Origin of the sequence: Glutamicibacter sp. JC586, from assembly GCF_009805585.1 — a bacterium.
Taxonomy (GTDB): Bacteria; Actinomycetota; Actinomycetes; order Actinomycetales; family Micrococcaceae; genus Glutamicibacter.
Genome location: NZ_VHIN01000010.1, coordinates 572,848 through 688,190, shown reverse-complemented (window position 1 = coordinate 688,190; position 115,343 = coordinate 572,848). Strand labels below are relative to the sequence as shown.

Sequence of the window (115,343 nt, the reverse complement as noted above, 5' to 3'; positions counted from 1 at the left end):
CATCGTCGCTTTCACCGCGTTCAACGCCGGAAACTTCGCCCCACTGCTGCCTATGGGGGCGGCCGGCGTGACCGGTGCAGCCTCCATGGTCTTCTTCTCCTACATTGGTTTTGATGCCGCTTCCACCGCCGGTGAGGAAGCCAAAAACCCGCAGAAGGATCTGCCACGGGCCATCATGATCGCCATGCTTTTGGTGACCGCGATCTATGTGCTGGTGGCGGTGGCCGCTATTGGCGCCCGTGAATGGAACTGGTTCGCTAGCTCCGAAGCTGCCTTGGTGCAGATAGTTTCCGAAATCACCGGACAGAAATGGCTAGTGCTGGTCTTTGCTCTCGCTTCGGTGATTGCGATTGTCTCGGTGGTGCTCACGACCTTGTACGGTCAGACGCGCATCCTGCTCTCCATGGGCCGCGATGGTCTGGTGCCTCGCCTCTTCGCCAAAGTCTCGCCCAAGACGCACACCCCGGTGAAGGGCACCTGGGTGACCGGACTGGTGGTTGCTGTGGCCGCGGCCCTGATTCCCTTGGGCCAGCTAGCCGAAGCCACGAGTATTGGTACGCTCTTTGCTTTCGCCTTGGTCGGTGTCTCGGTGATGTATCTGCGCAAAACCCAGCCTGATACCCCGCGTACCTTCCGTGTGCCCCTGTACCCGGTCACTCCGATCCTTGGCATCGCGGCCTGCCTGTTCTTGATGCTGAACCTGGCCGGAATTACCTGGGTAGTCTTTGGCATCTGGATGGTTGTGGGTATCGCGATTTACCTAGGCTATGGTCGACGTCATTCGCGTTTGGGTGCGCTCGATGCGAAAGCCTACCAGGCCGAGCTAGACCTCTAAACTACGGGTTCCCGAGTGCCTCGGGGACTTTGTATAGCGTGGCTGGATTCTGTGCGCGGTTGACCTACATGCATGGCTGTGCGCACATGTAGCCTTATACGTTTTTCGGCTGATGATCTCCCTGCTCCGGTAGCTGTCGTTCGTTGCCATAGTTCAGATTTCTGTACGGTACCTAGAGCTCAGGCTCCGCGACTATGCTGTGTTGTGGAACACCTTCACTATTTTGAGGAGCTCTCATGCAGCAGGAATCAATTGGCACCGCCGACCTCTACGATCAGCAGGGTGATGCTCTGGCATCGATCTCGGTACAATTTCAGGACTTTGGTGGACGCCTTGCCTTCCATGGTCCAGCGCGCACAGTGAAGTGTTATGAAGACAATGGACTGATCAAGGAAATCTTGAGTTTCCCCGGCGACGGGGCAGTGCTCGTGGTAGACGGTGGCGGTTCCCTGCGTTTTGCATTGATGGGAGACATGATCGCGGCCAGTGCTGAAACCAATGGCTGGGCCGGCGTCATCATCCACGGCGTGGTACGAGACCGCGCAGCATTGGCAGAGCTAGACCTAGGTATCAAAGCGCTAGGAAGCAATCCGCGCAAGACCGTCAAGCGTTCGCACGGCACCGTAGATGAAGTGATCACCATCGGGGACGTGCAGGTACGTCCCGGGGCGATGGTGTACGCGGATATCGATGGGATTCTGGTAGAGCGCTAGGCGAGTAGCACTTGGTTACCGCTCTTGGTCGCCCGCCGACTCCCACTCGGTCCGGAATTCTTCCGGGCTGAGGTTTTCTAGATCTTCGCGGATTTGCACGATCAACCGTTCGGCCTCTTCAAGGCTAGAAGTGGTCATGCGCAAGAGGACTGAGTCATCAACACGGGAATGGACAACTACCTGTGGCTCGTTCGCCTCGAATTCACCGTCTCCGAATGACGCTGAAGCTAAGGCGACAACCCAGCGACCTGCGGCCACGAGGGGATTGTTGTGCCCAGCTTCCAGACGTGCCTCGTAGTCATCTGATGCGTGCAATTCCTCTGACATGACCTGTCCTTTCAGCGACTTCAACTCCGGATTACCGGTGGTGTGTTCATCATAGGGGTCGTAGCGGGTTAAACGCGAGAATTGCGCGAGCGCGAGTTAGCCGATGCCTTGAGTCTCTAGCTCTTCTTCTACTTCAGCATTGGAGCTCTCGCGTCGTGCTGCACGGGTAGGGAGCTTTGCATGTAACTTGAGCAGACCCGGCACAGTGAAGTACACGGTCAACGGAACAACCACCAGCGTGAGTACGAGCGAACGAAGAATTGGGTGCCATGGTGGAGCGAGCCACGCCAAAATCGACATGCCCAAAGCAACCATCGGGAAAATGGCAATCCAGGTTAGTACGGCTCTGGTGTGGACCGAAGGCCCGGTGGGTACCGGTTTTTGGCGCGCGGGTTTCATCAATCTCCAACTGGTTGTTTGGTTACAGCTTACTGACAGAACTAACCGCCTCCAAACGTTTAGTTGGAGATAGAATCGCCTTATGGGTTGGGACACTGAAGCGACGCGTCAGAAACTACTGGCCGCTGCCATTGACGAATTTGCGCAGCGAGGCTTTGCCGGAGCCAGGATCCAGGATATTTCGAAAAAGTCCGGCTGCAACCGGGAACGGATCTACTTCTACTTTGGCAACAAAGAAGGTTTATTTGAAGCAGCATTGATTCAGGCGCTGTCCACGACTCTCGACTCAACATCGGTGATTGGGTCTGGAGTGCAGAGCGTCATCGATTTTGCTGTTACCTATTTCGACTTTTCCCAAGCTCACCCGAACCTGGCCCGGTTGACCTTCTGGGAAGGGTTGGAACGTGGCGTAGCTGTAGGTCCCACGGAACGATCCCTACGAGCGCAGGCCAAAGTCGAAGAAATTCGATATGCATTGGGCCTAAACGATGTAGCGGTGGCGCAGAACCTACTGCTCACGATTGTCACGCTGAGTAATTCACTGCTCGTGACCGAGAATATCGCTGAAGTGATTCTGGGGGCCGAGCAAAAGGAGTTGCGCAAAGCCACATTCATTCAGGCAGTACGTGCGATCGTCCTTGAAGCTTCCAGAGCCTAGAACAGCGACTTACATGTTCTCCTGGGCCTTAGTAGATTTACGCGCGCGATAGGCGCGAACATGTTCACGGTTGGCACAGTTGCCGGTATCGCAGTACAGCTTTGAACGGTTTCGGGAGAGGTCCAGGAGTGCTTTCTCGCAGTCCGAGGATGCACAGATTCGAAGGCGCGGAAGACCATCCGCGCGAATGACTTCCGCCAGGGCCATTGCAGCGTCCACCGCGAGCCGGTCGTAAAGCGGGGTGCTGGTCGTGGTGGCGTGCAGGTGATACCCGAGGTTTTCGCTTTTGATCAGCTGCGGTTGCGCGTTGGCATTGCGTAGCAAATGATTCACCCGGGATACCGCGTCTTCTTCATCCCCGGTCCAGATGCTCTTGAGCTGGGCACGTAGCTGGCGGATAGAACGCAGCTCGGATTGATTGTGTGCGCGGCTTCCTTCAAAGTTCTCGGAGTCAAGGAATTCGTCCAGATCAGCGACGGTGGAGAGCATATCGATAATTTGAACCTCGGTATTCAAAAGATTCACGATGGTCTTCAAAGAAGCTTCAATATCTGGTGCGAAAGTCATAATTCGATCCTGAACGTGCGGTGGATTGACTGCCCTACAAGCCTAACCGTAACGTCATGCCCATATGCTTTGTTGCCCCTGTGCTGGGCAGAAATTCTTCGAGAAAGACGTCACCACCCATGAGCGAGGCCACCGGCCCAGTCGTACCTGCGAGAACTGAGAGCTCCGCGCTGCAAACAAGCAACCAATCAAAGGGGATTTGGATTGCTCTGGCATCGTCGGCGGCTTTTGGAATCTCAGGTTCTTTCGCCAAAGGACTGTTTGAAGCGGGTTGGAGCCCCACCGCGGCCGTCGCCGCCAGAATGGCTGGCGCGGCGATCATCCTAGCGATCCCTGCAGTCATTGCCATGCGTGGACGATGGACTCTGATGCGCACCAACTGGCTGTCCATTCTGCTCTTTGGTCTCTTCGGCGTTGGCGCGTGTCAGCTGTGCTATTTTTTGGCTGTTCAACGCCTAGACGTTGGAGTTGCATTATTGCTGGAGTATCTGGCTCCGGTGCTGATCGTTCTTGTGCTGTGGGTCAGGCATCAAAAGCGACCTTCGATAGTCACCATCGCAGGTGCCGTGATGGCGTTGCTTGGGTTGGTTGCAGTGCTGGATCTGACCGGCGCCACGAAGATTGACCCTATCGGTGTGCTGTGGGGATTGGGCGCAGCGGTAGGGCTCACCTTCTTCTTTTTCATTAGTGCCAAAGCCGATGGGGGACTGCCTCCCATCATGCTCTCCGCCGGCGGAATGGCAGTTGGTGCACTGTCCGTACTGGTCGTAGGTGGGCTGGGTATTTTGCCGATAACGTTCGCTGCCGGAACCGGGTCCTTCGCCGGTTACCCAACCCCGTGGTGGGTTGCGTTGATTGGTCTGATTCTGATTGCCACCGTCTTTTCGTACACTACCGGGGTGATGGCAGCTAGGGAGCTGGGCTCCAAAGTTGCTAGTTTCATTTCATTGACTGAGGTCCTCTTCGCGGTGCTGTGGGCATGGCTACTGCTGGCCGAACTGCCGGGGCTTGTCCAGCTTTTCGGGGGCCTATTAATTGTGGCTGGCGTAGTGCTGGTTCGTGTTGATGAATTGCGGGCGGTACGTAAGGGGCAGTAGGCGTGAGTTGCCTTTTGCGCTCAGAGACAAGGGCCCTGCGCCAGATGACAATCATCGAATCAAGAGCACAGACACACTGAATCTATGACTTCGCAGCACACATCGAGGTGGGCTGACGGGAGAGAAAGTGGGTTTGTCGTGGGCGATGTATCAGTCATTGTGGTCGGTGCAGGTTCAGCAGGGTCGGTGGTAGCTCGGCGTTTGATCGATGCAGGAGCCGATGTCACGGTATTTGAAGCTGGCGGAGAAGATTCTAATCCGGCCATTCACGATCTCTCGCGCATGGGCGAACTCTGGCATAGCCCAGATGACTGGGATTACTACACCACGGCCATGGCCGGTACTGCTGGCAAGCAAGTCCACTTGCCCCGCGGCAAAGTTCTGGGTGGATCCCATGCACTTAACGCGACCATTTGGGTTCGCTGTGCGCCGCAAGACTTTGATGGGTGGGCCAAGGAGTGTGGGTCATCCTGGGCTTGGGAAAATGTTCTCCCGGTGTATCGAGAAATTGAAAACTTCTCTGGTGGCAGCAGCGAAGTTCACGGTACTGACGGTTTGATTCCTGTCGATAACGACTATCAGTTAGATGACATTCATGCCTCTATTGTTAAGGCCGCGCAGCAGTCGGGCGTCGAATTCAACCCAGACTACAACTCGGGGGTTCTAGAGGGCGTCTCCAAAGAGCAAGTGAATATCGTTGACGGTCAGAGAGTTAATTCCTATAAGGCCTATCTGAAGCCTGTGCGAGGAAAAGCCACCATTATTACCGGTGCTGAGGTCCATTCCCTCATCCTGGACAAGGGCAAAGTTGTTGGCGTTAACTACCGTCAAGACGAACAAATGCATCAGCTACTGGCGGACCAGGTGGTGTTGAGCGCTGGGGCTTTGGGTTCTCCCCAGATCCTGCTGCGCTCTGGCATTGGCCCAGCTAATGAACTGGAGAAGGTTGGGGTGAACCCGGTCCATGATTTGTCTGGCGTTGGAAAGAATCTACACGATCACCTGCTGGCACCAGTTATCGCTGAAACGACAAAACAAGACATTCCAGCCCCGCGTCCGGGAGTATCTGTGTCGCAGTCGCACATGTTTGCACGATCCCGTGAAGGTCTTGAAGTTCCCGATACCCAACCGATCTTCTTTGCCGTGCCCATGTACTCACCGGGGATGGAACCTACTGAAGGCACCGCACTGACCTTGCATTCTGGAATCGTCACCCCCTACAGCCGCGGTGAATTGACACTGAGTGGCCCGGGACTTGATGATCCAATCCAAATCGATCTGAACGCGCTAGATGACCAACGAGATATGGATGCGTTCTTATTCTCCATCAAGCAATGCCGCGACATGTTGCAGCAAGATGCCCTGCAAGAAGAATGGGGTGCGAAAGAAATCTATCCAGGGACCGATGTCCAAAGCGATGAACAACTCGAAGACTACATCCGTAATAACGTGGTCACCTACCACCACCAAGTCGGAACCTGTGCCATGGGCACGGGTGAGGACTCCGTGGTGGATCCGCAGTTGCGGGTGCAGGGCCTGCAAGGATTGCGCGTGATTGACGCGTCGATCATGCCAAAGATTACTACAGGCAATACCAACGCGCCATCGATTCTGATCGGCGAACTCGGTGCCAAGTTCATGCTCGAGGAACTGGAACTGAACGGCTAGAGAAGGCGCGAGGATCTATGACAGGCCTTACTTGGCCTCCGACCTGAGGATTGGTCGGAGGCCATGAGCCACTAAATTCTTCAGGCAGACTCCTCTAGTGCCCAAAGCACAGAGCCCTCATTTTCTAGATGTCAGGGATACGCACTTCCGTGGTTCGAGTCAGAGGCTATGTATCAGACAGGAATTTAGCAGTGCACGGGTCCGCCCGGGCAGGAGGAGTACGTGGTGTGACATTCAATCAATTAACGTCTCGTAGCGAAATAGTTTCGGTATGAAATGATATTTTGGTTAGATGGCAGACTACTTGATTCCACGGTTCCAATGGAACTCCCTGAGCTACTTGACCTCGCGTGCTGGTCGAACAAGCACCGTTGACCTTAACGCCTTCATGGAGTCTGAGTCTCTGACTCGCAATCACTTCATGATCGTGTGTGCACTCGATGAGTTCGGGCCCATGTCGCAAAACGACCTGGCCAGCCACTCGAATCTGAACCGTGGACACCTCGTGGCCTACCTGGATGAGCTTGCAGAACGCAAAATCCTAGAGCGCAGTGTGGACCTGGCGGACCGCCGACGAAACATCATCACACTCACCGCGATGGGTAAAAAATTTACCGCCCGCGCCACCGCTGCAGCGCTCAGTAGCGAAGCCGAAGTTTTTGGTGCCCTAGACGCCCAACAACAGGAAATGCTGCGTTCGCTGTTGCAAATAGTTGCTCAGTCCGATGGTGAGGCGCGTTAGTGAAACGTCACGTCAAAGAGGTATTCAGCCGCAGTATTGTGGTTGCGCCTCATAAACCATCGGCGATCCCGGCAGCAAAAGCAGCATTTGCGCTGGCGGTGCCACTGGTGTTGGTGACGGTTACCGGGCATGCTCAATGGTCCATGTATGCCGCTTTCGGCGCGTTCTGTGCCGTCTTTGGTCGCTACGACTCCTATGCTCCGCGATTCTGGCAGCAACTTTCGGTAGGCGTCGTGCAGCTTTCAGCCATGGTGCTGGGAACATTCTTCTCGATGATTCATGCGCCTTTTTATGTCTGCGCTGTGGTGCTGGCCGTAATTGGCTTCGGAGCCAACTACGTTTCGCAGGCCGCGCGATGGCTGCCACCGGGCCCCATCTTTGCGGTTTTTGCTGGCGGAGCGTGCATAAGTATTCCCGCCACGGCCAGCTCCTTTGTCGGGGTGTTGCTGGTGGGTGGTGGCACGATAATTTTCAGCTTGCTCTTCATGCTTGGTCTCTCGCTACGTCGGGCTAACCTTTGGCATACCTTGGGAGCTGGCTACACATGGACTCCTAGTCCACGAGCCCTGCGCGATTCAGCGCAAATGGGTTTGGGGATCTTCTTAGCTGCCGTAATCGCACATCTACTGGGCGGCGGTCACTGGTATTGGGCCAGCCTTGGAGCAATCGCCGCGGTCAGCGGAATAGATGCGTATTCAAAAGTGGCTCGTGGTCTGCAACGAAGTGTCGGCACGTGCGTCGGCGTGCTGCTCACTGCCACAGTCCTGATTTTTGAACCGCCAGTTTGGGCTATCCTCGTCGTGGCCATCGTTGGTCAGATCTGTATCGAATTAGTGATCCTACGTAACTACGCCATCGGCATGGTGTTCATGACAGTCACAGCACTATTGATGGTGCATATGGTCAGCCCTGAACCAGCCTCCAGCCTTCTGCTGGACCGCGTGGCAATGACTGCCTTGGGTGCTGGAATCGGCGCCGTCCAAAGCACTCTTTTCGGGATATTTGCTGGCCGCGAGAGAAACCTCGCCGCGTAAAAAAGCAGTTGCCCCGCACCGATATTGATGCGAGGCAACTGCTTGGTGACACTACTGTCGGGAGTCGTGCTCCAGTGGCTGTTGGTTCACCGATGCGGCATCGTGCCCAAAGGCCAAGGCGTCACGGTACGCGGCAGCCTCGTAGCGTTCGTGGGCTACCTTGCCCACATGCGCAAGGCGTAGGGCTTCGTGCCTTGGATTGCGACGAATCACCAGGTAACCCACGCCTAATACGAGGAACCATATCGGTGTCACCAGCAGTGCAACGAGAGTATCGGGCTGGGTGGTCAGCGCCCAGACGATGAACCCGAAGAAGCCCAACACCACGTACGGCATTACTCGTCCACCGGGCATCTTGAAAGTCGAGGCATCATGCAGATGTGGGCGACGTGCGCGGAAGACTAGGTAGCTGAGCAAGATGATGGTCCACACAAACATGAAACACAGTGCTGAGACGGTGGTTACCAAGGTGAAGGCCTCCATCACCGAGTCGCCGCTGTACAGCAGGACAACACCGGCCAGCAGGAACATGCACGAGAACATCAGCGCGTTCTTGGGCACTTTGCGTTCTGAAAGCTTCGCAAAACCGGTGGGCGCGTCGCCTTCTAGGGCCAGTCCGCGCAGCATGCGTGAGGTGGAGTAGATTCCCGAGTTAGCGCTGGAGGTGGCGGAAGTAAGCACCACAAAATTGATGATTCCAGCGGCCCCGGCCAAACCAGCCAAGGTAAACATGCCAACAAATGGCGAGTTTTCAGAAGAGAACAATTTCCACGGTTGAACGGTCATCAAAATGATGAGCGCGCCCACGTAGAAGAACAAGATGCGGATGGGGATTGAGTTGATGGCCTTGGGTAAGGTCTTTTCGGGATTCTTGGTTTCTGCTGCGGTGGTGCCTACCAATTCGATACCCACAAAAGCGAAAACAGCAATCTGGAATCCTGCCACAAAGCCCATGAAGCCGGTGGGGAACATGCCGCCGTTGGCCCATAGGTTGCTCACCGAGGCAGTCGCTCCATTGTGCTGGAACCCGGTAATGATCATGACTAGACCAACCACGATGAGCGCACCGATGGCCACGATCTTGATTAGTGCGAACCAGAATTCTGTCTCACCAAAAGCTTTGACGGTAGCTAAGTTCAGTACCAACAGCAGGGCGATGCAGGCCAGGGCAGGGATCCATAAGGGCAGATCGCCCCACCAGAAAGCGACGTAGTGGGCGATGGCCACCACATCGGCAATGCCGGTCACTACCCAACAGAACCAGTAGGTCCAGCCGGTGAAAAACGCGGCCCATGGACCCAAGAGGTCACCGGCGAAGTCTGCAAAAGTCTTGTAGTTCAGGTTGCTCAGCAGTAATTCACCCATGGCGCGCATGACGAAGAAGAGCATGAAGCCGATGACCATGTACACAAAGATGACTGAGGGTCCGGCGACGGAGATGGTTTTGCCCGAGCCCATAAAGAGGCCGGTTCCAATGGCACCGCCGATGGCGATGAGTTGGATGTGACGGTTTGAGAGGCCGCATTCGAGTGTGGGATTAGAACTGGTGGAACTCATGCTGGTTGCCTTCCAGGAGTGGGATGCGGCGCCATCGCACGTCACTGTGCGTAGCGCCCAGAAGTACCCGACTCCTTGGAAGGCCCCGTCAACTCGTTACGCCAAGAGCAACGGTTGAGAATGCCGCTGGAGGGAGCCGACGATTCTGGGACGCGTGTGGCGTCACTGTTCGTGGTCCCTCCCCGTTCTGTATTTCGACCTGAGAGTTTTCGCTTGGACCCGATTACTGGGCGAAGCTTGCTCCTTCGGTGAATGCGGTTCATCCCGCACTGCTTTCCAGAATTGCCTTCTCGTGGCGGTACGGGTGCCTGAGAGTTTCCCGGGGAGGAAATTGCTCCTACGGCGCCCGCCCCTGGTGAGGACGGAACTCTCCCGCCACGCATCAACGGCATTGTGGTGATTGCCATCACAGTATGCGCAGATCGATCAGTGTGACGCAAGTCGCATGTCAGAAGATTTCACGAATGATGACAATTGGGTCACCAGGGGGCAGTGAATGGCGTTCGGTTTTTGCCGACTTGCGACCAAGTCTTTATGTACACTGTATTGATTAAAGTGGGGGGAGTCTCATTCTTGTGGATGGGAGAGAGGAGCCCCACCATGAATTCACATCTCACAGCGCTGCCAAAGAGCGGCGCACTGCTAGCTATAGGATTACAGCTGCACCACCAGAAAACGCAGGACCACCCGATCATGCAGGCCCGCCTTCATCGGCTCTAGCTCCGTCACATGCCGGTCCGCCCGAACATGCTGGTCCACCGGCATCCACGCCCACGCCCACACCAACGCCGACGGAACCGACTGAAGATCCTGGTCAGTCATGGAAGACCGTGACCTTTTACAATCTCACGTTTGATGTGCCTAGTGATTGGGAGATCGTCGCGAACTGCGAGTATGAATGCTCCGCGGAATACACCTCTTACAACGTCTGGGATTCCGAAGGGGTTCCGGTAATGAACTTTGAGACCACAAGTTTCAGGGACACTGACGGGGACACCAATACTTACCGTCGAGAAGTTCTCGACAACTCCGCACTAACTCAGCTGCAGTTCGCTCCGACCAGCATGGTGTCGCACTACTCGGTGGCTAGCGGTGGAGCACAGGATTTGACCGTCGCGGTCATCATTGATGATGAGTGGAAGAACTGGTAGAAGACGCCGGCTCTCGACTACTTCAAAACAGAAGAAGAACGCTGGCCGACCATGCAGATGCATCCGGACTACCTGCAGGCCCTTGGATATGACCAGGATGGGGACACCACCCTCGACGAGGCCAATGACTTCCTTGCCAGCGAGCAGTACTCAACTCTCAAGAAAGTCATGACCAGCGTCAGGGAATCGCAGTAGCCCCGCGGTTACTTGCCAAAACTGCGAAGGCGCAGCGAGTTGGCAACCACCAATACGGAGCTGGCCGCCATGGCGGCGCCAGCGATCATCGGATTGAGCAAACCCAAGGCCGCGATCGGGATACCAGCTGTGTTGTAGGCGAAAGCCCAGAACAAGTTGGACTTGATCGTGGCCAAGGTCTTGGCCGAAAGATCGATGGCGGTCACTACTTGCTGCGAGTCATTGCCCATCAGGGTGATGTCGGCAGCCTCGATCGCCGCGTCCGTACCCGAACCCATGGCAATACCAAGATCGGCCTGAGCCAAGGCCGGTGCGTCATTCACACCATCACCCACCATGGCGACGACCTTGCCCTGTTCCTGCAGGGAAGAAATAGCCTTAGATTTGTCTGCCGGGAAGGCTCCAGCAAACACATCTTCAGGGTTGATCCCTACTTGGGCCGCAACTTTGTTGGCCACCGCCGGATTATCTCCGGTCAGCAAAACCACGCGCAAACCGCGCTGCTGCAGATCCTTAATGGCAGCGGCTGAAGTTTTCTTCACTTCGTCGGCTACCGAAATCACCGCCCGGAACTGGCCATTGACCGCGACCAAAATGGCGGTAGCGCCGGCTTGTTCAGCTTCGTCGAGCGCAGCGAGTGCGTGAGAATCGAGTGCTGTACCTTGGGCTTCAAGCCAGCTCTTGCGGCCGACCACCACGCGCGCGCCGGCAACCATAGCCATGACACCACCACCTGGTTCGGAAATGAAGTTGGTGGCTTCTGGTAAGGCGCCGAGTTTCGCGCCAGCGCTGGCGATCGCCTGAGCAATCGGGTGCTCGGAATGATGTTCCACAGCCGCGGCTATTTTGAGAATGTCATCAGCATCAACACCGTGCGCAGTACTGGTGCCGGTGTGGGCCATGATCCCGGTGGTGACAGTGCCGGTCTTATCCACCACTACGGTGTCCAGCTTGCGAGTGTCTTCCAAAACCTGCGGACCACGAATCAAAACGCCCAGCTGAGCGCCCCGGCCGGTACCAACCAGCAGACCAATGGGAGTAGCTAGTCCCAAGGCGCAAGGGCAAGCAATGACCAGTACCGCAATCGCGGCACTAAATGCTTGATAAGGATCTGACGAAACGAGCCACCAAATGAGGAAGGTAAGCGCTGCGATGGCCAAAACAATCGGGACAAAGACCGCTGAAATCCGGTCAGCCAGACGCGCGATGGGGGCCTTACCTGATTGTGCTTCTGAAACCAGCTTGCCCATCTGGGCCAGAGTGGTTTCTTCGCCCACCCGGGTAGCCTCAACGATGAGGCGGCCAGAAGTGTTCAACGTTGCCCCGGTGACCTCGGAACCAACCTGTACTTCCTGGGGGACCGATTCGCCGGTGATCAGTGAGGTGTCCACCGCGCTGAGGCCATCGATAACTCGGCCGTCGGTAGCGATCTTTTCCCCTGGACGCACTATGAAGTGATCGCCTGGCTGAAGCTGGCTCGCGGCGACCTTAACTTCTTGTCCATCACGCAAAACCACCGCATCCTTGGCGCCGAGGTTCAGCAAGGACTTTAACGCATCGCTAGCTGAAGTTTTGGCTCGATGCTCCAAGAAACGTCCAAGTAGCAATAAGGTGGACACCACACCGGCGGTTTCGAAGTACAGCGCATGCTCACTCATCTTCATGCCGGTGTGTGCAGTCATCTGTGGATCGACGATCAGCTGGAGGGCGGAGAACAAATAGGCTGCCAGCACGCCAAGGGACACCAAGGTGTCCATCGTGGAGGAGAAATGCCGTGCATTGATCGCCGCGGCCTTATGAAACGGCCAAGCGCCGTACATAACTACCGGGGTGGCCAGCGCAAAAGCGACCCAACCCCAGTGGGGGAACTGCGCGGCGGGAACCATGGAAATCACGAAGAGCGGAATGGTGAAGACCGCTGAGATGATCAGTCGGCGCAGCAGGTGGTTGGGAACCAAATGCTCATGGCCTGAATGTTCATCGTGCTCTGAGTGTTCGGGCTGAACCGGCTTTTTGACGGTTGCCGAGTAACCGGCAGCAACCACGGTGCTAATCAGCGTTTCATCGCTGACATCGGCCGGAACCTGAACCTTGGCTGTTTCCAAGGGAAGGTTCACGCTGGCGGTCACCCCGGGGAGTTTACCTAGCTTACGCTCAACTCGGTTTACGCAGGAGGCGCAGGTCATTCCCTGAATGTCGAGGTCAACGGTGCGCAGTTGCGTTGGGGAGTGTTCGGGTGCGTGGGAGGACATTTTTCTACCTTGCACTTTCTTTTCCCGCGACTGACGGGAGGTGCCTGGCTCGGTGGCTAGGCGTTGATGGCTTCGAGCTTGTATCCGGCCTCGTCGATGGCTTCGCGGATTCTCTCTTCGCTCAAGTTTTCGGTTGCCGTGACGGTGGCGGTGGAGATGCCTTGGGCATCGAGAACAACGTCGACGTTTTGCACGCCGGGCAGTTCTTTGAGTTCTTCGGTGACTGAGGCTACGCAGTGACCACAAGTCATGCCGGAGATCTTCAGTTCGGTCTGAATGCTCAGGGGAGTAGCTTGATCACGCGTGGTGATCTGTAGACCCTGGGAGGTGTTTGCGTTGTTCTCGTTGGAGCATCCGCAGTTGCATTCGTGGCTCATGATCTTGCTCTCTTTCGATGAATCTTGTGTGAATCGGAAATCTATAGGGATTGGCCGTTAGCGAACCAGTCGGGAAATGGCAGCGGTCGCTTCGGAGATTTTCTCTTGAACGATGCTTGGGTCCCCGGTTTCTATCGAGGATTTGGCGGCATCCACAACGCAGTGACCGATGTGGTCATCGATGAGTTGCACGCTGACCTTGTGCAATGCCGCGTTGATCGCCGAGATCTGGGTCAAAATGTCGATGCAGTATTTATCTTCATCCACCATCTTGGCCACACCACGAACTTGGCCTTCAATGCGCTTGAGGCGACGTTCCAAGGCTGACTTGTCGGCATGGTACCCATGGTGCTGGGCATGCTCATCAACGTTCTGGGTGCTTTCCATACTTCGATAATACCCCTATGGGGTATTAAGTCAAGTACCCCCTAGGGGTATCCAGCCTTCCTGCTAACGTACCTGAAACGCGATAAGATTTCACCCGTGAGCCACAACGACCTGCACCTGCGTCCGATTACCAGCGCCGAACACTCAGCCTTCCTTGAGACCGCCCTCGACGTTAGCTTCTTGCAGCGTCCCGAATGGGCCCGCGTCAAAGGTGGATGGCGGGGTGAATCCCTCGGTTTCTTCGACCAAGACGACTTGGTAGGAACCGCCCTTGTACTGCACCGCGCCGCCCCGGTCATCAAAAAGACCCTGGCCTATGTACCTGACGGGCCGGTCATCAACTTCCAGGAATACCCTGCCGAAAAGGTCATTCGACCATTGGCCGCTTACCTGCGCAATCGCGGAGCATTCCAGCTGAAAATGGGACCAGGGCGCGAAGTACGCACCTGGGCTGCTGCTGCGGTGCGCAAAAACCTCGGTAAAGAAGGGTTCACCCAACTAGCTGATCTCGAGCTCAAGAGCTCATCCGAACAGGCTCTGGCACTGAACGATGCCCTGCTGGATCTTGGGTTCACCAAGGAAGACGTTGGCCTAGACTTCGGTGCCGGCCAGCCAGAATACGTCGCCCGCGTGGCCCTTCAGGATGAAAACGGCACCCAACTGGATGTCGATCAGGTCATGGCCAGCTACTCGGCCACCACCCGCAACGAGACGCGCAAGGCGCTGAAGAGCACCTTGGAGATCGAAGTCGGCGACACCGCAGATATGGCTCGATTCCATGCGCTGTACAACACCACCGCCGACCGTCAAGAATTCACCGGCCGCCCGCTGAGCTACTTCGAAAATATGCACCGCGTGCTCAACGAAGCCGTACCAGGATCTTGCACCCTGTACATCGCCAGTAACGAAGGCGTGGACCTAGCAGCCTCCATCGTGATCCGCTCATCGAACCTGGCTTGGTACCTCTATGGTGCCTCCTCCAATGAGCAGCGCAAACTCTTTGCACCCAAAGCCATCATGAACCGCATGGTGGAAGATTCCATCGCCGCCGGCTGCCGCTACCTTGACCAGGGCGGTGTGAGTGCCACCTTAGACAAGGAGCACCACCTCTCGGGCCTGACCAAATTTAAGACCAATACCGGCTGTGACATCGTGCAGACCAATGGCGAATGGGACCTGGCGCTGAATAAGCCGCTGGCCTGGGCCTTTGAAAAGTACATGAACTGGCGCAAGAAGTAGGGAAGCACTTTCGTGGCAATTGATCCAACCCAGCCATTCGTTCCGGTCATTCTCGGTGGCGATATTGGCACCTACACCCTGGCGCGCGAATTTTACGAAGCCTACGCCGTGCGCTCGGTCGTACTGCCAGCGGCAGGAAATGGCGTCATCGAACACTCGATCGCCATCGACCTATGCCCCATCGGCTCCATGGCCGACGAGGGCCGCGTCGTGCAGGCGCTGATCGAGCTCGCTAGTGAATTGAGTGCAGATTCAGCACGCCCGCTGATGCTCTTCGGCTCGTTGGACTTCCACATCATGCTGATCGCCAAGCACCGTGAGCAGCTCGAAACGCACTACGTGATTCCCTACCCAGAGCTGGAAACCATCGAAGCAGCCGCGTTGAAGGAAAACTTCTACGCGCTGGCCGAAAAGCTGGACATCGCTCACCCACGCACCGCCGTGTACTACCCGGGCGATGCGGTGGAATCCAAGGCCAAAGAATTCACCTATCCACTGATCGGCAAACCATCGAGCTCGGCCGACTGGATCGCAGCGAAGTTTGAGGGCAAGCAGAAGATCCACACGATCAACAGCCGCGCAGACCTCGACGCGTTGCTGACCAAAATTGACGCGAGCGGCTACACCTCCGGCTACATCTTGCAGGAGTACGTCCCCGGAGGGGACGACGCAATGCGTCTGTGCACCTACTTCGCCACCCAGGAAGGCAAGGTCATCTTCGCCGGCTACGGCGAAGTAGTCATCGAGGAACATGCACCATTGGTGCTGGGTAACTCGGCAGCTATCGTGACCGGGCAGAACGACCAGATGGCCGCCGATGGTGCACGCATGCTCGAAGAGCTGGGCTGGCGCGGAATCGCAATGATCGATGCCAAATATGACCGCCGTGATAACACGATCAAGTTCTTTGAGATCAACCCACGGCTGGGAAGAAACCACTTCTATCTCACCGCGGCCGGCGTGAACCCTGCCCGGTTCTACGTCACCGAATTCTTGGGGCCAGAGTTTGATAACTCCGACCCGCAGACCGAAGCCGTGATGGAAACTCCTGCCGGGGTATTGCAGTTACGCCGTGAGCATCTGTTCACCGTCTTGCCGCACCACCTGTTGGGTCGATTCTTGGACAGTGCTACCGGCAAGAAGGCTGCTGCACTGCTCAAAGCAGGCAAGGTGTCCAACCCATTAAAGTTCGCCGCCGAAAAGAACCCACGCCGTAAGGCCTACCTGGTGCTCAACGCGGTGAACCACTACCGCAAGTACAAGAAGTTCCCGCCACGAGAGCAGTAACCTCGTTCGCCTAGGGACGCGTCCTGGCTGGCTGATCACCGACATCGCTCGGGATCCGCCAGCCATCCAGGGCCTGCAACCAAGGGCTCTGGGTGACTTCTCCACCATCAAGAATGTCTAATGGTGTGGCCTGATCAGCGTCCATGGGGATCAATTCCACGGCATCGAAGCCACGGGCTGCCACAATACTCAGGGCTGTTGATACGTCAGGATCATTAGCCGTGGACATGGCCTTCCACTTCAAGGCCGAGATGATACTTTCACCGGCAGGGATCACCACCCGCTGAGCTTTGATGTCAGGCATCGGCGTCAGGGTGAGATTCTGTTGTTTCTTCCCTCGGGCATTAACGAAGTCAATGGTTGGGTAGCCATTGACCGCGCAAGCGCTCTCAGATTTATTATTGGCGAAGACTGTCATATATCTAGAACCTAAGGCTGCATCGGGGGAGCCCAGAGTCACCTCAAGATCACCCTGAGCGCAGGACCGCGCAGCAGGATTATCCGGCCACGAGCTGACGCCTTCTGGCAATCGCGCCGGGCGAGCAATCTGAGATTCGGGAACCTTGTTGCCGATCCAGCCTTCGACAATCTCTGCGTATCCCGGGCTGGATAGCGTGAAGGGCGTCGGCTCCTTCAACGGTGGATGCTCGCTGAGCCACTTTTTTACGCGGGCGGTTTGTTCTGAACCGGAAGCTGTTCCAGCGTGCACCGAAAGTCCGCTGGACCCGAACGTGGTGTTTACTACCGAATTCAGCGCTGCTACTTCGAGGGTTAGATCTAGTGCCTCGGTATTCAGCGGAGGCTCGGAGGAAAACAGCACAGATCCATCGGCTAAGTTCAGCGTGAGCGATTGACCGTGGTCGGCTGCGTATCTGGACAAGATCTTCATGGATTTGGCGTCTTCGGCCGTGGCGGATCCTTGAGAAACGCTGGTAGCTCCAAGCTTGAGTAACGCAAAGGCTTGGCTGAGCTGTTCCTTGATTTGATCACTGTCAGAGACATCCAATGGATACAATTTCAGATTTGGTACATCCGAGTCATGGGGTTCTCCGGCGACAAAACGCAGCGAACTCTGCGTTAGGGGACGAGTATCGCTGAACGTGCGGATCTGTTCGGAGCTGTGCGCAGCCAATTCGCCGGCGCTAGTGCCGTCCAGATTCCTATCTAGGTGTACAGTCCACGTTGCACGGGAGGAATCACCGTCCTTGGCGTCCACTTTGGTGACCTCGAAATCTACGGCAACTTCTTGGACGCCTTCTTGGCTCTCTAGCTCGGAGGCCACAACACAGAATTCTTCTGGTGCTTTGCAACCGTCGAAGATTTTCCAAGGTTGCCAGATCGCCGCAACGGTCACTGCGAGAACTAGCGCGAGGAATATCGCTCCTAGACGCAGTGGTTTCATTATGTCACCATACCAAGACGTCAGAAAAGTACTGCGGGAAAGCGAGTAAAGTTTTTACCACACGTACTTTGAAAGCGAGTTCCACATGAGTTTAAAAGATCGCCTGCGCGAGGACAGCATTGCCCATTTGAAGGCAGGTAACGAACTGGAGAAGACCACCCTGCGCAATATCCTCAGTGCTATCGGCACCCGAGAAAAGTCGGGGAAGAACCCAAGCGAACTGAACGACCAGGATGTCGAGAACCTGTTGCGCAAGGAAGTGAGCAACCGCGAAGAAACTGCAGAACTGGCAGCTAAAGACGGTCGCACTGAACTGGCCGAACGTGAGCTGGCCGAAGCAGCGTTCATCTCGACTTACCTGCCGAAGATGCTAGACGAAGCAGAAGCACAGAGCATCGTGGACAAAGTTATGGCTGAACTTGCCGCGGATCATGAGCTGACCATGAAGGATATGGGTCAGGCGATGAAGCTAGTGGGTGCAGAAATTGCTGGCCGTTTCGACGGTAAGGCAGTCTCGCAGATGGTTCGCGCCAAGCTGAGCTAATCCATAATGCAGTTGAGGGGACCGTTCCGAGTAGGGGCGGTCCTTTGGCGTATCTGCTGACCAAAAATTCCCACTAAAAAATCTTTACTCGAAATTTTGGGGGTGAAATTTCGAGTAAAGAGATCGAATCCGCTAGCTCGCAACTTCTCCCGCTGTCCCGCGACCTTCAACGTCCTTGCCGAACCCTAGATCTGCACGGCTTCCTGCAACGCGACCGGCGTAGGCGGCATTGATACTCCCGCTGGCCGCCCGATTTCTACTGCGGCGCAGGGACGGGTATTTCTCGCTGACAAAGTCGTCAACCTGCTCCTTGCGACTGACTAAGACCAGCTCGGTACCACTTCCATTGTGTTCGCTTTCCTCTTGATAGAGACCATGGATGCGTTCGGCCACCTGAAGATAGAAGCTGCGCTGGAATTCACGGCGCTCAATGACTTTTTCAGAGCCTGTCCGGTCCCACGCAATGTGCTTACCCTCAATGCTCCACCAGTGGCTCATGGCAAGGCTGGCCTGGATAACCAAGGACGAGAATAAGTTTTTCACGGTGGCAACATCAGACTCATGACCGATGATGTACAGCCGACAGAAATTCGAATAGTTCGTTTGCAGTAACGTCACGGTACGGAAAGCATGACCCACTACGGATAGTCCGTCGCGCTGACCAAGACGGTAGGTGCCGCGCATATCGAAGTGGGCTTCGAGGATCGGTTCCTTCTTTTTGCCATGGGCGGGTTGTGCATCCAATTCTGCACGGCCGATCCCGTAGCGAACCATCAGGCGTTCGGCATGTTCCTGGAAGGTCTGTGCTTCTGCCGGAAAATTAGTGTTTTCAGCCTTGTTCAGTAGTAACGCGATACGTTCTTTGAGCCGCTCAAGCTTCTGTTCCGAGGTGCTCATTATCTGACCTTTCCGGCGGTTTGCGTCTGCAGTTTCCGCGAGTGCTGTGGATTCATGGCCTCAGTGTGGCAGGAGATCAAAAATGTTGCTTTGCAGGCTGTGGGTAACTGTTTGGACAAGGCTCTAGCCGGTGGTGAAAACCGCGCGTAGAGTGAAGGCACCAAGCAGGTCCAGCACGCCCCGTGACAGGGTTTCGGGGCTCTTTGAAAAGAGGTTCTGATGGGTGATTTTCGGACATACACCATGGAGGAGCGGGCCACTTATCTAGCTCCTTCCTGTCAGCGCTGCGGACAGCATCGTCACATCGTGTGGGAACAGGTCGAAGGAACGCAGACTTACAAACCGCGTGATGCTGGGTGCTCCAATGAGGCGTGCACGGCCTAGTCGCTGATACCGAAGATCCATCGCTCAGGTGTTTACTTCAACCGGATCCCCAGCGACGCAGAGATGCGCTGGGAGGCGGAGGTGAGCACCTGGGCGATGTGTTGCTCGTCGAGCTCAAGCGGTGGATAAATCACTGCGATGGCTGCCGGTTTTGCATGGGGAAGAACCAGCGGAACGGCGATGGAATGTAATCCGGGGATCACTTCATCGTGGCTAGACTCAAAATCCTTGGCCGGGTATTCGGCGGGGTTCAGCTGCGAACGGATCACACGACCGGGCGCACCATTATCGATGGGGTGGCGTGTGCCGGGGCGCTGGGCCACCGTTGCATCAGCCAGTCGTGGTTCTGCGGTGCTTAGGGTGACGGCGGCTTCGCCGTCAAATACTACCAGCAAAGCGGTCATCCCTAGCTCGTCGGAGACCGACGCCAGATGAGGGGTCGCCGCGGACTGCAAGGACTTGGCAACGTTGCGGGCTAGTGCGCCCAGACGTGCACCCAGTTCTAAATCGCCAGAGGCTGAGCGCTCAACAAAGCCGTGCTGTTCAAAGGTCTTGACCAGTCGGTATGCCATGGAACGGTGGATCCCCAATTGGGCAGCGAGTTCGGCAACACTGATGGGTGTCGACGATTCGCCAATGAGGGTCAGTGCTTCGAGCCCGCGGCTCAAGGTCTGGGACCCGCCTTCAGTGGATTTGGTCATTGCTATATCATTTCATCTCGCCCGCTGTAAGGTCGGCAAGGTGTTTCTTGCAGTGTTGATTTTCTTGCTCACAGCCTAGCCTGCCACTTGCAATAAATGCGGGTCCAGAGCGGTAACCAGTGAATCGGTTTCTGATTGGCCACCGACGCGCTGAATTGAGCTAGGCCAAAACATCACCAGATCCCGGGCATCCGTCATCAGGGGATGATCGTTCGTCACTCGTGGGGCAGTAATCAATAACGACCGTTATCGATCTTGATTTGATGCTTCGTATCAAACAATCACTTGCGAAGCAACCATACTTAAGTAGTATAGATAAAATCCCAGCTTGTAGTTATGATCAAGATGTTACTTATAATAAAAGGGCGGGAAGTAAATGAAAAAGGCTCTAACAACCGGTGTTCTAGCGTTGGGGTTGGCATTGTCTTCCTTCGCGACACCGGCGTCTGCTGCTTCAATAAATAGTACGGGCACTGCTTACGAAGAACTAGTTGCGCACTTCCAAGAAGATGGGGTGCCCGCTTCTGACCAGAAGGCCCTCGCTGAGAAAACTCTTTCTGGTGCTGTGTTAGACAGCACAGTTCCCGGTAAGAAGCCAGTTGAGAGTAAAAAGTGGTCTGACCCAAAGACTGACTACCTGCGAGAAACATTTGCTGATGGTTCATACCGAATAACCTCGTACGAACAAGGATTTAGGGCTCCGAAGGGCGTCGCAGTCCCAGCTGCAATTTCTGGTTGCATCGTAACTACAGGCACGGGATATCAACAGAACCAGAATTGCCGTGTCTCTGAGTCTCAGGCAACCTTCAAGGCTTCATTCGTAGCCAGTTACACCTTCAGTGCGGGCGTGTACGGTTCGATTTCAAAGGTTACAGATGGAAACGTCAAGGGATTCGGCGGAACAGTGAAGGATACAAGCATCGTCACAAAGCTCCAGAAGAAGCGTTCCGACGGGCGCGTCCCAGCTTCGGCGTATGTCAAGTGGTACTTCAAGTCCAAGGGTGAGCTTGCCAGCGGGACAACCTATCTTTATCTCAAAGTAACCGCTAAGAAGGCTTACACTGAAGTTGATTAGTAACTTCCACCTGAAAGAAGAAGTCAAATGAACGGACAATCCCTTAATGAGCTCGTGTTCTGGGATCTATTCTCGGCAGCGTTGCTGCCTGCTTTGCTACCCACATTGGTGATTGTCATTTTTGGTGTCATGATCCTTCGACGCTTGCCAAAGCAAGGCAGTAATAAAGGTACGCACCAAGAGAGAAACTAAGCAGGATTATGGGGCAGACCAAATGAACTGGGTCCCGAAAGTTGGACTCACTAAATAATAGTCTTACTCAGGCTGCAAGGGTATGACACCGATATTCCATCGGAGTCATACCCTTCAGTCGTTCCTGACGACGAGTGCTGTTGTACCAATCGATATACACCTCAATCTCCACCTTGAGTTCCGCAAAATCTGCGAAATGCTCTCCATGAAACATCTCTGACTTGAGATGTCCAAAGAAATTCTCCATGACCGTGGTTGGGTCCCTTTGAGCAGTCCAGCAGCCATGCGATAGCTAACTGATTCTCTAAATCCCATACATCCCAAAACCGGGACGGCGTCAACCCATCCAAAGAACCATGGGGGCGTTCCTGATTGTAAATGTCTTTCCATTCATCAGCTAAATACTTCGCCTCCACCACGGTGTCCATGATTTCCCCCGAGAGCTGTTCACGCCGAAACTGGGCGTTAATCGACTCAATGAAACCGTTCTGCCAAGGCGAACCTGGATCGATAAACGCAGTGGACACCCCAACAGTGTTGTACCAGTCCACCAGCGCGCCAGCAGTGAATTCAGGCCCGTTATCGCACCGCACGAACGCTGGCTGGATCCCAGTTTCAGCAATGATCCCCTCTAAATCGGCCACCACATCCTCAGCTTTGAAAGACCGCCGCGGGATAATCGCCAATGCTGTTCTCGTGTACTCATCAATGACATTGAAAAACCGGACGTGACGTCCGCAGGAGGTGACATCCGATTGAAAGTCGAAACTGAGCACATGCATTGGATACGCTGCGGTCAGTCGCTTTTGCTCACCGGCCCCAGGGCCGGTACGGCGCTTCTTACGACGTTTAGGCTTGCAGACCAGTCCCTCATCGTGCCGCAACCGACGAACACGCTTGCTATTCAAGAGCTGATCTTTCCATCGTTCGGTAGTCAGTAGGTGCCAGCGGGCCTTGCGCCAGCCCCACGCCGGATACTCGGACGCGATAGCCCTCAAGTCGGCTCTCAGCTGCGCTTCGTCAAAGCTCATCGGAGCGTTTTTTCTTACGCAGTGCAGAGCGGTTCTGGCCCAGAACTTGGCAAGCGAAGCGTTCGGAGGCCCCAAATTTTTCCATCGCCATCCGGACAGCACGGCGGCGTGGTTCGGGGCTTAAAATTTTCCCTTAGCCACCTCGGTGAGGATGCCGTTGGCGAGCATCTGATCGGCTAGCAGCTTCTTGAGGCGGGCGTTTTCCTTCTCTAGCTCTTTGGCGCGTTTGCTGGCTTCGGCGTTTTTCTCGGACCCGTACTGGTTGATCCACCAGTACCAGGTCGCTTCAGTGATCTGTAGTTCTTTGACGACCTCGATCATCGGGTGGCCTTCGTTGAGCATCTTTTGTCCTTGGCGGACTTTAGCGATGACCTGGTCTGGTGTGTGTCTGCGTGCCATGATTTTGCGTGTTTTCTCCTGTGTCCATTGTCGGACACGAATACTCACAAAGTCACTGGACTACTTTCCGGGGACCCAACCAATTGGGGGTGAAGAACGATTTTGACCATTCTGTTTGAAAGCCATTCAAGAGTTTCACCTCAGCGCACCAGTATTGGAGACATCGTTTTATCCTTTCATTTCTTGAATGTGGGGTGATCAGCCAAAGCGCTTGGCTCGTTGCTTCTAGGTGGGCTCGAACGAGTGCATAGGGACCATGCAAGGGGACCGAGACGCTGGGGCATTCTTCGGCTTCTACGACAATGAGCTGCTGAAGACTCTTGGAAACATGGGCGGCGGTTACCAGTAGATCAAAGACCAAGGCAGAAGTAGAATAATTGCCGAGCGCTCGGTCATCTTGTTCCAAAACGCTGCCCGGTTGCGCATGTCGAAAGTGCTTAAGATTCGTTGCAATTTCTTGGTCTCGCTCAAGACGCATCAGCAGTATGCGTTTACTGTCAGCAATTGGGTCTTCGGCGGGTGTGCTGGCAAGGGAATGTATCATTCGCAAACCTTTTCCAACTGACTATTACGTGTTTGGACTCAGGATAGGTGCTACTTGTCAGCAGAGCGGTCAAGTCGTGCGTTACACGATCAGTTTACGGAACTCGCTGGCGTGACAGAACAGCTTGGGGTTCCAGAATGAACGGAGAAGTAGTTGATAATGGCACCATGTCTTTTCCGCGACCGCAATAGTCGTTCCTATCGCTTCGACTGGCGATACTGTTGACGAGCGAGCCGCAATTTAGCTCCAATTAAATAGATGGAATGTCAGTCGCGGCGAACGCGAAGGAGTGGTTGCTGTGCCTTGGCTGTACGAGCAGCACTCCGTGCCAGTTTTGGGTGGGCATCCTCAATCAGTAATCAATGCAACAAACCTGTCCCGGTGAGCGTTCCCCTTACGGTCGACTCAGTGCAGCGCATGGGACTTCGGAAACTCAGTGCAGTTGGCTTCGGAAAAAGGCAATTTTCAAGACTGCGCGAATGGCGGTTTGGTTCACTCCAGAAACGACCGTTTTTGGTGAACGTTTTGATGTCTGTATTAGGGTGCGCACATGCACCAGCATGTTCTTTGGCCAGCAGCATGGAGCGTTCTCTGCGAAGAATCGGAATGACACTACGATCGTTTTCTCAATCTTCCGCCTAGAAGTGCAGGCATGACTCGTAGCTCTTGATCGGTACAATCGTGCCATGGGCAGACGCAAATACAGTGAAGTCAATGTCTTTTCCCCTACCCCGTATCTTGGCAACCCCTTAGCAGTTGTTCTTGAGTCTGAAGGGTTGACGGGGGATGAGATGCAACGGTTCGCGAAGTGGACAAATCTATCCGAGACAACGTTTCTTCTTCGTCCGACCGATCCTGTTGCCGACTACCGACTTCGAATTTTCTCGGCCACAGAGGAGTTCCCTTTCGCCGGCCACCCAACGTTGGGGTCCGCCTGTGCCTGGCTTGAAGCAGGTGGAATGCCAAAAAACAGCGGGATCATTGTTCAGGAATGTGGAGCGGGGCTTGTGAAGGTACGTGTGGATAATCAACGGCTTTCCTTCGCTGCCCCGCCTTTGACCCGCTATGAGCCCATTGAGGAAGATTTAGTGCACAGAGTCGCTAGAGCCTTAGGCATACCACGAGTAGACATTCTTGACACTTCATGGTTGGTCAACGGACCGGAATGGATAGGGGTCAGACTGGCAACAGCTCAAGACGTACTCTCATTGAGCCCTGACCCAACCAAGTTAGGATCACTCGCCATTGGGGTAGTCGGACCGTTCGAGTCGGACCATGAAGTCCAGTTTGAGGTGCGCGCGTTCTTGGGTGGGGATCCGGTGTGGGAAGACCCAGTCACAGGCAGCCTGAACGCAGGACTTGCTAAGTGGATGGCTGATTCCGGAATCTCGAATCAGCACTACATTGCTGCACAAGGAACTGTCATCGGGTATCACGGGCGGGTACATGTAACCGTAGAAGATAGCGATATCTGGATCGGCGGAGATGTTACAAGTTGCATCCAAGGAGAAGTAAATCTCTAGTACCCAGCTTTGTTTCCTCGAAGAGGGGAAGCGATTGGATTCATGCTTCCTGACAACGAATGATTCGTGAATAGCGAAGGTTTGATCTGTCGCAAGTATCTTGGTCTCTCCGCTGAAGGTTTCATTCAGGTAATTTCAAAAACGGTAGATTCCGAGACTCTGAAGGCAGGCCACGTTGTGTAGCCTGCCTTCAGGCAAGGTCCTTTAGAACTGCGAACTTCGCTTAGCGGATCGGTGGATCAGCGGGCAGTAGGTGTTCGCCGGTGCGATCGGTGGCCAAAGCCAGTGAGGAAATGTACTGCTTTTCTCCATTCGGGCCAGGGATAGCGGAGGCCAACATATCAGGACGCTCGAACTTCAAACCGGTCACGCAGCAGGTGTACAACTCATCGCTCGGGTTTCCTTCTGCATCCAGCAGCGGGCTGTCGATGCCGTCATCGCTGCGGCGCAGGTAGTACCGGCCCTTAGTGATGATCGCCAGGATCGGTGGAAGGAACAGTGCCAGTCCGACCGCGACTAGCGGGCTAAATGGCTGGATTGCCGGGCCTAGTAGCCCAAAGAAGACTGCGATGGAAGCAACTGCGGAGAGAATCATCGAAATGAATCCCACGGGGTTGACCGCGTAGAGCATGCCGCGACGGAATTCTGGAACCTTTGGCGAGAGCTTGAGCAGGTACTTATTGATAGCAATGTCGCTGGCTACGGTGACCACCCAGGCCATGGCGCAGTTCGCGTAGAAGCCCAAGACAGTATTGAGGAAGTCGAACATATTCGATTCCATCAAGATCAGTGCAATACCTAGATTGACCAAAACAAAGACCATGCGACCCGGATAGGTTTTGGTGACGCGGGTAAAGGAATTAGTCCACGCCAAAGATCCGGAGTAGGCATTGGTGACGTTGATCTTGATCTGTGAGATGACAACCAGAATCACCGCCAAGCTCATAGCCAACCATCCAGGCATCATTTCGCGGTAGACACCGAGGAACTGGTGCACTGGTTCATTCGCGGTAGCCGAAGCCTGCGGGTCAAGTGTCGCAATCAGGTACACCGCAATGAACATACCGGTGATCTGTTTGATCGCACCGAAGATCACCCAGCCCGGGCCGCCGAGAATCACCGCGGTCCACCACTTGCGAGCATTGGCCTGCGTCTTGGGAGGCATGAAGCGCAGGTAGTCGATCTGTTCAGCGATCTGCGCCATCAAGGACAGGCACACCCCGGCGGCCAGCATGGCCGAAGCGAAGTTCACGCCCTGACCCTCCCCCTGCGCACCGGCGTAGTTGATGAAGGTATCCACCGATTCCGGGTGGGTGGCCACAAGGTAAACCATTGGAACGACCATCAGCACCAGCCAGAGTGGAGTGGTCCAGACCTGCAACTTGGCCAGGGTTTTCATTCCGTAGATCACCAAGGGGATGACCATCAAGGTGGAGATGGCATAGCCCACAGGTTTGGGAATCCCGAGCCCTAGTTCTAGACCCTGGGCCATGATGGCGCCTTCTAAGGCAAAGAAGATAAAGGTGAAGGTAGCAAAAATGACGTTGGAAACGATCGATCCGTAGTAACCGAAGCCCGAACCTCGAGTGATCAAATCCAAGTCCAGGTTGTAACGGGCAGCGTAGTAAGCCAGTGGGAACCCAGTGACAAAAATGATCACCGCGGCAATCAAGACACCGGTGATGGCGCTCGCCGTGCCGTGGGCCAGAGCGATATTCGCGCCGATGGAGAAGTCTGCCAGATAGGCGATGCCGCCCAACGCACTGGTGGCTACCACAGAGGGTACCCAGCGGCGGTAAGAGCGTGGGGCAAATCGAAGGGTGTAGTCCTCTAGGGACTCTTTGGCTGCATTAAGTTGCCCTTGGCTAGTATCACTGGAACTTCGTGCCGGTGTTTGCACTTGATCATTAGTCGTTGTCATGAAAAACAGCCTAGATATTTGATGTTTCACGGTTTGGGCTTGTTTTATGTCAGGGAGGTAAATTACGTCGCTTGTTCGTGAACCTCTGATTACGGGCAGTGCTCCCGGGGTAGATGTGACCTAGGTCTTGCTCACTGCCCGCAGTGAAGCTACGCTTGTTTCTATAGTTAGAACAGTGTCGCAATTATAGAGACAATGACGTTTGCGTGACACAGAACGAGGAGCCAGCACCATGCAGATCCATCACCGGGGATACGTCTCAGGAGACCCACGCGTCAAAGCAGCCGCCGGGTATGGAATTAACCGAGCGACCGACATTCCCGAGGAAATGGACGTACTCATTGTGGGTACCGGACCAGCCGCGTCGGTAGTAACCGCACAGCTCTCTCGATTCCCTAGCATCAATGCCCGCGCCATTGAAGTGCGCCCCGAACGCCTGAAAGTTGGCCAAGCCGATGGCATCCAGGCTCGCTCGGTAGAAACATTCCAGGCTTTTGGCTTCGCCAATGAAGTGATCGACGAGGCCTACCGCAACGTGGAGATGTGTTTCTGGACCCCGGACCCGGAAAATCAAAAGAACATCAAACGCCACTCGCGCGCGGCCGATGACGCCACGGGCATCAGCGAATTCCCGCACATTTACGTGAACCAAGCGCGCATCCTGGATTACTTCCTACGCGACGCCGAACGCGCCCCAGGAAAGATCACCCCGGACTACGGCGTGGAATATCTAGGCTGCGAAATTGACCCAACTGCGAAGTACCCCGTGACCGCGCGGATCAAGTATGTGGCGGGGGAACGCGCCGGTGAAGAGCGCACGGTAAAAGCCAAATACCTCGTTGGTGGCGATGGCGCGCGCAGCCAGGTTCGCCGCTCGCTGGGACACAAACTGCACGGTGACTCGGCCCTGCACGCCTGGGGCGTAATGGACGTCATGGTCAACACCGACTTCCCTGACATTCAGGTCAAATGCTCCATCCAGTCCCACGACGCCGGCAACATTCTGTTGATCCCGCGCGAAGGTGGCTACCTCGTCCGCTTCTACGTGGACCTCGGCGAGCTGAAAGCCGAAGATGCTGGAGCTATCCGCAACACCCCGGTGGAAGATATTGTCGCCACCGCCAACCGCATCATCCATCCGTACACCATGGACGTGAAGAACGTTGCGTGGTTCTCGGTATACGAAGTAGCCCACCGCATCACCGACGGTTTTGATGACGTCTCCGATGAAGAACGCGGCACCCGCAGCCCACACGCATTCATCATGGGAGATGCCTGCCATACCCACTCGGCCAAGGCTGGCCAAGGCATGAACGTCTCCATCCAGGACGGCTTTAACCTTGGTTGGAAACTTGCGGCCGTTCTTGAAGGTCGCGCACCCGAAGCATTGCTGGACACCTACGCCGAAGAACGTAAGGTCATCGCCCAGAACCTGATCGATTTCGACAAGGAATGGTCCACCCTCATGGCCAAGTCCGTGGACGACTGGGAAGATCCGGACGAACTAGAAAAGTACTACCTGCAAACCATGGAGTTCCCTGCCGGCTTCATGACCCAGTACACCGAATCGGCCATCACTACCGGTAGCGGGCACCAAGATCTGGCTGTGGGATTCCCTATTGGCAAGCGGTTCAAATCTGCCGAAGTGATCCGCCGTTCCGATAACCGTTGGCGCCACCTAGGTCACCTGCATGAGGCAGATGGGCGCTGGCGCGTTTACGCTTTCGCCGATGCCGCAGGTCCTGCTCATGAAGGCACCGCTTTGGCTGACTTCGCTACCTGGTGGGAGGCAGATTCGGCCTCACCGCACAATCTCTACACTCCTGTCGACGGGGACCAAGACGCGGTCTTTGATACGAAGGCCATCTATCAGCAGGACTACACCGAAGTTGAATTGCATGATGTGCCCAAGATCTTCCAGCCACTGAAGGTTCCATTCGGCCTGCACGATATCAACCAGGTATTCGCCACAGGTCATGGTCGAGACATCTTCAAAGAGCGTGAGATCAGCAAAGACGGTGCCATTGTTGTGGTCCGCCCCGATCAGTACGTCGCTGGCATCTTCCCGCTGGATGCGCGGGAGGAAATCAGCGAGTTCTTCGCCCAGAACATGTTGCCGCTGGACGGTCGCAACGCTGGTACCTTCTCAAGCTTGGGCAGAAACACCGCCAACAGCTCCAGGAAGCATAGCCGATGAAGTGGCCGAAAAAATTCTTGATCAACAAGCTGACTTAACAGTCGAGGAAGCGCTTCAAATAGGTGAGAAGCAAGGTGTCGATCCAGCGACTGTCGTTGCCACACAGACCACCAGCAACGAGTTTGAAATCCATCTAACCCGGGCTGGGGTACGAGCAAATGCAGGTGACATGCACAGGCGCCAACAAGGGAGGGAAGGCTCTTGCAACACCACACGATTCGAAAGGTGTCGGTGGAGCCATCTTCAAGACCAATATCAAGTGCACAGGTTACGGTGCCTCTACGGTAAGGCTTCGCGGTCAAGGACTGCTCTCTTTCGCTCCGGCCAAGAACGCGAATGACACGGCTAACTAAACCTTCAAGGCGCGAGCGACGAGCGACTACTGGCAGACAATCACAGTCAATGGGCCAGCGAAGACTCTCTACACTCGGCAGGCCGGGAAACATGGCGGTGTTGGCAAAGGATTCTGGATCAGCACATCAACCTGGTACTTCCGTGCCTCCGGGGTAGCCTCGACAGTGGGCAGTGAAACGAAGATCAACTTTCTGAATATCGTGAAAAGATAGATCCCATGATCGCTTCAAATGTGGATCCTCGATACGCAGATGAGCAAGACCTTTCTCCTACTTACCGCGTTGATTTCTGGTCTGCCGACGGGGCCAGTGAAGAATGGCGGCTTGTGGACGTGAAAGACGTGCACGAAGTCTTTGAGTGGGTCAGCTCAAATTCAAGGGGACGAGAAGCGTCGGTTTGCGTGGAATATTCCAATCTTATTGGCGGGCAAGGCAACACGGCCCTTCTAAGACTGAGCGGCCCTGCACCAGCGTAAGAAGCTAACGCCTCCGAGGCACCCAATGGGGTCCACTAATGGCTAACGTCAACAGGCGCTTGAATGGCAACATAGTTTTTACAGTTTGTATTGTTGCCATGAACGTCGGTGTGTTCATAGCGGGCTTACGTTGGTGCTCGATGGAGGGGCGAGCATCGGCCAACACATTCAGGGGATCTAGTAACTGTGACGAGCGGAGTGCATTCATCGGACACGAATGCGCTTGCTGTTCTCAAAAGACGATCCGGAACTTATAAGGCACCTTTTTGGGCCACTACAACGTGCAACTCGTCCTGTCGTACGTGGCTGATAATCTCTGGGCATGAACGCGTTCTTTGATTCATTGCCGGTGCGCCGAATCGCGGAGCATCCCAAAGCACCCATGGACCGCACCGATTGGGCGGCCCAGATTCCAGCTGTGCGTCAGGTCTTGGATGAAGGCCTGGAGCTGGGGCAACTGACCGTGCTGGTCGGAGAAAACGGGGCCGGCAAGTCAACGCTGGTGGAAGGTATCGCGGGAGCTTTCGGACTAAATCCAGAAGGCGGAACGCGCGACGCCCGACACGAAACCCAGGTCACCGAATCAGGGCTATCCTCTCATCTGCAGTTGGAACGCGGTGCCGGTGCTTCCAAGGCAGGCGTCTTCTTGCGCGCCGAAACCATGCACGGCCACTTCGCTTATCTGGGGTCCATCGGCTCACGCGGCATACACAACTTTCAAAGCCACGGAGAATCCTTCATTGAATTCTTCACCCAACGCTCCAGCGTCAATGGGCTCTGGGTTTTTGACGAAGCCGAATCGGCGCTGTCCTTCAACGGGTGCCTGATGCTGCTCTCGCACATTTCAGACCTTTTGCGCAGCGGATCCCAAGTCATCCTTTCCACCCACTCGCCGATCCTCGCCTCCTTGCCGAACACGACAATCTACGAGATCGGTGAATGGGGGATTCGTTCAGCAAGTTACGACGAACTGGAAATGGTGAGTAACTGGCGCTTGTTCCTCGAAGCTCCGGGACGCTACCTTCGGCACTTCGACTCATAAGTTCGCCCTCGGGAATTTTGGTTATCTCGCTGGGCCCTCTTCCCCTAAGCTTTTAAGCAAAGGACGATGAAGGGACGCAGCATGGCACAGAAGCGCTCAATTTGGGCTCGAATTTTCGGAATCGGCAAGGCCAACGCTAACGCGGCACTGGATGCTCTGGAAGATCCCAAGAAGATGCTGGACCAGACGGTCCGGGACTACACCAACAACATTGCCCAGGCTGAGCAGGCCGTGGCCCAGACCATCGGTAACCTGCGCATGGCCGAGGATGACCTGGGCAAACTGCAACAGGAGTCCACCGAATGGGGCACCAAGGCAGTGGCTGCCTCCAATAAGGCAGACGAATACGCTGCCGCCGGTGATACTGCTAACCAACAGAAGTTCAATCAGCTGGCCACTGTTGCCATTCAGCGCCAGATGTCCGCGGAGAAGAAAGCAACATCGTTGCAGTCCACCGTGGCAAGCCAGCGTGAAGTGGTCGACAAGCTCAAAACTGGACTGAACACTATGCAGTCCAAGCGCCAGGAATTGGTGGCCAAGCGAGATGAGCTGGTGGCTCGTGCGCGCAATGCCAAAACTCAGACGCAGATGATGGACACCATGAAGGCACTGGATATCAGTGATCCTTCCAGCGAGATTAGCCGTTTTGAGCAGAAAATCCGTCAGGACGAAGCCAAGGTTCGTGGCGCCCAAGAATTGGCTGCCTCATCACTGGATGCGCAGTTCGCACAGCTCGAAGATCTGGGAGCAGCCACCGAAGTTGATGCCCGGTTGGCTGCGCTGAAGGCCAGCAACAATCCGCAAGACGTTATCGAACAGGCTCCGGCTGACCCAGAATTAGAAGCCGCAGCACCGGATCTCTCCGAGGTTGAAGCTCGGTTGGCCGCGCTGAAGAACAAGCAAGCCTAAACCCGGTTCTGACTTAAATGCTCAGCGGCCAGTGATCAAGAATCATTGGCCGCTGACTATTTTTGTATTGCTTTTTAGTTGCTCCACGGCCCAGGACCGGAGTCCTGCGGGTAGAACGTCGCATGACCGGCCGAAACATCCACCGAGATCTTATTTGGTGAGTCCATATCCGTGGCCAGGAGGTTGCTGACGTCTCCGGCTTCAACCCTTTGACGAAGATCGTAGGTACCCTCAGGAAGCTCAAGATCCAAGGAACCTGCGCTGACATTCGCGGTAATGTTCTGTGGCGCCTTGCCCGAGAGGGTGCCAGCGAGGTGGCCTGCGGAAATATCAAAGTCAGCCTGCTGCACATCTTCCAGTGACACCTCGGCGCGACCTGCCCCGAGGTGAACCTTGGCCGATTGCGCGGCGCCAGACATGTTCAGTTCACCGGCACCCACTTCAACCTCAAGATTCTTGTAGGAACCAAGAGCGTTAAAATCTCCGGCAGCAAGTTCAAAGGAGGCATCGAGGCTACCGTCATTCATGGACTCTGGCAGGGTCAGTACCGCAGTGTTCTCATAGGAACCGCAGCCGAAGAAGCACCAGTTGCCCCACGAATTCGGCGAATCAACTACCAGCTTATTGCCCTCGCGCTTCAGCTCCCACTGTTGGGAATCTGAACTGTCCACTTCCAAGGTGGCTTCCTGAATCTTGGCGAAGCGCAGATCAAAGCGTCCCGAACCGGCCTCGATCTGCAGACTTTTCACATCTTGGACGCTGGCGGTCTGCGTGGAATTCTCACGGCTCAAGGCCGCAAAGGCGCTACGTGCTGAACCGATTAGCAAGGTCAGGATCACCAACCCGCCAATGACCGCAAGAATGATATTTAGCGCCGTGCCATTGCCTCTGCCATTGCCGTTGTATGTAGGGGGAACCGGTGGCATCGCGGTGGTTTGTGTATCACTCATGATTCGTTCCTGTCTGTGTGGTTGGTGCCCAGGTTTTGTATATGTGCCAAGGCCGCCAGCACACGCCGGTTGCCCGTTCCGTCGGCCTCTAAGCCGAGCTTTTGGAAGATGGAGGTGATGTATTTTTCAACGCTGGCTTCCGAAAGGAAGAGCAAGGCGGCGATGGCCTGATTGGATTTGCCTTCGGCGAGGGCAGCTAGCACGCTGCGTTCACGATCGGTGAGTCGTTGCATCCGCTCCTCGTGGTTACGTCTGGTCAACAGCTGTGCCACCACTTCCTGATCCAAGATGGTGCCGCCGGCGGCAATCTGCTCAAGCGAGGCAATGAACTCACTAACATCGGCCACCCTGTCCTTGAGCAAATAACCGATGGCCCCTGATTGGGTGGAGATTAGTTCCGCAGCGTAGCGTTCCTCTACATATTGGGAGAGCACCAGAAGCGGTAAATCCGGGTAGGTTTTGCGCACCTGAAGGGCAGCTCGAATACCTTCATCGGTGTAGGTCGGTGGCAGGCGGACATCTAAGATGGCGATCTGCGGGAAGTCCTCGTCGGCCACCGTTTCCAAGAAGTCCATGAGCCCGGTGGCATCGGGCAGATCGGCAACTACCCGATGACCGCTGTGATCGAGCAGGCGCACCAGTCCTTCACGTAACAGGACCGAATCTTCACAAATTAGTACGCGCATGGCACACTCACTTCCACAGTTGTTGGTCCACCGGCAGGGCTGTGCAGGTCCAGGGTTCCACCGGCGGCCACCACCCGGTTATTGATACCGTCGAGTCCACCACCCGGGGTGATGACAGCAGCGCCCACGCCATTGTCTTCCACCTTTGCCCATAGGAACTGTGCCCCAGCATTTTCCCGGACCCGCACCGTGACCTGACAGCGTTGAGCCCGTGAGTGTTTGGCCGCATTGGTCAATGCTTCGGCGATGGCGAAGTACACGGCCGCTTCGGCCACGCGGGGGTAGCGTCCCTCTAACTGCACGTCGAGTTGGACCGGGATGTGGGAGCGTCCGGCTACCGCCGACAGGGCAGCATCCAAACCACGATCATCGAGTACCGAAGCGTAGATACCCCGGGTGAGCTGGCGCAGCTCGGTGATGGCAGACTTGGTGGAGGCATGGGCTTCGGCCACCAGTTCTTTGGCCTGTTCAGGATTGGCGTCAATCTGCTGGTGAGCCAAGCCCAGGGTCATCGCTACCGACACCAGTCGCGGTTGCACCCCATCGTGGAGGTCCCGCTCGATCCTGGTCCGTTCTACTTCGGCGGCGCGAACCGCGCCTTCACGTTGCACGGTGGTGCTGCGTACCCGCTCGGTCAGTTCAGTTTCACGGGCTAATGATCCGATGATGCCCACCGAGATGCTGCGATGTAAGAAGGCAGAACTAACCACGATGCCGGCCCCGGCAATGGCCAAGAGCATCAGCCACGGTGCCTGGGCTGCTGGGGTGTGCAAGGAGAGCGGACCGGCCACCGTTTCCACATTGGTCAGTGGTGCGAAGGAGATGATCGCGAAGTGCACGCTCCATTGCAGTACCCCGAGCATTATCGTGCCGATAATGCAGGAGAGGACCAAACTCCCGATGGCCGCCCACATGCGGCCATCAGCCACTGCCCGGCCAAGTGTTCTGAGGTACTCTCCGAAGCCTGGACCGCGGCGTTGTGGCCAGTTTAGCGGGACCGCATCGATGCCGTAGAGACCGCTAACACGCAGGATTTCGCTGCGTGCCACGGCAAAGAGCGTGAAGAGCAATCCCACGAGTAGCACTAGGCCCAGACCCAACAGAGGGATCAACCCGATGCCGACGGCTAGCCAGGTGAGCAATAGCGAAAGCCCGATAATGCCGAAGGTTCCAAGCACTGCTAAATGCAGCAGGGTGAACCCTAATTTCAGTGGTGGGCGCCCGGTAGCGGTGCCCGGGAAAGACCTAAGTGTCGAAGTCATAATTCAACAGTAGATTGCGCGTTGTGGCGCGGGTACCGAGGGAACCGGAGAAGTTCATTATGGAAAACCCGAACTTCCCAGCCCTAGCTCTGGTGATGAACCGTCATGGCGTGCAAGATGTTCTGAGCATAGGATCTGTAGCATTTACCCGGAATTCAACTGGAATCTCAGCGCCATGCATATTGAAGCAATAGCCTCGCTATCATGGGACGGCTATTTATGGCGCTGGGGGATTCTTTCACCGAAGGGGTAGGGGACTGGGAGCCTCGGCTACCCAACGGTGTGCGTGGCTGGGCTGATCGTGTGGCCAAACAGCTCTCCAAGGCCGACCCACAGTGGCAGTACGTGAATCTCGGAATTCGAAGCCGCCGCCTGGAACAAATCATTGAAGAACAGATCCCCGTTGCCCTTGAGCTCAAGCCCGATGTGATCACCTTTTATGCCGGCGGAAATGACATTCTAGAGTTCCGCAAAGACATGCGAATTTTCCTTGAACGTTATTCGCAGGCCGTGGAGGATCTGGTGTCCACAGGAGCGAAAGTCTTGCTGTTTACCGGCTTTGATATCCCGGTCCATCCAGTCTTGGCTCCATTTAAGCGCCGGAACTGGCGCTTCAACGATTGTGTGCGGAAGCTGGCGGAGAAGTATCCCGAAAGCATCGTGCTGGTTGATTATTGGCAATGGGATGCATATCGGGATCGGCGCATGTGGGACATCGACAAACTCCACATGAATCGAGCTGGTCATCGCTACATGGCCATTCGGATTCTGGAGATCCTAGAGTCTGAGCACCAACTGGAATTTACACCCTTGGGCCATGCCGAGCACGCGGGATTTTGGCAGGCAACCCAGCGTGATGTGGAATGGCTGAGGCAATGGGTGCTTCCCATGTTCGGGCGCAGGATGCGTGGAGTGACCTTAGGTGATGAGCTTCAACCGCGGTGGCCAGAACCGATGTACCCCGCTAAGGGGATGAAAAAGCAATTCCGTAAACGCCACGCAGTTTCTACTGCACGGCATCTACGGAATTCAGAGGTGTCCTAGACCCTGGCTGGATTTAGCCCTCAGAAGCTTCCATGGACTGCAAAGCTTCTGGGCTCATCCATGAAATTTCCCAGACATGCCCGTCCGGGTCTTGAACGGCAGCCTGATACATTCCAGGGAAAGGTTCGTCAGCGGCACGGTAGATACTGCCGCCACCTGCTTGGGCACGGGTCACAAAATCATCCACGCCTTCGCGGGTGTCAGCCGAGAGAGCGTTGAGCACTTCACGTTGGCCAGAACCTAGGCCTGGCTTGTCACCGTTGACCAAGAAACTGCCGAAAAACTCTTGCTGCAGGCTCATGACAAAGATGTTCTCATCGATGATCCATGACGTGGCATTCTCGTCGGAAAAGGCAGGATTCTTGGCGAATCCCAGTGCCTCGTAAAACTTGTCTGCTGTGGCTAAATCTGCGGTTGGAAGATTGACAAAAATCATTTGGCCCATGGCTGTGCTCGCTCCTAAAAAGGCGGGTGCTGCTTGATAGCAACTACTACTCTGCGTTATGCATCGTGCCAGATCAAGAGCGCTGGGAGAACTTCCATAAATAGGCAACAAGACCCCGAGCTGAGCACTATGTCAGTGCAATAGCTCGAGGCCTTGAAAACACCCTGAATGCAGTGTGGGCTTAGGGTCTTTGGTGCGTTGAACTAGATCAGCGCGGTGGTGATCTCCAGGGGAATCCGGTCACGGGTGTACGTGATGTGGTCGTAGCCGTGTGGTTCTGGCTTTCCGTCTTCTCCGATATTCACAAAGACGATCTTTTCGATGGTCAGGATCGATTCCTGAGTAAAGATGTTGCGTACTTCTGCACGCAAAGTAATTGAGGTGTTGCCGAAATCGATGGCCGTCAGACCCATCTCGATCAGGTCGCCTTCCTTTGCGGAGGCAATGAAATTGATTTCGGACATGAACTTGGTGACAACATGCTTGTTGCCCAGCTGAATGATGGAGTAGATTGCAGCTTCTTCATCAATCCAGCGCAAAAGGCTACCGCCGAACAGCGTGCCATTTGCATTCAGATCTTCTGGGCGAACCCACTTGCGCGTATGAAATGTAATACCCTTAGCCATACTCAAAATGCTAGGTCAGCCAAGGGTCATCGCGCTGTAAGATGATCCACATTGTCGTAGAAAACACATAGCCTAACCGTGGAAGTGTCCACTGTGCTAGCGATAGCGTACTTTGGGGCGTGAGATATTGGTAGTCTCAAGTCAGTTACGCATGATCAGTCGTTTTCTCTGAGCAAAGGCAGGTGGCAGTGAACTATCCTTCGGAAGGCAATAACGAGACCATTCCTACGGATTTTGACGACGTAGTTCAGCAGGTATCAACCGGTGCGCTGGAACACGACCAGATTGATGCGTTACTGAAAGAGGCCCACGAACGCTACGCCGAGGTCGACGAGGGTCTGCTCGCGCACTACATTCCGATCCTCGGTCAGGCCGACCCGGACCTCTTTGGCATCGCCATGGCGCACGTTGACGGATCCGTGCACGCGGTGGGGGACTGCTCCCACCAATTCTCGATTCAGTCGATTTCCAAGATGTTTGTGTATGCCTTGGTACTGCAAGAGCACGGGCGCGAAGCGGTGCGCGAACGCATCGGCGTGAACAACACCGGAATGTCCTTCAACTCCGTGATGGCGGTTGAGCTGAACAATGGGCACCCGATGAATCCGATGGTCAACGCTGGGGCGATTGCCACCACCTCGTTGATTCCGGGAAAGACCGCCGCCAAAAAGTGGGAGAACGTTCGGGAAGGCTTATCAGCTTTTGCCGGACGGTCCTTGAGCCTGGACGATGAGGTCTACCACTCTGAATCTCTGGCCAATGAGCGCAATAAGGCGTTGGGTTATCTACTCAAGAGCAACGGGCGGCTCGATAATGATCCAGTCGACGCCGTTGATGTTTATACCAAGCAGTGTTCGCTGAATATAACCGCCCAGGACCTCGCCATTATGGGTGCGACCCTAGCCGATGGCGGGGTGAACCCAGTGACCGGCAAGCGGGTGGTGGATGCCGATGTTTGCCGCGATACCCTGGCCACGGTGGCCAGCAATGGGCTGTATGAACGCTCAGGTGAGTGGCTCTTTGAAATCGGAATTCCAGCGAAGTCCGGGGTCTCTGGTGGCATTGTCGCCGTGGCCCCAGGCAAGGGTGCTATCGGAGCTTTTTCGCCACCTCTTGATATGGCTGGGAACTCGGTGCGCGCCCAGTTGGCCATTGGGCAGCTCTCGCGCGCCATGGGTCTGAACCTCTTTGCTTCGGCGCCCAGCAAGCTGACTTGGACCTAGGCTCTGGTGGTTGGCACTGTGCGCGCGAGCCCATCGAGGATGATCTCTAAGCCCAGTTCAAAGGTTTGACGAGCTCGATCCTCGGTATTCTGTCCCGACTCCAGGGCGGCCTTGAACTCGGGGGAAGCCTGTTCGTCGGCCAGCCAAACTTCCGCTGGGGCTGCGGCGTCCAAGGCTGAACCCAGGATGAAGGAATCGATGATGGTGATGGCTTGCAGTCGCTGTTTCGGTGCGAACCCGGCCGCGGCGAAGGCCTCGGCGAGCGCGTCGTACACACGCAGAGTGGTGGAGTCGCGGACCGTGTAGCTGGTCATCAAGGGGATCAGGCGCGGGTGCTTTGAATAAGAAGCCCAGTATTCGGTGGCGATGAGTTGAACGCTCTCTTGCCATTTCTCCGGTTCTAGGTGGGGCAGGCTGATGACTTGCATAGCTTGCCCGCGCATCAGTTCAATGATTTCGTCTCTGCCCTGGACGTGGTTGTAGAGCGAGGAAGCCGAGACTTTCAGCGCTTTGGCTAGTTGGGGCAACGTGAAATCGCCCTGCGCATCGACGAGTTTCAGGGCAGCCTTGGCGATGGCGGGGATGCTCAGTTTGGGTTGTGATGGCCGGGCCATGCTCACTCCTGTGCTTGAAAATCTCTTGACATGAGCATACACAAAATAAACGAAACTTATTCGTTAAATCTCTTGCCATGATCGCCGAAATGGCTCTACGCTATAAAACGAATCACATTCGTTTATGAACCTGAAGGTGAACCATGCAAGAAATTTTGGCCATGACCCCACCTGAGTCTCCTGCCCGCGTTGACGAGGCCGAGCGTGGCACACTCACCGTAGCCCTGGTCCAGCACCGCTGGCACGAAAACCCGGCCGAGACCGAGGCTGAGCTGGAAGAAGGTATCAAGCGGGCAGCTGGACACGGCGCACAAATCGTCTTCCTGCCAGAACTCACGCTGAGCAAGTACCCGGCCTTCGAAATCCCGGATGCGGCGCGCGCCGATGCCACCGCCGAAGATCTGCTGACCGGCAAAACCTTCAGCTTCGCCAAAAACATGGCCGCCACTTACAACATCCACGTGCATATTTCCCTGTTCCGCACGGCACCGGATACCGACGGACTGGGCCTGAACACCGCCATCATTGTTTCGCCTGAGGGAGAACTGGTGGCAGCCACCAACAAGCTGCACATTCCGCGCACCGCCGGATATTATGAAGACAAGTACTTCCGCGAAGGCCCGAACGAAGACCCATATCCGGTGCACCAAATTCCTGCACTAGGAGATGTGTCCATGGGGCTGCCCACCTGTTGGGATGAGTGGTTTAGCGAACCACCACGCATCTACTCACTGGCAGGTGCCGACCTGCTGGCCTACCCCACGGCCATCGGCTCAGAGCCGGATCACCCAGACTTTGATACCGAACCACTGTGGCGCCAAACGATTGTTGGCAACGGCATCGCCAACGGTCTATTCATGGTGGTACCTAACCGCTGGGGCGATGAAGGAGCATTGGCCTTCTACGGGTCCTCTTTCATCTCCGACCCCTACGGGCGCATCCTTGCCCGCGCCCCGCGGGATGAATCGGCCGTCTTGGTGGCCACCTTGGATTTGGACGCGCGCCGGGACTGGCTCGCGCTCTTCCCATTCCTGCGCACCCGTCGCCCGGAAACCTATTCGGCGTTGACACAACCGCGTGTTGATTCACAGTTGGGCGAGCAGAAGGAAGATTCACATGCCTGAGTGCTTCATGCCCGCCGAGACCGCAGCGCACCAGCGGATTTTCATGGCCTTCCCCTCGGGCGGCTACACGCTGGGGGACACCGAAGAAGAAGCGGAAGCAGCTCGGTCCACGTGGAGCCAGGTCGCGCGAGCCATCTGTAAATTCACGCCCGTGACCATGGTGGTTGATCCCTCCAGCGAGGCCGATGCGCGCCGACACCTAGGTCAGAGCGTGGAATATTCAGTCCACGAACTCAACGATGCTTGGATGCGCGATATCGGACCAACATTTGTGCACACCGCTAATAACGAGTGGGCCGCCGTGAACTGGAATTTCAACGGGTGGGGCGCCCAAAACTGGGCGAGTTGGGATAAAGACAGCCTGATCGCGGGCCACCTTGCTCAGCTCACTGAGATTCCAGAAGTGCGTGCGAGCATCACCAATGAGGGTGGTGGCATCCACGTTGATGGTCAAGGAACCATCCTGGCCACCCGCAGCGTTCAGTTGGATCCGGGGCGAAACCCAGGGGCCAGCGAAAAAACGATTGAAGATGAATTCGCCCGGCTGCTGGGCGTTTCAAAGGTGATCTGGTTGGATCGCGGTCTAACCCGCGACAATGAAGAATTTGGCACCCGAGGTCACGTGGATATTGTGGCCTGCTTCGCTGAACCGGGGGTGGTGCTCTATCACCACCAGCAGAATCCCGAGCATCCAGATTTCCTGATCTCGCAGGAAGTGCGTCAACGCCTCGAAAGCTCAACCGATGCTCAGGGCCGGAAACTCACACTGATTCCCGTGCCAGCTCCCACGGTGCTACGCGATGAGGAAGGCTGGGTGGATTACTCCTACATCAACCATCTGGTGACCAATCAGGGCGTGATCGCCTGCGCTTTTGATGACCCCAATGACCAGCAAGCCGCTCGCATTCTGGCTCAGGCCTACCAAGGCCGCGAAGTGGTAAGCGTGGATGCGCGCGAATTGTTCGCCCGTGGCGGTGGAATTCACTGCATCACCCAGCAGCTACCCCAAAGCTAATGGGAGACTGCTAGCTGATGCCCAGCGCGCGCCGTCGTTCTAAGAACAACGGTGCGCGCTGGGTGGATGAGGCAGAGAACAAAGGCTCCGAGCCCCGTGTTCCCAAAGCCAACCCAGCAAGGTATTCACCGATGGCCGGAACAAACTTAAACCCGTGACCGCTGAAACCTGCACCGATGGTGATCGGGCCGAGCCGGTCCAAGATGAAGTTTTCATCATCGGTATTCGAATACGTGCAAGAGACCGACTCGTAGACCTGAGAGTCCACCTCTGGCAACCAGCGTTGTGCGTACTGCTGAAGTCCGAGAATTTGTTCCTCTATGACCTGATGTTTGCGGTGATCCGGATCCGTGACCTGTCCCGAACCGTGCCAGCCAACCTTGATCCCTTGACCAGGAGTGTGCATGCCATAAACCGGGCCAAAAACGCGTGAACCAATATCCCGGCGGCCATCCACTATGTGGTTAAAGCCAGGGAACTTCGCTGAAGTAGAGCTCAACGCGAAGTGCACCGGGTGCTCCTCGGTGACGTGGATAGCTGGCAGGTTGTGGACTCCGAGCAAGTGGTGGGTCCACGCCCCTGCGGTAACGATCAGGTGCTTGGCAGACACAGTGCTCTCGGAGTCCTGGTGGCGAACCCTGACCCGAACCAGCTCATCATCGATCACCTCGATAGCTAGCGCCTGATGATGGTGTTTGATCGTTGCCCCGGCACCGGTGGCTAGTGCTTGCATGGTCGAGACCGCAGCATCGGCGTTGATCTGCCCGCCGGCAGGAATATGCAACACCTCGGTTTCAAATTTCATCCCGGTAAAACGTTCTTGAGCTTCGGGGATGCTCAGCAGTTCGCTGGCAAAACCCGCGCCTGCTAGCACCTGGTGCATTGCTCGCTGCTCGGCGACAATCCCGTGATTAACCAACCCGGTGCGGGTGAGCAGTTGGGTATTGGCCTGCAGAGAAATCTCATCCCACAGGGTATTAGCGCGTTGCAACAATCGTAGATATTCGGGCTGCGCATAGGCGGGGTTGAAATTACGGGTTGTCCCGTGGGAAGCCCCGTTCACATGGCCGGGTTCGAACCGCTCCAAAAGTAATACTTCGTGGCCACCTTGGGCCAGGGACAGTGCGGTGCCCGAACCCATAGCTCCGCCACCAATGATCAAAAAATCTACATTGTTACTCACGTTTACAGCCTAAAACCTTAGTCAGTGGCTTGAGCGTGCGAGCTAGGTTTCATATCTGGGCTAACGTAATAAGAAGACATAATCGTGCATACGGGAAAGAGAAATGTTGAGCGGGGAACTAGCAACGGTGCTGTCGCTGGCAGCAGCGGTCTTCGTTGGAGCCTCCACCCAACGCATTTCCGGAATGGGCTTCGCCATGGTCGCCTCTCCATTCCTCGTTTTGGTCCTCGGGCCCCACGCCGGAATTACGTTGGTCAACTTACTTGGCGCCTGCAGTAGCCTGATGATTTTTGTGCAGGTCTTCCGCCAGGTTCAATACAAAAAGGTCATGCTCATCCTGATTCCGGCGATGATCATGACCCTTCCCGGTGCCTGGGTGGCAGCCAGAGTTGACGGGCCGTGGCTCTCCATCGGCATCTCCTTGATGGTGATTTTGGCGCTGGTTTCAAGCTTCCTGATTCGAAACCTTCCCGCCGCCCAAGGCAAAGGCCTAGCCATTGGTGCCGGCGCCGTTTCAGGATTTATGTCGGTTACCGCCGGTGTTTCAGGGCCCGCCATTGCCGGCTACGCGGTAGCCAGCCGATGGCCACAACGCGAGTTCGCAGTCTCGGTGCAGCTGTATTTTTTGGTGCTGTCTTGCACCTCGTTGCTGGCCAAGGGCGGACTACCGCAGTTGCCGGTGGGCCAATGGATCGGTTGCTTCGCCGCCATGGTGGTAGGGATCCTGCTAGGAAATTACCTAGCACCAAAGATCCCGCCCAAGTACAGTCGTGTTTTTGTGGTCTTGATTGCTTTTGCCGGAGCGCTTGGTTTGATGATCGAAGGAATCACCGCGCTCGCCGGGCGCTAGGGATCGTAATACTGGTTTATCCAAACAAGTGAGAGTATGGAATACGTGCCATACCAGTATTCTCACGCCACTGATAGTCCCCGTATCAGCGAATTGACCATCGAGCGACGCGCTCTGTGGGCCGGACTGATCTGCTCAATTTTCGGGCTCACCGCAGGGTTGATCTTTTTTGCCGGCGAACGCCCGACGATATTTGGGCGCTGGTCGGTGGGCTGGGTAGCGGCCCTATGCGGTGGAACCGCGGCAGCCGCAATGAGCGCCTATGCATTCCGCTCCATCCTGCGTTACCGCGAGCCGTGGCTCCGAAAAATTCCGGTATGGCGCCAACTTCTCACGGCTCTCGGACTGATCGTGGTGCACGCTGCGAGTGCAGTGATGATCATTTTGGCGGTCTTTCACCTTTTTCAACAAGCCTTTGTGGGTCTACGACTTGATGTCTTAGCTGGCGCCCTCGCAGTGAGTGCCGTAAGCGGACTGGTCGCCTATTTGTGTTCGGTAGCCACCTCTCGGACCGACGCTGAAACCCTGTCGGTGGTGCTCGGTATTTTCATGGCAGCGGGCGTATTGATCAGCATGTTGCTGGCTGAGGAACAAGGCTGGTGGCGCAGCATGTTCTCTTATCTGGGAACTACGCATGCCGGCCGCGGATCGTTTTGGACATTTAATCTGACGCTGATTATCTCCGGTCTGGTGCTCGCTGCATTTACCGAATTCCTCACGCGCGACCTCGTATTGTTATCGCGCACCTACCGCTGTCGTCCGGCCTTGCGTCGCTATACGTTGGCCAGAAAACTTCGACCTCGCCCGCGCATCGTGCGCTGGTGCCTGGTGGTGGTGGCCGTAGGCATCATCGGGATTGGGATGGTTCCGGTGGATGTATCCAAGGAAGTGCATTCGGGCTTCGTGCAGCTGGCATCGGTAGCAATGATCATTCTTTTGGCAGGCACCGCTGTGCTGCTTCCCGGGTATCCTGCCATCTTCCATCTGATGTCTTATACTGCATTGGGCGCTGTGTGGGTTGCTTTTCTCCTGTGGCACGACTGGACTTACTACAACCTGACCGGTTTTGAATTGGCTGTTGTCGCAATCATGTTCTCCTGGATTTCCGTATTCATTCGCACTACTGCAGCGATGACACGTGACGGAAAGGCCCCCGATCAAATACTCGCCGCTGGCGAACACCCCGTACCTCATATCTCGCAATATCCGCCAAAAGACTGAGGACTTGAGCGCAGGGTGATCGGTAGCCTGTAGGCATGCTGATCTCAGAAAAGCTCTATTTGTTGATGGCCGATAACCAGCAGAAGCCCGAGGCTGTTATGGCGGCAGCTGGGTATGGAATGAACGCAGCGGTACTTTCCGACCTTATGATTGCTGGACGGATTGCACTGAGCGATGACCGGCCGGCACGGATCAAGCTCATCGGCGCAGGGCCTTGCCCGGATCCGGTGCTGGCTTCTCCGCTAGAAAAGCTGGAGAAAAAAGAGGGCGTGAGTTTGGACGCGGCGGTCAAAATACCTTCGCTGTGCGACGTCAGATTAGTGACCGACTCTTTGGCCAAGGCAGGAGTCGTTGAATACGGTGCACGGACTTTGTTAGGTTTGGGCAAAGAACGAGTCAACATTCTTAATGATCAAATTGAGCGGCAGATACGTGCGGATCTCGGAGCAGAACTGCACGGTAAGAAGCCGGCGGGTATCAGCGACACGACTGTACTGGCGATCTTGCAGGCTCTGGGCATTGCCCAAGAAGTGCTTGAGCAGGAGATCTCTCCGATGAGCGAAGGACAGGCGAAAGCACGGATTGCTGAACTAGCGCAGGACTCGCCAACAGCTGATTCGGCCCAGCGTGCCGTCGCTCAGGTAAACAGCATCATCACCAGCGAGCCGGTCATCCCTCCTGCGACGAGGACCAAGTAGCTTTAGCGTTGCCGAGCACCGCGTGATAACGAAGCGACAATGATCCGGTCACGGATTGACGCCGAGGCTCCACGTGTTGCAGTTAGGGATCTTAAGCGCGAATCGACGCGACGACCCATGAATTAGTTGTTGCAAGACGGTTCCTTCTGCCAAGACTTGATGTCGAAATCATAACTGTTATGTCGATCTATTGCACAAAAGCGTCGCGGTAGCAGAAACTGGCTGAGCCTACATTCGCATGCAACGGTGCACGCGAGGTGAGATAAGGATCAGCATGTCTAAGAAGATTCGCACAATTCTGTCCGCAGTCGGTGCATTAGCGCTCACCGCCACGGCGATGGCTCAAGCATCAGCGGCCCCACCCGAACGGAGCGAGGTCACGTGGGTCACGGCTGAAATGGCCCACATCGGAGAACTCGAAGGGTTCCCAGGAACCTCACAACTGATCAGTTTTTCCGGCAACACTGACGGGTTTAGCGATGTGGCAGTGGTTGGATTCGACTGTCCTGCTGGTCAGCTTCCCTCTTGGGAACCAGAAAGTGGCTGTGAAATCGGCGAGATCGTGGGTATGTATGGTTACGAGGCCAGCGTGCGCGTCGATAAGAAGCTTTCTCGTGCCACCATCGAATCCACGGTCCGTATCTATGAAGGCGAATCCGAAACCGGTGAGCCGATCTGGGGCCAAGCCCGCCAGCTGAGTGTCACGGCGCAAGCAACCGGACCTCTGGTGAAAACGCGCGACAAGCAAGAGGGATACGTTCGCATCGACAGGGAACGTCCTGCAGTGGTCACCAACGGACAAGTCGGCGAACTGGATCTGACCGGCAGCGTGGGGAAGATCGACTACGTCAAGGAATCCTACAAGAACTAGAAGGCCAACCAAGCGGTGCTGCGCAGGCGATAAGCTGAAAGTGTGGCACCGCTTATCCGTGCCCAAACTCACCGCCAACGCGCAGTCGATACGTGAAACAATAGGTAGTAATGACTTCCATCGATTCCACACCACTTTCCGCTGATGAACGCAAGGCACTGCGCACCGAGCAGGCCGCCGCTCAGCGCGCCCAGCAGCTTCGCATCTCCAAATCCCGGGCCAACGCCGAAGGCCGTGCCCAGGTAGTCCCAACCGCCGAAGGTTGGAAGCAAGAGATGGGTGCAGATGGTCGTCCAGAGCTGCAGTTCTCCACCAAGCGCCGTGTTTCCCAACCGCCAACGCACCTTGCCGATCTTTCATTAGCTGAGCGTCAGGCCAAACTGAAGGAACTGGGACTGCCAGCCTTCCGTGCCAAGCAGCTCTCAGTGCACTACTTCCAGCACTACACCACCGATCCAGAGAAGATGAGCGATCTTCCCAAGGAGCGCCGCGCGGAACTTGCCGAGGCAATGTTCCCGAAGCTGCTCACCGAGGTCAAGCGCCTAGAGACCGACGATGGCAAAACCATCAAATTCCTCTGGCGCCTCTTCGATGGTTCACTCGTAGAATCGGTACTGATGCGTTATCCAAACCGCATCACCCTATGCATCTCCTCGCAGTGCGGCTGCGGTATGAACTGCCCGTTCTGCGCCACCGGCCAGGCTGGTCTGACCCGCAATATGTCCACCGCTGAAATCTTGGACCAGATCGTTCAGGCCAATCGCGTGATCGCTGAAGGTGGTTTGGGTGGCAAGAAGCACCCAGATGAGCGCGTTGGCAACATTGTGTTCATGGGCATGGGTGAACCACTGGCTAACTACAAGCGCGTCATGAACGCCGTACACCGCATGGTTGCTGAAGCTCCTGAAGGCCTAGGCATGAGTGCCCGCGGCATCACCGTGTCCACAGTGGGTCTTGTGCCAGCCATTCGCAAACTGGCTGACGAGAATGTTCCAGTGACCTTCGCGCTGTCCTTACATGCTCCAGATGACGAGCTACGTGATGAACTGATCCCAGTGAACTCGCGTTGGAAGGTCGATGAAGCACTGGACGCCGCCTTCGACTACTACGTCAAGACCGGCCGTCGTGTCTCCATCGAGTATGCGCTGATCAAGGACATGAACGACCACGAATGGCGTGCAGAAATGCTCGCCAAGAAGCTGAACGCCCGTGGCCGCGGCTGGGTGCATGTGAACCCAATTCCGCTGAATCCAGTACCAGGCTCAATCTGGACCCGTAGCGAACCGGATATTACTTCCAAGTTCGTACGCCGCCTCGATGAGTTGGGCGTCCCAACTACCCTGCGCGATACCCGCGGCAAGGAAATCGACGGGGCTTGCGGTCAGCTAGCTGCCGACGGCGACAAGTAACAACAAGAATCGGGATACAGTTCAACGAACTGTATCCCGATTCTTGTTTAAGTAAACGTACCGTGACTGACTAGATTTTCTCTTGAGAATCAACGTTGCGCACTGCTGCAGTAAAGCGACGTTCAAACTCTACGGCGCTGACCAATTCGCGCTCCACACGGAATGATGATTCCGGGATGCCAAGTACCGCAGCAATGAGGGTGCGGGTGTAGCCGGCGATCTTGCGCGACTTTCGGGTGCAGGTCACCTGGTCAATTTCTGGAACCCAAATGTTCCACCAACCGCCTTCTTTGCCGACGACTGCCTGGAATACTTTTTGCTCGCTCACTACTTCTCCTGCTTTCACCCGGTGGCCACTGATGTGGCACATCATCTCTGTTTCTAGTCTCCCCGGTCAGTCAAGCTTTAACAAGTGGTTCGGTCTTTTCGGTGTAGCGTGAGAGGCTGAAAGAACGGCGTTGGCCACGCAGACATGCGGGCAGTGAGGAGACAACAGTGCAGGTTTCGAATCGTTCCCAGGTAGCTCCCTTCGAAGTGATGCAAATAGTTGATCAAGTATCCACGATGCGCCAAGAAGGCCACGACGTGATCTCCTTATGCGTCGGGGAACCTGGTGGGGGAGCACCAGCAGCGGTCAACGACCTAGCTGCCCAACTACACTCCGAGCATGCAGATTTTGGCTACACCTCCACCGCTGGCTTAGTCGAAACCCGCCAAGCATTGGCCGAGCATTACCGGGGGACCTACTCGGTGCAGATTCCTGCGAAAAATTTTGTGATGACCACAGGTTCTTCTGGCGCGTTTCAGCTCGCGTTTCTCGCGGCCTTTGATGTCGGTGATGTAGTTGCGCTACCGCGCCCGGGATACCCGGCCTATGCCAACATCCTTCGGGCATTGGGACTGAAAGTAGTTGACCTGCCCACCGACGCAGAACAGCGTTTCCAGCCGACCATCGCTCAGCTAGAACAGGTTAAGAAGGAACAGGGTCGACTTGACGGCTTGGTGGTAGCTTCACCAAATAACCCCACTGGGACCATGCTCAGCGCCGATGAGCTGCGGGAACTAGCACCGTGGTGCGAAACCAACTCGGTGCGATTGATCAGCGACGAGATTTATCACGGCATTGAGTTCGATCCGCAACGACAGGGGCACACCTCATGGGAGTTCTCGCAGTCCTCGATTGTGGTCTCGTCCTTTTCTAAGTACTGGGGTATGACCGGATGGCGCCTTGGTTGGATGATCGTTCCGGATGACCTGATACCCGCCGTGGACGCATTGGCCTCGAACCTGGCACTGTGTGCTCCGGCTCCCGCACAGCGAGCCGCGGTGGCTGCCTTTGAGCCGAAGAGTATGGAAGAAGCAGACGAACGAGTCCAAGAGTTTGCTCGAACCCGAGCACTTGTTCTTAAAAACCTCGGCAAGCTTGGAATTGTTGAGGCTGCCCCTGCCGATGGCGCTTTCTACCTCTACGGTCGACTGGCCCCAGAAGTGCTGGAGCATTTTGAATCGGCCAGTGAATACTGCAAAGCAGTCCTAGGCCATGCGCATGTGGCGTTGACTCCCGGCGGAGACTTTGACCCATTTGAAGGCCACCTATTTATCCGACTGTCATTTGCTGCTGGATATGAGCGCGTCGCCGAAGCGGTTGAGCGGGTCGACGCATTCCTGCGGCAGAGCATTGCCGGGGCATAGATTTCCACAACTCGCATTACCTGGTCCGGTGCCAGCAAGTGTTCATTAGACAGTTATGGCCAAAGCAATCAATGCATTGCTTTGGCCGTAACTGTCTTAAGGAGTCTTGATGTCCGAGCTACCACTACCTGTTGAACACGAATGTCTGCCTTGTTTCCTGTATCGAGTTACAGGAATGCAGAGTTGCGACGGGTCACTAAAACTGCTGACTCACTATCGTGATCAGTGTGCTCCGCGAGCCACAGCACTGGAGAAAAAGATGCGGATGCTCGGTGGATATTGTGACTGCGAAGTCTTGCTTAACGCAGTGAGGCCAGCAACCACCCAGGCTATGCGCCTGATTGAGGTGGGAGAAGACTTGGTCTGCAAAGGAGTACGCCGCGGCACAATTCAACCTTGCGAGAACTGGTTGATGCGCCGCGGCGTGCAGTGGGGTGGCGGTCGATTTAGCCGCCGAAGTGCTTAGAAATTACTTTTCGTTGTTCGTGCTTGGCTTGCGAGCCTTGAGCAACTCGATGCCGATGGGGACAACTGAGATCAGCACGATCAGGATGAAGATGATGTCGATATTCTCTTCAATCCAACTGAACTGTCCCAACCAGTAGCCCAACAGCGTGACACCAATGCCCCACAGTGCAGCGCCAATCAGGTTGAAACTGACGAAGGTCTTATGATCCATCTTGGCCACGCCTGCAATGACCGGGACGAAGGTTCGTACCACTGGAACGAAGCGAGCAAGAATGACCGCGCGGCCACCGAATTTCTCGAAGAATTCGTGAGCGCGTTCAACATTCTTTTGCGAGAAGAAGCGAGAATCAGGTTTCTTGAAAATCGCTGGGCCAGTTTTTCTGCCGATCATAAAGCCTGTCTGATCGCCAGCAAAAGCACTGATGAAAATTGCTAGGGCAAAGAGCCAGAGCGGAATGTGAATGGTGCCAGTTGCGATCAGCATGCCCACGGTGAAAAGCATGGAGTCGCCCGGGAGGAAGAATCCAACCAGCAAGCCGGTCTCAGCGAAGACGATGGCGCAGACAAGCAAGAGAACCCAAGGGCCGAGGTCTGGGTTGTTCAGGAAGACTGCAGGGTTCAGCCAGTCAGGCAGGAACGCGGCACCGATGGTGGGTGACGCATAATCCGTCACGAGAGAAAGAAAAGTAGATTGATCTAGCACAAGGAAAATTTTACGGTAGGCGGCTGTGAGTTTCCCAGAGCCCTTGCGTGAAAGTCCTTTGGACAACACCTTAATAGCTGCCGGTTTGTATCACTGTTCTCTCACGGCATGGCTCTGATTACGGTGTCTTCTCGATCCAAGCAGTTCCGCTCAAATCAGAAGTCCGTCAATATTGTTGTAGAGGTCACATGAATTTTAAAAACTACAGGCCAGATGGTTGTTTTGTGCAACCAATTTTCTTCTCCCCATGACAACGGTCATGGGTAGAACATGACAATCCACTCTTCTCTATGCAGGACGCGAAGCGAAGAATGAAGATATGAAAACACAAGGCGAGGCCATCAGCGTGAAGGCAGTGAAGAAATCCTTCGCGGTCCGCAACGGAACAGTTGAAGCGGTTAAAGGGATTAACCTGCAGATTTCACGCGGTGAAATTGTTGCTCTTTTAGGGCCCAATGGTGCCGGAAAAACCACCACTGTCGACATGCTCCTTGGGCTCACGCAACCAACCCACGGATCCATTCAAATCTTGGGGCAAACTCCACACCAGGCCATCTCCGCCGGCCAGGTGTCAGCGGTTTTGCAAACCGGTGGCTTGCTTCGAGACATGACCGTCGGTGAAACCATCAAAGTCATTGGCGCGGCCCATGGCCGTCCGGAGCGAGTGGCTACCGTTATGCAACGAACCGATTTGGAAAAGATCGCCAAGCGCAAAGTCGGCAAATGTTCGGGCGGTGAGCAACAGAGGATCAAATTTGCGTTGGCCCTACTGCCTGACCCAGATGTACTGATCTTGGACGAACCCACGGCCGGCATGGACGTTATGGCACGTAGAGCGTTTTGGCAGACCATGCGCGGCGAGGCTACCGAGGGACGCACCGTCATTTTCGCAACCCACTATCTAGAAGAAGCCCAAGCCTTCGCCCAACGAACAGTGCTGCTCAGCCAAGGGCAAATCGTCGCCGATGGGGCAACTGAAGAACTGCGCCACTTGATTTCGGGTCGTACCGTATCGGCCACCTTCGCCTCAACAGATGATGCCGAGCAGTCCAGTAGGTTCGATCAGTCGGTTGCTGTCACCGATGTGCAAGGTCTTCGATATGAGTTCAATTGTGCAGACTCGGACAGCTTTGCGCTGGCGCTACTACAGCAGTACGGCGCACGCGACATAGAAATTTCCTCTCCCAGCCTCGAAGACGCTTTCATTAAACTCACCAAGGACGCATCATGATGACCACCTATATCCAAGTGGAATTCGCTCGGCATTTCCGCGACGGTTACAACCTTGTTTTTGCACTGCTCTTACCCGTTGCAATGTATGTACTGTTCGGGAACATTCCCAGCTACACGGATACGGAAATCGGTGCCGGCAACGTCAAGTTTTATCTCATGATCTCCATGGCAGCCTATGGCGCAGCGGTCAGCACGGTATCGATTGCTGGTACCGTCGCCACCGAAACCATGCAGGGATGGGGGCGGCAAATAGCCCTGACCAAGATGTCATCTGCGAGCTTTGTGGGAAGCAAAATGATCGTTGCTGCCACCGTGGCCGCCGTGTCTGCGGCAATTGTTTTTGGTGTGGGTGCTTTGACCGGGGCAACGGTGAGCCAGGGCTGGATCTGGGGCGTAAGCTACCTAGTCATCCTGGCAGGAGCGATGATTTATGCCTGCTACGGTATCGGTGTCGGCATGATCTTCAAATCCGAATCAGCCCTCGGACTTGCTTCTGGACTGATGGTATTTTTTGCCTTCTTTGGTAACGTCTTCATGCCATTGGACGGGGCAATGCTTGACGCTGCGCGGTTCACGCCAATGTACGGCTACGTGGCACTGGCACGGTATCCGCTTCTGAAGGACATGCCTGAAGGAACCGATATGGCTCCGGACCCCATGTGGATGATGGCAACTAACCTAGTGTTATGGGCAATCATCTTCGCCGGCTTCGCGGTTATCGCCACACGCAAGGCCAAAGCGCGTCAGTGAGTCAGGCGATGCAGACCCAAGCAAGTTTTGACGATAACCAGGAACAGTTCTGGAACTTATGGGGTTGGCTGCTCTCCGGGGTCTGGATCGTTTTTCTAATCTTTCCGATCTTGGACTTGGTCAATAAACCGTATCCCGTCACGGTGCGAATTGTTGGCTTTATCTTGTTGGCTGTTTTTGCAGTGACCTATCTTCGTGGTTATGCCAAATATTCCTCGGTGGTCGGTTTCGGCGGAACCCGTGAATGGCCCGCACAAGCCCGTTTTCTTGTCCTGACAGGGATCGCGCTGCTGGCTCTGCCGGTGACGGGACTCAGCGCACTGGGGTTGATACCTTTTGTGACCTCCTATGCGGCATTCTTACTGACCAGACGCTGGACCCAGGTCACTTACGCGGTGGCCACGGTCACGGTCATTGCCTTGCCATTAGCCTTGGGGCGTTTCGTCGATGCTCTATTTTTGGTCGGGTTGAATCTGGTCATGATGGTCGTCTACGCAATCACCGTAGCCGCCATAACTAGGGCGGCTACGGCCGAAGAATTACGCGGTGACTATCTGGTGTTAGCCGAGCAGGAACGGGTGGCGCGCGATGTTCATGACGGGATTGGTCATTCGCTGACCGCGTTGAATCTCAAAGCGCAACTGGCGATGAAACTCATGGACGCCGAGCGCTACGAACAAGCCCGTGCCGAAGTGCAGCAGCTCTCGGAGCTTGCGGTGAACGCGCTCGACTCGGTGCGCACCACCGTACATGGGCTCAACCGTCAGGATCTCGACGCTGAGTTAGTGCAGCTGCGGGTGGCCTGCAAGGATAATGATCTGAGCTTCACCGTGATAGGCAATGCGCAGCAGGTACCGCTGCGCTGGCGGTCCCACACCGCATGGATCATGCGTGAGGCAGTAACGAATGTTCTGCGCCATGCGCATGCCAGCATGGTGCGTATCAGCATCAGTTCCTCAGAAGTTAGTGTTGAGGATGACGGAGACGGACTAGGTGCGAGCGACGCCGGTCATGGCATCCGTGGCATGCAGGAACGAGCCAACCAGATCGACGCGACCGCAAAAGTAGGAGCATCAGAACTGGGCGGCACCTGCGTCACGCTTACATTCGCATCACAGAGCAAGGGAGCTGCATGATTCGAATTCTGTTGGCAGATGACCAGCATCTTATCCGCGGCGCGTTAACTGCCCTGTTGAACCTCGAAGATGACATGCAGGTGGTTGTTCAGTGCGCCGAGGGCGATGAAGTTGCCGCCGCGTTGGACACGCACCGGGTAGACGTGGCGTTGCTGGATATCCAGATGCCGCGGCTTGATGGGCTGCGCGCTACCGAGCAACTCAGAGCGAAGCACCCCGAAGTGAAGGTGCTGATCCTGACCACCTTTGACCGTCCCGGGTATTTCCGACAAGCCTTCGAAGCCGGAGCCAGTGGCTTCTTGGTCAAGGATGCGCCGCCAGAACAACTATTGACCGCCATCCGCAAGGTCCACGCCGGCGACAAAGTGGTTGATGCACAGCGGGCGATGCTTAGTGTAGAAACACGACGCAATCCACTCACCGAGCGGGAGCGAGAAATCTTGGGTCATGCCGCCAGCGGTGCGCCGGTCTCACAGATCGCGGCTACGGTACATCTCTCGGCTGGAACGGTGCGCAATCATCTGTCCAACGCCATCGGCAAAACTAATACCGCCAACCGGATCGAGGCTGCCCGACTAGCAAGCCAACAGGGCTGGATCTGACTAGCGGGTGGCGAAGTGCGTGATCAGGCCGATGACCCATACCGACGAGGCCAGAAGTACACAACCGAATTCCACCACGATACCCAAGCCCATGGCCTTCAGCGCCGCCCACGAGGAGCCCAGCGCGCCGGAAAATTCGCGCCGACGCATGCTTTCGCCAGCAAACAGGCCTACCGCAAATCCGACAAATAGTCCGATCACCGGGATGATGAAGGCACCGGCAATCGCACCGATGACCGCAAAGAGAATCGAGCCTTTGGGGACTTGATGCTCTTTGAGCTTTCGCCCGGTGAGTATAGCCGAGGCTGACCAGCCCAGTACCGCAATCGCCATGCCCAGACCGGCAGCCCACCACGAGGCAGCAGAACCCAGCAGCCAGCCCCAGGCCAGGAGCGTGCCGATGGTCAGCAGGGACCCTGGTAGCACCGGGAAGATTGTGCCAAGTGCCGAAACTACCAGAAGCAATCCGGCAATGATCGTATAAATAATCTGTGCGTCCACTTACCTAGTGTGGCACGGAAATCCTCGACTTATTCCTGACTGAACTGGGCAACCAGTTCACGTTTGAGAATCTTGCCCGAGGGACCCAGTGGGAATTCTTTGACGATCTCGATGAAGCGCGGGTACTTGTAGGCGGCCATTTCTTCGCTGGCCCAGCGGATCAACTCTTGCACGCTCAGAGTCGAGCCCTGAACCAGGGTCACCGAGGCCACTACTTCCTGGCCATGCTTTTCATGAGGTACCCCGTACACGGCCGCATTGGAAATTTCTGGATGGCTGGTGAGCACCTCTTCAACTTCGCGCGGGTAGACGTTATACCCATTGCGCAGGATCATGTCTTTGGTGCGATCTAGAATGCGAAGGTAGTCCTCTTCATCTTTTGTGCCCAAATCCCCGGTGCGGAACCATCCATCAACCACTGCTTCCGCCGTCGCATCAGGCCGGTTGAGATATCCGGAGAAGAGGTTGTGGCCACGGACTACCAATTCGCCGAGCTCCCCGCGAGGCAGTAATCGAATTTCATTGGGGTAGGCAGGATCTGCGATCTCCACATCAACACCCCAGACTGGAGTTCCAACAGTTCCCGGGCGTGGATCGCGGCCCACATGGTTAAAGCACGCCACCGGTGAGGTTTCGGTTAGTCCGTAGCCCTCGTAGATTCGTGCACCAAAGCGCTGCTCAAATGCGGAGAGCACCGACAGCGGTAGGGAGGCCCCGCCAGAAATCGCGTAGCGTAGATTGCTAGGCTTCCCTTCACGGTTCGCACCTGCCTCAACCAGTGCGACGTACATGGTGGGTACGCCGAAGAACACATCGATATCCGCATCCAAGACCAAATCTAGTGCCGCATCCGCGGTGAATTTAGGCAGAAGCATAACTTCTGCACCGATGCGCAACCCTGTATTCATCACGCAGGTCTGACCGAAAGTGTGGAACAGTGGCAAGCCGCCAAAAATCTTATCTCCACGGCGAATGTCCATGGTATTCAGCAAGTTGGAGTTCGTTTGCTCTATCAGCGCTAAATGAGTTCCCAGAGCGCCCTTTGGTTTGCCAGTGGTCCCAGAGGTGTAAAGAATGGTCGCGATGTCCTCGGCCTTGCGTGGCAAATAAGTGGTAATTGCGGTGGCCGTGGCCGCCAAGTCTTCCAGACGTGTCACGCTTCCTGCTTCAGGTTCCATCACGCTGAGCAAGGTCACGCCCGATTCTTGTGCCCCCTTGGCACCTTCACCGAGCAGTGCGGCTGCCGCGACCAAGACCTTGGCTTCGGCATCCTCCAAGACGTAGGAAATTTCGCGGGCTTTTAGCAGTGCGTGGATAGGAACTACGGTGGCACCTAAGGCGAGTACGGCGTAGTACACGCGAGCGAAGTCGGTGACGTTAGGAATCAGCACTGCCACACGATCACCTTCGCTGACGCCTTGATCCTTGAGCGCACCGGCGTAGGCTTTGGCTTCGTCCCAGAGTTCACGGTACGTGGTGCTGATGCCATTCATAGTGATGGCGTTGAGCTCGGGGTAGCGGGTGGCACCTTCGGCCAAGATCGCGGCCACCGATATGGTGAGGTTTGATGTGCTCATTAAAGTCTCCTCGACGCGACAAATATGAAGTGTGCTCCATGTCACAAATAAGCCTAATGGAACCGCGTGCCAAATCAAGGCACTAGGTTTCGTAATATTGGCGAACTCTTCGCTGAACCGGCATAGACTCGGCCCATCAAACTGGTGTGAGCGCGAAATGGGGAAGCGATGCCGGTAGACAGAGGTCCAAGGGCCGAACCTTGCTGGGTGGATTTACTCACTAGCGACTTTGACGGAGCTATCGAGTTCTACTCGCAACTTTTCGGGTGGGAAATTCATGATGATCCGCAAGCTCGTATCGACGGTTATTTGCCGGCCAGCCTAGATAATCAGCTCGTTACTGGATTTGTGCTCAACGATCAGGATCAGGTGGCTGCGGATGCTTGGACGACCTACCTGAATGTGACTGACATTCATGCGGCCGTGTTTGCCACCAAGTTGCATGGTGGTCAGCGCTATCTCAAACCTGTGGTGGTGCCAGGTCAAGGAACCATTGCCCTTATTGGTGACCCGGCAGGTATTGGAGTTGGGCTTTGGCAATCTTTTAATCCCGCCAACTATCCGATGCGGAGAACCCATGGTCATCGGATCTGGAATGAGTTGCACACCAAACACTTTGAAGTGGTCGGTCGTTTTTATCGTGAAGCTTTGGGCTGGGAATTGAATCCAGTTTCAGAGACAGCTGACTTTCGCTATTACACACTGGGCCAGGGAGCCGATGCGGCCGCTGGACTCTATGACATTTCTGGCCAAGAATCTGCCGAGGGCTGGCGTACGTACTTCGCTGTTAATGATGCGGATCAGATAACTGAACTCGCGCAGAGCTTGGGCGGCAAAGTTATTACCGAGCCTCATGATTCTCTTTTTGGACGCATCGCTATGCTCAGCGATCGCGGAGGAGCTGAATTTGCTGTGATCACTCCGGAACGCAAATAGTGCACAGGTAGGTTAGGAGCTTGCACGATTCCAAACATATGGCGTGGTGCTAGAAACTTTGAGTAGCCCTTGGCTTTCTAAGATTGGCCGCGAATACTCGGTGGAGTCGCTGTGTACGTAGCGCAATCCGTGGGCTATGGCACTGCGCGCCCGGGCATCGGTCAGCGCACGATAGATTCCGCAGCCTCGGTGTTCTGGCAATACTCCGCCACCCCATAGGCCAGCAAATTCGGAACCCACCACAGGCTCCAAACGACCGGCACCCACCATTTGCCCCTCGACCTCAGCCACCCATAATTCCATGCCGTCGTCCCTGGCCGTACGAGAGACCAAAGCATTGGTGATAGCAGGATCGTAAGGCTCGTCAAAGGCGCGTGCGACCATGCGGCACATAGTTTCGATCTGCGCGGGCGATTTAACCTGTCGCACCACAAGACCTGGTGGGGGAGCCTGATTACTGATCAACGATTGCATGAAACCGATCATGATGGATTCCGTCGGCTCAGGTATGAACCCTAATTCCTCCAGACGCTGCGCCAGACCCGGGGCGTGATCATGGACCCGGGTCTTGAACTCCACAGTGGAAATTTCGGGTTGAGCAAGAAAGTACTCTAGCGCCGGGGCCGCTAGCTCGGCTAAGGACTGCGGCGCGGTGGTGGAGAAGTGCGGGTAGGTAATGAACCCACGACCCTCAGCGAAAGTGACAAGTCTTAGCGGGCCGAGACGCTGAACGTGCAGGGCACTGGGCGTTTCCGCATCGGTGCGAAGCTGAGCGTCGTAGAGCGCAAGGAGTTCTTCACGTTTCTCTGGCATTTGCTCAGTTTACGATCATCTCGCTTATTATTTCTCGCGAAGCACGCTCATCGGCGGTTCCAGCACACCTCGTCAATAGCTCGAGACGCATTTGTCTTTCCTTAAACCAATTTGTGGTGGTCAGGTCCCTTAGTAAAAGACCCGGCCACCACAAATTCTTTGATCAGAAAGTTACTGCGCAAACTTCGGAATGACCTCGTCGATGAACAGCTTCAAGGACCGCTTCTTCTCCTCGTGGCTCATAGCGTTATCACTCCAGAAGCTGTACTCGCTCACGCCCAGCTGTTCATAATGACGCAAACGGTCAACAACTACATCTGGCGTGCCGATCATTGCCGTGTGATGCAGCGAGTCAGGAGTGAATTCTTCGCGGCCGGCAAACTTTTCTTCGGGGCTAGGTTCGATAAAGCCATTTACCGGCTCCACCTTGTTACCAAAAACTGCGTCAAAAGTGCGGTAGAACTTTTGGATGCTTTCGGCGGCCGGACGCCAAGCTTCAGGCTCCTCGGCGCTGTGGACGTAGGTATGGCGAAGCACCATGATGTCAGGGCGTTGCGAGATCTCTGGGTGAGCCTCGATAGCGGTTTCGTACTTTTGAACTAGTGACTCAACTTCTTCGTCCCCCTTCATCAAGGGCGTCACCATGACATGACAGCCGTTGGCTACGGCGTAGTCGTGGGATTCGGGACTGCGCGCGGCGACCCAAACGGGGATTTGCGCCTGTTTTGGTTTAGGAACCGAAGTGGATGTGGGGAACTGCCAGACTTCGCCATCGTGAGCGTAGTCCCCTTCCCAGAGTTTCTGCACCGCAGGAATGAGCTCCTGCATGGCCTGACCGCCATCGGTCGCCTTCATGTCCTGGGTCATGCGATCAAATTCAAATTGATACGCGCCTCGCGCAACGCCTAATTCTGCACGACCGTTGCTGATGATGTCGAGCAATGCCAATTCGCCGGCGGCCCTAATTGGGGTCCAAAACGGCGCAATGATCGTGCCTGCGCCTAAACGAATAGTAGAGGTCTTGGCCGCAAGATAGGCCAGCTGTGGGATGGGGTTGGGGGAGACGGTGTATTCCATGGAGTGGTGCTCGCCAATCCAGACGGTGCTGAAACCTCCGGCCTCGGCCATCTGAGTTAGCTCAACCAGATTTTCGAAGTGCTCTTCGTGGCTGATGGTGTCGTCATAGCGTTCCATATGGATGAACAATGAAAAGCGCATGGTGATCCTTCCTTAGTGGCTCGGCTGCTTTAGGCAGTTGCCTCGGGGTTATTGCGTTCAGCGATGGTTTGATTGGTCCGGGACCAGTGTTCGTGTTCGATTTCGCGCACGATAACGGTGATGTTTTCCGGGGCGGCGCCGACCGTATCTTCGGCCGCCTGATGTAGTGCGGCGATCAGGGCGCGCAATTGCTGTGGGCTGCGGCCCTTGGCGATAGAAACGTCAATCAATGGCATGTTTGATTCCTTTCTAGCTGCGCATCACGAAGGGATCTGCTACCGGTGATTCATCGGTATTGATCCAGACACTCTTCAGACGGGTGTATTCGTTCATAGATTCCAAGCCATGCTCGATGCCAACACCGGAAGACTTGAAACCCTGTCGTGGGGACATTGGGGACATCGCACGGTAGGTGTTCACCCAGATCGTGCCGGCCTCCAGTTTGCGAGCCATGCGATGAGCGCGGGCCAGGTTTTGGGTCCACACACCGGCAGCCAATCCGTATTCGGTGTCATTGGCCATGCCCAGCAGTTCTTCTTCGTGCTCGAAGGGCATGATGGCAGCTACTGGTCCGAAGATCTCTTCACGCACCACACGCATGTCATTGTTCACGTCGGTCAGGACCGTGGGAGAGAAGAAGTACCCTGGCAGTTCCAAAGCATCGGGACGCGAACCACCGGCAAGAACTTTGGCGCCTTCATCCGCTCCGATCTTCACGTAGGAAGAGACTTTCTCCAGCTGGTCGGCGAAGGCTAACGGGCCCAGTTCGGTGGAATCCGAGAGTGGGTCGCCAATGACAATGGACTTGGCACGTTCGGTAACTCGTTCTAGCAACTCGTCGTAAACCGACTTGTGCGCGAAGACGCGACTGCCGGCAATACAGGTCTGCCCGGCCGCTGCATAGATACCGGCCACCACGCCCATGGCCGCGTTGGACACGTTAGCATCGTCAAACACGATATTCGGGCTCTTGCCACCGAGCTCCAGGGTGCAACCGATGAAACGGCTGGCAGCCTCGGCCGCGATCTTCGACCCGGTAGCAGTGGAACCGGTGAAAGAAATCTTGGCCAGCAGTGGATGCGAGACCAACGCAGCACCGGCCTCGGCGCCAAAACCGGTGACCACGTTGACCACTCCCGGAGGGAACCCGGCCCGATCGGCTAACTCGGCCAGTAACAGTACGGTTCTGGAGGTGTACTCGCTGGGCTTGATGACCACCGTATTGCCGGCAGCCAGCGCTGGAGCGATCTTCGAGGTGGTCAGGGTCAGCGGTGAATTCCACGGGGTGATCGCTCCGACCACGCCCAGCGCCTCACGCTGCGTATAGTTCAAGATCGCCGGGTTCATGCTCGGAATCTGGGCACCCTGCACCTTATCGGCCAGCCCGGCATAGTAATAGAGGTATTCGGGCAGGGTGGCCAGCTGGCCGCGCATTTCGCGTAGCAGCTTGCCGTTATCTAGGGATTCGTAGCGGGCCAGTTTTTCGGCGTTCTCGCCGATCAGATCGCCCAGGCGACGCAACAGGTGTCCACGAGCGGTGGCGCTCAAAGTGCTCCATGAAGGTGCGGAGAAGGCCTTGTGGGCGGCCTTAACAGCGCGGTCCACGTCTTCGGCGTTGCCGCGGGCGACATCGTAGAGCTCTTCGAGGGTCGCCGGATTGGTACTGGTGAAGAAACGATCTTCGCTGGGAGCGACGTGCTCGCCGTTGATGAAATGCAGGTAACGATCACTCATTCCTGTTTCCCTTCGTTGTCTCTGAAAAAACTGTTCAATTCCGCGGCTAGGGCCCGCGGATTCTCCACCGGGAGCATGTGCCGTGCCCCGGGGATGATGCGCAGCCGCCCCTGTGGCACGGCGGCAACCAGTCGGTGGGACATCTGCGGGGTTGATCCGGGATCCAATTCGCCGGTGATGGCCAGCGTCGGCTGGTTGATCTTACTCAGTTCCCCGGCGATCTCTCGATCACCGCGGGCGAACACCGCGTAAGCGTGAAGATAGGATTCCAGGTCGTTGCCCGCCATAGTTTGGCGCGTAGCCTCGATGCGTTGCGGGTCCACGGTGGTCGTCGAGGCCGGGAACCAGCGTTCGATGGCCCGGTCCACCCCCTGGGCGAAGTTGGTGCCGGCGGTAGCCAGGCGTTCCTCAACCGCTGCCGACTCTTCAGCTGTGCGCTGGCAGACGGAGTTGACCGCGGATAGGGTCAGTACGCGTTCGGGAGCGAAGCGAGCCAGATATTGGGCAATTAATGCGCCGAGCGAGAATCCCACCAGGTGCACCGGCTCACGAGTATCCATGCGTTCCAGGACATCTGCGGCCAGGCTCGCTAGGGTCTGCGTGGCGCGCAGCGGTGGACGTAACCCGTGCCCGGGTAGGTCCAGGGCCACCGAAGAATGCTCCAGTTGTTCACGCAACGGTGTCCACATGGTTCGATCCAGTCCGACTCCGTGCAGGAGAACAACCAAGGGCTGCTTGGTGCTTGTCATGCGTGCTTCGCTCCGTTTCGACTGATGTGCTGTATTACTGTTCGGTGGACAGTGGGGCTAAGCGCTCTTGCGGGCGACCGCGGGTTGCACCGGCCAGGGCGATCAGAATTTCACCGGCATGCGGGGCATCGGCGATCTTTACTTCCACACTCTGGTGGTGCGAACGGATCGTGGCATCGGTGAAGTGCTTGAGTGGGATATCGAACTGCACTCCGGCCGGTCCACGCTTTTCCACGGCAGGTAGCAGGGTTGTGGCCTTGGCAGCATCACGGAAGTGGTTACCAAATTTCAAGGTGTGGATCAGCGCTGAACCATGTTCGATTTCGCCGTCAAGACCAACGATTGCTGCCTTGCCGTAAGCTTCAAGCGGGGCGCCCAAGGCTTCGATGACTCGCGGGGCCAGCAATGCGCCGAGCTCGGAGGCAACCGAGTCGATTCCCGGATTAAGGTTCTCAACAAATCCTTGACCTGCCCACGGATTGTCGATGACTGCAGCGACGATGGCCACACGGGCTACCGGGTCCACCTCCCGGCCTCCTTCGGTGGCAATTTCCTCGACGGTGGTGACCAGTTTGCGGTAGTTCATAGTTGAATTCCCTTCAATATTTCGGAAGTGACGGTACGGTCGGTGGTTCGATCTCCGATCCGTGCATGCGGTCGAGGACCGTTTGAAGCTGCCGCAATCACGGCAATTTCTCCGGCATGCGGCGCATCTGGCAAGGAGAGTTCCAGGGTTTGATAATGAGTTCGGGTGGCCGCTGCGGTCTTGTGCCACATCGGCACACGCAGCGATTCACCGGGAACGCCACGGCCATCGACAAAACAGATGATCGAGGTGCCATCAAGCGCTTCACGAAGCAGGTTGCCGAAGAAAGGAGTATGAATCAGCGCTCCGGCATGTTCCAATTCCCCATCGCTGCCAACTAGGGCAGCTTTGCCGAAGGCCTGCACCTGTTCGGCACCACCCAAGGAACTAAGTAGGCGATCAGCTAGTAACTTAGCGAGCAATGGTGCAATGGCCTCGGTCCGTTCTGACAGATCATGCGATGTTCCTGTGCCGAGCCACGGATTGGTGATGACAGCTGTGGCGGTCGCACGGGTGATGGCACCCAATTCGTGATGGGGAACTTCCTCCACCGTGCACGAGATCTTGCGCAGTCCAATGGCTCGGGCCACGTCTTGGTAGCTATCGAGCGTTGATCTGGTGCTCAAGTCAATGAGCTGAGGCGGCGAGGCCAAGGGGGATTTCATCTGGTATTCCTTTGCGTAGCTATGGAGGGGCTATCCCGGGTGTTCTTCGTCTTCGCGTAGGGCTGCAAGGGCCGCCGATTGGCTTGAGGCAGCAACATGTCGGCGCATGATGAGCTCTGCGGTCAAAGGATCTTTGGAGCTGATGGCATCGATGATTGCCTGGTGCTCATTTTGCGAGTTCTGCAGGCGCCCGGGCAGACTCAGGGTCTGTGAAACGATGCGATGGTAGGCCAGTTGGTTCATCAACAGGTCGTAGTGTTCGGAGAGTTTTCTGCTGTCGGCCCCGGCCACGAGGGTGCTGTGGAATTCGTGGACCAGCTGCGAATAGAGTTCCGCGTCGCCATTTTCGACGGCCTGCTGGCTGCGTGCCACGTTTTCCTTGAGCTGTTCTAGTTCAGGGACTGCGCCGCGCCTGGCCAAGAGACCCGCTGCTAATCCTTCGAAGGCTTCCTTCAAGGAAAACATCTCGTGAATTTCGCGCTGGGTGGGTTTCCTAACGAAGGTGCCGACCCTGGAACGTACCTCAACCAACCCCTCGCGCTCTAGTTGCTTCAGGGCTTCTCGAATCGGCGTGCGGCTGACCTCAAAGTCCTGGGCCAGGGCGGTTTCAGCCAATAGGTCGCCGGGCTGGACAACCCCGGTGACAATCATTTGACGCAGTCGGGTCAGCAACGGCGTCTCTGCGACACTCTTGGTTTTTGATTCCACACTTGAACTCTCTTGCATACAAGAACCCTATCCATAGTTTCTCTTGTATGCAACAGATCTTTCTAGGTTTATTGGTTTTCCGCTAAATTTTCACGAATTTTCCAAAATGTGTTGACTGGATCACAACCTTTGCTAGCATTTCTTGCATGCAACAAATTGTAAATTCACTCCAGCCCGTCAAAGAATCACTCGTCAACGCTTGGGAAGCAGCTTGGGATCAGGGGCAGGTCGATGCCCTCGATGAGATCTTCCACCCGGACTTCCAGCGGATCAGTAAGAAATCCAAAAACGTCACCACTGTCCCTGAACTAAAACAAGAGATCCTGAGTGTGCGCGAGGCCTTCCCTGACCTCGTGACAACAATTGATCACCTGCTTGTGGATGAGCAGCAACAAACCATCGCGATTTTCTGGCACACCACTGGTACGTTCATCAACGATCTGCAAGGTGTACCTGCAACCGGCAATACCGTGGAAACCCGTGGCTCCAACTTGATGCAAATGCGAGATGGAAAAATCATCTCTGAGCAGGTCACCTGGGATCAGAGCGAGTTGCTCGAAGACGTAGGTGTGCCTTCGCTGAAGTCGGCTTTTGAGTCCGGGGGAGAAGGAGTAATTGTTGATGATTTGAGCGGCGTGCCAAATCTCGACGAACTCAAGGGCTTCAACCGCCAATTCATCACCGGCGTGACCGTCGTAACCACCATGGACGAGGCAGGCAAGCCTCGTGGGTTAGCCGCAAATTCCTACGTCTCTGTTTCACTTGAGCCACCCCTGGTGCTGGTTTGCGTGCAGAAGACCACCAGCACCTACGCGTCGCTGTTCAAATCCACCCACCTCGGAATCAATATCATGAGCAACGGCCAACGTGACACCGTAGGCACCTTTGCCTCCAAGGGGGATGACAAATTTGCCGAGTTGCAATGGCACCAAGGTCCTAACGGCAGCCCACTAATCGACGGGTCGGCGGCCTCTATCGAAGCAGAAATCAAGGAACGCTTCCAAGCCAAGACCCACACCGTGTTCATCGCCAAGGTCAAGCATTCCGAGGTAGCCCAGCTTGAGCCGATGTTTTACAAGGCAGGCCGGTTCTACGACGGCGCCGAACTGACGGCCCTGTAACCCGGCGTTGGAAAACCCTCCAAACTAACGAAGTGTGAGAGTCATGAGTACCGAAACCAACGACAAGCAGGGCGAAGGGCCATACAAAGGGCCGACGCTTACCGGTGGCACGTTACATCGTGCCGCCGATAAGAATGAATCGAAACAGGTCTACAAGCAACTGAAGCGTCCGGGCAGCGTCCTTTCCATTTCGCTGGTGCTGGTTGTGGTCTTCGTGCTCTGGGCTGCGCTAGCTCCAGAGCGGCTGAAAGTGCTGATGTCCGGGGCCTCCAACTGGTCGGCGCAATACATTGGTTGGAGCTACCTCTTGGTGACTCTTGGATGCATTGTGCTGATGCTGTTCCTAGCCTTCTCGCGCTACGGAGGCATTAGGCTTGGCAAAGATTCGGAGCGTCCAGAATTCTCCACATGGGCCTGGATTGCGATGATTCTCGGCGCCGTCATGGGCATCGGATTGATTAGCTACGGCGCTGCCGAACCTATGAGCCACTTCATGATGCCTCCACATGGCCGAGCAGAACCAGAAACTATGGACGCAGCGGTGCTGGCCCTGCAATTCTCGTACTTTGACTGGGGTCCAAATGCGTGGGCCTTGTTCGGAGTGTTCGGTTTGGCTATTGCCTATTCGACGCACCGCCGGGGCAATTCTGGTCTCGTGTCGGTGATGCTCCGTCCAGTATTGGGAAAGTCTATGGATGGATGGCTTGGGAAGATCATCGATGTGTTCACCGTGCTGGCGACCCTTTTTGGGACCACCACCTCGCTGGGCCTGGGAGCTTCACAAATTGCTGAAGGGCTAAATAGCCTGCTCGGAATCCCCACAGATTTGATCGTCAAGATCGTGATCATTGCTGGCGTGACCATCGTATTCACGCTCTCGGCGCTCTCCGGCGTCGGCAAAGGTATTAAGTGGCTCAGCCAGGGCACCATGATCGGCGCTGCAGTCATCGGTCTATTTGTCCTAGTTTCCGGACCCACCGGATTTATCTCCAACATCTACTTCCGTTCCATGGGCCAGTTCCTAGGTGAATTCCCGGCCGTGGCGCTGCTGACTCCCTCGGGGGCCGAAGACCTGCAATGGATGCAATGGTGGACTTACTTCATGATGGCCTGGTGGTTGAGCTGGGGTGCATTCGTCGGCATATTTCTGGCGCGGATTTCCAAGGGTCGGACCATTCGTGAATTCGTTGTTGCGGTGATGGGCGTCCCGTCGCTGGTCTTTAGCCTGTGGTTCAGCATTTTCGGCGGTACTTCAATCCACCAGCAGATGAGCGGTAACTCCGGGATTGGGCAGGCAACATTACAGGACACCAACAGCACCTTCTTTGCCATGTTGGCTGAACTGCCAATGCCAGAAGTGACCTCAGCATTCACGGTCATCCTGGTGGTGCTGTTCTTCATTACCGGAGCGGATTCAAACACTTATGTACTCGGTACACTGACTTCCGGCGGAAATATGTACCCCAAGAAGCCGGTGTTGGTGGTCTGGGGGCTTCTTACCGGAATCTGCGCGATCGTGCTGTTATTGGTCGGCGGGCTAGAAGCGCTACAGCAGGCCGCCATTCTCTCCGCCGTACCATTTACGGTGATCGTCACGCTACTGGGGATGTCGCTGATGCGGGAACTTCGCAGCGATACTCGTCTACCGACGGCTGTAACACTGGACGAATCCGAAAAGGGAATGCGGGGCGCCAACTAACTCGACGCTGAGTTTTGGCCGATGGTGTGCGAGTATTGGCCAGAGTATGCAGACGCACCGCAAGGAGCAACCACATGGGCCGTAAGATCGTTCGCCGTCGAGTTATCCGCGCTACCCGCGACGGTGGCTGGCGTGCCCGGGAGGAAAAACTCGCCGGTGAAGAACCGCTGGAAATCCGCTTTGGCCACGCCTCCTACACCACTTCCATGCGCACCCCGGGCGACGACTTTGACATGGTCGCCGGATTCCTCGTTGGCGAAGGAGTCATTCGAAATTCAGAGCAGCTGCTCTCACTGCGCTATTGCGCCGGCACCGATGAAGAGGGTAATCAGACCTTTAACGTTATTGAAGTGCAGTTAGGTCCTGGTGCCACACCACCTGATCTGGCGGCCTCCCGCAATGTGGTGACCAGCTCGGCCTGTGGCATCTGTGGCACCAACTCCATTGATGAAGTACGCAAAAAGGCCGGATATGAAATGGCCGAGCGTACCGGAATTATCGACGTGGAAACCTTGCTGGATTTGCCCGATACCTTACGCGAATCCCAAAAGCTGTTTTCCTCAACCGGCGGAGTGCACGCCGCAGGACTGTTTTCCACCTCAGGAGAGTTGCTGATCCTGCGCGAAGATGTGGGACGGCATAACGCGGTGGACAAAGTGATCGGGGCAGCACTGCGCCAGGGCATGCTTCCGCTGAACGACGCGGTACTTCAGGTCTCTGGTCGGGCATCTTTTGAACTAGTACAGAAGGCCGCGATGGCCGGGATTCCGCTGTTGACCGCGGTCAGCGCTCCTTCATCTCTTGCAGTCGATTTGGCTCAGGAGACTGGTCTGACACTGGCAGCATTTTCGCGCAGTTCCAGCGTGAACCTTTATACACATGCGCATCGAGTCTTAGAGGCGTAGCCTAGTAATATGTGAGCTGGATATCACGCTCAACCACGCAACCCACAGGAGGGCGTCATGCATCGTTCGGCACCTAAAAAAGACATCAATGAAGATGAACTAAAAGTCAGCGAACCAGCCCATGCCGCAGCCGGTCTCAAGGCTGTTATGGTTTCGATGGAACGTGGTTTCGCCCAGGCCGGACCGAGTCGTACCCTGCGCTCAATGCTTCGTGTCAATCAACATAATGGCTTTGACTGCCCGGGTTGTGCGTGGCCAGAATCTATTACCGAGCGCCGTAAACCGGCAGAGTTCTGCGAAAACGGTGCCAAGGCCATCGCCGAAGAAGCCAGCTCACGTACGGTCACCCCTGAATGGTTTGAACAGCACCCTATCGCGGTATTGCAAGATAAGACCGAATACTGGTTGGGCTCACAGGGGCGAATTACCAACCCGATGGTCATTCACGAAGGCGAAAGCCACTACCGCCCGATCAGCTGGGGTCAGGCCTTCGAGACCATCGCGCAGCATGTACACGAGTCCACCCCTGAACGTTGTGTTTTTTACACCTCCGGTCGTACCGCTAACGAGACCGCGTTTATGTACCAATTGCTGGCCCGAAGCTTGGGCACCAACAATCTGCCAGACTGCTCAAACATGTGCCATGAGTCCTCGGGTAGTGCACTGAACCCGACCATTGGCATTGGTAAGGGCACCGTTTCCCTTGAAGATTTTGAGCATACCCAACTCATTTTTGTCGTGGGCCAGAACCCCGGCACCAACCACCCCAGGATGCTCTCTGCTCTTTCCGATGCGCGCAAACGTGGCGCCCGCGTGGTGGCCATCAATCCATTGCCCGAGGCCGGGTTCTTCGGCTTCAAAGACCCGCAGACCGTCGGTGGCATGCTCGGCAAGGCCGAACCAGTGGCCAGCGACTTCCTACAGATTAAGGTCGGCGGTGACTTAGCCCTGTTCCAGGCCTTCGGACACCTCTTGCTTGAAGAAGAAGCAAAGAATCCCGGCAGCGTTGTTGACCACGAGTTTATTGCAAAAGTCACCGACGGTTTTGAAGCCTACAAGAGCGCACGCGCCACCTTGGACTGGGACGCCACCGAAAAAGCCACGGGGCTAACCCGAGCGGAAATCACCGAGATCGCGCAGCTGCTGATCAAGTCCAAAGCGACAATCATTTGCTGGGCCCTGGGCTTAACTCAGCAGCCTCACTCGGTGCCTACGCTGAAGGAAATCATTAACCTGCTGCTAATGCAGGGTAACTTCGGCAAACCTGGTGCAGGAGCTTGCCCGGTCCGTGGACACTCAAATGTTCAGGGTGATCGCACCATGGGCATCTGGGAGAAGCCAAGTGAGAAACTTCTGGCATCGATTGATCAAGAGTTTGGCATCAACTCACCACGCGCCCACGGATATGACTCCACCGAAGCTCTTCATGCCTTTGAGAAAGACGAAGTAGACGTTTTTGTCTCAATGGGCGGCAACTTTGCGATGGCCAACTCGGACACCGAAGCGCTCGAAGCGGGCATGCAACGGGCCAAACTGACCGTTCATATTTCCACCAAACCCAACCGTTCCCATGTGGTACACGGCAAGACATCACTGATCCTGCCTACCTTGGGGCGTACCGATAAAGACGACAAGCACCCCTCAGGTGCCCAGTTCCTCTCAGTGGAAGACTCCATGTCGGTTATCAAATCTACCCGCGGACGACTGGCCCCGGTTTCTGAACACCTGCTGGCTGAACCAGTCATCGTGGCGCGAATGGCTCAAGCTATTTTGGGAGATGACCACCCGATTGACTGGCGGGCCATGTCCGAAGACTATGACGTCATCCGAGACCACATTGAAAATGTGCTGCCCGGATTCGAAGACTTCAACCGACGCGTCCGCGACAAGAACGGCTTTGTATTGCCCAACCCGCCACGCGACACTCGCTCGTTTGCCACAGACATTGGCAAGGGACGATTCACCGTTTCACCATTTGAAGCGCTGGAAGCACCCGAGGGGCACTTGGTTTTGCAGACCATGCGCAGCCACGACCAGTACAACACGACCTTCTACGGACTCGATGACCGTTACCGTGGCATCAAAGATGGCCGTCGCGTCATCTTGATCAACCCCGAAGATTTGGCTGAAACGGGTTTTGCAGATCGCGATCTGGTTGACGTGATCTCTACCTTCGCCGGAAGTGAGCGTCGCGCTAACCGCTTCCGTTTGGTGTCCTACCCGACCGCTAAGGGCTGTGTTGCTGCCTACTATCCAGAGGCTAATGCGCTGGTCCACCGAGACTTGGTAGCCCGTGAATCCAACACTCCTGGTTTTAAGGCCATGATGGTGCGCTTCGTTGAACACAGCCAACTCCCTGGCGCAACATTGGACTCTTAGAGTTCAAGTTCCGTGGGTGCGCGGTGGTGGTGCGAGAGAATTGATTGCATCATCCACCGCAGCGAACCGAAGAGGAACAACCCCCATGAGTGCTGCCAGCAGCCAACCAGCGCTGAGCGCAAGACCCGAAGATGAACGCCTGAGCCCTGGTCGCACGGTGGCCTATGGCTTCCAACACGTGCTGACCATGTACGGCGGAATCATTGCCCCACCGCTAGTGATGGGCAGTGCTGCGGGAATGGACACCGCACAAATGGGTGTACTGGTGGCTTGCTGCTTGTTTATTGGCGGGCTGGCCACCATCTTGCAGACCTTGGGTATTCCGTTCTTTGGTGCTCAGCTACCGTTAGTTCAAGGTACGTCGTTCTCCGGTGTGGCAACGATGATTGCCATCATGAACGGTGGCGGCGGAATGCCAGCAGTATTTGGCGCGGTGCTGGCCGCCGGAGCCATTGGCATTGTCATCGCCCCATTTTTTGCCAAGCTTCTACGGTTCTTTCCACCGGTGGTTACAGGTGTAGTGATCACGATTATTGGTGTTTCGCTTTTCCCCGTCACCGCTGATTGGGCGATGGGCGGCACGGCGGCCGGTGATAGTTATGGTTCGATGAAGAACATCGCCCTAGCGGCCATTACTCTGGTGATTTTGCTGGCGCTATCCAAATCGGGTGTAGCCGCACTGTCGCGTCTTTCCATTTTGTTATCCATTGTGTTTGGCACAGTAGTTGCAGTTTTTATGGGCATGACCGATTTTTCTCAGGTGCTTACCGGCGATATTTTTGCGGTGCCAACACCATTCGCCTTTGGCGCACCAGTATTTGAACTCAGTGCCATCATTTCAATGATGATCGTTATCTTGGTGACCTATACAGAAACCACCGCAGATATGTTGGCAGTGGCTGAGGTGACCGGATCTAAAGTTGATTCTCGTCGTATCGCCAACGGTCTGCGTGCGGACATGCTCTCCTCAACTGTGGCTCCAATCTTTAATACCTTCACTCAGTCGGCTTTCGCGCAGAATGTCGGCCTAGTGGCAATTACTGGGGTGAAGAGCCGATTTGTGGTGGCCGCCGGCGGTGGCATCTTGGTGATCTTAGGATTGCTGCCAGTGCTGGGCCGTGTGATTGCATCGATTCCGCAACCGGTGCTGGGAGGCGCGGGAATTGTGCTCTTTGGTTCGGTAGCTGCCGCCGGCATCCGCACGCTAGCCAAGGTCAAGGATGACAACATGAACATGTTGATCATTGCGACCTCGCTCGCTTTTGGTTGCATTCCGATGGTCAAAGCCGACTTCTATGCTGCTTTCCCTACCTGGGTAGGCACCATCTTCCAATCCAGTATTTCCTCGGCCACCATCATGGCGGTAGTACTGAACATCATTTTCAACGAACTAACTTGGGGCAAGAAAGAAACCTCCCAGCGATCGATCTACAAGTACCAACTTGAAGGGCTTGCCGATGGCGATCGCCTGATCGACGGCAAGCTGTACGACCACCAAGGTCTTGAAGTACAGATCATCTCCGAGCAGCCCGGTCAGGCTGGAGATAGGCCAATGCCACAAGGATAAGAGTTGGCCTAAGCTCCTAAGTACTCAAGTCCATTAATAGACGTATCGCCTCAGCATCAGTCGAGGCGATACGTCTATGTAAGCGATACTATTTGGTGTTGTTTTCACCGGTCATGGTGATGGGCTGAACTCCCGAATTGGGGAAGCAGCCGATCGGGCTCTGGTTTGACTCCGCAACGATGTCTAGGCATTTGGAAGTCAGTGTTTCCTGAGTCAGCGAGCGCTCCAAAATCTTATTGGCTTCCGCTTCAGCTGTACTCGTTTGCTTTCGTTGCTCGGCAACTCGAGTCTTTGCTGCCTCTGACTGAAGTTCATTGATGCGGTTCTGCGTTGGCTCATCAAAGTTGATGATTGGCAAAGTGACAGAGCGAATCTCAATCTGGGTCTTGACTTTGGCCTGCATTTTTTCCTGAACCGACTTAGCTAGGCCCTCAAGATCCTGGCCACCCTTGGACGGTTCGGTGTAAGCCAGAGGATCATAGCTGGCCATAACTTCGTTGAGTGCCGCACGGAAGTTTCGATCAACGAGGTTTGATTGGATACCTTCAAAGGTTCGGTAGTCCAAGAACACGTCCATCGCATCGTCGGTTTTTAGCTGCCACTGAATAGAAGCGTCAACGTTAGCCCGGCCGTTGTTTCCTAGTCGAACAGGGATACCACTATCTGCGGAGTAGACGTCGTTTTGAACTGAGCCGTCCAATTTTTCAACGCTTTCCCACGGCCACTTTAGATGGAATCCGTTGCTGACCACGGAAGTTGGTTTGCCTAGGGCAACTTTCACGCCGACGGTGCGAGGTTGAACGATGGTGATACACATAAATGCAAGTACGACTAGAGAAACGATAAAAACGCCGAATCCGGTCAACCGGGTCGGAGTTCGATTCTTGTTCTCAGCCTTCATGGACGAGCCAGCGAGAATAATTGCCAAACCGATCAGTGCAAAGATGAGCGTTAAAATTGCGGGAAGCATGATCTCCTCATTGTTGTGATGACAGTCAATATTCTATCGAATGGAGCATAAGGGAATATGTCGAAACGCCGTTCTCAGTATCGTAATTAGCTAACGCGCCCTAGACTCGAAGCTATGCAACAACGAGAACTTGGACGCACTGCGCGCAACGTATCAGTCATCGGCCTTGGAACGTGGCAGTTAGGCGCCGACTGGGGATCGGTCGATGAAGCCGCGGCCCTGGCCGTCTTAGACGCTGCCTACGAGGCCGGCGTAAACTTTTTCGACACAGCAGATGTTTACGGCGACGGCCGCAGCGAAGAATTGATCGGTCAGTGGCTGACAGCCAATCCGGACGCTTCCATCACGGTGGCTACCAAAATGGGTCGCCGCGTTGAACAGATCCCTGAAAACTACAACCTTGATGCCTTCCGCGCGTGGAATGATCGCTCGCGTAAAAATCTAGGAGTAGACACCCTAGACTTGGTGCAACTTCATTGCCCGCCAACCGCGGTGTATTCAACAGATGCCGTCTATGATGCGCTGGATACCATGGTGGACGAGGGGCGTATGGCCAATTATGGTGTTTCGGTTGAAACCGTCGATGAAGCTCTGGCGGCCATCGCCCGGCCCAACGTCGCGACCGTGCAGATCATCATCAATGCATTTCGCCATAAGTCATTGGAAGTTGTCCTGCCTGCAGCCCAAGAAGCTGGGGTGGGAATTATTGCCCGTGTTCCGTTGGCTAGCGGTCTGCTCACCAACCGTTACACGCTAGAGACCGAGTTCGCCAAAAACGATCACCGAAACTTCAACCGTGATGGTTCAGCTTTTGATGTGGGGGAGACCTTCTCGGGTGTGGATTATGCAACGGGTGTGCAGGCAGCTGGGGAATTCGCACGGCTTGCTAAGGCGGAAGCCTCGGATGCGAGCAGCGCCCAGGTCGCTCTCGCCTGGTTGGCAGCGCAGGATGGGATCAGCACGATCATTCCTGGAGCGCGCAATCCTGAGCAGGCTCGTGCCAATGCGGTGGCCGGAGCGCTGAAGGTTTCCGAGAAATTCAACCAAACGGTTCGTGATCTCTATGATGAAAAACTACGCGCCCAAATTCACCCGCGCTGGTAGGAAGTTCCCAATACCATACGCGGGTGAATCACAGCGGGCCTAGCGTTGTGGAGCACCGACCGGGATGCTGGCACCCAGCGCGACTGGCTCGGCCGGACGCTTCTGGCCACGCTCCGGTACATAGGCTAGTTCTGTGTCGGGCTGCGCGGTATTCACAAAGGAACGGAAACGCTTAAGCTTGACCGGGTCAGCCAGCGTAGCGGCCCATTCGTCTTCGTAGTTGGCTACGTGGCGCTCCATGGCTGCTTCCATTTCAGCGGCTAAACCTAGCGAATCATCGATGACAACCTGCTTGGCCCGTTCCAGCCCACCCTCCAGATCCTGTAGCCAATGGGCCGTGCGCTGTAGTTTGTCGGCGGTACGAATGTAGTACATCAGGTAGCGATCGATGTACTTGAGCAAGGTCTGATCGTCCAAACCGCCAGCCAACAGCTGAGCATGGGCAGGGTTAGCTCCACCGTTACCACCGACGTAGAGGTTCCAACCTTCAGCGGTGGCAATGACCCCGATATCCTTGGCGCGGGCCTCAGCACATTCGCGGGCGCAACCCGAAACGCCCATCTTGAACTTGTGCGGGGCGCGCAGTCCGCGGTAGCGAAGCTCCATCTCGATACCCATGGCCACCGAATCGAGCATGCCGTACCGGCACCATGAGGATCCGACGCAGGTTTTCACATTGCGTAGTGACTTGCCGTAGGCCTGACCGGATTCGAATCCGGCATCCACCAGTTCGCGCCAGATATCAGGCAGCTGGTCCAGTCGCGCACCGAACATATCGATGCGCAGGCCACCGGTGAGCTTGGTATACAGGCCGTACTTTTGTGCCACCGCGGCAATGACCGCCAGCTTCTCTGGGGTGATTTCGCCACCAGGAATACGTGGAACCACCGAGTAGGTGCCGTCCTTCTGCATGTTGGCGAGCGCACGGTCGTTGGTGTCCTGGGCGCCGGCCAAACCAGCGTCCATGGGGTGTACGGAGGTCTGCGAGGAGAGGATGTTGGCGATCGCCGGCTTGCAAATATCGCAACCGGATCCGGTGCCGAAGCGTTCCATCACCTCGGCGAAGGTGGAAGCCCCGGCCACCTTGATGGCTTCGAACAACTCTGGGCGGGAGAAGGAGATGTGCTCGCACAGGGCGGTAGAAACTTCGGCCCCGTCCTTCTTCATCTGCGCTTCCATCAATTTTTTGATCATCGGTACACACGAGCCACACTGAGTTCCGGCCCGGGTGCAGGCTTTGAGCCCGCCGACGGTGGTGACCGGGTCCTTACCCTCGCAGCTGCCACAACCGGAGACGGCATCGCGGATATCGCCGGCCAGCACGTTATTGCAAGAACACATCACCGCATCATCTGGCAGCTCTGACTCAGGAGCTTCACCGCCGATGGCACTGAGATAGGCACCGGGCTCGGCGGCAAGTTCACGCCCGAGCATCGGCCGCAACGACTGATAGGGGGTTGCATCGCCTACGAAGATGCCGCCAAGTAGCGTCTTGGCGTCAGCGGAAACAACTAGCTTTTGATACAGGCCACGAGGTGCATCGGCGTACACAACTTCCAACGCGCCTTCGGTTTGCGCAAAAGCATCACCAAAACTGGCCACATCCACACCGGAGAGCTTGAGCTTGGTGGCGGTATCAAAGCCAGGGAATTCGCCGTGGCCTCCGCAGAGCTGTTCTGCGACAATCTCGGCCATGGAGTTGGCTGGAGCGACCAGACCAACGCACATGCCATCAAAGTTGGCGACTTCGCCAATGGCCCAGATGTTCTCGATGCCCGTGGCGCAATTCGCGTTGATGACCACGCCGCCGCGCGGACCCATCTCGAAGCGCTGTGCATTGCTACCGGCCTGATCCAAGGCCTCGTTGTAGTTGCGCGCCAGCTCATCGCGTGGGGTGACACCGATGGATGCGATGACCATGTCGGCCTCGATCACGCTGTCGTTGGTGAGCATCACGCCGGTCACTTCATTGCCCTGAGTGATGATTTCTTTGGGGCGGAACCCGCCATGCACCGTGAAACCGGTTTCCTTGATCAGTCGGCCCATTGCTTGGCCTGCACCTTCATCAAGCTGGGAGCGCATCAGCCAGTGTCCGCTGTCAATGACAAGAGATTGTGCACCCAGTGCCTGCGCGCCTGCGGCGGCTTCCAGACCGAGCAGACCGCCACCGACGGTGGCTACTACCGGGGCGCGGCCCAGGGTAGTTTTGAGTTCTTCGATCTTTTCAGCGATCGACCAGACATCTTCTAGGGTGCGGTACACGAAACTGTGTTCATTGCCCGGAATACGTAAGGCGGTGGCGTCTGATCCAGTGGCAAGCACCAATTCGTCGTAGGCGAAGGTCCGGCCGTCGGCAGTGGTGACGATGTGCTGTTCGCTGTCGATCGAGACCGCTTTAGCGTTGGTTTCCAAAGTGACATGTTCTGCCTCCCACAACGTTGTATCACCCAAGGTGAGGTCAACGGTGCGGTCAGTCAGTGCCTTGGACAGTGCGACTCGATCATAAGGCAGGTGGACTTCCTCAGTCAGAACCGTGATGTTCAGTTCCTGTGGTGCGCGGCTGGACAGCGATTCGGTGAATCGGTGTGCTGCCGGGCCGCCACCAATGACGAGGACGCGACGTGCGGTGTGTGATGTACCCATGATCAATTTCGACTTTCGCTTGGAAACGAGGAGTTTCAGGCTGATAGCTCAAGAGTAGAAAACCGATTTTGCGGTGCAGTTTCTCTTGTGTTTCAGCGGATGTAATTCTCTTCCCCAACCCGAACTAGGGCAGTGAAAGCCACGAAACATCGTTGAATCATTGGGTTGCTTCAAGTTTCTCTCGTAGGGAGGGCGCGAGGTGAAAACCGTGGAGTTCTGGGGATTATGAGCGCTCACGGAATCAAGAATTGGTGTTAACCATGGTTTACTCACTAGCAATCGCTCACGGCGTTGAGCGAAACATTTCACTTCTAAGCTCGGTATATCAGCGAACATCCACTAGAAAAGGAACAGGTTCATGAGCACGCAATTTGCCGAAGAGACCATAGAGAAGTCAGTGAACTTCGCGCCGGTATGCCGTAGCGAAGAACTTGAACCAGGTTGGGGCGAGGCGCTCCTACTTGATGGCGCACAGGTGGCCCTCTTCCGAACCGAGGCCAACTCCTTCTACGCCGCGTCGCACCACTGCCCAACCACCGGCGCCAAGGTCATGGCACGAGGAATTCTCGGCGGCACCATGGTTGATGGTCGACCGGTAGAAACCGTCGCCTGCCCGCTGCACAAAGAGGTTTACCGCCTGGATAACGGTACCTGCCTGAACGCCGATTCGCCGGCACTGCCGATCCACGAATTGGTTGAGGCTGACGGCCAGCTCTGGCTGCAGCAGACTCGCTAACACCAATTTTCCAAGCAGAAACGCAGGGGCCAACTGGTCCCTGCGTTTCTTGTTGGTGCACCCGGCAGAGGCTAGGCACACCCCTTATTTGAAGTAAGTAGTACGCAACCCCTGATTGATGGTTGTGACTAGGGGCTTATACAGAGACCCGACAGGCTCGACTATTAGCCAACGACGTCAGCCATGCAACCACCAACTACATTCTCTCCGGCAACTGCTACGCCAGGGCTGGGGCTTTCTTAAGCATTTCTTCGATCTTCGACTTGCATCCACCACAACCGGTACCTGCCCGGCAAGACTCACCGACTTGCGCCACCGTCGTGCAGCCTTCGCCCACAGCGTGGGCCACCTGTCCATAGGTGGCTCCGGAGCAACGGCAGAGCTGATCCTCATCACTAGGAATCGCAGTGCCCAAGTCCGAAACGGCCGGATCATCCAGACGAAGCAGGGTGGAGCGATCTTCGGGAAGTGGGGTGCCACGCTCGTAGGCAAGGGTGAGTTCGGCGCTGGTCTGTGGCAAGCCGATGGACAGGAAGCCGGTGACCACGGAGTCACGAGTGACGACCTTGAGGTAGCGTCCGGCCGAAGGGTCGGCAAAGACGGTGGCCTGAAGCTCGGGGTTATCCCAAAAACCAGCGCTCACATCGCCAGCGGCGGCTACCTCAATTCCTTGGCCCTTGAGCATCAAAACGTCAGAAGCAGAAAAATCTGCTGCTGGAATATCCGTAGGTGAGCTCAGGTGCGCGGCTAGCCAGCTGGCTTGAGCCCACCCCGGGGCGAGCAGACCAACCGGGGCCTGGCCATCAACTTCGGCGCAGTCACCCAAGGCGTAGATGCGTGCTTCGGTATCGGCACAAAGGAACTGGTTGGTTTTAATTCCACGTCCTACTGCTAGGCCACAACCTTCGGCCAGTTCGGTGCGGGCGCGTACTCCGGTGGAAATCAGTAGTGCACCACCTGGAATCTGTCCGTGAGTGGAGGTGGTCAGGGCGGCAAACCCGTTTTCATCCTTGGTAATGCCGGTGGCTTTAACTTGCGAGATCACCTCAACGCCGGCTTCTTTCAGGCACCGGGTCAACAGTGCTCCGCCGTCTGAATCTACGACGCGGCCCAGCGGAGCGGCTCCGTGGTGCACCAGGACGGGCGAACCGCCGGAGGCGGCAATCGCGAGGGCCGCTTCAATGCCCAGAATGCCGCCGCCCAGAATCAGGATCCGGTCTCCGGCAGTCAGATGGTGCTGGAGCTTGTTCGCGTCATCCACGGTACGCAGCGCGAAGACCGAGTCGGGTAGGGCGGTATCAGCATGCGGGTCAAAGTTCAGGCCGTTGAGGCTCGGGATCATCGCTCGGGCGCCGGTGGCAAAAACTAGGCGGTCGTAGGCCACCGGTTCATGGTTGCCAATGATCACGCGGCGTCGGGCGCGGTCCACTCCGGTGGCTTGGGCGCCGAGCAGGATCTTGACCCCGGCGGCTTCAAGACGGGGAGCATCAACCATGTTCAGGTGATCTAGTTGGGCAGCTCCAATGGCCAATTCGGCGAGCAGTACGCGGTTGTAGGCCAAATGCTCTTCGGCACTGATCACGGTCAATTCACATTGGCCAGCGGTAACCGCGGGCAAGAGGCCTTCAACCAGTGAGGCAGCCACCGGGCCGAAGCCGATGATGACGATCTGTTCTGGACGTTTCATGATTCCCCTTTGATCGGGTTCAGAGACACGTGGGCATGTTTGAACTCTGGCATCTTGCTAAAGGGATCCACACTCGGATCGGTCAGCAGGTTTGCGGTGCCGGTGTTTGCATAGTGAAAAGGCAGGAAAACTGTATCTAGTCGCATGTCCGTGCTCAATCTTGCGCGGGCGATGGTGGTGCCACGCTGATTGGACACTTCCACCATTTGTCCTTCGCTGATCTGGTGGGCCAGTGCGGTGCTCGGGTGGATTTCAAGGGCAGCTTCTGGGGCGGCGGTGGCCAGCTCCTCAACCCGTCGGGTTTGTGCCCCGGATTGGTAGTGCTCCAGCAGGCGGCCGGTGACCAGAGAAATCTGTTTGCTGGGCACTTTGTTCGGTGCGTAGACGGCGATGATTTTTGCCTTACCGTCCGGGTGGGCGAAGGAATCAAGGAATAGGCGCGGGGTGCCGTTTCGAGCCTCGGGATCGGTACTGACTTCGCTGGATTCGGGGCATGGCCAGTAGATTTTTGCTCCCGCGTCGAGCTGTTCGTAGCTCACCCCAGAGTAGTCGGCGATGCCACCGGCCGAGGCGAGTTTCAGTTCAGCAAAAACCTCGGCGGCGTCTGGGGAGAAGGTGCCTGCCGCTCCTAGGCGTTGGGCCAGCTGCGCGAAGATCCACAGTTCACTTTTGGCTTCACCTGGTGCTTCCATAGCTGCTCGGCGGCGCAGGATTCGTCCCTCGAGGTTGGTCATGGTGCCTTCTTCTTCGGCCCACTGTAAGACCGGCAAGACCAGGTTGGCCTCGGCGGCGGTTTCGGAGAAGAAGAAGTCGGAAACCACCAGGAAGTCTAGTCGGCGCAGGGCCGCGATGATCTGGTTGGCATCCGGGGCAGAGATAACCGGGTTCGCCCCGTGCACCATGAGCATTCGTGCCCCGCCCTCGGTGCCCAAGGAATTGAGCAGTTGAACCGCTGGGGTGCCTGGTCCTGGAATGATTTCGGGATCAACACCCCATACTTTAGCCACGTGGGCACGGTGTTGTGGGTCATCGATCTTGCGGTAGCCAGGCAACTGGTCGCACTTTTGGCCGTGCTCGCGACCTCCTTGACCGTTGCCCTGACCGGTGATGGTGCCATAGCCACCGGCGGTGGTTCCAGGCAAGCCCAAGAGTAGGGCCAGGTTGATCGCGGCGGTGACGGTATCGGTGCCATTGGCATGCTGTTCGATGCCGCGGCCGGTAAGAATGTAAACCGGGTTTCCACCATTTTTGGCGGCCTTGGCGGCGGCTGCCAGGGCACGGGCGGTGTGTCGGATTTGATCTGCGGGAACCCCGGTGACTTTTGCGGTGCGCTCTGGCCACCAGCTGGCCACCGAGGAGCGCAGGGAATCCAAGCCGGTGGTGCGCGCGGCAAGGTAGTCGATGTCGGCCAAGGACTCGGTGATAACCACGTGTGCCAGGCCCAAAAGTAGCTGCAAATCGGTGGAAGGGGTGGGCTGTAGGTGCCAGCCTGCGCCGTCTGCGCTGAGCTTGGCGGTGGCCGAACGCCGCGGATCAACTACCACCAGTCCACCGCGTTCGCGCACCGTTTCGAGGTGGCGGACAAAGGGAGGCATGGTGTCCGCGACGTTGGATCCGAGCATCAAAATCATGCCGGCAGTATCCAGATCGGCCAGCGGGAAAGGCAGACCACGATCCAGCCCGAAGGCCTTATTGCTTCCGGCCGCCGCCGAAGACATGCAGAATCGACCGTTGTAATCGATCCGCGAGCTACCCAAGGCCAGTCGTGCAAACTTTCCCAGCTGGTAGGCCTTTTCGTTGGTCAACGAGCCGGAACCGAACATTGCCACCGCATCTGCCCCGGATTCAGCCCGAATGCTCAACGCCTTGTGGGCGATGAGATCCAGTGCCGTATCCCAATCAACTCCGGTGAAGCTACCGTCGGTTTGACGCAACATCGGGGTGGTGACGCGCTGTGGGTGGGCCAGCAATGAGGCGGCGCTGAATCCCTTACGGCACAGCGCGCCACCGTTGGTTTCAAAGTCTCGGCCGGACAAGGTGGTGTCCGCGCCGGAGCCTTCTAAGCTGATACCGCACTGGAGTGCGCAGTAGGGGCAGTGTGTGGCGGTCATTCTAGACTCCGTGTGCAGCGAAGCGGGTTCCGCGGCGTGCATAGTTGAACCAAGTCACCAGCATCAGCCCGAGATAGGCGACGATGAAGACGATGAATGCTGGGCTGTAAGACCCGGCGTTGGACATCGAGAATCCCAGTGCTTGTGGAATCAGGAATCCACCGTAGGCGCCGATCGCTGAGATCAGTCCCAGAGCGGCCGCTGACTTACGCGATGCCTCGGCTCCCTTGGATCCCACACCCAGGGCGAAGACGGCCGGGATCATGCGGTAGGTGGACCCATTGCCGATGCCGGTAGTGGCGAAGAGCATCAAGAACAGTGCCAAGAATAGCCAGAAGTTCGCCAGCGGAAGGGTCAGCACCACCAGTGCGGTAATAAGCGCCATGGTGGCTAGAGCCGCCACGGTGATTTTTGCCCCGCCGATGCGGTCGGCAAGCTTGCCACCGTAAGGGCGGGCCAGTGAGCCAACTAGTGGTCCGAGGAAGGCCAAGGTGATGGTTGCGGTGCCCAGTGGCAGGTGAGAGTAGGCGGGGAAGGTATCAACAATCAGCTTGGGGAAGACCGCAGCAAAGCCGATGAACGAACCGAAAGTTCCCACGTAGAGGCTGGCGATGATCCACAGGTGCTTTTCTTTCAGGCAAGCGATTGCTCCGCGGACATCGGACTTCGCAGAGGTCAGGTTGTGCATGTATTTCCATGCGCCAAAAGCGGAGATCAGGATCAAGGGAATCCAGATGACCCCGGCCAGAGGTAGCTGCAGGGAACCTGCTGCAAAAACGGTGATCGCGATCGGCACCAGCAGCTGAGCTACGGCCGCTCCGAGGTTACCGCCAGCAGCGTTCAGCCCCAGTGCCCAACCCTTTTGTGCTGCCGGGTAGAAGTGGGTGATGTTAGCCATCGAGGAAGCGAAGTTACCGCCACCAAAACCGGTCAGTGCTGCCAGTAGCAACATCACGCCGAAAGGCGTGGAGGTGTTGGCGAGCGCGAAGGAGAGCCCGACGGCTGGAACCAAAAGCAGTAGGGCCGAAGCGATGGTCCAGTTTCGTCCACCGAAGCGGGCGACCATGAATGTGTAAGGGATACGCAGGGTGGCACCAACCAGGCTTGGCATGGAGATCAGCCAGAACAGCTGGGAGGTGGTGTAGGTGAAACCTGCGGCGGGGAGGTACACCACGATGATGGCAAAGAGCTGCCAGATGCTGAAGCCAAGGAATTCGGCACAGATTGACCATTTGAGGTTAACCCCGGCGGTGCGCTGGCCGACCGATTGCCAGAAGTTTGTCTCTTCGGGGCTCCAGTTGTTGATCCAACGTCCTGGGGTGATGTCTAGGGATGGTGCGGTAGCGGTACGCAGTTGCGCCCCGGGGTCTACTTGTGAGCTCACGGCATTTTTTCCCTTCGCAGATGACTGATGCTTAGAGCATGACAAACCGGTATTTCACTAACGTGCAGAGGGTGTTGCACCGAGGGGAACTTAATTTCACGGGTGCTCATTTGTTGGCGATAGAGGTTTGTAATCCGTTGGAAACGCAAAAAATCGCCAATTATTCATATTGTGAAAAAAGAATCTCAAAAAACATTGCGAGGCGCAGATCACGCTGATAATCTCATACGTGTCTATGGCGGGCACCCATCAATGGGTCGCTATCTACCGGGCGTGCAACTGATAAATTCAGCAGCCAAGTGCGGCCGGTTCATGATGATTACGTTCGTGATGCACCGTGCTTGAGCCAAGCATGAGGAGACACGCGATGAGCGTTAATACCAACGGCCAAGACTATCTTTCGATGGCCATCGATCTTGCCACCCAGAACGTTCACAACCAAGGCGGACCCTTCGGAGCCGTCGTGGTCAGCCCGGACGGGCAGGTCTTCGAAGGAGTCAACCGCGTCACCGCAACCAACGACCCCTCCGCCCACGCCGAAGTCGTGGCCATTCGCACCGCAGCCGCCGCGCTAGAAACCTTCGACCTGAGCGGCTGCGTGCTCTACACCAGCTGCGAACCATGCCCCATGTGCCTAGCCACCTCCCTGTGGGCCCGCATCGAGAAGGTGTACTTTGCCGCCGACCGCCACGATGCGGCCAAGGCGGGCTTTGACGACGCGGTGTTCTACGAATACTTCGAGAAGGATTCAAACCGCGCGCTAATGCCGGTATCGCACTTCGAGCACGAAAAAGTTGAATTCCTCAAGCCTTTCCAAGCTTGGGACGCCTTGGAATCCCGCACCGATTACTAGGCGCCGGTCATGACAACGCTTAGTCGTAGCCAAGACCGTGTCACATCCGCACCCGAGCCTCGTGGCCCGGGAAAAATGCTGGATTCCTTCTTCCAGATCACCGCACGCGGATCCACACTGATCCGAGAGTTTAGAGGTGGGTTGGTCACCTTCTTCACGATGGCCTACATCGTGATTTTGAATCCGCTAATTATCGGCGGATTCAGCCCCGAGGCCGCCCCGGTGGATGTGGCGGGGAACTGGTTGCCCGCGGCCCAAGTGGGGGCGATGACCTCACTGACCGCCGCGGTGATGACCATCCTCTTCGGCCTGATTGCCAACTTGCCATTCGCGTTGGCCGCAGGGCTGGGAATGAACTCCTTCCTGGCCGTCTCGGTGGTCCAAGAAGTGACCTGGCCAGAGGCCATGGGGTTGGTGGTGATCAACGGTGTGCTGATCGTGCTCTTTGGAATGACCGGCATTCGCACCGCGATTTTCCGGGCCATCCCCAAAGACCTGAAGGCGGCCATCACCGTTGGCATCGGACTATTCATCACCTTTATTGGATTTGTTGATTCCGGATTCGTGACCCGTACCGAAGCCGGGCCTCCGGTGCAGCTGGGTGAAGGCGGCTCGATCGTTTCCATTCCCACGATGATCTTTGTGTTGGGCCTGCTGATTATGGGAGCTTTGGTGGCTCGCGGGGTGCAGGGCGGAATCTTGATCGGGATCGTGATCTCCACGGTGTTGGCGGTGATCGCCGAGCAGCTGTTCAGGATCGGCCCGAGCAGCGAAACGAACCCGCATGGCTGGCACCTGAATATGCCGGTGTTGCAAGGCCAAATAGTGTCGCTACCTGATCTTTCCTTAGCGGGAAACTTTGACCTATTCGGCTCGTTTAGCAGGATCGGGGTGCTGGCGGCGACCATGCTGGTTTTCACCCTGGTGTTCACCAACTTCTTTGATGCCATGGGCACCATGACCGGGCTGGCTAAAAATGCCGGGGTGGCCAGCAAAGACGGAACATTCCCCAGGCTCAAAGCTGCCTTCGTGATCGAAGGTCTGGGCGCGGTAGCTGGAGGAGCTGGATCCAGCTCGTCCAATACCGTCTATGTTGATTCGGCGGCAGGTATCGGCGAAGGCGCACGCACCGGGCTAGCCTCGGTGATTACCGGAGTCCTGTTCCTCGGCTCGATGTTCTTCACCCCACTGACCTCCGTGGTCCCTATGGAAGTGGCGGCCGCGGCTTTGGTGTTGGTGGGAACGATGATGTGTGCGCAGATTAGAGAGATCAACTTTAAACGGTTCTCCAGCGCCATGCCTGCATTCCTGACCTTGATCACCATGCCGCTGACCTATTCCATTGCCAATGGAATTGGCGCTGGCTTCATTGCCTGGGTTGTGGTTAATACCGCGGCCGGTCGCCATCGCAAGGTCCATCCACTGATGTGGATCGTTGCAGCCGGATTCTTGGTGTACTTCGCACGCGGTCCGCTGACCGTGCTGTTGCAGTGACACCCGATACGCGGATGTGATCCGGGTTATATTTGATAGCACTACGTGAATGAAAGGTGAAGACCTGATGGGTGACTGCATTGCCTGGTCCAAGGGTCAGATCGCGCACGGACACTAAACGCGGTTTCTCCCGCACAGTATCCAAATCATTCACGGTGCGCCCGGTTCCACGGGTGCAGGAGGTGTCAAGGCCATGAGTGCCGAAGTTTCCCTAACAACCGGTTGCCGGATCACCGTCAACGGCCACGAGATGGACTTTGCCGGTCCACCGCATAGCAACGCGCTAGATTTTTTGCGCAACCAATCACTGGTTGGTAGCAAGGAAGGCTGTGCCGAAGGTGAGTGCGGGGCCTGCGCGATTTTGGTAGCGCGCAGCGATGGCGAAGGTAGCCGGTGGACCTCGGTGAACGCCTGCCTGGTTCCTGCCGCGGCACTAGACGGGCAAGAAGTCATCACCGCCGAAGGTCTAGGCACCATCGATGAGATGCATCCGGTCCAGCAAGAGATGGCCGAGCGTGGGGGATCGCAGTGCGGTTACTGCACCCCGGGGTTCATCTGTTCCATGGCGGCTGAATACTACCGGCCCCAGCGTTCGGCAGATGCTCCGAAGGGAGCTAAAGATCATGAGTGCGGACCCAATGGTTTTGACCTGCATGCGCTCTCTGGAAACCTGTGCCGGTGCACCGGCTATCGCCCGATTCGTGATGCTGCCTACGCATTAGATGAGCCCAACAGCGAAGATCCGCTCGCCGCTCGTCAGCGGCGCAGCGCACCGGCGCCGGTAGCTACGGACCTGTATGCCGCGGACGCTCCTACCGGCGAACTCGGACGGTTCCGCCGGCCAGCTAACCTTGCTGAAGCGTTGCAGATCTTGGCTGATGAACCACAAACCACGGTAGTAGCTGGCAGCACTGACTGGGGTGTAGAAGTCAATATTAAAGGCGCCCGGGCCCGTAATGTGCTGGCCATCGACCGGCTCGAAGAATTACGTCAGATTTGTTGGGAGGAAAACTACGTAGAGCTTGGAGCTAGCCTCACCCTGAGCGAACTAGAACGACAAGTAGCAGGACGCATTCCATTATTGGGTCAGCTTTTTGGACAATTTGCCTCCCGACTGATTCGAAACTCGGCCACGCTTGGCGGAAACCTCGGCACTGGTTCACCGATCGGCGACACCCCGCCAGCGTTACTGGCCCTGGAAGCGCAATTGGTATTGACCAGTGCCAAGGGGCAACGCGTAGTGGACTTGTCGCAGTATTTCACCGGTTACCGGCAGAGCGTGCGGGCTGATGGTGAACTGATCACTGCGGTACGAATTCCGTTGCCGCTCAAGTCCCTGACTAGCTTCCAGAAAATCTCTAAGCGACGCTTTGACGATATTTCCTCGGTGGCCGTGGGCTACGCAGTGAGTGTTCATGGGGGCATCATCACCTCAGCCCGAATCGGCCTAGGCGGTGTGGCCGCAACACCGTTGCGCGCTCTCGCCACCGAAGCGATGCTTGAAGGCAAAGCGTGGAGCATCCAGACTATTCGTGAAGCAGCCAAGGTTATGGCAGGCGAAGGCACCCCGATGGAAGATCACCGAGCCAGCGCGAAGTATCGACGGGCCATGCTCGCCTCCTCCCTCGAACGGTTCTATGCACAACAACTAGCGGTCATGGCTTCGGGTAAGGAGGCAAAATAATGAGCCAGCTATCTCAACGGCCAGATTCGGCCATCGTCGGACAGCGCCAGCCTCACGAATCGGCGGCAGCGCATGTCACCGGAACTGCACTGTATACCGATGACCTAGCCCACCGACTCACCGGGGTTCTGCATGCCTATCCGGTGCAATCAACCATCGCCCACGCAAAAATTCTGAACTTAGACACCAGCGGGGCGCTACGTGTTCCCGGGGTGATTCGGGTGATTATGGCGGCCGATATTCCCGGGGTCAACGACCAGGGCGCAAAACATGATGAGCCGTTGTTACCCGATGACGAAGTCATGTTCTACGGACAGCCGATGGCCTGGGTTCTGGGTGAAACTTTGGAGGCTGCTAAGGCCGGCGCCAAAGCGGTGGCAGTTGAGTATGCCGCCCTGGAATCGTTGATCACGGTGCAAGATGCCATCAAAGCGGAGAGTTTTCACGGTATTCAACCGGTGATCCAAAAAGGCGATTGGGAAGCCGGATTTGAACAGGCCACCCATGTTTTTGAAGGTGACTTCGACTTTGCCGGGCAGGAACATTTCTATCTAGAAACCCAAAACTCACTTGCCTTAGTAGATGAAGCCGGACAGATCCTGATCCATTGTTCTACCCAGCATCCCACCGAAACTCAGGACATCGTTTCGCATGTGCTCGGGGTGCCGGCCCATGAAATCTCGGTGCAGGTTTTGCGCATGGGTGGCGGTTTTGGTGGCAAAGAAATGCAACCGCACGGTTATGCCGCGGTCGCTGCCCTAGGTGCCCAGCTGACCGGTCGACCTGTGAGGGTGCGGCTAGACCGCACACTGGATATGACCATGACCGGTAAGCGCCACGGTTTTTATGCCAGCTGGAAAATTGGGTTTGATGATCAGGGACGAATTCTTGCCCTTGATGCCCAGCTGACAGCAGATGGCGGGTGGAGCCTTGATCTTTCCGAGCCGGTACTCACCCGTGCCATGTGTCATATCGATAATTCCTATTGGATTCCCAATATCCGAGTAGCTGGACGAGTGGCAAAATGCCATAAGACCTCGCAGACCGCGTTCCGTGGTTTTGGCGGTCCCCAAGGCATGCTGGTCATGGAAGATATTTTGGGTCGGGTGGCTCCGCAACTAGGCATTGATGCCAGGGAACTGCGCCGCAAAAACTTCTATACCGAAGGTCAGGACACCCCGTACTTCCAGCCGGTACGCCATCCCGAACGCATCGGGGCAGCGTGGCAGCAAGTTCTGAACTCGGCTGATATAGCGCAACGCGAAGCTGACATTGCGCAGTTTAATGCCGGTAACCAGTACAGTAAGCGGGCGCTGGCGATCACTCCGGTGAAGTTTGGCATCTCCTTTAACCTCACTGCCTTTAATCAGGGCGGCGCATTGGTGCTGGTGTACAAAGACGGTTCGGTGCTGGTCAATCATGGTGGCACGGAAATGGGGCAGGGCCTACATACCAAAATGTTGCAGGTGGCCGCGACCAGTCTTGGTGTGCCGCTATCAAGTGTGCGCATTGCTCCGACCCGGACAGACAAGGTGCCTAATACTTCGGCCACCGCGGCCAGCTCTGGCAGTGACCTGAACGGTGGTGCCGTCAAAGACGCCTGCGAGCAGATCCAGGCTCGTCTGGCTCAGGTGGCCGCCGGCAAGTTCGGGGTCCCTGCCGCGGATATTCGTTTTGACAACGGCAAGGTCACCGCGTTAGGTAAGAGCGAAGAACTGGAATGGAACGTGCTGGTGCGCGATGCGTATATGCAACGCATCCAACTCTCGGCCGCCGGATACTACCGGACGGAGGGGTTGCACTGGGATCTCTCACGCATGACCGGTAGCCCGTTTAAGTACTTCTCCTATGGGGTAGCAGCCAGCGAAGTTGAGGTCTCTAGCTTTGACGGATCCTATGTATTACGACGCGTGGACATCGTTCACGATGTAGGTGATTCACTCTCGCCCATGATCGATCTGGGCCAGATCGAAGGCGGCTTCCTTCAGGGGACCGGTTGGCTCACCCTCGAAGATTTGCGTTGGGATACTTCCGATGGCCCGGGCCGCGGTCGGGTGGCCACCCAAGCGGCCAGTACCTACAAGATCCCGAGCTTCTCTGAAATGCCAGAAGTCTTTAATGTGGCACTGCTGGATAAGGCGCATGAAGAAGGGGTGGTGTACGGATCCAAAGCGGTAGGCGAACCGCCGTTGATGTTGGCCTTCTCGGTCCGCGAAGCGTTACGGCAAGCGGTAGCAGCCTTTGGTCCGCAAGGATCTTCAGTGAATCTGGCCTCGCCTGCGACCCCGGAAGCGGTGTTCTGGGCTATCGACTCGGTGCGTGAGTAGCCATGTTGTCATGGATTGATGCGGTGACCGCGCTACGTAATGAACGTCGTGCGGCAGTGCTGATAACGGTGACCGAAGTACGCGGGCATGCTCCGCGAGAAGCTGGTGCCAAAATGGTGATCGCCGATGACGAAACCTTCGGGACAGTGGGTGGCGGCAACCTCGAAATGGCTGCCGTCGCCCGCGCCCGGGAGATGATCGCAACCGGAAGTTGTACCCCAGAAATCATGGAGCTGCGGCTGAACGATAAGGCGCCGGCGAAGTATGGACGTCAATGTTGCGGTGGGGAAGTGAAGCTTTTGCTGGAGCCATTGCCCGTGCCCAAGACCGTGGCAATTTTTGGGGTGGGACATGTGGGCATGGAACTAGCCCGCATTCTTTCTCGTCACCCCATCGACTTGTATCTCACTGATTCGCGGCCCGAAGCTATCGCTGAAGCAGCGCAACTGCTGCCGAGCGTTGCGCGTATTCAAACGCAGGTGGCGGTCATGGGAGAACAGGTCCTGAGCACTCTTCCTGAGGGCAGCCATGTGTTGATCATGACCCATGATCATGCCGAGGATTTCCACCTCTGCGATGCTGCCGTAACGCATCCCTCGCTGGGTTCGATCGGGCTGATCGGTTCCACAGCCAAATGGTCCCGTTTCCGCAAAAATCTTGGCGAAAGTGGGCACACTGAGCAACAGATTTCTAAGATTCAGTGCCCCATCGGGATACCGGAGATTACCGGTAAAGAGCCGGCAGTGATCGCGGTGAGCGTGGCGGCGCAGCTGATGGGACTGCTCTCGAAACCTGCCGTTCGGCTGGCGGGACAACCTGAAACTCCGCAACCGCGTGCTCTAGCTAAGTAGGTCGTGAGTGACACTCCTGACGAAGATAAGGATGCCATAGATGTCAAAACCTTTCCTTTTTGGTAAGGTTTTGACATGACTACTGTTACCAAGCTCGATGTACTGCGCGAAATCGCGCTGGATCAGCACGGGTATGCCACAACGGTCCAGGCACTTGAGGAAGGCGTTACACATGCCGATCTGTCGAAGATGGTGACGCGGGGGCGGCTGTCTAGGGTGGGGCACGGTGTGTATCGGGTGCCGTTGATTCCTGTGACCGAGTTTGATCAGTATCGCCTCGCCCTGCTGTGGACTGGAATTGACGGTGCGGTGCTGAGCCATGAAACGGCGCTGCAAGCCTGGGAGATCTCAGATATTAACCCAGCACGTATCCATCTCACGGTCCCTAGGGGGCACCGACTGCGCCGAGCTGGCGGCGATGGCTACGCCGTCCATTACGAAAACCTTGCATCGAGGCAGGTGACCTGGTGCCAGGAAATGCCAGTCACCGATGTGCAGACGACGATTGCTCAGTGCATCGGGTCCGGCGTATCCACTTATTTATTGAAACAAGCGATTGACCGTGCTGGGCGTGGCAGGCAGCTCGGACCCGAGCAGCAAATCGAACTCGTGCGCAGACTAGAGGAGCGAGATGGCCACCGATGACGTGGACAACCTTGCGGCTTCACCGAAGAAGTTGGACCCCAAGAAGAAGGAGCCCACTAACGCGCGTGTGCTCGACGGATGGATCGCATAAGCACGCGATCGTCTCGACTCCTATGGGCCGCGACTCGGCTGGCTCGTCGCCGCCACCGTTGTGACAGCCGCGCTGCAACGCACCGTTGACGAAGACGGGCGCTCGCTGTTCTTGCTCAAGGGTGAGACGATGCTGCAGTATCGCCTGTCCGGCATGTCCCGCACGACTCAGGACATTGACGGACTCGTCCGCACAGACCTAGATGAATTCTTGGGCAAGCTCGATGCGACTCTGACTGAGTCCTGGGGGCCGCTTACGATGACGCGCGGCGAAGCACAAGAGATCCGTGTTCCTACCCGAATCGTAAACCCTCGTCGTTTCGACATCAAAGTCGCCATAAAGGGTGTGACATGGCGACGGGTGCAGGTCGAAATCTCGCTCGACGAGGGCAACGCGGGTATTCGGACGGAAGAGATTCCCTCGCCATCGCTTGCGGGATTCGGACTGCCGACGCCGGAACGACTTGTGAGTCTGTCGATGGCGTACCAGATCGCACAGAAGATCCACGCAAGCACCGACCCGCATGATCCGCCACACGAGGTCAACGATCGTGCTCGCGACGTCGTTGATCTGTTGTTGTTGCGCGATCTCGCGACGCGTACCGGACACCCCGCGCTGGAAGAGATCCACAACGCGGTGACCGACATCTTCGCGGCTCGAGCGGTCGAAGCGCAGGCCATGGGTATGCCGCCGAGGACCTGGCCTGTGGCGTTGGTAGCTCACCGGCATTGGCTGGAGAGCTATGCGGACGCCGCCAAATCCGCGGAAGTCGCCATTGACCTGGAACACGCCGTCGCCGAACTCAATGAATGGTTGCTTTCGCTGCACTAAGCAGTCGGTGGTGCGTGGGACGGCTTGATAAGCCAATCGCCACGACCTTCTTCCACATTGTTTTTAATGGTTCAAGCTGTCTTCGTGGGCGGACAGCGCGAACCTATTGTCTGGATTCCGGCAGAGACTCGTTCACGCGATGCCCTGATCTTTATCTTTAGACGAGCTGCGCTGCTTCGCGCACCCGCGTAATCTGTTCCGGGCTGACCTGGCAGCAGCCACCGATCAGGCGAGCACCGGCAGCAACAAGTTCTGGCACTGCTGAAGGCAGATCAGTGCCTTCATTGCCCGGTCGCCAAACACGTGCTTCGTGGTCCCAGATCTCTCCGCTGTTCGGGTATGCCGAGAGCGGCAGGCCAGTTTCTTCACCGAGGATTTTTAGGGCCTCGACGGCAACAGGCACCGGACAACAATTCACTCCAACGCCTGCCCAGACTCCGGATTCCTGCACGATCTTGGCAACCTGTCGAAGATTCGTTCCATCGCCCAAGGCAATGTTGCCGTGTTCATCGGCGCGAACCGAGAGACTAAGGATGGCGGGTAGCTCAAGATCCTTGGCCAGCGAGGTGAGAGCTTCGACTTCGGCCGCGCTTGGTACGGTTTCGAAGATGATGACGTCCGCCGGGGTACTGGCCAGAATTTCTAGACGTTCGCGGTGCCAATCGATCAACTCGTTGGCGCTGAGATCATAGGCGCCATCGTATTCGGTGCCAGCTCCTGGGCCGGCGCCGTAGGGTCCTACCGAGGCAGCCACCCAACGCGGTGCTTCGCCACCATTGGCGGCGGCAGCTTCTTGCGCTAGCGCGACACTGGTGCGAAGCATGGTTTCGAACTTGTCGGCGGAGCCAACCTGCGCAAGGCCGTCGCGGCTGACCTGATAGGAGCAGGTGGTCGCTACCTGCGCCCCGGCCGCAAAAAAGTCTTGATGTGCGGCTCGCACTTCGTCGGGACGATCCAGCAGGATCTGCGCAGACCACAACTGGCCGGTGACGTCATTGCCACGGTCGGCCAGATGGGTACCAAGCCCGCCGTCAAGAATGACCGGTGCGGCGTCTTTTGCCTTCAACGTGGTCAGGAAATTGCTGGATTCATTCGAGGTAAGCACGCCATTGAGAGTACACGCCAACCCCTTGCATGACCGATCTTGACGTACTGTGACAGCACATGACAGTCCGGCGAAAAAGGCCCGGCGAATCTCGATATTCTGGAACGCATTTATTTTTGAAGGAGTTCCATGGCCGAGATTATTACCGAGAGCAACCAGAGCGAGAATACCGAGTCGGCATTAAGGCGAACCATGACGTCGCGTCACCTAGTCATGATTGCCTTGGGCGGTGTGATCGGCTCCGGACTGTTTGTCTCTTCCGGTTACACCATCTCCCAAGCTGGACCGTTCGGTGCTGTACTGGCCTATGCGGTCGGAGCTCTGGTGGCCTACATGGTCATGAGCGGGTTGGGCGAACTCTCGGCCAAGCATCCGGTGGCCGGCGGTTTCCACGCCCACGCCACCCGGGACCTCGGACCGGCGTGGGGATTTGCTACAGCCTGGCTATATTGGTTGTGTTGGGCGGTGGCCCTAGCAAGTGAATTCACCGCGGCCGGGTTGCTGATGCAAAGGTGGTTCCCCGATGTCTCGGTCTGGATCTTCTCACTGATCTTTGCTGCGTTGCTCTTTACACTGAACGCCATTTCTTCACGGGTCTTTGGTGAAAGTGAATTCTGGTTTTCACTGATCAAGGTGGCCGCCGTGCTGCTGGTGATCGTCGTCGGTCTGGCTACGATTCTGGGCATCAATCCAGCGAGTGAGGCTGGGACAATAGGTTTCTCAAACTTCCACACCGAACACGGACTGTTCCCTACCGGTATTACCGGCGTTCTGGTCACTATCCTCTCGGTGTTCTACGCCTTTAGCGGCACCGAACTGATTGGTGTAGCCGCGGGCGAGGCCAAGGATCCACAGTTGAGCATTCCGCGAGCCATTCGCACCGCGGTAGTGCGACTAACCGTCTTCTTCATCGGAGCCATCGTGGTGGTCGCCGCGATCATTCCTTGGGCGCAAGCCGGGGCTAATGAGAGTCCGTTTGTCACCATTCTTGATGTGGCTGGACTACCTGCCGGTGCGGATCTGATGAACTTTGTGATCATTACCGCGCTTCTCTCGGCCGGTAATTCCGGACTGTACTCTTGCGCTCGAATGTTGCACTCAATGGGTGCAGCCGGTCAGGCGCCGAAGGCCTTGTCCAAGACCAATAATCGCGGCATTCCAATGTTGGCGCTGAGCCTGTCCATGCTTGGAGGACTTGTCTCTCTGCTCTCCAGTGTCATTGCCGCGGAATCACTCTTCTTGGCTTTGGTGTCCGTCGCAGGTTTTGCGGTGGTAGCAGTGTGGATCGTGATTTGTGCTTCGCATATCTCATTCCGGCGGCACTACGTGGCAGAACATGGCTCCACCGACTCACTGCCGTATAAGGCGCCGCTGTTCCCGATTCTGCCAATTATTGCTTTGATCCTGTTGACCGCTTCCTTGCTGGGTGTTGGCTTTGATCCAGTGCAACGAGCGGCCCTGTACTTCGGTGTTCCGTTCACCTTGGCCTGCTTGGGCTATTATCGCTGGCGTCACGGAGCAGGGGTATTTAGCCCACAGCGAGAAGTAGTCAGTGCGGGAACCAACCTCACGGCTTAGGAGTTTAACAAGGTAGAAGCGGTTCCAAAGCGTGCCGCCTAACCCCTAAACAAGGAGTGATAGTCGTGTCCATGTTCAACAAGTTGATCCGCAAGGGCAAAGCAATGGCCGGCGAATTCGTGCGCGAGCAGCTCAACGAGCGGAGCTCCAATGGCTCGCAAACCTCGCGCGGTACGACTCCTGCTTATGGAAATCAGAGCTACGCGAACCAAAACTACTCCGGTCAGCGTCCTGCGACAACTGGTGTGTCCCGCGAGGATCAAGCGGCTATCGAGAAGTACAAGTACATGCTGCGCACCGCACCACCTCAAGACATGGAACGCGCCCACGCCGCGGCCTTCTCTCGCTTGACCCCGCAGCAGCGCGCGCTGTTACAGGCTGAACTCTCTGATCAGCTTCCGGTGGCAGAACGCCCGGTCAGTGATCAGCCTCAGGACTTGGCTCGCGCCGCAACACGCGCCGAGGTTTCTCGTCCCGGATTCATGGAAAAGATTCTGGGATCGTCTTCCGTTCGATCACGTATGGCAGGTGGCTTGGCCGCCGGGGCCGGGGGACTAGGCGTAGGTTTACTCGGCGGTGTGGCCGGTGCGTTTATTGGCACTGCGCTCGCCGGGCCACTGCTGGAAGGCTTCTCTGGTATCGGTGAAGAATTCGGATCCTTGGCGGAAGGATTTGGTGATTCCGTCTCCGGCGCAGGAGAGCAGATTTCCTCGGCCGGCGAGGGACTGTTCGGCGACTTTACTGGCGGTGCCGGTGGGGACTTCGGCGACTTCGACTTCTAAGTAAAAAATCTTCAGTGAGCCGGTAGCGACATCATGTCGCTGCCGGTTTTTCGTCTCCGGGGGAATCGCCCGGAGCGGTGCCTACAGTGCGTCCATGATCCCGCGATTGTGGGCCAACGCCGTTGCCTCGGCACGGGAATGCACGTTCAACTTCTTGAACAAGTTCCGTATATGAAATTTCACCGTATTCTCGCTAATGCTCAATTGCGCCGCGATGGAACGGTTCGGCTGTCCTGAAGCGAGTAGTTGCAGAATCTCGAATTCACGGGAGGCAAGCTGCCACTGGGCAACATCGGGGGAGGTTTGTTGTGGCGCATCAAGAGGAAGCGAAATTGAAACCTCGGTGCCCCACCCGGAAATGGCCGAAATCTCTAAGCTGCCTTTGAGTGCTTGTACCTGACGGTGTAGCCGCTGAATCGTCGGTGCGGTGTTCTCCAGCAGGCCTCGCCCATCATCGCGGACACTAATCAGCAGATTTTTGCCGTCGCAATCCCACTGAGTTCGGATTCGCCGCACCAATTCCTGTTCCATCATGAGCATGGCTAAGGAGCGCATGACCGAGCGCGCAGCGTGGGCGACTTCGCCAGGCAAGGCGCGACCGTCGGCTGGCGGTTCGATGAACTGCAATTCCACGCCACCGGCCTCACTGAGCGGTTGCAGGTCATCGCGCAGACGACGGAACGCAGTACCAACCGGTTCTTGGACCAGTCCACTGGTGCGGTCATCGAGTGTGCGCAATCCAATGAGGGTGTGTACTGCCCAATCGGTAGCCTTCTGACGCGTTGAAACATCGGTGTTTTGCTTGCTGCGCAGGGTCGTGAGCAGGACATCGAGACCTGCGGAGAATTGGTCCACCAGCTCGGTGGTCACCCTTGTCCGTTCCGCGGACACAGCGCGGGACTCGCGCAAATATGACGGTGGGGCATCGGCAACTTTCTCTCGAATGCGTGCCGCGGTCAGATCCCAGAGATAGTCCAGCAAATCTCGGGAACCGCCAGGCTGGACTGGTAACTCGTTGAACGTCGGATTCACCAGCACAAGAATGGCGCTGCTGGGCAGATAACGCAGCACCAGCAGATCACGCTGAGCGCCCGCGATCAGATCGGTTGCGTGCCAGCGAACCTGGTCGGAGTGTGAATCTCGAATGTCTTCCAATTCGGCGATGCTCACCTTGGACGTGATTGATTCATCCCCGGCCTTCTTTTGTGGCCGACCGGTGCAATCCTCGGTAAAGATCAGTAGCGCCGAGCAGCGAAGCGCGGGCACTAGTGCTGACTTCAATCTTGCGGCAATTTCGAGCAATGGCGAGGCTGCCAGCAACGAAATTTTCTCCAGCAGATCCCACCCGATGAGCTGATCAGGTACATCGAAAGTTGGTGTTGTTTGCGTCGGTGCCATGGGTAAAGTCTAGTTCAGAAGTTGACTGCCGCCCCACCCTTTTGGGTAGTAAATACTGCTAAATGAAGGTGTATTACCTACCCGCAAGATTCGCGAGGATTGAATGTATTCACCCGGTGGGCGCATCAATGTCCACTCGAACTAGCGAAGGACAAGCATGAGCGCAGCGTCGGTCGTAGCAACCGCAGAAATAACGGACGAACAGGTGCGTGGCGCCAGCGAAGCCATTCTCGCTGAAGTTGCACACACCGTTCGCGCTATCGATTCCTCCCACACGGCTGAGGCAGCACAGATGTTCAGCCAAGCTGAGCGGATCTTCTTCACGGGCGCCGGCCGTAGCGGCCTGGTGTTGCGTATGGCCGCGATGCGCTTCATGCATCTGGGATTGACCGCTTACGTGGTCGGTGAGAGCACCACGCCGGCCATCAGCGAAGGCGACTTATTGGTCGTTGCTTCGGGTTCAGGAACTACCACTGGCGTGGTGAAGAACGCTGAAAAGGCAGCCAGCCTCGGCGCTCAAATCTTGGCCGTGACCACTGATGACACGTCTCCATTAGCACGCTTGGCGACATCAACGGTGCTGGTCCCCGCAGCGCAGAAGACAGAGCACGGCTCGAAACTTTCTGGGCAGTATTCGGGCAGCTTGTTCGAGCAGTCCCTGTTTATTCTCACGGAGACCATCTTCCAAAGCCTTTGGAAGAACTCCGATTCAGCGGCCGAAGAGCTCTGGAGCAGACACGCCAATTTGGAATAGACCGCCTAAAGAGATCAACACCATCATCAACACCCAAGAAGGAAAGAGAAACACCATGAAAATTCAAGTTGCCATCGATTTGCTGACCACACAGGAAGCTTTGGAGCTCGCTGCCAAGGTTGCACCCTACGTCGATATCATCGAGCTGGGGACCCCGCTGATCAAAGCCGAGGGACTCTCAGTGATTGCTGCAATCAAGAGCGCTCACCCAGACAAGATCGTCTTTGCTGACATGAAGACGATGGATGCCGGTGAGTTGGAAGCAGACATTGCTTTCGCCGCCGGAGCTGACCTGGTCACTGTTCTGGGCAGCGCTGATGACTCGACCGTGGCCGGTGCAGTGAAATCCGCTAACGAACGCAATAAGGGAATTGTTGTGGACTTGATCGGCATTGCCGACAAGGCCAAGCGAGCTAAGGAAGTCATTGCCTTGGGCGCGCAGTTCGTCGAGTTCCATGCGGGCCTCGATGAGCAGGCACAACCCGGATACGACCTAGACGGCCTGTTGAATGCGGGATCCTCGGCTCAAGTACCTTTCTCCGTAGCAGGAGGGGTTAGCATCAGCACCATTGCAGATGTGCAGAAGGCCGGAGCTGAAGTGGCGGTAGCTGGGGGTGCGATCTACGGCGCAACGGATCCGGCAACTGCAGCGCGCGAACTGCGCGAAGCGTTGGTCTAGACGCAGATAGTTTCAACGCAACAAAAATGGAGTGGTAACGCAGCGTTGGCTGCGGTACCACTCCATCAGCGGTTAGGTCCGACGAGACTACGTCTTCAGGTGGTCAACCAGCTGCGAAGCAATGCCGTTTTAACGCACGGGCGCGTAGAAATTTGGTTCAGTATTGGAAAATTCCTCCGGTTTCCGTGAAGAGAAGACCCGTCAGCGTAGCCGCCCTAGCTACACGTAGTTGATGGATCTCCTAGTTAACAGCGATCCAGGATATCGGGCGGTCTCTTGAAACAGTCCTTATCCGGTTCAGCGCCATGAGCCATTCGGCCAGGGACGGATCAATGTACTTCATGAGGAAAAATGCGTCTAGTAGGCGTTGCCCCGGTAGAACTGCAAGGATGTTCTCTCCGTGGGCGATTCGATTCCTCAGATGATGTAATCGGTGCAAACGGCCTGAAACGTCCTGTGCGACTTTGTCGATTCGTGGCGCCCCGGTGAAACCGTTTGCTAGGGCCTCATCCCACAATAAACGGAACTTGACCGACTTGGGTTGTCCGTTCGAATCGTAGGGCATAAGAGAAGCCCACTTGCCGAATGAAACTTGCGCCAGAATGTCGTCCTGAGTTGGTGGGGTTTGACGAGTTGGATGTGAACCATGCCGTCGCCCAGCGGTGGCAGCCGCCTGTCTTTTTGCTTCGGCTATCGCGTGCTGCATCATGCCGCGCAGTGGTGTTGCGGGTTCTTCGATCCAGCTTCTCGAAAATATTCGACCTTGGTTTCGTGAATTACCACTTTGAGCTAGATTCCAAGTGGACAAATTCTCGTCGAAGACGTTGCGAATGGCCACTTCTACAAGCATGAGAACTTCGTGAAAAGCTGCGCTGAGCCTCAGATTCCATTCGTAAAGCGCTCATACGGACGAGTCTGAGCCATCGCTTGCGTGCCGATACGTGGATAATCGAGCTTCGCCAAGAAATCTCAGTGCAACCTCGATCCGATTCTTGTCTTTGGAAGTAAAGATCTCATCCATCGCGCTACGCCCATTCTTGGCTCCCACTTGAACATTTGTCTGTACTATAGCCGATGGGTAGAATGTTGTAGTAATAGCGCGGGACAAGGACTTGCGCTTCATACATCGAAGAAACCCACGGATTCCGTGGGTTTCTTGCGTTACGGGGACATGCTAACGCCCCGCGAGCCTGTGGATAATCGGCTTGTTTTGCCCTGAGAATCATGAACCTTGATTACTGATCCCGAACAATGCTGGACCAGGAAGCTAGAGCCATATAGCGATTCTTAAACAGCTTTCGCCGCGGAGAACATCTCCGAGGCGAAAGCTGTTATTGAACGAAATTCTACTTCTTCAGGTGGTCAACCAGCTGCGAAGCGATGCCGTTGTACGTACCTGGGGTCAGCGACTGCAGGCGCTCCTGAGCTTCTGCCGACAAGCCAAGCTCGCCAACAAATTCCTTCAGACGGTCTGCATCTACGCGGTGGCCGCGGGTCAGATCCTTCAGGCGCTCGTATGGGTTGTCCATACCTTCAACACCGGCGATAGCTTCGGCGCGCATAACCATCTGAATGGCTTCGGCAAGAACTTCCCAGTTGTGGTCAAGGTCGTCAGCCAGCACTGCTTCAGCGACTTCCAAACGATCCAGACCCTTGGCAACGTTGGAGATTGCCAAAACCGAGTGGCCGATAGCGGTACCGATGTTGCGCTGCGAAGAAGAATCGGTGAGGTCACGCTGCCAACGGCTGGTGACCAGGGTGGAGCCGAGGGTGTCCAGCAATCCGTTGGAGATCTCCAAGTTAGCTTCGGCATTTTCGAAGCGGATTGGGTTGACCTTGTGTGGCATGGTCGAGGACCCGGTGGCACCAGCGACAGGAATCTGCACGAAGTATCCGATGGAGATGTAGCTCCATACGTCGGTGCACAGGTTGTGCAGAATGCGGTTGAAGCGTGCGATGTCTGCGTAGACCTCAGCCTGCCAGTCGTGGGACTCGATCTGGGTAGTCAGTGGGTTCCACGTCAGGCCTAGGTGCTCAACGAAGCTCTGGGATACCTGCTGCCAGTCGGCGTTTGGCACCGAAGCGTAGTGAGCAGCGTAGGTACCGGTGGCGCCGTTGATCTTGCCCAGGTATTCGGTCTTTTCAATGCGGTCCAACTGACGGGTCAGGCGCCATGCCAGAACTGCCAGTTCCTTGCCCAAAGTAGTTGGGGTTGCAGGCTGACCGTGGGTGCGCGAGAGCATTGGAACTTCGCGGGACTCTTCAGCCATCTTGGTGATCTGAGCGACCAAGTCGCGAGCTGCTGGCAACCAAACGCTGGTGACACCGCCCTGTACGCCTAGTGCGTAGGAGAGGTTGTTGATGTCTTCAGAAGTGCAACCGAAGTGAACTAGTGGCTTGAGGTTACCGATGCCGATCGCTTCCAAACGGTTAGCAATGTAGTACTCGACAGCCTTTACATCGTGAACTGTCACAGCTTCAATCTCTGCCAGTTCCTTCACGGAGTCTGCATTGAAGTCAGTCACGATCTTTCGCAGGGCGGCTTTCTGATCATCAGTCAGTGGGGCAGTGCCTGGAAGAACGGAGTTGTCGGTCAAGTGGATCAGCCATTCAACTTCAACGTGGACACGGTCACGGTTCAGTGCCGCTTCAGAAAGGTAGTCAACCAGCGGTGCCACGGCGCTGCGGTAGCGTCCGTCAAGGGCAGTTAGAGCCAGTGGTTCATTAGCAAGGGAAGTGCGCGCAATCTCAGCCATACTCATATTCTTCCATCCCTTGCGCACCATCACATCTTTTACTTCATGCAGGTTTCCACAGGGCGCTGTATTCCTGGAATCGCAGCTCGGATCTTCATCCATGATGATGAACAGGAATTGAGCAACAAGGAGTAAGAAAATGATGTTCTCGGCAACGCTGGATTCAATGGCATTTCAGCTGGACGACGCTCAGAAGACGATCAAGTTTGCTGTTCGCCAGCTTGATTCTATTGGGTCATTGACTTGGGAATCTGATGCTGGGCGGACGTTCTACGAGAAGGTTTTGGAGTTAAGCCTATGGTTGGAGAACTTGAACCGGAACCTTGTCGACGCTGAAGGTTATGTGGGGTCTGCGAGACGTGAAATTCAAGAGCTAGAACTAGAAATCCTGAAGCAGAAGCTGGTCCCGTAGCCATGGGGTATGAAGTCAGTTACAACGAGTTTGATTACGCGGAGGCCAACGACGTCTGTCAGAGGGTCGTGAATGATCTCGAAGAAGCGCAGGTGTGCATAGTTGCCGTGCACGAAACAGCGGAGCAAACCAAGATCCAACTTGCAGCGATGGCGATGGGCGGTCCTGTGGCGGCGTACAGTCCGAGCCTGGACAGTATTGCAATGAGATTGCGCGGATTGCGAGAGGGCATTGCGCTATATTGCGAAGATAGTCGGCGGCTTGCTGAAGCAATCGGCCAAGCACGCGGGAATTATGCAGCTGCAGAGGCGCGAGTTGAACATCAGATTTTGGCCACCCAGGTTCCAGCAAAACTATGGGAGAGCATCGCCGGATTAAGAGAGAACGGTATGAGGCCACCAACTGAGGACATGGAAACCATGCTGCGGTTGATGATGTTCTTGCGAATGGATTTCACCTTGGGGTGGAACGACACGTTTGGTGACCAAATGGAAGATTGGACCAAGTTGCTCTCAAATGTTCTTCGATATTTCCGTTCGGATCAGAACAAAGAAATCGTTATTACCCAAAAGGATCCTCCTGAGTACGTCGAGGTTGATGGAGGTGTGGAGGGATACTACGACTATCACAGCATGCTCGAAGACCAAGGCCCGGAAGAAAACGGGAAATTCATGGTGGTGCAACGAGACAACGATAGTTACGTCGTGGTGCTACCTGGGACTCAAAATGGCGAGGGTTTTGAGAATCCCTTTGATGAGTTCGGCATCAGCGATGCATTTGGTGTGGAGTCGGAGAACTACGCTGATGCAATCGCCCAAGCACTAGAAGACAGTGGGGCGAAAGAAGGGGCTGAGGTTACATTCTCTGGTTATTCGCAAGGTGGAATCCACGCCGCGCAGCTAATGAAAAACAGCAAGTTAAAGCGCAAGTTCAAGTTGACCAAGATGATTACGTTCGGTTCGCCTATAGCCAATATCGATATACCGGATGATGTTCGCAGCTTGTCTCTGACAGATAGTAAGGACATGGTGCCAGGATTAGACGGAACTCCCAACAAGAATCGCGGACGGCATCATTTCACTGTAAATTTTGACGGGCCAAGTGATCGAATTAAGCGCTTGCACCGCGACGAGAATTCAGCTTTCGGTACGCCCCACAAGCTCAATAACTATGGAGATCATTTGCAAGAGCTGGAACTGGATTCGAGACCTGAGGTGCGTGAGCAGCTTGATGCGTTCCGGTTACCGACAAAACCGCTGAAAGTTCAAAAGTTCAAGATCGAGCGAAGGCGGAAGCAGCTGACGGATGAGCAAGTGGAAAAACAAGCTGAGCGCATGCGAACAGTGGCACCTGGTCATTAGCTCAGAGGCAGAGGCAGAAAATTTCAAAAAAGGAAGTGGCTCCGGTGGGAGCCACTTTCTTAGATCTAACGGGGTACGGTTGCTAGCTAGTCTCGCTCGCTCTTGACGAACAAGCCTAGAACCGCCGAGATGATAGCGATGATGATGGTGCCTGCAATAGCATCCCACCAGAAGCGTTCGATGATGAAGTCAATTGGTGTGAAGGTCGTCAGCCACGAAGTCAACAGCAACATCAGCGCATTGATCACCACGGTGAACAGGCCTAAGGTCAGGCAGGTGATGGGCAGTGAGAAGAACTTGACGATGGGGCGAACCAGCGCGTTAACCAAACCGAAAATCACCGCGACGATCAGGTAAGCGACTGCGGTGTTCACGGCACCGTCGCCGACGGCGTCAATCTTGAGGCCGGGGACAATCCAAACTGCAGCGGCCAAGGCCAAGGCATTGATGATGACTCGAATCAGGAAGCTCATGGAATAACTCTGTCACAAAAAGCTGAGACAAGTTTGTGGGAGCGCAGTCACCGGCCTTGAAATGGGTACTAGGCTTTGGGGTATGACTGAGAATCCTGTGACCCCAGACCAGGTTCAGCCACGGCCAGTGGTTGCACGTTTGCCAAAATATGCAGCGGGCAAGCCGCCCACAGTGGTTCAGGGGCTGACCCCTTTTAAGCTTTCGTCGAATGAGATTCCCTTCGGACCACTTGAATCGGTGTCACAGGCAGTGCTTGCGCAGAGCAATTTGAACCGATATCCAGATCCGCTATCGACCAAATTGCGTGATGCGCTCTCCGACTACTTAGATGTACCGGCCGAAGACATCGTGACCGGTGCCGGGTCACTGGGTGCCTTGACTCAGATTCTGAACACGTTTGCCGGACAGAATGAAGATGGCATACAAGACGAAGTGATCTACGCATGGAGATCCTTCGAGGCCTATCCGATTGTGGTTCAAAGCGCCGGTGCACTTCCTGTCGCGATACCGCTGCTAGCCGATGGACGCCATGATCTCGAATCCATGATTGCCTCGGTGAATGAAAACACGTCCGTAATCTTGCTCTGCACGCCGAATAATCCCACGGGACCGGTGCTGACTCAGGCCGAAGTTGACGACTTTTTGGATCGAGTTCCTAAAAACGTCCTCGTGGTTTTGGATGAGGCTTATGTTGAGTTTGTCCGTGACGAGAAGTCAGTGGATGGAATTCACACCTACAACGAAAACGAAAACGTAGTTCTGCTGCGTACTTTCTCCAAGGCACATGGTCTGGCCAACCTCCGCGTTGGCTACAGTGTGGCTCACCCGTCAATCACGAACTACCTTCGCGTGATGGCTACGCCCTTTGCCGTGTCCAGTGTCGCTGAAGACGCGGCCGTGGCTTCACTGGAGCACATTGATGAAGTGCTCGAACGCGTCGAATCACTGGTCCAGGAGCGTCAGAGGGTAGTGGCGGCCCTAGCTGATCAAGGGTGGAACCTTCCTTCCACGCAAGCGAACTTCGTCTGGCTTCCGCTAGGAAAACGTACCGCTGAATTTGTTGAGCGTGCCAACGAAAGGGCGCTTTCGGTGCGCGGATTTGCTAACGAAGGAGTCCGGGTATCGATCGGTGAGGTTGACGCGAATGATCGATTCATTGAACTGTGCAGGGAATCACGGGATTTGGCGGACAGCTGATCGGGGCTGTTATCTCGCGTTTTAGCGGTCAATAGCTATAGGCTTAGAAATTGGACAAGCCGTATATGTCCCATGCGGAATGTATTCCGTCTGGAGCATATTTATGATCAAAGGAAGATATATGACGCGTGCTGCTACTGAGGCGACGGAGTCGGATCTAGTTCAGATCCTGACACCGGACGGCCAGCGTCACTCCCACGAAACGTATGACGCGTATCTGGGTGACGTTGATGATGAGATGCTTCGCGGGTTCTACCGGGACATGGCATTGACTCGCCGTTTCGACCAAGAAGCCACAGCGCTGCAGCGTCAGGGACAGCTGGCGCTTTGGGTTCCCCTACGTGGCCAAGAGGCAGCACAGATCGGTTCAGGCCGAGCCACTCGACCTAACGATTACATCTTCCCGACCTACCGTGAACATGGCGTAGCGCTCACCCGCGACGTTTCGTTCTCTGAGATGCTGCGTCTCTTCCGCGGTATTTCTGGTGGCGGTTGGGATCCCCGGGAAAACAACTTCCACATGTACACCATGGTGCTTGCCGCACAGATGCCACATGCTGCCGGCTACGGCATGGCGCTGAATATGGAACAGCACGGTTGGGACGAAGAACGTCGCGCAGCCGAAGGAAACGCTGTTGTGGCTTACTTCGGCGACGGATCATCCACCGAAGGTGAAACCCATGAGTCCATGGTCTTCGCCAACTCGTTCAACGCCCCGGTGGTCTACTTCTGCCAGAACAACCAGTACGCCATCTCGGTACCGTTCGAAGTGCAGTCCAAGGTTCCACTGGTCAACCGCGCTGTCGGCTATGGCATGCCAGGTGTACGCGTTGATGGCAATGACGTATTGGCAGTACTGGCCGTGACTCGCTGGGCTCTAGAGCATGCCCGTAGCGGTAAGGGGCCGGTGCTGATTGAGGCGGTAACCTACCGACTCGGAGCTCACACCACCGCCGATGATCCGACCAAGTACCGCATGAGCGAAGAAGAAAAGCAGTGGGCTCCTAAGGATCCGCTGGTTCGGCTAGAGACTTACCTTCGCGAGAACAAGCTGGTTGACGATGCATTCTTCGAGCAGCTTGTCCTCGATGCAGACGCAATGGCCGCCAAAGTCCGTGAAGACGCAATGGCTTTCCCTGTTCCACCGTTGGTCAAGTCCTTTGAACAGGTCTACGCAGAAGCACATCCGCTGATCCAGGAAGAACTGGCCTGGCATTTGGAATATGAAGCTGGATTCGCTGACGCGGCCGAGGGAGAGCAGTAAATGACCACCACCATGACCCTGGCCAAGGCGATCACCTCAGGCCTAGACAAGATTCTTGATACCAACGATAAGTCGTTGCTCATGGGCGAAGACATCGGTCGTCTTGGCGGCGTATACCGAGTCACCGATGGGTTAATCGACAAGCACGGATCCCACCGCGTGATCGACTCTCCACTAGGTGAAGCAGGCATTGTTGGTACCGCAGTGGGCATGGCACTTCGCGGATATAGCCCGATCGTAGAGATCCAGTTTGATGGATTTGTATTCCCGGCCTTCAACCAGATCACTACCCAGCTGGCCAAAATGCACGCTCGTTCCGAAGGACGTTTGACCGCTCCGGTAGTTATTCGTATTCCGTATGGAGGCGGCATCGGATCCATTGAGCACCATTCAGAATCACCTGAAGCGCTCTTCGCCCATACTGCCGGTCTACGCATTATTACCCCTTCCAACGCCCATGACGCCTACTGGATGATCCAGCAGGCAGCAGCGTGCCAAGACCCTGTAATCGTGTTCGAACCCAAGCGCCGCTACTGGCTCAAAGGTGAAGTTGATACCGAGACCCCTGCCTTGGACGCTTTCAAAGCCCAGGTAGTTCGCCCAGGCACCGATGCAACCATCGTCGCCTATGGCCCGCTGGTACCTATCGCTTTGGCGGCTGCAGATGCAGCTTTGGAGGATGGCCGAAATATCGAGGTTATCGACCTGCGCTCGATTTCTCCGATTGACTTCGACACCATCACCGAATCGGTGCAAAAGACCGGACGACTGATTGTCACCCACGAAGCTCCGACCTTCGGTGGTATCGGTGGCGAAATCGCTGCACGTATTACCGAGCGTGCCTTCCTATCTTTGGAAGCGCCAGTACTTCGTGTTGGTGGATTCCACATGCCATACCCGATCTCCAAGGTGGAGTCCCAATATCTGCCGGACATCGATAAGTTGCTTGAAGCCCTCGACCGGTCCTTCGCTTACTAAAGCGAAACTCAAGGAGTAAAAATGACAGTCTTTAATCTCCCCGATGTGGGCGAAGGCCTGACCGAAGCGGATATCGCTTCATGGAAGGTCAAGGTTGGCGACACCGTTGAGGTCAACCAGATTTTTGTGGAAATCGAAACCGCAAAGTCACTAGTTGAATTGCCTTGCCCCTTTGCAGGTGTAGTGGCCGAACTGCACGCTGACGAAGGTGAGACCGTCTTGGTCGACCACCCGCTGATCAGCATTGACCAAGAAGGCAACGCTGTTGCACCGACCGGAGTTCCAGAGCCAGTTGAAGCACTGAGCACCGCAACACCACAAGCTTCCGAGGAGCCTGGCCCTCTAGTTGGTTCTGGGCCAACAGCAGATTCGTCGGTACGTCGCGCTCGTACTAGCCGTCCGGCTCCTTCTGCAACCAGTCAGCGGGCAACTGCAGCCAAGGCTGCCGGTGCAGGTTTGGCGGATACCATCACGCGCCGTGCCCAGTCGCTGAGCACGGCAGTGCGTGGAGAAGTGGACCGCCGTAAGCCTGCCGTAGCTAACTTCGTTGACCGAGTTTTGGCTAAGCCCCCGGTTCGTCGTCTGGCCAAGGACATGGGCATCGACATCAACGACGTCGTGGGTACCGGCACCGAAGGCGAAGTCACCCGCGATGATGTGAATAGCTATCAGGCTCAGCGTGAAGCTGAGCATGCGGCAGCACCAACTTACTGGGCACATGGCCAGTTAGCTGATGCGCGAGTAGAACGTACCCCAGTACGCGGTGTTCGCAAGGCAACCGCCAAGGCAATGGTTGATTCAGCCTTTACCGCACCGCACGTTTCGATCTTCGTTGACGTGGATGCCAGCCGCACCATGGAATACGTGCAGCGACTGAAGAAGTCCCGCGATTTCGAAGGCATTAAGGTCTCACCATTGCTGGTGTTAGCTCGCGCCGTCATTTGGGCTGCGGCACGTAACCCTTCGGTGAATGCCAGCTGGGTTGAAACGGAAAACGGTGCAGAGATTCACCAGAAGCGTTTCATGAACCTCGGCATTGCTGCGGCAACCCCTCGTGGCTTGTTGGTGCCAAATATCAAGAATGCTCAGGACCTGAATATGAAGGAACTGGCCATTGCCTTGAACGACTTGGCCAGCACCGCTCGTGCCGGCAAGACCCGTCCAGAAGATATGCGTGACGGTTCGTTGAGCATCACCAACATTGGTGTGCTGGGTATTGATACCGGCACGCCAATCATCAACCCAGGTGAAGTGGCGATCGTTGCCTTCGGCACGATCCGTCAGAAGCCTTGGGTTGTTGATGGGGAAGTGGTCCCACGCTGGATCACCACCCTGGGTGGCTCGTTCGATCACCGCGTGGTGGACGGCGACCTTTCGGCCCGCTTCATGGCCGACGTGGCTTCGATCCTTCAAGAGCCAGCGCTGCTGCTCGACTAGCGTCCAGTGACAGAACCCCCGAAGAATCCTCCCGCAGGTATTCTTTGGGGGTTCTCTCGTGCCAACGTTAGTCACGGGCCCGTTTAGTCAAGTTCTTGTTGATATAGTGGTGGGCATGAACCGCACTCGTCACTCTGGCCTGCTTCGTCGCCTTGTTCTTCTGATCAGTGCGGTCCTCATTATCGGGGCACTGTGCGCCTATCCGTTGATCGCGATGGCTCAGCCAAGTGCTGAACCTCAGCCTTCAGGATCATCACAACCGGTGTACCCCTCAGCGTCACCAAGCAGCGAAACCGATGACAAAGGCACCATCGCGATTCCATCGGTAACCTCCCAAGAAGGCAAGATGTATCTTGCAGTCACCGATGCTGCGATCGATGACGTTGATTCGCAAAAAATCATGGACGCTGTTCGTGAAGCAGTCGATGGACAGAATGCCAAAATCCTGTTGGGTGTGGACAAAAAGCCCAATAACCTCAAGGGCGCCAGCCAGCTAGTGCGCGGCATGCTGTTATTCGGCAACAGCGACGCGATGAGCGATGACTGGCTGGAGAACGGCAAAACCAAAGGCTATGTGGGTCAAGGCTGGATCGCCATCGGCGTGATGCTCCCAGAAACCAAAGATGGTGATGTCGAAGTCTTTGTTGATCCCGGACGCAATGTGCGAGAAACCGAGCCTGGGAGCAAAGACCGAATTCTAGATGCCGGCGCCCCGTCATTCGAAGCTGGTGACTACACGGCGGGGATTAGTGCGGTCGCCATCTCCACCACAGAAAACCTGCGTGCACCACTGGATAAAAAGATCGCCGTGAGCATTGTTGTTGGTGTGCTGTTGCTGATTGCTGCAGTCATTGTCTTCTTTGCACTACGAGGCAGGCGCCGGGCTCAATTGCAGGCAGCTGCTAGGAAGCGCATCAAGCAAGTCGAAGTCTGGGAATCTTCAATGCATCAGGACCTGAACGCGCTACGCCGTACTCCGATGAACGATGCTACTGAGCCGGCATTGAATCGTAGCGCTGCGACGATTAAAGAGATTCAGCGACAACGTGAGCAGGCCATTACCCAGCGCAGCACCGAGCTCGAATCCGCCTTGGACGCTAGCGCAGAACCACAGATTTCCGAACAGCAAGCCCATGAGATCGAGCAGAGGGCAGAGCGGCTGAGCTTGTTACGCCGCGCGGTGGAACTGGCTCGGTCCCTAAGCGGCACCGCCAGTAATTCCGTGAAGTCATGGAACCAGATCATTGAACAGCATCACGGAGGACTGAAGCTTCTGGTGCAGCTACTTGATACCGACGGCGCCACAGCTCTCCCGGTAACACCGCAGGTTCGCACCGCAATCGTTACCCACACCGATGCCCTTGATCAGCTGCAAGCACGAGCCAAGACCAAGCTCACTGAACAGGAAGCAGCGCACCTACTGGAAGAGCTGTGGGCGCTCCGTGAGGAACTGGATTCACTGATTGATCAGGCGCTGGCCCAAAGCCAGGGTGCCTCGATGAAAGTGGACGCAAAACTTGCCGAGCAGTTACGCGCCTTCTTGCCCCGTGCGGGAGCCAACGCCAATGACCCAATATCGGTACTTCGCACGTTCGCTCCTTCGGATGGACAGCACTAATGACCGCACTGTTGACGCACTACTCGATGGGCCGACGTTTACGCCGTCCCTATCATTGGACCGCTATTGCGGCGCTGTTTTTTGCGCTAGTCACTGCCATGCTGGGTGTGCGTGCCGGGTTCGCGGTCCACTCGGCGCGCATGCCGCTTCCTTATGAGGTCATCGTCAAGGTTCAAGGCACACAAGACTTTAATATCAGCCAAGAACTCGTCGATGCGGAATTAGCGCAGCACCCGGTGCGCTCGGCGCAGCCGTTGACAGTGATCTTGGTGGATCGATGGTTGAGCGGGGATGAAACACTTCGCTCGCAGGTGCCCGACGGTCAGGTCATCATCTCTTCCAAGCTGGAGGATCTCGACACCGACCAGAGCGGTATTGATGAGCGCTTTAGTGGGGTGGCGGTGGCTGAAAACCTCACCCCTGACAAAGAAGCACGCACCGATGCCCGATATGACATCGAAAATGCTTTCATCAAGAATGTCTCCGTAGGCCACGGACCCAAAGCCGTAGTGGCCGCGGCACATACAGCCTCAGTGGTATTGGACCATTCCGGCTCACGTTCTTTGACCTTCTGGTTCTCCCTGGTGGGGCTTAGTGCTATGCTGACCGCCGCATTCCTCGTTTCTGCCTCACGTTTCCGGGCGCGCTGGAAATCTCGGCATCGCCGGTTGGCGGTGGCCCAACGCAAACTTGCCCGCGTGGTGCTGGACCTGGAGGCTTTGGAAGCCACCTATGTTGCTACCGATGAGTCGAAGCGTCCGGCAGGTTTCACCAAAGCATGGAACCAGTTACAGAATTTGTCGTTGGATGCTGCCCGCAACGAAGACCCGTTGGTTGCTGCACTCTATGACCGCGAGCAATGTCTTAGTAAGGACACCGGTAAGCGGCTGGCCAGATTTGAAGCCACCAGCCGCAAGCTGACCACTCTGGCCGATAGTCTCATGGGCGCAGGATCGGTTCATGCTCGTCTGGCCGGCACTGGATCAACCTTTGATCAACTCAGCAGCCCGATTAACGATGTCGCTAGCCAGCTGCTGATTCGCTTGGAAAACGCCCCCGGCACAATGATTGCCGGTGAAGATCTGGCGGGGCTGCGTGGAGCTTTGGGTGCCGTGTTGGATGCCGCCCAGGGTGATGCCAAGCAGATCAACGCGGTGCAAGCCTGGGCACGTGCCGAGGAGAACCTGTCGCGGGTCGCAGGGCGGATCATCCGCCGGTTGCGCCGATATCCTCATGGGAAGCGGCCGCCCATCTCTGATGTGGCGGCAGAGCATAATCAACTGCGCGCTACCCTGGGGTTGGCGCCGGTCTCGCAACAAGGTGCCCTGCATCAATTGCAGGTGGCCAATAGTCTGGCTCGCGCGATTCTCGGCGACACGCTGAGCACGGATCAAAGCGCAACGCCTGCAAAGCCGCAAACTTCGTGGCCAGTCGCGTTGCTGAGAAAATTTGCTGTCCCCGACGCCGAGGGCAAGGATGAACCTGGCATACTTACTCGTGCCAAGATCATTGGTGCTTTGGCCCTGCTGTTGTGCGTCAGCCTGATTGCGTCGGGAATCGTCGTTTATCAGCTCACCAAAAAACCCTATAAGAGCTACGAAGGCTCGGGTCAGGGCATGGTGTTGGAAATCGATGACAAGAACGGGCTGGTTGATGAGTCTGAAATCCGCCAGTACATGCACGAGGACTTCGAGGTAGAGCAGCACCTTTTGGTGGCTGTTCGTGATGCAGAATCCTATCTGGAATTGCAGGCGCAGGAAGGCTCAGAATATCGTGAGTCAACCCCTCACAGCGTGCAGCAGACGATTTGGCGGATCAAGAACGAATACAAGGATCGTACTGATCCGAAGAATCAGGAGTTACCTGAGAACCTCACTATCATTCCGCTACTGATCACCGATGAAGGCAAAGGCATCATGCCCGGCCTGATCTCGGGGGCAGTGATCAGCGGAACCGCTACGTGGGGATCCACGATCGGGTGGGAGTACGGGAGTATCCACGAATCGAAGTACCCAGCGATGGAAGTGGCGAACGCTGCGGAGGATCTCGCGATGGTCCTCAAGCGGGCAGGATACGAGGAACCCGATTTCAACGCGGCCCTGCTGTTCTGGATCCTGACGTTCATGTTCTTCTTCACCGTGCTCAACCTCGTCCAGCTGGTGATGTACCTGTTGGGTGCAACCTCGCGGATCAACCGGTTCTCCCGTGGTTCGCGTGCTGTGGGGCAGGCCCGCAGGCGGTTGGAGCAGTTGGCTTCGGGCTTGGAAGATTCGCAGATTAACGCTGTCGCGGTACTGGGCTCAACTCAGTCGGGACGGGCGGATGAAGCCGGACAGCGTCTCTTTGAACGTGCGTTGATGATGGCGTGGCGTGAAGCCGAGGAGCTGTCCAGCATGAGCGTCTCCGAGCGTCTTGGCTCGAGTTTTGGGGCGCGGGCCGAACACTTGCAGCGACTCGTGGCGTTACTGGATGAGCGCGATGTTGACGTGGCCAAACGCGCCCGTGATCTGGTGTTGGCCAGCCGTGGTGCCGGCGGAGATGCGCCGCAGAAAGTCGTGTTGCCGGGGCAAGCTTAGTGCTCGCCCCGGCAGTCGGCACAGTGAGTTAGCCGAGTAGCTCGGGCAGTTCACCGGGGGTGTTGCCTAAGACCTTCTGCGAGAGGAACTCGGTAACTACCTGGTACCAGATCTTCGCGTGCTGCGGAGAAAGGATCCAGTGGTTCTCGTCCGGGAAGTAGAGGAACTGGTGTTCGGTGCTGCCATCTTCTTTCTGCGGCAAGCCCGAATCGGCCAGCAGTTCGTACCAGAGGCGTAGGCCTTCGCCGATGGGAACCCGGTAGTCCTTATCGCCATGGATGACCAGCATCGGGGTGACGATATTTCCGATGGAATGATGCGGTGAATTGGCATCGCGCATTTCCGGACTCATCTCGCGGGTCCAGTAGAAGGCCGCATCGGTGGTTTTACCGAAGCCTTCCAGAGCCCACAGGCTGGCGTGGGTGACGATGGCCTTGAAGCGGTCGGTATGGCCGGCCACCCAGTTGGCCATGTAACCGCCGAAGGATCCACCCATCGCCGCGGTGCGGGTTTCATCGATATCTTCGCGCGCTTCGGCCACATCGGTGATGGCCAGCAAATCGGTGTACGGTTCTTGGCCCCAACGGCCCCAACCGCGCTGGATGAATTCTTGGCCGTAGCCGGTGGACAGGGCAGGATCCGGTAGCAAGACTGCGTAGCCTTGGGCCACCAGCAGCCAAGGGCTCCAACGCCAGCTCCACGCATTCCATGAGCCCAGAGGGCCGCCATGGATCCAGAGCAGCAGCGGTGCTTGCTTCTGTGCGGAGGCTGATTCTGGCAGCGCCAACCAAGCGCGCATAGTGGCGCCATCTTCTGCGGTGGTGGTGACCTCGGTGAGCTTTCCTGGCAGTTGCGGACGAGCGGCGGGTGAGCGCAATTCGGTGAGATCAGCGACGTCCCCGTGCTCTAGCTCTTGCACATGCGTCAGGTCGATAGCCACGGGTTCTGCTGGGGCCAGATAGCTCGAACGCAAAGCGTAGGCGGTGCGCGAATCACTGCTGATGTTCACATCTGTGAAGCTGCCATCTGCGGTAAGCCGGGTGATCTTGTCGTTGTAGAGGCTCAGGTGGAAGACCGGGCTGTGCCCGTTGTCATCAGCGGTGAGCAGCAACGATCGGCCATTAGGAACCCACTGGATGTCATTGACCCAGCGGTCCCAGCCGGCAGCAATCTGGTGGGTTGAGCCGTCGGCCAGATGCATTAGCCACAACTCAAAAATAGGCGCCGTATCTGCGGTGGAACGATTCCATCGCCCATAGGCTAGCTCTTGGGAGTCAGGACTAATCTTGCCCATGGTGTATTCGTAAGTATCATCCGGGCTCAACAGCATCTCTTGCGCACCGGAGTGCAGGTCCACGTGCATTAGCCCTGGTGCCATGGAGGCGCGGCCCTCGGGAACTTGCCATTCGGTGATGAGAAAATCTCCGTTGGGTGCAACGTCGAAAGCGGCTTCCTGCAGATTTGCACCAATGCCCGGGGTGAGATCTTTGAGCGCCGTAGCCTGTGAGTCTTGTTCATCGCTTAGGCGGCCCACATAAAAATGTGGGGTGGCTGGGCCAAGGTCGTGGTCCCAGTAGCGTACCGGGTAGCCGGTGTGCAAAATGGCTGCGACCTTCTTGTCTTTTCGGTCTTTGCGCAGCTTCTCTTCGGCTTCAAGATCCTTGGCGCGACTGTGTCCGCTGGTGCGCAACACGATGGTGTCTGGTGCGTTATTGCAAACGCTCAGGGACTGTACGCCACCAGGGTGAGTGATGACTTCGCGTGCCTCTCCACCTTCGATTGGTAGCAGCCAAGCTCCGGGTTTGGCATCGTCCTTGCTGGAGCGTTTGGCCACGAAGAGCAGGTCACCATTGGCGGTGAACTGTGGCTGGGACTCACCGTTTTCTCCGAAGGTGAGCCGACGGGCAGGGGCCTGACCTTTGGGATCGATAGACCACAAGGCACTTTCATAGCTGGTTTCGTCCTCGGAGAGGGTACTGACGGTAGTGACCAAACGCGTTCCATCGGGGGACAGCGTTAAGCCACCGAGACGAGGTAGGCCGATGAATGAGTCTAAATTATGAAATGAATGCTTAGAGTGTTCCACTTCACACATCTTGCCACTGATTAGAGTCCGAAACTACTGTCCGGGAAAAGTTACGTGGACCAGCGCCTACGACAAGGGACCGGCCGGATGCGCAACAAGTAGCTACGTTTCCGACCGGTCCCTTATCGAACGCTGGTTTTCTCTTGGCCTACTCGACCGGCTGACGCCCGGTCTTCATACGTGCCCGAGCCAGCTCGTTGATCCGGCCGCGGCACAGGTACCAGCCGCCGATGATCATCGGAACGATGATGACCAGAGAGGCAATGGTCCAGGTGCCAACCGGGTTATCAAAGGCCATCATGATCAGCACCATGACCAAGAAGGCCAAAGTGACCCAACCGGAGACCGGGGCCCACGGCATGCGGAAACCTGGACGCGCTTGTTCGCCTCGCTTGGCCGACTTCACCAGAGCCATCTGGCACAGCACGATCATGCCCCACGAAGCGATGATGCCGATGGCAGCAAAGTTCAGCACGATCTCGAACGCTGCAGCCGGAACGATGGCGTTCAGGATCACGCCGAGCACTGCCACCACTGCGGTGATCACAATGCCGCCGTAAGGAACACCAGACTTGTTCATGCGCCCGGCGAAGCGTGGAGCAGAGCCGTTCAGCGACATTGAACGCATGATTCGTCCGGTGGAGTACAGGCCAGCATTCAGTGAGGACAATGCAGCGGTAAGCACCACTAGGTTCATGATTACATCCATGCCCTTAACGCCAATGGAACCAAAGAAGGTCACAAATGGTGACTCGCCGGAGCTGTAGGCGGTGTAAGGAAGCAATAGCGAGAGCAGGACCAGCGAGCCGATGTAGAACACAGCAATACGGATGATCACGGTGTTAATGGCCTTTGGCATAACCTTTTCAGGGTTTTTTGCCTCGCCTGCTGCGGTACCAATGAGCTCGATGGAAGCGTAGGAGAAGACCACGCCCTGCATCAGCACCAGTACCGGCATGAAACCGTTAGGTAGCAGACCGCCATTGCCGGTGATCAGTGAGAAGCCCACCTCGTGACCTTCTACCGGAGTGCCGAAGATGACGAAGTAGCAGCCGATGATCAAGAAGGCGACCAGTGCGATGACCTTGATCAGCGCAAACCAGAATTCCATCTCACCAAAAGCCTTGACCGAGATCAGGTTCAGTGCCAGCACTACGGCTAGGGCTGCTAGGGCCCAGACCCACTGCGGGACCGCGCCGATCCACGCCACGTACTTGCCGAAGAAGCCCATGTAGAGGGCCACCGCGGTGATGTCCACGATCGCGGTCATCACCCAGTTCAGCCAGTACAGCCAACCGGTGGCGAAGGCCGCCTTCTCGCCGTAGAACTCGCGAGCGTAGGAAACAAAGGAACCGGTGGAAGGGCGGTGCATGACCAGTTCGCCCAGCGCACGCAGAATCAGGAAGGCGAAGAAGCCGCAGACTGCGTAGGAGATGACGATGCCCGGTCCGGCATCGGCCAGCCGGCCACCTGCGCCCATGAACAGGCCGGTACCGATGGCACCGCCCATGGCGATCATCTGCATTTGGCGGGAGGAAAGGCCCTTGTGGTAATCGTTGTCGCCAGCAGTGAGCGCGGCGTCAGGCACATGCGCCGCGGTGGCGTGTGGAGTGGGTGAGTCCATGAGGATCCTTGAAGCTAGTCGGAGAGGTTGGCGAGGCGCTCAGGGGAGAGCAACTCGTTGAGATCTTCGGCAGAGAGCAGCCCACGTTCGAGCACCAACTCCGCCACGCCGCGTCCAGTGTGCAACGCTTCGAGTGCCACCGAGGTGGAAGCTGCGTAGCCCAAACGTGGGTTCAGCGCGGTCACCAAGCCGATGGAGTTCTCCACCTCGCGGCGTAGCGCCTGCTCATCAACGGTGATGCCGTCGATGCACTTTTCGGCCAGGGTCAAGCAACCATTGGTCAGGTGCTTCAGGGATAGGCCGATGGAATGTGCGATCACTGGTTCAAAGGCGTTTAGCTGTAGCTGACCGCCTTCGGCTGCCATGGTGACGGTCAAATCGTGACCAACCACCTGGTAGGCGATCTGGTTAACAACCTCAGGGATCACTGGGTTGACCTTGCCAGGCATGATCGAGGATCCAGACTGCACGGGAGGAAGCTGAATATCATTCAGACCTGCTCGCGGACCGGAAGACAAGAGGCGCAAATCGTTGCAGATCTTCGAGATCTTCAGCGCCACGCGCTTGAGCACACCCGAAAGGTGCACAAACGCGCCCACATCGGAAGTGGCTTCAATGAGATCCGGGCTGGTGGTCAGCGGCAGGCCGGTCAGCTCACGCAGGTGACGGCAGGCTGCCTCAGCGTAGCCAGCTGGCGCGTTCAAACCGGTGCCGATGGCGGTAGCGCCCAAGTTGATTTCGGTGACCAAGGACAGCGATTCAGCCAGACGGGCCCGATCCTCGCCCAGAGTCACTGCCCAGCCGCGGAACTCCTG

General features: G+C 56.2%; 106 protein-coding genes, 1 pseudogene and 2 riboswitches (2 of these 109 only partly in view). Of the genes and pseudogenes, 61 read left to right on the top strand and 46 right to left on the bottom strand.

The annotated features are described in order from the left end of the window. On the top strand, positions 1-835 hold the 3' portion of the coding sequence (locus FJV47_RS11150; protein WP_370515037.1) for an amino acid permease. The gene continues 647 nt to the left of window position 1, outside the view; 835 of the gene's 1,482 nt are visible here — the last part of the coding sequence; its start codon lies beyond the left edge, outside the window; its stop codon occupies positions 833-835. Between the two features lie 236 nt (positions 836-1,071). Next, entirely contained in the window at positions 1,072-1,548 is a 477-nt protein-coding gene (gene rraA / locus FJV47_RS11145) for a ribonuclease E activity regulator RraA (RefSeq protein WP_159612917.1), read from the top strand. A gap of 15 nt (positions 1,549-1,563) precedes the next feature. Here the strand turns inward: rraA and FJV47_RS11140 are convergent, their stop codons facing one another. Together FJV47_RS11140 and FJV47_RS11135 are read right to left on the bottom strand one after the other, a co-directional pair. Further along, entirely contained in the window at positions 1,564-1,875 is a 312-nt protein-coding gene (locus FJV47_RS11140) for a hypothetical protein (RefSeq protein ID WP_159612915.1), read from the bottom strand. Positions 1,876-1,971: 96 nt separating this feature from the next. After that, positions 1,972-2,274 carry a hypothetical protein gene (locus FJV47_RS11135; protein ID WP_159612913.1) on the bottom strand — a complete coding sequence of 101 codons (303 nt, stop codon included), beginning with the start codon at positions 2,272-2,274 and terminating at the stop codon, positions 1,972-1,974. Positions 2,275-2,356: 82 nt separating this feature from the next. Here FJV47_RS11135 and FJV47_RS11130 point away from each other — a divergent pair, with 82 nt between their 5' ends. Further along, the gene (locus FJV47_RS11130; protein WP_159612911.1) at positions 2,357-2,932 is read left to right on the top strand and encodes a TetR/AcrR family transcriptional regulator; all 576 of its coding nucleotides are present in this window, start codon (positions 2,357-2,359) and stop codon (positions 2,930-2,932) included. A 9-nt stretch (positions 2,933-2,941) separates the two neighbouring features. Here the strand turns inward: FJV47_RS11130 and FJV47_RS11125 are convergent, their stop codons facing one another. Then, on the bottom strand, positions 2,942-3,499 hold the full coding sequence (locus FJV47_RS11125) for a CGNR zinc finger domain-containing protein (protein ID WP_159612909.1): 558 nt from the start codon (positions 3,497-3,499) through the stop codon (positions 2,942-2,944). A gap of 119 nt (positions 3,500-3,618) precedes the next feature. On the opposite strand from FJV47_RS11125, the gene FJV47_RS11120 reads away from it, so the two are divergent. From FJV47_RS11120 to FJV47_RS11105, 4 genes are all read left to right on the top strand, one after another. Beyond that, positions 3,619-4,596: a DMT family transporter gene (locus FJV47_RS11120; protein ID WP_159612907.1), complete on the top strand. Its 978-nt coding sequence runs from the start codon at positions 3,619-3,621 to the stop codon at positions 4,594-4,596. A gap of 84 nt (positions 4,597-4,680) precedes the next feature. Then, positions 4,681-6,264, top strand: coding sequence for a GMC family oxidoreductase (locus tag FJV47_RS11115; RefSeq protein WP_159612905.1), 1,584 nt, complete (start codon positions 4,681-4,683; stop codon positions 6,262-6,264). Positions 6,265-6,556: 292 nt separating this feature from the next. Next, complete coding sequence (locus FJV47_RS11110; RefSeq protein ID WP_159612903.1) at positions 6,557-7,006, top strand: MarR family winged helix-turn-helix transcriptional regulator; 450 nt, start codon at positions 6,557-6,559, stop codon at positions 7,004-7,006. Continuing rightward, positions 7,006-8,040, top strand: a complete 1,035-nt coding sequence (locus FJV47_RS11105; protein ID WP_159612901.1) for an FUSC family protein — start codon at positions 7,006-7,008, stop codon at positions 8,038-8,040. The genes FJV47_RS11110 and FJV47_RS11105 overlap by 1 nt, the downstream gene beginning before the upstream one ends. 51 nt (positions 8,041-8,091) lie before the next feature. Here FJV47_RS11105 and cycA read toward each other — a convergent pair whose 3' ends face one another. Next, entirely contained in the window at positions 8,092-9,597 is a 1,506-nt protein-coding gene (cycA, locus tag FJV47_RS11100) for a D-serine/D-alanine/glycine transporter (RefSeq protein WP_159612899.1), read from the bottom strand. A 177-nt stretch (positions 9,598-9,774) separates the two neighbouring features. After that, positions 9,775-9,883, bottom strand: a riboswitch (glycine riboswitch). Then, positions 9,884-9,982, bottom strand: a riboswitch (glycine riboswitch). Between the two features lie 269 nt (positions 9,983-10,251). Next, the gene (locus tag FJV47_RS11095; RefSeq protein ID WP_159612897.1) at positions 10,252-10,419 is read right to left on the bottom strand and encodes a hypothetical protein; all 168 of its coding nucleotides are present in this window, start codon (positions 10,417-10,419) and stop codon (positions 10,252-10,254) included. A 131-nt stretch (positions 10,420-10,550) separates the two neighbouring features. Here FJV47_RS11095 and FJV47_RS11090 point away from each other — a divergent pair, with 131 nt between their 5' ends. Both FJV47_RS11090 and FJV47_RS11085 read left to right on the top strand, forming a co-directional pair. After that, the gene (locus tag FJV47_RS11090; protein WP_159612895.1) at positions 10,551-10,748 is read left to right on the top strand and encodes a hypothetical protein; all 198 of its coding nucleotides are present in this window, start codon (positions 10,551-10,553) and stop codon (positions 10,746-10,748) included. Between the two features lie 51 nt (positions 10,749-10,799). Then, a complete protein-coding gene (locus tag FJV47_RS11085) occupies positions 10,800-10,943 on the top strand; it encodes a hypothetical protein (RefSeq protein ID WP_159612893.1) in 144 nt (47 codons plus the stop codon). 8 nt (positions 10,944-10,951) lie between these two features. On the opposite strand, the gene FJV47_RS11080 is transcribed toward FJV47_RS11085, so the two are convergent. From FJV47_RS11080 to FJV47_RS11070, 3 genes are read right to left on the bottom strand one after another with little or no spacing between them, the layout of a single operon-like run. Beyond that, complete coding sequence (locus FJV47_RS11080; RefSeq protein ID WP_159612891.1) at positions 10,952-13,195, bottom strand: cation-translocating P-type ATPase; 2,244 nt, start codon at positions 13,193-13,195, stop codon at positions 10,952-10,954. A gap of 56 nt (positions 13,196-13,251) precedes the next feature. Next, a complete protein-coding gene (locus tag FJV47_RS16590; RefSeq protein WP_159612889.1) occupies positions 13,252-13,572 on the bottom strand; it encodes a heavy-metal-associated domain-containing protein in 321 nt (106 codons plus the stop codon). Between the two features lie 57 nt (positions 13,573-13,629). Then, positions 13,630-13,959 (bottom strand): metal-sensitive transcriptional regulator, encoded by a 330-nt coding sequence (locus tag FJV47_RS11070; RefSeq protein WP_159612887.1) that lies wholly within the window; start codon positions 13,957-13,959, stop codon positions 13,630-13,632. Positions 13,960-14,055: 96 nt separating this feature from the next. Here FJV47_RS11070 and FJV47_RS11065 point away from each other — a divergent pair, with 96 nt between their 5' ends. Then, positions 14,056-15,198 carry a peptidoglycan bridge formation glycyltransferase FemA/FemB family protein gene (locus FJV47_RS11065; protein WP_159612885.1) on the top strand — a complete coding sequence of 381 codons (1,143 nt, stop codon included), beginning with the start codon at positions 14,056-14,058 and terminating at the stop codon, positions 15,196-15,198. 12 nt (positions 15,199-15,210) lie between these two features. After that, the gene (locus FJV47_RS11060) at positions 15,211-16,485 is read left to right on the top strand and encodes a carbamoyl-phosphate synthase (RefSeq protein ID WP_159612883.1); all 1,275 of its coding nucleotides are present in this window, start codon (positions 15,211-15,213) and stop codon (positions 16,483-16,485) included. A gap of 10 nt (positions 16,486-16,495) precedes the next feature. On the opposite strand, the gene FJV47_RS11055 is transcribed toward FJV47_RS11060, so the two are convergent. Then, complete coding sequence (locus FJV47_RS11055; protein ID WP_159612881.1) at positions 16,496-17,887, bottom strand: DUF4232 domain-containing protein; 1,392 nt, start codon at positions 17,885-17,887, stop codon at positions 16,496-16,498. An 85-nt stretch (positions 17,888-17,972) separates the two neighbouring features. Between FJV47_RS11055 and FJV47_RS11050 the strand changes: the two genes are divergently transcribed. Then, the gene (locus FJV47_RS11050) at positions 17,973-18,431 is read left to right on the top strand and encodes a GatB/YqeY domain-containing protein (RefSeq protein ID WP_159612879.1); all 459 of its coding nucleotides are present in this window, start codon (positions 17,973-17,975) and stop codon (positions 18,429-18,431) included. Positions 18,432-18,563: 132 nt separating this feature from the next. On the opposite strand, the gene FJV47_RS11045 is transcribed toward FJV47_RS11050, so the two are convergent. Beyond that, positions 18,564-19,328, bottom strand: coding sequence for a DUF2786 domain-containing protein (locus FJV47_RS11045; RefSeq protein WP_159612877.1), 765 nt, complete (start codon positions 19,326-19,328; stop codon positions 18,564-18,566). 416 nt (positions 19,329-19,744) lie between these two features. Continuing rightward, positions 19,745-20,413, bottom strand: coding sequence for an IclR family transcriptional regulator (locus tag FJV47_RS11040; RefSeq protein ID WP_159612875.1), 669 nt, complete (start codon positions 20,411-20,413; stop codon positions 19,745-19,747). A 376-nt stretch (positions 20,414-20,789) separates the two neighbouring features. On the opposite strand from FJV47_RS11040, the gene FJV47_RS11035 reads away from it, so the two are divergent. Beyond that, positions 20,790-21,488, top strand: coding sequence for a hypothetical protein (locus tag FJV47_RS11035; RefSeq protein ID WP_159612873.1), 699 nt, complete (start codon positions 20,790-20,792; stop codon positions 21,486-21,488). 27 nt (positions 21,489-21,515) lie between these two features. Then, positions 21,516-21,680, top strand: a complete 165-nt coding sequence (locus FJV47_RS11030; protein WP_159612872.1) for a hypothetical protein — start codon at positions 21,516-21,518, stop codon at positions 21,678-21,680. A gap of 67 nt (positions 21,681-21,747) precedes the next feature. Here FJV47_RS11030 and FJV47_RS16780 read toward each other — a convergent pair whose 3' ends face one another. Next, on the bottom strand, positions 21,748-21,894 hold the full coding sequence (locus FJV47_RS16780) for an IS3 family transposase (RefSeq protein WP_159612870.1): 147 nt from the start codon (positions 21,892-21,894) through the stop codon (positions 21,748-21,750). A 70-nt stretch (positions 21,895-21,964) separates the two neighbouring features. Continuing rightward, positions 21,965-23,110: pseudogene (locus FJV47_RS11020) on the bottom strand (IS3 family transposase); the annotation flags it as partial. Positions 23,111-24,340: 1,230 nt separating this feature from the next. On the opposite strand from FJV47_RS11020, the gene FJV47_RS11015 reads away from it, so the two are divergent. Beyond that, a complete protein-coding gene (locus tag FJV47_RS11015; RefSeq protein ID WP_159612868.1) occupies positions 24,341-25,177 on the top strand; it encodes a PhzF family phenazine biosynthesis protein in 837 nt (278 codons plus the stop codon). Between the two features lie 223 nt (positions 25,178-25,400). Here the strand turns inward: FJV47_RS11015 and FJV47_RS11010 are convergent, their stop codons facing one another. After that, a complete protein-coding gene (locus FJV47_RS11010) occupies positions 25,401-27,098 on the bottom strand; it encodes a cytosine permease (RefSeq protein ID WP_159612866.1) in 1,698 nt (565 codons plus the stop codon). 232 nt (positions 27,099-27,330) lie between these two features. Between FJV47_RS11010 and FJV47_RS11005 the strand changes: the two genes are divergently transcribed. The 4 genes from FJV47_RS11005 (at position 27,331) to FJV47_RS10990 (ending at position 32,075) form a co-directional block, all read left to right on the top strand. Continuing rightward, on the top strand, positions 27,331-29,295 hold the full coding sequence (locus FJV47_RS11005; RefSeq protein ID WP_235026422.1) for an FAD-dependent monooxygenase: 1,965 nt from the start codon (positions 27,331-27,333) through the stop codon (positions 29,293-29,295). A 571-nt stretch (positions 29,296-29,866) separates the two neighbouring features. Further along, complete coding sequence (locus FJV47_RS11000) at positions 29,867-30,124, top strand: hypothetical protein (RefSeq protein WP_159612864.1); 258 nt, start codon at positions 29,867-29,869, stop codon at positions 30,122-30,124. A gap of 322 nt (positions 30,125-30,446) precedes the next feature. Next, the gene (locus FJV47_RS10995) at positions 30,447-31,166 is read left to right on the top strand and encodes an AAA family ATPase (RefSeq protein ID WP_159612862.1); all 720 of its coding nucleotides are present in this window, start codon (positions 30,447-30,449) and stop codon (positions 31,164-31,166) included. A gap of 81 nt (positions 31,167-31,247) precedes the next feature. Beyond that, positions 31,248-32,075, top strand: coding sequence for a PspA/IM30 family protein (locus FJV47_RS10990; RefSeq protein WP_159612860.1), 828 nt, complete (start codon positions 31,248-31,250; stop codon positions 32,073-32,075). A gap of 74 nt (positions 32,076-32,149) precedes the next feature. On the opposite strand, the gene FJV47_RS10985 is transcribed toward FJV47_RS10990, so the two are convergent. From FJV47_RS10985 to FJV47_RS10975, 3 genes are read right to left on the bottom strand one after another with little or no spacing between them, the layout of a single operon-like run. Beyond that, positions 32,150-33,025: a DUF4097 family beta strand repeat-containing protein gene (locus FJV47_RS10985; protein ID WP_159612858.1), complete on the bottom strand. Its 876-nt coding sequence runs from the start codon at positions 33,023-33,025 to the stop codon at positions 32,150-32,152. Further along, a complete protein-coding gene (locus FJV47_RS10980) occupies positions 33,022-33,711 on the bottom strand; it encodes a response regulator transcription factor (RefSeq protein WP_159612856.1) in 690 nt (229 codons plus the stop codon). Before FJV47_RS10980 ends, FJV47_RS10985 begins: the two co-directional genes overlap by 4 nt. Continuing rightward, complete coding sequence (locus tag FJV47_RS10975; protein WP_159612854.1) at positions 33,699-34,973, bottom strand: sensor histidine kinase; 1,275 nt, start codon at positions 34,971-34,973, stop codon at positions 33,699-33,701. The genes FJV47_RS10980 and FJV47_RS10975 overlap by 13 nt, the downstream gene beginning before the upstream one ends. Before the next feature lie 204 nt (positions 34,974-35,177). Between FJV47_RS10975 and FJV47_RS10970 the strand changes: the two genes are divergently transcribed. Then, positions 35,178-36,017, top strand: coding sequence for an SGNH/GDSL hydrolase family protein (locus FJV47_RS10970; RefSeq protein WP_159612852.1), 840 nt, complete (start codon positions 35,178-35,180; stop codon positions 36,015-36,017). 13 nt (positions 36,018-36,030) lie between these two features. On the opposite strand, the gene FJV47_RS10965 is transcribed toward FJV47_RS10970, so the two are convergent. Together FJV47_RS10965 and FJV47_RS10960 are read right to left on the bottom strand one after the other, a co-directional pair. Further along, positions 36,031-36,462, bottom strand: coding sequence for a VOC family protein (locus FJV47_RS10965; RefSeq protein ID WP_159612850.1), 432 nt, complete (start codon positions 36,460-36,462; stop codon positions 36,031-36,033). A 203-nt stretch (positions 36,463-36,665) separates the two neighbouring features. Next, a complete protein-coding gene (locus FJV47_RS10960) occupies positions 36,666-37,088 on the bottom strand; it encodes an acyl-CoA thioesterase (protein WP_159612848.1) in 423 nt (140 codons plus the stop codon). Between the two features lie 188 nt (positions 37,089-37,276). On the opposite strand from FJV47_RS10960, the gene glsA reads away from it, so the two are divergent. Next, positions 37,277-38,311, top strand: coding sequence for a glutaminase A (glsA, locus tag FJV47_RS10955; RefSeq protein ID WP_159612846.1), 1,035 nt, complete (start codon positions 37,277-37,279; stop codon positions 38,309-38,311). Here glsA and FJV47_RS10950 read toward each other — a convergent pair. Then, a complete protein-coding gene (locus FJV47_RS10950; RefSeq protein ID WP_159612844.1) occupies positions 38,308-38,925 on the bottom strand; it encodes a TetR/AcrR family transcriptional regulator in 618 nt (205 codons plus the stop codon). The genes glsA and FJV47_RS10950 overlap by 4 nt on opposite strands. Before the next feature lie 143 nt (positions 38,926-39,068). Between FJV47_RS10950 and FJV47_RS10945 the strand changes: the two genes are divergently transcribed. Beyond that, complete coding sequence (locus FJV47_RS10945) at positions 39,069-40,049, top strand: nitrilase-related carbon-nitrogen hydrolase (RefSeq protein WP_159612842.1); 981 nt, start codon at positions 39,069-39,071, stop codon at positions 40,047-40,049. Then, entirely contained in the window at positions 40,042-41,064 is a 1,023-nt protein-coding gene (locus tag FJV47_RS10940) for an agmatine/peptidylarginine deiminase (RefSeq protein WP_235026421.1), read from the top strand. The genes FJV47_RS10945 and FJV47_RS10940 overlap by 8 nt, the downstream gene beginning before the upstream one ends. Before the next feature lie 10 nt (positions 41,065-41,074). On the opposite strand, the gene FJV47_RS10935 is transcribed toward FJV47_RS10940, so the two are convergent. Further along, positions 41,075-42,247 (bottom strand): FAD-dependent oxidoreductase, encoded by a 1,173-nt coding sequence (locus FJV47_RS10935; RefSeq protein ID WP_159612840.1) that lies wholly within the window; start codon positions 42,245-42,247, stop codon positions 41,075-41,077. Positions 42,248-42,350: 103 nt separating this feature from the next. Between FJV47_RS10935 and FJV47_RS10930 the strand changes: the two genes are divergently transcribed. The 5 genes from FJV47_RS10930 to rlmN all read left to right on the top strand — a co-directional run bounded on the left by FJV47_RS10930 (position 42,351) and on the right by rlmN (position 47,296). Further along, complete coding sequence (locus FJV47_RS10930; protein WP_159612838.1) at positions 42,351-43,097, top strand: sulfite exporter TauE/SafE family protein; 747 nt, start codon at positions 42,351-42,353, stop codon at positions 43,095-43,097. 45 nt (positions 43,098-43,142) lie between these two features. Then, positions 43,143-44,318, top strand: coding sequence for a hypothetical protein (locus FJV47_RS10925; RefSeq protein ID WP_159612836.1), 1,176 nt, complete (start codon positions 43,143-43,145; stop codon positions 44,316-44,318). A 35-nt stretch (positions 44,319-44,353) separates the two neighbouring features. Further along, positions 44,354-45,016 (top strand): GPP34 family phosphoprotein, encoded by a 663-nt coding sequence (locus tag FJV47_RS10920; protein WP_159612834.1) that lies wholly within the window; start codon positions 44,354-44,356, stop codon positions 45,014-45,016. A 274-nt stretch (positions 45,017-45,290) separates the two neighbouring features. Then, a complete protein-coding gene (locus FJV47_RS10915) occupies positions 45,291-45,887 on the top strand; it encodes a hypothetical protein (protein WP_159612832.1) in 597 nt (198 codons plus the stop codon). Positions 45,888-45,997: 110 nt separating this feature from the next. After that, complete coding sequence (gene rlmN / locus FJV47_RS10910) at positions 45,998-47,296, top strand: 23S rRNA (adenine(2503)-C(2))-methyltransferase RlmN (protein WP_235026420.1); 1,299 nt, start codon at positions 45,998-46,000, stop codon at positions 47,294-47,296. Positions 47,297-47,366: 70 nt separating this feature from the next. Here rlmN and FJV47_RS10905 read toward each other — a convergent pair whose 3' ends face one another. Then, complete coding sequence (locus FJV47_RS10905; RefSeq protein ID WP_159612830.1) at positions 47,367-47,624, bottom strand: hypothetical protein; 258 nt, start codon at positions 47,622-47,624, stop codon at positions 47,367-47,369. A 167-nt stretch (positions 47,625-47,791) separates the two neighbouring features. On the opposite strand from FJV47_RS10905, the gene FJV47_RS10900 reads away from it, so the two are divergent. Both FJV47_RS10900 and FJV47_RS16775 read left to right on the top strand, forming a co-directional pair. Continuing rightward, positions 47,792-48,988, top strand: a complete 1,197-nt coding sequence (locus FJV47_RS10900) for a pyridoxal phosphate-dependent aminotransferase (RefSeq protein WP_159612828.1) — start codon at positions 47,792-47,794, stop codon at positions 48,986-48,988. 109 nt (positions 48,989-49,097) lie between these two features. After that, positions 49,098-49,454 (top strand): DUF2695 domain-containing protein, encoded by a 357-nt coding sequence (locus FJV47_RS16775; RefSeq protein WP_159612826.1) that lies wholly within the window; start codon positions 49,098-49,100, stop codon positions 49,452-49,454. Between the two features lie 3 nt (positions 49,455-49,457). Here the strand turns inward: FJV47_RS16775 and FJV47_RS10890 are convergent, their stop codons facing one another. After that, positions 49,458-50,129: a DedA family protein gene (locus FJV47_RS10890; RefSeq protein ID WP_235026419.1), complete on the bottom strand. Its 672-nt coding sequence runs from the start codon at positions 50,127-50,129 to the stop codon at positions 49,458-49,460. 349 nt (positions 50,130-50,478) lie between these two features. Here FJV47_RS10890 and FJV47_RS10885 point away from each other — a divergent pair, with 349 nt between their 5' ends. From FJV47_RS10885 to FJV47_RS10870, 4 genes are read left to right on the top strand one after another with little or no spacing between them, the layout of a single operon-like run. Continuing rightward, a complete protein-coding gene (locus FJV47_RS10885; protein WP_159612822.1) occupies positions 50,479-51,390 on the top strand; it encodes an ABC transporter ATP-binding protein in 912 nt (303 codons plus the stop codon). Beyond that, on the top strand, positions 51,387-52,142 hold the full coding sequence (locus FJV47_RS10880; RefSeq protein WP_159612820.1) for an ABC transporter permease: 756 nt from the start codon (positions 51,387-51,389) through the stop codon (positions 52,140-52,142). The genes FJV47_RS10885 and FJV47_RS10880 overlap by 4 nt, the downstream gene beginning before the upstream one ends. Further along, positions 52,139-53,278 carry a sensor histidine kinase gene (locus tag FJV47_RS10875; RefSeq protein WP_159612818.1) on the top strand — a complete coding sequence of 380 codons (1,140 nt, stop codon included), beginning with the start codon at positions 52,139-52,141 and terminating at the stop codon, positions 53,276-53,278. Before FJV47_RS10880 ends, FJV47_RS10875 begins: the two co-directional genes overlap by 4 nt. Beyond that, entirely contained in the window at positions 53,275-53,880 is a 606-nt protein-coding gene (locus FJV47_RS10870) for a response regulator transcription factor (RefSeq protein WP_159612816.1), read from the top strand. The genes FJV47_RS10875 and FJV47_RS10870 overlap by 4 nt, the downstream gene beginning before the upstream one ends. Here the strand turns inward: FJV47_RS10870 and FJV47_RS10865 are convergent, their stop codons facing one another. Both FJV47_RS10865 and FJV47_RS10860 read right to left on the bottom strand, forming a co-directional pair. Then, on the bottom strand, positions 53,881-54,381 hold the full coding sequence (locus tag FJV47_RS10865) for a DUF456 domain-containing protein (RefSeq protein WP_159612814.1): 501 nt from the start codon (positions 54,379-54,381) through the stop codon (positions 53,881-53,883). 29 nt (positions 54,382-54,410) lie between these two features. Next, positions 54,411-55,958 (bottom strand): long-chain fatty acid--CoA ligase, encoded by a 1,548-nt coding sequence (locus tag FJV47_RS10860; RefSeq protein WP_159612812.1) that lies wholly within the window; start codon positions 55,956-55,958, stop codon positions 54,411-54,413. 207 nt (positions 55,959-56,165) lie between these two features. Here FJV47_RS10860 and FJV47_RS10855 point away from each other — a divergent pair, with 207 nt between their 5' ends. After that, entirely contained in the window at positions 56,166-56,894 is a 729-nt protein-coding gene (locus tag FJV47_RS10855) for a VOC family protein (RefSeq protein WP_159612810.1), read from the top strand. Between the two features lie 12 nt (positions 56,895-56,906). Here the strand turns inward: FJV47_RS10855 and FJV47_RS10850 are convergent, their stop codons facing one another. The 8 genes from FJV47_RS10850 to FJV47_RS10815 form a co-directional block, all read right to left on the bottom strand. Then, positions 56,907-57,707: a GNAT family N-acetyltransferase gene (locus FJV47_RS10850; RefSeq protein ID WP_159612808.1), complete on the bottom strand. Its 801-nt coding sequence runs from the start codon at positions 57,705-57,707 to the stop codon at positions 56,907-56,909. A gap of 171 nt (positions 57,708-57,878) precedes the next feature. Then, positions 57,879-58,925, bottom strand: coding sequence for an LLM class flavin-dependent oxidoreductase (locus FJV47_RS10845; protein WP_159612806.1), 1,047 nt, complete (start codon positions 58,923-58,925; stop codon positions 57,879-57,881). A gap of 29 nt (positions 58,926-58,954) precedes the next feature. After that, positions 58,955-59,161, bottom strand: a complete 207-nt coding sequence (locus tag FJV47_RS10840) for a tautomerase family protein (protein ID WP_159612804.1) — start codon at positions 59,159-59,161, stop codon at positions 58,955-58,957. Positions 59,162-59,174: 13 nt separating this feature from the next. Continuing rightward, complete coding sequence (locus FJV47_RS10835) at positions 59,175-60,659, bottom strand: aldehyde dehydrogenase (RefSeq protein ID WP_159612802.1); 1,485 nt, start codon at positions 60,657-60,659, stop codon at positions 59,175-59,177. Beyond that, complete coding sequence (locus FJV47_RS10830; RefSeq protein WP_159612800.1) at positions 60,656-61,408, bottom strand: alpha/beta fold hydrolase; 753 nt, start codon at positions 61,406-61,408, stop codon at positions 60,656-60,658. The genes FJV47_RS10835 and FJV47_RS10830 overlap by 4 nt, the downstream gene beginning before the upstream one ends. A gap of 34 nt (positions 61,409-61,442) precedes the next feature. After that, positions 61,443-61,994 carry an amino acid synthesis family protein gene (locus FJV47_RS10825; protein WP_159612798.1) on the bottom strand — a complete coding sequence of 184 codons (552 nt, stop codon included), beginning with the start codon at positions 61,992-61,994 and terminating at the stop codon, positions 61,443-61,445. Next, on the bottom strand, positions 61,991-62,659 hold the full coding sequence (locus tag FJV47_RS10820; protein ID WP_159612796.1) for an amino acid synthesis family protein: 669 nt from the start codon (positions 62,657-62,659) through the stop codon (positions 61,991-61,993). The genes FJV47_RS10825 and FJV47_RS10820 overlap by 4 nt, the downstream gene beginning before the upstream one ends. 30 nt (positions 62,660-62,689) lie before the next feature. Continuing rightward, entirely contained in the window at positions 62,690-63,367 is a 678-nt protein-coding gene (locus FJV47_RS10815; protein WP_235026418.1) for a GntR family transcriptional regulator, read from the bottom strand. Positions 63,368-63,513: 146 nt separating this feature from the next. Here FJV47_RS10815 and FJV47_RS10810 point away from each other — a divergent pair, with 146 nt between their 5' ends. From FJV47_RS10810 to FJV47_RS10790, 5 genes are all read left to right on the top strand, one after another. Continuing rightward, positions 63,514-64,488 carry a flavin reductase gene (locus tag FJV47_RS10810; RefSeq protein ID WP_159612792.1) on the top strand — a complete coding sequence of 325 codons (975 nt, stop codon included), beginning with the start codon at positions 63,514-63,516 and terminating at the stop codon, positions 64,486-64,488. A 43-nt stretch (positions 64,489-64,531) separates the two neighbouring features. Further along, positions 64,532-66,187, top strand: coding sequence for a BCCT family transporter (locus FJV47_RS10805; RefSeq protein WP_159612790.1), 1,656 nt, complete (start codon positions 64,532-64,534; stop codon positions 66,185-66,187). Between the two features lie 74 nt (positions 66,188-66,261). Then, positions 66,262-67,092: a formate dehydrogenase accessory sulfurtransferase FdhD gene (gene fdhD, locus FJV47_RS10800; RefSeq protein WP_159612788.1), complete on the top strand. Its 831-nt coding sequence runs from the start codon at positions 66,262-66,264 to the stop codon at positions 67,090-67,092. 57 nt (positions 67,093-67,149) lie between these two features. Further along, a complete protein-coding gene (locus FJV47_RS10795; RefSeq protein ID WP_159612786.1) occupies positions 67,150-69,471 on the top strand; it encodes an FdhF/YdeP family oxidoreductase in 2,322 nt (773 codons plus the stop codon). Positions 69,472-69,556: 85 nt separating this feature from the next. Continuing rightward, complete coding sequence (locus FJV47_RS10790) at positions 69,557-71,038, top strand: nucleobase:cation symporter-2 family protein (RefSeq protein ID WP_159612784.1); 1,482 nt, start codon at positions 69,557-69,559, stop codon at positions 71,036-71,038. Between the two features lie 88 nt (positions 71,039-71,126). Here FJV47_RS10790 and FJV47_RS10785 read toward each other — a convergent pair whose 3' ends face one another. Continuing rightward, positions 71,127-72,008: an SPFH domain-containing protein gene (locus FJV47_RS10785; protein ID WP_159612782.1), complete on the bottom strand. Its 882-nt coding sequence runs from the start codon at positions 72,006-72,008 to the stop codon at positions 71,127-71,129. Positions 72,009-72,122: 114 nt separating this feature from the next. Between FJV47_RS10785 and FJV47_RS10780 the strand changes: the two genes are divergently transcribed. Next, positions 72,123-73,112, top strand: coding sequence for an aldo/keto reductase (locus FJV47_RS10780; RefSeq protein WP_159612780.1), 990 nt, complete (start codon positions 72,123-72,125; stop codon positions 73,110-73,112). Between the two features lie 39 nt (positions 73,113-73,151). Here the strand turns inward: FJV47_RS10780 and nirB are convergent, their stop codons facing one another. Then, complete coding sequence (gene nirB / locus FJV47_RS10775) at positions 73,152-75,755, bottom strand: nitrite reductase large subunit NirB (RefSeq protein WP_159612778.1); 2,604 nt, start codon at positions 75,753-75,755, stop codon at positions 73,152-73,154. Positions 75,756-76,113: 358 nt separating this feature from the next. Here nirB and nirD point away from each other — a divergent pair, with 358 nt between their 5' ends. Beyond that, positions 76,114-76,491 (top strand): nitrite reductase small subunit NirD, encoded by a 378-nt coding sequence (gene nirD, locus FJV47_RS10770; RefSeq protein WP_159612776.1) that lies wholly within the window; start codon positions 76,114-76,116, stop codon positions 76,489-76,491. Between the two features lie 217 nt (positions 76,492-76,708). Here nirD and FJV47_RS10765 read toward each other — a convergent pair whose 3' ends face one another. Genes FJV47_RS10765 through FJV47_RS10755 form a run of 3 tightly spaced genes read right to left on the bottom strand, consistent with a single transcriptional unit; the run spans position 76,709 to position 81,673 of the window. After that, positions 76,709-78,178: an FAD-dependent oxidoreductase gene (locus FJV47_RS10765; RefSeq protein ID WP_159612774.1), complete on the bottom strand. Its 1,470-nt coding sequence runs from the start codon at positions 78,176-78,178 to the stop codon at positions 76,709-76,711. Continuing rightward, complete coding sequence (locus FJV47_RS10760) at positions 78,175-80,289, bottom strand: molybdopterin oxidoreductase family protein (protein WP_159612772.1); 2,115 nt, start codon at positions 80,287-80,289, stop codon at positions 78,175-78,177. The genes FJV47_RS10765 and FJV47_RS10760 overlap by 4 nt, the downstream gene beginning before the upstream one ends. 1 nt (position 80,290) lies before the next feature. Beyond that, positions 80,291-81,673, bottom strand: a complete 1,383-nt coding sequence (locus FJV47_RS10755; RefSeq protein ID WP_159612770.1) for an MFS transporter — start codon at positions 81,671-81,673, stop codon at positions 80,291-80,293. A gap of 367 nt (positions 81,674-82,040) precedes the next feature. On the opposite strand from FJV47_RS10755, the gene FJV47_RS10750 reads away from it, so the two are divergent. From FJV47_RS10750 to FJV47_RS10720, 7 genes are all read left to right on the top strand, one after another. After that, on the top strand, positions 82,041-82,526 hold the full coding sequence (locus FJV47_RS10750; protein ID WP_159612768.1) for a nucleoside deaminase: 486 nt from the start codon (positions 82,041-82,043) through the stop codon (positions 82,524-82,526). Positions 82,527-82,535: 9 nt separating this feature from the next. Continuing rightward, positions 82,536-84,020 (top strand): NCS2 family permease, encoded by a 1,485-nt coding sequence (locus tag FJV47_RS10745; protein ID WP_159612766.1) that lies wholly within the window; start codon positions 82,536-82,538, stop codon positions 84,018-84,020. 193 nt (positions 84,021-84,213) lie between these two features. Then, positions 84,214-85,704 (top strand): xanthine dehydrogenase small subunit, encoded by a 1,491-nt coding sequence (locus FJV47_RS10740; protein ID WP_159612764.1) that lies wholly within the window; start codon positions 84,214-84,216, stop codon positions 85,702-85,704. Then, positions 85,704-88,031, top strand: coding sequence for a xanthine dehydrogenase molybdopterin binding subunit (gene xdhB, locus FJV47_RS10735; protein WP_159612762.1), 2,328 nt, complete (start codon positions 85,704-85,706; stop codon positions 88,029-88,031). The genes FJV47_RS10740 and xdhB overlap by 1 nt, the downstream gene beginning before the upstream one ends. Positions 88,032-88,033: 2 nt before the next feature. Further along, positions 88,034-88,882, top strand: coding sequence for a xanthine dehydrogenase accessory protein XdhC (gene xdhC, locus FJV47_RS10730; protein ID WP_159612760.1), 849 nt, complete (start codon positions 88,034-88,036; stop codon positions 88,880-88,882). Positions 88,883-88,957: 75 nt separating this feature from the next. Continuing rightward, positions 88,958-89,527 carry a type IV toxin-antitoxin system AbiEi family antitoxin domain-containing protein gene (locus tag FJV47_RS10725; RefSeq protein ID WP_159612758.1) on the top strand — a complete coding sequence of 190 codons (570 nt, stop codon included), beginning with the start codon at positions 88,958-88,960 and terminating at the stop codon, positions 89,525-89,527. A gap of 151 nt (positions 89,528-89,678) precedes the next feature. Beyond that, positions 89,679-90,449, top strand: a complete 771-nt coding sequence (locus FJV47_RS10720) for a nucleotidyl transferase AbiEii/AbiGii toxin family protein (protein ID WP_159612756.1) — start codon at positions 89,679-89,681, stop codon at positions 90,447-90,449. Positions 90,450-90,606: 157 nt separating this feature from the next. Here the strand turns inward: FJV47_RS10720 and mmuM are convergent, their stop codons facing one another. Continuing rightward, positions 90,607-91,554, bottom strand: coding sequence for a homocysteine S-methyltransferase (gene mmuM / locus FJV47_RS10715; protein ID WP_235026417.1), 948 nt, complete (start codon positions 91,552-91,554; stop codon positions 90,607-90,609). A gap of 129 nt (positions 91,555-91,683) precedes the next feature. Here mmuM and FJV47_RS10710 point away from each other — a divergent pair, with 129 nt between their 5' ends. Beyond that, positions 91,684-93,132: an amino acid permease gene (locus FJV47_RS10710; protein ID WP_159612754.1), complete on the top strand. Its 1,449-nt coding sequence runs from the start codon at positions 91,684-91,686 to the stop codon at positions 93,130-93,132. Between the two features lie 71 nt (positions 93,133-93,203). Continuing rightward, positions 93,204-93,914 (top strand): hypothetical protein, encoded by a 711-nt coding sequence (locus tag FJV47_RS10705; RefSeq protein ID WP_159613167.1) that lies wholly within the window; start codon positions 93,204-93,206, stop codon positions 93,912-93,914. An 81-nt stretch (positions 93,915-93,995) separates the two neighbouring features. Here the strand turns inward: FJV47_RS10705 and FJV47_RS10700 are convergent, their stop codons facing one another. Then, a complete protein-coding gene (locus tag FJV47_RS10700; RefSeq protein WP_159612752.1) occupies positions 93,996-95,312 on the bottom strand; it encodes a response regulator transcription factor family protein in 1,317 nt (438 codons plus the stop codon). A gap of 157 nt (positions 95,313-95,469) precedes the next feature. Between FJV47_RS10700 and hxlB the strand changes: the two genes are divergently transcribed. Both hxlB and hxlA read left to right on the top strand, forming a co-directional pair. Then, a complete protein-coding gene (gene hxlB / locus FJV47_RS10695; protein WP_159612750.1) occupies positions 95,470-96,066 on the top strand; it encodes a 6-phospho-3-hexuloisomerase in 597 nt (198 codons plus the stop codon). A 55-nt stretch (positions 96,067-96,121) separates the two neighbouring features. Next, positions 96,122-96,745 (top strand): 3-hexulose-6-phosphate synthase, encoded by a 624-nt coding sequence (gene hxlA / locus FJV47_RS10690; protein ID WP_159612748.1) that lies wholly within the window; start codon positions 96,122-96,124, stop codon positions 96,743-96,745. A 241-nt stretch (positions 96,746-96,986) separates the two neighbouring features. Here the strand turns inward: hxlA and FJV47_RS10685 are convergent, their stop codons facing one another. Together FJV47_RS10685 and purB are read right to left on the bottom strand one after the other, a co-directional pair. After that, positions 96,987-97,595: a hypothetical protein gene (locus FJV47_RS10685; RefSeq protein WP_235026416.1), complete on the bottom strand. Its 609-nt coding sequence runs from the start codon at positions 97,593-97,595 to the stop codon at positions 96,987-96,989. A gap of 496 nt (positions 97,596-98,091) precedes the next feature. After that, entirely contained in the window at positions 98,092-99,501 is a 1,410-nt protein-coding gene (gene purB, locus FJV47_RS10680; RefSeq protein ID WP_159612746.1) for an adenylosuccinate lyase, read from the bottom strand. A gap of 139 nt (positions 99,502-99,640) precedes the next feature. Here purB and FJV47_RS10675 point away from each other — a divergent pair, with 139 nt between their 5' ends. Further along, positions 99,641-99,913, top strand: a complete 273-nt coding sequence (locus tag FJV47_RS10675; RefSeq protein WP_159612744.1) for a hypothetical protein — start codon at positions 99,641-99,643, stop codon at positions 99,911-99,913. 2 nt (positions 99,914-99,915) lie between these two features. Continuing rightward, positions 99,916-101,274, top strand: a complete 1,359-nt coding sequence (locus tag FJV47_RS10670; RefSeq protein WP_159612742.1) for a hypothetical protein — start codon at positions 99,916-99,918, stop codon at positions 101,272-101,274. Positions 101,275-101,360: 86 nt separating this feature from the next. Here FJV47_RS10670 and FJV47_RS10665 read toward each other — a convergent pair whose 3' ends face one another. After that, a complete protein-coding gene (locus FJV47_RS10665) occupies positions 101,361-101,747 on the bottom strand; it encodes a phage holin family protein (protein ID WP_159612740.1) in 387 nt (128 codons plus the stop codon). 82 nt (positions 101,748-101,829) lie between these two features. On the opposite strand from FJV47_RS10665, the gene FJV47_RS10660 reads away from it, so the two are divergent. The 6 genes from FJV47_RS10660 to FJV47_RS10635 all read left to right on the top strand — a co-directional run bounded on the left by FJV47_RS10660 (position 101,830) and on the right by FJV47_RS10635 (position 110,818). After that, on the top strand, positions 101,830-102,945 hold the full coding sequence (locus FJV47_RS10660; RefSeq protein WP_159612738.1) for a histidinol-phosphate transaminase: 1,116 nt from the start codon (positions 101,830-101,832) through the stop codon (positions 102,943-102,945). A 121-nt stretch (positions 102,946-103,066) separates the two neighbouring features. Beyond that, on the top strand, positions 103,067-104,209 hold the full coding sequence (pdhA, locus tag FJV47_RS10655; RefSeq protein ID WP_159612736.1) for a pyruvate dehydrogenase (acetyl-transferring) E1 component subunit alpha: 1,143 nt from the start codon (positions 103,067-103,069) through the stop codon (positions 104,207-104,209). Continuing rightward, the gene (locus tag FJV47_RS10650) at positions 104,210-105,187 is read left to right on the top strand and encodes an alpha-ketoacid dehydrogenase subunit beta (protein WP_159612734.1); all 978 of its coding nucleotides are present in this window, start codon (positions 104,210-104,212) and stop codon (positions 105,185-105,187) included. Between the two features lie 21 nt (positions 105,188-105,208). Further along, positions 105,209-106,624: a dihydrolipoamide acetyltransferase family protein gene (locus tag FJV47_RS10645; protein WP_159612732.1), complete on the top strand. Its 1,416-nt coding sequence runs from the start codon at positions 105,209-105,211 to the stop codon at positions 106,622-106,624. Positions 106,625-106,739: 115 nt separating this feature from the next. After that, positions 106,740-108,242: a transmembrane domain-containing protein gene (locus FJV47_RS10640; RefSeq protein WP_159612730.1), complete on the top strand. Its 1,503-nt coding sequence runs from the start codon at positions 106,740-106,742 to the stop codon at positions 108,240-108,242. After that, positions 108,242-110,818 carry a DUF5129 domain-containing protein gene (locus tag FJV47_RS10635; protein ID WP_159612728.1) on the top strand — a complete coding sequence of 859 codons (2,577 nt, stop codon included), beginning with the start codon at positions 108,242-108,244 and terminating at the stop codon, positions 110,816-110,818. Before FJV47_RS10640 ends, FJV47_RS10635 begins: the two co-directional genes overlap by 1 nt. 28 nt (positions 110,819-110,846) lie before the next feature. On the opposite strand, the gene FJV47_RS10630 is transcribed toward FJV47_RS10635, so the two are convergent. From FJV47_RS10630 to FJV47_RS10620, 3 genes are all read right to left on the bottom strand, one after another. After that, complete coding sequence (locus tag FJV47_RS10630; protein ID WP_159612726.1) at positions 110,847-112,913, bottom strand: alpha/beta fold hydrolase; 2,067 nt, start codon at positions 112,911-112,913, stop codon at positions 110,847-110,849. A 139-nt stretch (positions 112,914-113,052) separates the two neighbouring features. Continuing rightward, positions 113,053-114,528 carry an amino acid permease gene (locus FJV47_RS10625; RefSeq protein ID WP_159612724.1) on the bottom strand — a complete coding sequence of 492 codons (1,476 nt, stop codon included), beginning with the start codon at positions 114,526-114,528 and terminating at the stop codon, positions 113,053-113,055. 14 nt (positions 114,529-114,542) lie between these two features. Further along, positions 114,543-115,343: the 3' portion of an aspartate ammonia-lyase gene (locus FJV47_RS10620; RefSeq protein WP_159612722.1), read on the bottom strand. It continues 615 nt past the right edge of the window; only the last 801 of its 1,416 coding nucleotides appear in the window; the start codon falls outside the window, past its right edge; the stop codon is at positions 114,543-114,545.

Coding starts and splice junctions, on each gene's coding strand:
- rraA (WP_159612917.1), top strand. CDS start 1,072: ATGCAGCAGGAATCAATTGGCACCGCCGACCTCTACGATCAGCAGGGT.
- FJV47_RS11140 (WP_159612915.1), bottom strand. CDS start 1,875: ATGTCAGAGGAATTGCACGCATCAGATGACTACGAGGCACGTCTGGAA.
- FJV47_RS11135 (WP_159612913.1), bottom strand. CDS start 2,274: ATGAAACCCGCGCGCCAAAAACCGGTACCCACCGGGCCTTCGGTCCAC.
- FJV47_RS11130 (WP_159612911.1), top strand. CDS start 2,357: ATGGGTTGGGACACTGAAGCGACGCGTCAGAAACTACTGGCCGCTGCC.
- FJV47_RS11125 (WP_159612909.1), bottom strand. CDS start 3,499: ATGACTTTCGCACCAGATATTGAAGCTTCTTTGAAGACCATCGTGAAT.
- FJV47_RS11120 (WP_159612907.1), top strand. CDS start 3,619: ATGAGCGAGGCCACCGGCCCAGTCGTACCTGCGAGAACTGAGAGCTCC.
- FJV47_RS11115 (WP_159612905.1), top strand. CDS start 4,681: ATGACTTCGCAGCACACATCGAGGTGGGCTGACGGGAGAGAAAGTGGG.
- FJV47_RS11110 (WP_159612903.1), top strand. CDS start 6,557: ATGGCAGACTACTTGATTCCACGGTTCCAATGGAACTCCCTGAGCTAC.
- cycA (WP_159612899.1), bottom strand. CDS start 9,597: ATGAGTTCCACCAGTTCTAATCCCACACTCGAATGCGGCCTCTCAAAC.
- FJV47_RS11095 (WP_159612897.1), bottom strand. CDS start 10,419: ATGACTGACCAGGATCTTCAGTCGGTTCCGTCGGCGTTGGTGTGGGCG.
- FJV47_RS11090 (WP_159612895.1), top strand. CDS start 10,551: ATGAACTTTGAGACCACAAGTTTCAGGGACACTGACGGGGACACCAAT.
- FJV47_RS11085 (WP_159612893.1), top strand. CDS start 10,800: ATGCAGATGCATCCGGACTACCTGCAGGCCCTTGGATATGACCAGGAT.
- FJV47_RS11080 (WP_159612891.1), bottom strand. CDS start 13,195: ATGTCCTCCCACGCACCCGAACACTCCCCAACGCAACTGCGCACCGTT.
- FJV47_RS16590 (WP_159612889.1), bottom strand. CDS start 13,572: ATGAGCCACGAATGCAACTGCGGATGCTCCAACGAGAACAACGCAAAC.
- FJV47_RS11070 (WP_159612887.1), bottom strand. CDS start 13,959: ATGGAAAGCACCCAGAACGTTGATGAGCATGCCCAGCACCATGGGTAC.
- FJV47_RS11055 (WP_159612881.1), bottom strand. CDS start 17,887: ATGAAACCACTGCGTCTAGGAGCGATATTCCTCGCGCTAGTTCTCGCA.
- FJV47_RS11050 (WP_159612879.1), top strand. CDS start 17,973: ATGAGTTTAAAAGATCGCCTGCGCGAGGACAGCATTGCCCATTTGAAG.
- FJV47_RS11045 (WP_159612877.1), bottom strand. CDS start 19,328: ATGAGCACCTCGGAACAGAAGCTTGAGCGGCTCAAAGAACGTATCGCG.
- FJV47_RS11040 (WP_159612875.1), bottom strand. CDS start 20,413: ATGACCAAATCCACTGAAGGCGGGTCCCAGACCTTGAGCCGCGGGCTC.
- FJV47_RS11035 (WP_159612873.1), top strand. CDS start 20,790: ATGAAAAAGGCTCTAACAACCGGTGTTCTAGCGTTGGGGTTGGCATTG.
- FJV47_RS11030 (WP_159612872.1), top strand. CDS start 21,516: ATGAACGGACAATCCCTTAATGAGCTCGTGTTCTGGGATCTATTCTCG.
- FJV47_RS16780 (WP_159612870.1), bottom strand. CDS start 21,894: ATGTTTCATGGAGAGCATTTCGCAGATTTTGCGGAACTCAAGGTGGAG.
- FJV47_RS11015 (WP_159612868.1), top strand. CDS start 24,341: ATGGGCAGACGCAAATACAGTGAAGTCAATGTCTTTTCCCCTACCCCG.
- FJV47_RS11010 (WP_159612866.1), bottom strand. CDS start 27,098: ATGACAACGACTAATGATCAAGTGCAAACACCGGCACGAAGTTCCAGT.
- FJV47_RS11005 (WP_235026422.1), top strand. CDS start 27,331: ATGCAGATCCATCACCGGGGATACGTCTCAGGAGACCCACGCGTCAAA.
- FJV47_RS11000 (WP_159612864.1), top strand. CDS start 29,867: ATGATCGCTTCAAATGTGGATCCTCGATACGCAGATGAGCAAGACCTT.
- FJV47_RS10995 (WP_159612862.1), top strand. CDS start 30,447: ATGAACGCGTTCTTTGATTCATTGCCGGTGCGCCGAATCGCGGAGCAT.
- FJV47_RS10990 (WP_159612860.1), top strand. CDS start 31,248: ATGGCACAGAAGCGCTCAATTTGGGCTCGAATTTTCGGAATCGGCAAG.
- FJV47_RS10985 (WP_159612858.1), bottom strand. CDS start 33,025: ATGAGTGATACACAAACCACCGCGATGCCACCGGTTCCCCCTACATAC.
- FJV47_RS10980 (WP_159612856.1), bottom strand. CDS start 33,711: ATGCGCGTACTAATTTGTGAAGATTCGGTCCTGTTACGTGAAGGACTG.
- FJV47_RS10975 (WP_159612854.1), bottom strand. CDS start 34,973: ATGACTTCGACACTTAGGTCTTTCCCGGGCACCGCTACCGGGCGCCCA.
- FJV47_RS10970 (WP_159612852.1), top strand. CDS start 35,178: ATGGGACGGCTATTTATGGCGCTGGGGGATTCTTTCACCGAAGGGGTA.
- FJV47_RS10965 (WP_159612850.1), bottom strand. CDS start 36,462: ATGGGCCAAATGATTTTTGTCAATCTTCCAACCGCAGATTTAGCCACA.
- FJV47_RS10960 (WP_159612848.1), bottom strand. CDS start 37,088: ATGGCTAAGGGTATTACATTTCATACGCGCAAGTGGGTTCGCCCAGAA.
- FJV47_RS10950 (WP_159612844.1), bottom strand. CDS start 38,925: ATGGCCCGGCCATCACAACCCAAACTGAGCATCCCCGCCATCGCCAAG.
- FJV47_RS10945 (WP_159612842.1), top strand. CDS start 39,069: ATGCAAGAAATTTTGGCCATGACCCCACCTGAGTCTCCTGCCCGCGTT.
- FJV47_RS10940 (WP_235026421.1), top strand. CDS start 40,042: ATGCCTGAGTGCTTCATGCCCGCCGAGACCGCAGCGCACCAGCGGATT.
- FJV47_RS10930 (WP_159612838.1), top strand. CDS start 42,351: ATGTTGAGCGGGGAACTAGCAACGGTGCTGTCGCTGGCAGCAGCGGTC.
- FJV47_RS10920 (WP_159612834.1), top strand. CDS start 44,354: ATGCTGATCTCAGAAAAGCTCTATTTGTTGATGGCCGATAACCAGCAG.
- FJV47_RS10915 (WP_159612832.1), top strand. CDS start 45,291: ATGTCTAAGAAGATTCGCACAATTCTGTCCGCAGTCGGTGCATTAGCG.
- rlmN (WP_235026420.1), top strand. CDS start 45,998: ATGACTTCCATCGATTCCACACCACTTTCCGCTGATGAACGCAAGGCA.
- FJV47_RS16775 (WP_159612826.1), top strand. CDS start 49,098: ATGTCCGAGCTACCACTACCTGTTGAACACGAATGTCTGCCTTGTTTC.
- FJV47_RS10885 (WP_159612822.1), top strand. CDS start 50,479: ATGAAAACACAAGGCGAGGCCATCAGCGTGAAGGCAGTGAAGAAATCC.
- FJV47_RS10880 (WP_159612820.1), top strand. CDS start 51,387: ATGATGACCACCTATATCCAAGTGGAATTCGCTCGGCATTTCCGCGAC.
- FJV47_RS10870 (WP_159612816.1), top strand. CDS start 53,275: ATGATTCGAATTCTGTTGGCAGATGACCAGCATCTTATCCGCGGCGCG.
- FJV47_RS10860 (WP_159612812.1), bottom strand. CDS start 55,958: ATGAGCACATCAAACCTCACCATATCGGTGGCCGCGATCTTGGCCGAA.
- FJV47_RS10850 (WP_159612808.1), bottom strand. CDS start 57,707: ATGCCAGAGAAACGTGAAGAACTCCTTGCGCTCTACGACGCTCAGCTT.
- FJV47_RS10845 (WP_159612806.1), bottom strand. CDS start 58,925: ATGCGCTTTTCATTGTTCATCCATATGGAACGCTATGACGACACCATC.
- FJV47_RS10840 (WP_159612804.1), bottom strand. CDS start 59,161: ATGCCATTGATTGACGTTTCTATCGCCAAGGGCCGCAGCCCACAGCAA.
- FJV47_RS10835 (WP_159612802.1), bottom strand. CDS start 60,659: ATGAGTGATCGTTACCTGCATTTCATCAACGGCGAGCACGTCGCTCCC.
- FJV47_RS10830 (WP_159612800.1), bottom strand. CDS start 61,408: ATGACAAGCACCAAGCAGCCCTTGGTTGTTCTCCTGCACGGAGTCGGA.
- FJV47_RS10825 (WP_159612798.1), bottom strand. CDS start 61,994: ATGAACTACCGCAAACTGGTCACCACCGTCGAGGAAATTGCCACCGAA.
- FJV47_RS10820 (WP_159612796.1), bottom strand. CDS start 62,659: ATGAAATCCCCCTTGGCCTCGCCGCCTCAGCTCATTGACTTGAGCACC.
- FJV47_RS10810 (WP_159612792.1), top strand. CDS start 63,514: ATGCAACAAATTGTAAATTCACTCCAGCCCGTCAAAGAATCACTCGTC.
- FJV47_RS10805 (WP_159612790.1), top strand. CDS start 64,532: ATGAGTACCGAAACCAACGACAAGCAGGGCGAAGGGCCATACAAAGGG.
- fdhD (WP_159612788.1), top strand. CDS start 66,262: ATGGGCCGTAAGATCGTTCGCCGTCGAGTTATCCGCGCTACCCGCGAC.
- FJV47_RS10795 (WP_159612786.1), top strand. CDS start 67,150: ATGCATCGTTCGGCACCTAAAAAAGACATCAATGAAGATGAACTAAAA.
- FJV47_RS10790 (WP_159612784.1), top strand. CDS start 69,557: ATGAGTGCTGCCAGCAGCCAACCAGCGCTGAGCGCAAGACCCGAAGAT.
- FJV47_RS10785 (WP_159612782.1), bottom strand. CDS start 72,008: ATGCTTCCCGCAATTTTAACGCTCATCTTTGCACTGATCGGTTTGGCA.
- FJV47_RS10780 (WP_159612780.1), top strand. CDS start 72,123: ATGCAACAACGAGAACTTGGACGCACTGCGCGCAACGTATCAGTCATC.
- nirB (WP_159612778.1), bottom strand. CDS start 75,755: ATGGGTACATCACACACCGCACGTCGCGTCCTCGTCATTGGTGGCGGC.
- nirD (WP_159612776.1), top strand. CDS start 76,114: ATGAGCACGCAATTTGCCGAAGAGACCATAGAGAAGTCAGTGAACTTC.
- FJV47_RS10765 (WP_159612774.1), bottom strand. CDS start 78,178: ATGAAACGTCCAGAACAGATCGTCATCATCGGCTTCGGCCCGGTGGCT.
- FJV47_RS10760 (WP_159612772.1), bottom strand. CDS start 80,289: ATGACCGCCACACACTGCCCCTACTGCGCACTCCAGTGCGGTATCAGC.
- FJV47_RS10750 (WP_159612768.1), top strand. CDS start 82,041: ATGAGCGTTAATACCAACGGCCAAGACTATCTTTCGATGGCCATCGAT.
- FJV47_RS10745 (WP_159612766.1), top strand. CDS start 82,536: ATGACAACGCTTAGTCGTAGCCAAGACCGTGTCACATCCGCACCCGAG.
- FJV47_RS10740 (WP_159612764.1), top strand. CDS start 84,214: ATGAGTGCCGAAGTTTCCCTAACAACCGGTTGCCGGATCACCGTCAAC.
- xdhB (WP_159612762.1), top strand. CDS start 85,704: ATGAGCCAGCTATCTCAACGGCCAGATTCGGCCATCGTCGGACAGCGC.
- xdhC (WP_159612760.1), top strand. CDS start 88,034: ATGTTGTCATGGATTGATGCGGTGACCGCGCTACGTAATGAACGTCGT.
- FJV47_RS10725 (WP_159612758.1), top strand. CDS start 88,958: ATGACTACTGTTACCAAGCTCGATGTACTGCGCGAAATCGCGCTGGAT.
- FJV47_RS10710 (WP_159612754.1), top strand. CDS start 91,684: ATGGCCGAGATTATTACCGAGAGCAACCAGAGCGAGAATACCGAGTCG.
- FJV47_RS10705 (WP_159613167.1), top strand. CDS start 93,204: ATGTTCAACAAGTTGATCCGCAAGGGCAAAGCAATGGCCGGCGAATTC.
- FJV47_RS10700 (WP_159612752.1), bottom strand. CDS start 95,312: ATGGCACCGACGCAAACAACACCAACTTTCGATGTACCTGATCAGCTC.
- hxlB (WP_159612750.1), top strand. CDS start 95,470: ATGAGCGCAGCGTCGGTCGTAGCAACCGCAGAAATAACGGACGAACAG.
- hxlA (WP_159612748.1), top strand. CDS start 96,122: ATGAAAATTCAAGTTGCCATCGATTTGCTGACCACACAGGAAGCTTTG.
- FJV47_RS10685 (WP_235026416.1), bottom strand. CDS start 97,595: ATGCTTGTAGAAGTGGCCATTCGCAACGTCTTCGACGAGAATTTGTCC.
- purB (WP_159612746.1), bottom strand. CDS start 99,501: ATGGCTGAGATTGCGCGCACTTCCCTTGCTAATGAACCACTGGCTCTA.
- FJV47_RS10675 (WP_159612744.1), top strand. CDS start 99,641: ATGATGTTCTCGGCAACGCTGGATTCAATGGCATTTCAGCTGGACGAC.
- FJV47_RS10670 (WP_159612742.1), top strand. CDS start 99,916: ATGGGGTATGAAGTCAGTTACAACGAGTTTGATTACGCGGAGGCCAAC.
- FJV47_RS10665 (WP_159612740.1), bottom strand. CDS start 101,747: ATGAGCTTCCTGATTCGAGTCATCATCAATGCCTTGGCCTTGGCCGCT.
- FJV47_RS10660 (WP_159612738.1), top strand. CDS start 101,830: ATGACTGAGAATCCTGTGACCCCAGACCAGGTTCAGCCACGGCCAGTG.
- pdhA (WP_159612736.1), top strand. CDS start 103,067: ATGACGCGTGCTGCTACTGAGGCGACGGAGTCGGATCTAGTTCAGATC.
- FJV47_RS10650 (WP_159612734.1), top strand. CDS start 104,210: ATGACCACCACCATGACCCTGGCCAAGGCGATCACCTCAGGCCTAGAC.
- FJV47_RS10645 (WP_159612732.1), top strand. CDS start 105,209: ATGACAGTCTTTAATCTCCCCGATGTGGGCGAAGGCCTGACCGAAGCG.
- FJV47_RS10640 (WP_159612730.1), top strand. CDS start 106,740: ATGAACCGCACTCGTCACTCTGGCCTGCTTCGTCGCCTTGTTCTTCTG.
- FJV47_RS10635 (WP_159612728.1), top strand. CDS start 108,242: ATGACCGCACTGTTGACGCACTACTCGATGGGCCGACGTTTACGCCGT.
- FJV47_RS10630 (WP_159612726.1), bottom strand. CDS start 112,913: ATGTGTGAAGTGGAACACTCTAAGCATTCATTTCATAATTTAGACTCA.
- FJV47_RS10625 (WP_159612724.1), bottom strand. CDS start 114,528: ATGGACTCACCCACTCCACACGCCACCGCGGCGCATGTGCCTGACGCC.